This window comes from Chryseobacterium gambrini (assembly GCF_027920505.1).
Lineage (GTDB): Bacteria > Bacteroidota > Bacteroidia > Flavobacteriales > Weeksellaceae > Chryseobacterium > Chryseobacterium gambrini.
Genome location: NZ_CP115857.1, coordinates 3,342,887 through 3,458,229 on the forward strand (window position 1 = coordinate 3,342,887; position 115,343 = coordinate 3,458,229).

Annotated in this window: 108 protein-coding genes, 1 pseudogene and 1 riboswitch (1 of these 110 cut by a window edge); of the genes and pseudogenes, 72 read left to right on the forward strand and 37 right to left on the reverse strand. The window is 36.3% G+C overall.

Annotated features, from left to right (window positions below):
- Positions 1–315: the 5' end (the start) of an ABC-F family ATP-binding cassette domain-containing protein gene (locus PFY09_RS15370; RefSeq protein ID WP_076391924.1), read on the reverse strand. 1,308 nt of this gene lie to the left of the window's left edge; 315 of the gene's 1,623 nt are visible here — the first part of the coding sequence; the start codon lies at positions 313–315; its stop codon lies beyond the left edge, outside the window.
- A 205-nt stretch (positions 316–520) separates the two neighbouring features.
- On the opposite strand from PFY09_RS15370, the gene smpB reads away from it, so the two are divergent.
- The 5 genes from smpB (at position 521) to PFY09_RS15395 (ending at position 5,236) form a co-directional block, all read left to right on the forward strand.
- The gene (gene smpB, locus PFY09_RS15375) at positions 521–979 is read left to right on the forward strand and encodes an SsrA-binding protein SmpB (RefSeq protein WP_076391926.1); all 459 of its coding nucleotides are present in this window, start codon (positions 521–523) and stop codon (positions 977–979) included.
- A 77-nt stretch (positions 980–1,056) separates the two neighbouring features.
- The gene (locus PFY09_RS15380; protein WP_076391928.1) at positions 1,057–2,547 is read left to right on the forward strand and encodes an OmpA family protein; all 1,491 of its coding nucleotides are present in this window, start codon (positions 1,057–1,059) and stop codon (positions 2,545–2,547) included.
- A gap of 94 nt (positions 2,548–2,641) precedes the next feature.
- Positions 2,642–3,382 carry a YebC/PmpR family DNA-binding transcriptional regulator gene (locus tag PFY09_RS15385; RefSeq protein ID WP_271160265.1) on the forward strand — a complete coding sequence of 247 codons (741 nt, stop codon included), beginning with the start codon at positions 2,642–2,644 and terminating at the stop codon, positions 3,380–3,382.
- A gap of 58 nt (positions 3,383–3,440) precedes the next feature.
- Positions 3,441–4,268: a UDP-2,3-diacylglucosamine diphosphatase gene (locus PFY09_RS15390; protein WP_271160266.1), complete on the forward strand. Its 828-nt coding sequence runs from the start codon at positions 3,441–3,443 to the stop codon at positions 4,266–4,268.
- Entirely contained in the window at positions 4,265–5,236 is a 972-nt protein-coding gene (locus tag PFY09_RS15395; protein ID WP_271160267.1) for a glycosyltransferase family protein, read from the forward strand. Before PFY09_RS15390 ends, PFY09_RS15395 begins: the two co-directional genes overlap by 4 nt.
- Here PFY09_RS15395 and PFY09_RS15400 read toward each other — a convergent pair.
- Both PFY09_RS15400 and PFY09_RS15405 read right to left on the reverse strand, forming a co-directional pair.
- Positions 5,225–5,515 carry a GNAT family N-acetyltransferase gene (locus tag PFY09_RS15400; protein ID WP_076394996.1) on the reverse strand — a complete coding sequence of 97 codons (291 nt, stop codon included), beginning with the start codon at positions 5,513–5,515 and terminating at the stop codon, positions 5,225–5,227. The genes PFY09_RS15395 and PFY09_RS15400 overlap by 12 nt on opposite strands.
- 49 nt (positions 5,516–5,564) lie before the next feature.
- Positions 5,565–5,921, reverse strand: a complete 357-nt coding sequence (locus PFY09_RS15405; RefSeq protein WP_271160268.1) for a helix-turn-helix transcriptional regulator — start codon at positions 5,919–5,921, stop codon at positions 5,565–5,567.
- A 126-nt stretch (positions 5,922–6,047) separates the two neighbouring features.
- Between PFY09_RS15405 and PFY09_RS15410 the strand changes: the two genes are divergently transcribed.
- From PFY09_RS15410 to PFY09_RS15420, 3 genes are all read left to right on the forward strand, one after another.
- A complete protein-coding gene (locus PFY09_RS15410) occupies positions 6,048–6,359 on the forward strand; it encodes a hypothetical protein (RefSeq protein WP_271160269.1) in 312 nt (103 codons plus the stop codon).
- A 12-nt stretch (positions 6,360–6,371) separates the two neighbouring features.
- Positions 6,372–7,166 (forward strand): GLPGLI family protein, encoded by a 795-nt coding sequence (locus PFY09_RS15415; protein WP_271160270.1) that lies wholly within the window; start codon positions 6,372–6,374, stop codon positions 7,164–7,166.
- Between the two features lie 165 nt (positions 7,167–7,331).
- The gene (locus tag PFY09_RS15420) at positions 7,332–7,838 is read left to right on the forward strand and encodes a hypothetical protein (protein WP_108410657.1); all 507 of its coding nucleotides are present in this window, start codon (positions 7,332–7,334) and stop codon (positions 7,836–7,838) included.
- Positions 7,839–8,656: 818 nt separating this feature from the next.
- Here PFY09_RS15420 and PFY09_RS15425 read toward each other — a convergent pair.
- A complete protein-coding gene (locus PFY09_RS15425) occupies positions 8,657–9,397 on the reverse strand; it encodes an RDD family protein (protein ID WP_108410658.1) in 741 nt (246 codons plus the stop codon).
- A gap of 27 nt (positions 9,398–9,424) precedes the next feature.
- On the opposite strand from PFY09_RS15425, the gene PFY09_RS15430 reads away from it, so the two are divergent.
- The 9 genes from PFY09_RS15430 (at position 9,425) to PFY09_RS15470 (ending at position 18,133) form a co-directional block, all read left to right on the forward strand.
- Positions 9,425–10,408: a stage II sporulation protein M gene (locus PFY09_RS15430; protein ID WP_076395006.1), complete on the forward strand. Its 984-nt coding sequence runs from the start codon at positions 9,425–9,427 to the stop codon at positions 10,406–10,408.
- Positions 10,395–11,354, forward strand: a complete 960-nt coding sequence (locus PFY09_RS15435) for a DUF4013 domain-containing protein (protein ID WP_271160271.1) — start codon at positions 10,395–10,397, stop codon at positions 11,352–11,354. The genes PFY09_RS15430 and PFY09_RS15435 overlap by 14 nt, the downstream gene beginning before the upstream one ends.
- Positions 11,347–12,141 carry a DUF4129 domain-containing protein gene (locus PFY09_RS15440; RefSeq protein WP_271160272.1) on the forward strand — a complete coding sequence of 265 codons (795 nt, stop codon included), beginning with the start codon at positions 11,347–11,349 and terminating at the stop codon, positions 12,139–12,141. Before PFY09_RS15435 ends, PFY09_RS15440 begins: the two co-directional genes overlap by 8 nt.
- Positions 12,142–12,153: 12 nt before the next feature.
- A complete protein-coding gene (locus PFY09_RS15445; RefSeq protein WP_271160273.1) occupies positions 12,154–13,311 on the forward strand; it encodes a hypothetical protein in 1,158 nt (385 codons plus the stop codon).
- A 90-nt stretch (positions 13,312–13,401) separates the two neighbouring features.
- Entirely contained in the window at positions 13,402–14,433 is a 1,032-nt protein-coding gene (locus PFY09_RS15450) for an AAA family ATPase (protein ID WP_076395014.1), read from the forward strand.
- Between the two features lie 17 nt (positions 14,434–14,450).
- A complete protein-coding gene (locus PFY09_RS15455) occupies positions 14,451–15,575 on the forward strand; it encodes a transglutaminase domain-containing protein (protein WP_271160274.1) in 1,125 nt (374 codons plus the stop codon).
- A gap of 18 nt (positions 15,576–15,593) precedes the next feature.
- Positions 15,594–16,916: a DUF58 domain-containing protein gene (locus tag PFY09_RS15460; RefSeq protein WP_271160275.1), complete on the forward strand. Its 1,323-nt coding sequence runs from the start codon at positions 15,594–15,596 to the stop codon at positions 16,914–16,916.
- A 66-nt stretch (positions 16,917–16,982) separates the two neighbouring features.
- The gene (locus tag PFY09_RS15465) at positions 16,983–17,699 is read left to right on the forward strand and encodes a phosphodiester glycosidase family protein (protein WP_271160276.1); all 717 of its coding nucleotides are present in this window, start codon (positions 16,983–16,985) and stop codon (positions 17,697–17,699) included.
- A gap of 8 nt (positions 17,700–17,707) precedes the next feature.
- The gene (locus tag PFY09_RS15470) at positions 17,708–18,133 is read left to right on the forward strand and encodes an OsmC family protein (RefSeq protein WP_271160277.1); all 426 of its coding nucleotides are present in this window, start codon (positions 17,708–17,710) and stop codon (positions 18,131–18,133) included.
- Between the two features lie 76 nt (positions 18,134–18,209).
- On the opposite strand, the gene PFY09_RS15475 is transcribed toward PFY09_RS15470, so the two are convergent.
- Positions 18,210–19,886, reverse strand: coding sequence for a T9SS type A sorting domain-containing protein (locus tag PFY09_RS15475; RefSeq protein ID WP_271160278.1), 1,677 nt, complete (start codon positions 19,884–19,886; stop codon positions 18,210–18,212).
- A gap of 244 nt (positions 19,887–20,130) precedes the next feature.
- Positions 20,131–22,746, reverse strand: coding sequence for an MGH1-like glycoside hydrolase domain-containing protein (locus PFY09_RS15480; RefSeq protein ID WP_271160279.1), 2,616 nt, complete (start codon positions 22,744–22,746; stop codon positions 20,131–20,133).
- A 187-nt stretch (positions 22,747–22,933) separates the two neighbouring features.
- Positions 22,934–23,041, forward strand: a riboswitch (SAM riboswitch).
- Between the two features lie 57 nt (positions 23,042–23,098).
- Here PFY09_RS15480 and PFY09_RS15485 point away from each other — a divergent pair.
- From PFY09_RS15485 to metF, 8 genes are all read left to right on the forward strand, one after another.
- Positions 23,099–24,046 carry an alpha/beta fold hydrolase gene (locus PFY09_RS15485; protein ID WP_271160280.1) on the forward strand — a complete coding sequence of 316 codons (948 nt, stop codon included), beginning with the start codon at positions 23,099–23,101 and terminating at the stop codon, positions 24,044–24,046.
- Complete coding sequence (locus PFY09_RS15490) at positions 24,039–25,583, forward strand: ACT domain-containing protein (RefSeq protein WP_271160281.1); 1,545 nt, start codon at positions 24,039–24,041, stop codon at positions 25,581–25,583. The genes PFY09_RS15485 and PFY09_RS15490 overlap by 8 nt, the downstream gene beginning before the upstream one ends.
- 35 nt (positions 25,584–25,618) lie before the next feature.
- A complete protein-coding gene (locus PFY09_RS15495; protein WP_408640172.1) occupies positions 25,619–26,821 on the forward strand; it encodes an O-succinylhomoserine sulfhydrylase in 1,203 nt (400 codons plus the stop codon).
- Between the two features lie 190 nt (positions 26,822–27,011).
- Positions 27,012–28,022 (forward strand): homocysteine S-methyltransferase family protein, encoded by a 1,011-nt coding sequence (locus PFY09_RS15500; protein ID WP_271160283.1) that lies wholly within the window; start codon positions 27,012–27,014, stop codon positions 28,020–28,022.
- 17 nt (positions 28,023–28,039) lie between these two features.
- A complete protein-coding gene (locus tag PFY09_RS15505) occupies positions 28,040–28,417 on the forward strand; it encodes a four helix bundle protein (RefSeq protein WP_271160284.1) in 378 nt (125 codons plus the stop codon).
- A complete protein-coding gene (gene metH / locus PFY09_RS15510) occupies positions 28,407–31,115 on the forward strand; it encodes a methionine synthase (RefSeq protein ID WP_271160285.1) in 2,709 nt (902 codons plus the stop codon). The genes PFY09_RS15505 and metH overlap by 11 nt, the downstream gene beginning before the upstream one ends.
- A gap of 28 nt (positions 31,116–31,143) precedes the next feature.
- A complete protein-coding gene (locus PFY09_RS15515; RefSeq protein ID WP_271160286.1) occupies positions 31,144–32,517 on the forward strand; it encodes a Fic family protein in 1,374 nt (457 codons plus the stop codon).
- Positions 32,517–33,476: a methylenetetrahydrofolate reductase [NAD(P)H] gene (gene metF / locus PFY09_RS15520; RefSeq protein WP_059137971.1), complete on the forward strand. Its 960-nt coding sequence runs from the start codon at positions 32,517–32,519 to the stop codon at positions 33,474–33,476. Before PFY09_RS15515 ends, metF begins: the two co-directional genes overlap by 1 nt.
- 106 nt (positions 33,477–33,582) lie before the next feature.
- Here the strand turns inward: metF and PFY09_RS15525 are convergent, their stop codons facing one another.
- Positions 33,583–34,737, reverse strand: a complete 1,155-nt coding sequence (locus PFY09_RS15525) for a hypothetical protein (protein ID WP_271160287.1) — start codon at positions 34,735–34,737, stop codon at positions 33,583–33,585.
- Positions 34,738–34,834: 97 nt separating this feature from the next.
- Here PFY09_RS15525 and folE point away from each other — a divergent pair, with 97 nt between their 5' ends.
- The 9 genes from folE to PFY09_RS15570 all read left to right on the forward strand — a co-directional run bounded on the left by folE (position 34,835) and on the right by PFY09_RS15570 (position 44,284).
- Positions 34,835–35,500 carry a GTP cyclohydrolase I FolE gene (folE, locus tag PFY09_RS15530; protein ID WP_076395046.1) on the forward strand — a complete coding sequence of 222 codons (666 nt, stop codon included), beginning with the start codon at positions 34,835–34,837 and terminating at the stop codon, positions 35,498–35,500.
- A 13-nt stretch (positions 35,501–35,513) separates the two neighbouring features.
- Positions 35,514–35,945 (forward strand): DinB family protein, encoded by a 432-nt coding sequence (locus PFY09_RS15535; RefSeq protein ID WP_271160288.1) that lies wholly within the window; start codon positions 35,514–35,516, stop codon positions 35,943–35,945.
- A 127-nt stretch (positions 35,946–36,072) separates the two neighbouring features.
- Positions 36,073–37,539 carry a cysteine--tRNA ligase gene (gene cysS / locus PFY09_RS15540; RefSeq protein ID WP_185208684.1) on the forward strand — a complete coding sequence of 489 codons (1,467 nt, stop codon included), beginning with the start codon at positions 36,073–36,075 and terminating at the stop codon, positions 37,537–37,539.
- 393 nt (positions 37,540–37,932) lie between these two features.
- A complete protein-coding gene (locus PFY09_RS15545) occupies positions 37,933–39,102 on the forward strand; it encodes a T9SS type A sorting domain-containing protein (RefSeq protein ID WP_271160289.1) in 1,170 nt (389 codons plus the stop codon).
- A 126-nt stretch (positions 39,103–39,228) separates the two neighbouring features.
- Positions 39,229–39,804, forward strand: coding sequence for a carbohydrate-binding module family 20 domain-containing protein (locus PFY09_RS15550; protein WP_271160290.1), 576 nt, complete (start codon positions 39,229–39,231; stop codon positions 39,802–39,804).
- A gap of 105 nt (positions 39,805–39,909) precedes the next feature.
- Positions 39,910–41,877, forward strand: a complete 1,968-nt coding sequence (locus PFY09_RS15555; protein ID WP_271160291.1) for a 4-alpha-glucanotransferase — start codon at positions 39,910–39,912, stop codon at positions 41,875–41,877.
- 136 nt (positions 41,878–42,013) lie between these two features.
- The gene (locus PFY09_RS15560) at positions 42,014–43,024 is read left to right on the forward strand and encodes a hypothetical protein (protein WP_271160292.1); all 1,011 of its coding nucleotides are present in this window, start codon (positions 42,014–42,016) and stop codon (positions 43,022–43,024) included.
- A gap of 178 nt (positions 43,025–43,202) precedes the next feature.
- A complete protein-coding gene (locus PFY09_RS15565) occupies positions 43,203–43,646 on the forward strand; it encodes a hypothetical protein (protein WP_271160293.1) in 444 nt (147 codons plus the stop codon).
- 128 nt (positions 43,647–43,774) lie between these two features.
- The gene (locus tag PFY09_RS15570) at positions 43,775–44,284 is read left to right on the forward strand and encodes a ferritin (RefSeq protein WP_256038185.1); all 510 of its coding nucleotides are present in this window, start codon (positions 43,775–43,777) and stop codon (positions 44,282–44,284) included.
- 74 nt (positions 44,285–44,358) lie between these two features.
- On the opposite strand, the gene PFY09_RS15575 is transcribed toward PFY09_RS15570, so the two are convergent.
- Positions 44,359–47,352: a S8 family serine peptidase gene (locus PFY09_RS15575; protein WP_271160294.1), complete on the reverse strand. Its 2,994-nt coding sequence runs from the start codon at positions 47,350–47,352 to the stop codon at positions 44,359–44,361.
- Between the two features lie 333 nt (positions 47,353–47,685).
- A complete protein-coding gene (locus tag PFY09_RS15580) occupies positions 47,686–50,826 on the reverse strand; it encodes a UvrD-helicase domain-containing protein (protein WP_271160295.1) in 3,141 nt (1,046 codons plus the stop codon).
- 179 nt (positions 50,827–51,005) lie between these two features.
- Here PFY09_RS15580 and PFY09_RS15585 point away from each other — a divergent pair, with 179 nt between their 5' ends.
- The 3 genes from PFY09_RS15585 to PFY09_RS15595 all read left to right on the forward strand — a co-directional run bounded on the left by PFY09_RS15585 (position 51,006) and on the right by PFY09_RS15595 (position 53,533).
- Entirely contained in the window at positions 51,006–51,755 is a 750-nt protein-coding gene (locus tag PFY09_RS15585) for a carboxypeptidase-like regulatory domain-containing protein (RefSeq protein ID WP_271160296.1), read from the forward strand.
- 8 nt (positions 51,756–51,763) lie between these two features.
- Positions 51,764–52,540: a carboxypeptidase-like regulatory domain-containing protein gene (locus tag PFY09_RS15590; RefSeq protein ID WP_271160297.1), complete on the forward strand. Its 777-nt coding sequence runs from the start codon at positions 51,764–51,766 to the stop codon at positions 52,538–52,540.
- A 258-nt stretch (positions 52,541–52,798) separates the two neighbouring features.
- Positions 52,799–53,533: an SIMPL domain-containing protein gene (locus PFY09_RS15595; protein WP_271160298.1), complete on the forward strand. Its 735-nt coding sequence runs from the start codon at positions 52,799–52,801 to the stop codon at positions 53,531–53,533.
- A 48-nt stretch (positions 53,534–53,581) separates the two neighbouring features.
- On the opposite strand, the gene PFY09_RS15600 is transcribed toward PFY09_RS15595, so the two are convergent.
- From PFY09_RS15600 to PFY09_RS15625, 6 genes are all read right to left on the reverse strand, one after another.
- Positions 53,582–54,094 carry a GNAT family N-acetyltransferase gene (locus PFY09_RS15600; protein WP_108410510.1) on the reverse strand — a complete coding sequence of 171 codons (513 nt, stop codon included), beginning with the start codon at positions 54,092–54,094 and terminating at the stop codon, positions 53,582–53,584.
- 2 nt (positions 54,095–54,096) lie between these two features.
- Positions 54,097–54,318 carry a PspC family transcriptional regulator gene (locus PFY09_RS15605; RefSeq protein WP_029297636.1) on the reverse strand — a complete coding sequence of 74 codons (222 nt, stop codon included), beginning with the start codon at positions 54,316–54,318 and terminating at the stop codon, positions 54,097–54,099.
- Positions 54,311–55,585 (reverse strand): DUF2851 family protein, encoded by a 1,275-nt coding sequence (locus tag PFY09_RS15610; RefSeq protein WP_271160299.1) that lies wholly within the window; start codon positions 55,583–55,585, stop codon positions 54,311–54,313. The genes PFY09_RS15605 and PFY09_RS15610 overlap by 8 nt, the downstream gene beginning before the upstream one ends.
- 273 nt (positions 55,586–55,858) lie before the next feature.
- Entirely contained in the window at positions 55,859–57,007 is a 1,149-nt protein-coding gene (gene bshA, locus PFY09_RS15615; RefSeq protein WP_108409079.1) for an N-acetyl-alpha-D-glucosaminyl L-malate synthase BshA, read from the reverse strand.
- An 18-nt stretch (positions 57,008–57,025) separates the two neighbouring features.
- The gene (locus tag PFY09_RS15620) at positions 57,026–57,670 is read right to left on the reverse strand and encodes a hypothetical protein (RefSeq protein WP_271160300.1); all 645 of its coding nucleotides are present in this window, start codon (positions 57,668–57,670) and stop codon (positions 57,026–57,028) included.
- 19 nt (positions 57,671–57,689) lie between these two features.
- Positions 57,690–59,381 carry a glycoside hydrolase family 3 protein gene (locus PFY09_RS15625; protein ID WP_271160301.1) on the reverse strand — a complete coding sequence of 564 codons (1,692 nt, stop codon included), beginning with the start codon at positions 59,379–59,381 and terminating at the stop codon, positions 57,690–57,692.
- A 118-nt stretch (positions 59,382–59,499) separates the two neighbouring features.
- On the opposite strand from PFY09_RS15625, the gene PFY09_RS15630 reads away from it, so the two are divergent.
- Positions 59,500–60,012 carry a hypothetical protein gene (locus PFY09_RS15630; protein WP_256038177.1) on the forward strand — a complete coding sequence of 171 codons (513 nt, stop codon included), beginning with the start codon at positions 59,500–59,502 and terminating at the stop codon, positions 60,010–60,012.
- Between the two features lie 67 nt (positions 60,013–60,079).
- On the opposite strand, the gene ribA is transcribed toward PFY09_RS15630, so the two are convergent.
- The 8 genes from ribA to PFY09_RS15670 all read right to left on the reverse strand — a co-directional run bounded on the left by ribA (position 60,080) and on the right by PFY09_RS15670 (position 67,112).
- Entirely contained in the window at positions 60,080–60,676 is a 597-nt protein-coding gene (gene ribA, locus PFY09_RS15635; RefSeq protein ID WP_076395085.1) for a GTP cyclohydrolase II, read from the reverse strand.
- An 18-nt stretch (positions 60,677–60,694) separates the two neighbouring features.
- Entirely contained in the window at positions 60,695–61,153 is a 459-nt protein-coding gene (locus tag PFY09_RS15640) for a hypothetical protein (RefSeq protein WP_076395086.1), read from the reverse strand.
- A complete protein-coding gene (locus PFY09_RS15645; RefSeq protein ID WP_076395087.1) occupies positions 61,150–61,764 on the reverse strand; it encodes a DUF4254 domain-containing protein in 615 nt (204 codons plus the stop codon). Before PFY09_RS15645 ends, PFY09_RS15640 begins: the two co-directional genes overlap by 4 nt.
- 16 nt (positions 61,765–61,780) lie before the next feature.
- Positions 61,781–61,987, reverse strand: a complete 207-nt coding sequence (locus PFY09_RS15650; protein ID WP_076395089.1) for a twin-arginine translocase TatA/TatE family subunit — start codon at positions 61,985–61,987, stop codon at positions 61,781–61,783.
- A gap of 30 nt (positions 61,988–62,017) precedes the next feature.
- On the reverse strand, positions 62,018–63,583 hold the full coding sequence (locus PFY09_RS15655) for a peptidoglycan DD-metalloendopeptidase family protein (protein WP_076395091.1): 1,566 nt from the start codon (positions 63,581–63,583) through the stop codon (positions 62,018–62,020).
- The gene (locus PFY09_RS15660) at positions 63,580–64,419 is read right to left on the reverse strand and encodes a DUF4292 domain-containing protein (protein WP_271160302.1); all 840 of its coding nucleotides are present in this window, start codon (positions 64,417–64,419) and stop codon (positions 63,580–63,582) included. The genes PFY09_RS15655 and PFY09_RS15660 overlap by 4 nt, the downstream gene beginning before the upstream one ends.
- A 107-nt stretch (positions 64,420–64,526) precedes the next feature.
- Positions 64,527–65,543: a sugar phosphate nucleotidyltransferase gene (locus PFY09_RS15665; RefSeq protein ID WP_076395095.1), complete on the reverse strand. Its 1,017-nt coding sequence runs from the start codon at positions 65,541–65,543 to the stop codon at positions 64,527–64,529.
- 144 nt (positions 65,544–65,687) lie between these two features.
- Complete coding sequence (locus PFY09_RS15670) at positions 65,688–67,112, reverse strand: oligosaccharide flippase family protein (RefSeq protein WP_271160303.1); 1,425 nt, start codon at positions 67,110–67,112, stop codon at positions 65,688–65,690.
- Between the two features lie 161 nt (positions 67,113–67,273).
- Between PFY09_RS15670 and PFY09_RS15675 the strand changes: the two genes are divergently transcribed.
- On the forward strand, positions 67,274–68,608 hold the full coding sequence (locus PFY09_RS15675) for a dihydroorotase (protein WP_271160304.1): 1,335 nt from the start codon (positions 67,274–67,276) through the stop codon (positions 68,606–68,608).
- A 161-nt stretch (positions 68,609–68,769) separates the two neighbouring features.
- Here the strand turns inward: PFY09_RS15675 and PFY09_RS15680 are convergent, their stop codons facing one another.
- On the reverse strand, positions 68,770–69,372 hold the full coding sequence (locus tag PFY09_RS15680) for an FMN-dependent NADH-azoreductase (protein WP_271160305.1): 603 nt from the start codon (positions 69,370–69,372) through the stop codon (positions 68,770–68,772).
- A 107-nt stretch (positions 69,373–69,479) separates the two neighbouring features.
- Here PFY09_RS15680 and PFY09_RS15685 point away from each other — a divergent pair, with 107 nt between their 5' ends.
- On the forward strand, positions 69,480–69,854 hold the full coding sequence (locus PFY09_RS15685; protein WP_271160306.1) for a winged helix-turn-helix transcriptional regulator: 375 nt from the start codon (positions 69,480–69,482) through the stop codon (positions 69,852–69,854).
- Between the two features lie 219 nt (positions 69,855–70,073).
- Here the strand turns inward: PFY09_RS15685 and PFY09_RS15690 are convergent, their stop codons facing one another.
- Complete coding sequence (locus PFY09_RS15690) at positions 70,074–70,754, reverse strand: response regulator transcription factor (RefSeq protein ID WP_108410428.1); 681 nt, start codon at positions 70,752–70,754, stop codon at positions 70,074–70,076.
- A 15-nt stretch (positions 70,755–70,769) separates the two neighbouring features.
- On the reverse strand, positions 70,770–72,017 hold the full coding sequence (locus tag PFY09_RS15695) for a sensor histidine kinase (RefSeq protein ID WP_271160307.1): 1,248 nt from the start codon (positions 72,015–72,017) through the stop codon (positions 70,770–70,772).
- 162 nt (positions 72,018–72,179) lie between these two features.
- Between PFY09_RS15695 and PFY09_RS15700 the strand changes: the two genes are divergently transcribed.
- Positions 72,180–72,590, forward strand: coding sequence for a DUF1573 domain-containing protein (locus PFY09_RS15700; RefSeq protein ID WP_076395107.1), 411 nt, complete (start codon positions 72,180–72,182; stop codon positions 72,588–72,590).
- A 286-nt stretch (positions 72,591–72,876) separates the two neighbouring features.
- Here the strand turns inward: PFY09_RS15700 and PFY09_RS15705 are convergent, their stop codons facing one another.
- Both PFY09_RS15705 and PFY09_RS15710 read right to left on the reverse strand, forming a co-directional pair.
- Complete coding sequence (locus PFY09_RS15705) at positions 72,877–74,493, reverse strand: DUF1501 domain-containing protein (protein ID WP_271160308.1); 1,617 nt, start codon at positions 74,491–74,493, stop codon at positions 72,877–72,879.
- A 4-nt stretch (positions 74,494–74,497) separates the two neighbouring features.
- A complete protein-coding gene (locus tag PFY09_RS15710) occupies positions 74,498–76,132 on the reverse strand; it encodes a DUF1800 family protein (protein WP_271160309.1) in 1,635 nt (544 codons plus the stop codon).
- A 229-nt stretch (positions 76,133–76,361) separates the two neighbouring features.
- Between PFY09_RS15710 and PFY09_RS15715 the strand changes: the two genes are divergently transcribed.
- The 9 genes from PFY09_RS15715 (at position 76,362) to PFY09_RS15755 (ending at position 87,106) form a co-directional block, all read left to right on the forward strand.
- Entirely contained in the window at positions 76,362–77,243 is an 882-nt protein-coding gene (locus tag PFY09_RS15715) for an SDR family oxidoreductase (RefSeq protein ID WP_076395112.1), read from the forward strand.
- Positions 77,244–77,783: 540 nt separating this feature from the next.
- Positions 77,784–78,656 carry a DUF2589 domain-containing protein gene (locus tag PFY09_RS15720; protein WP_271160310.1) on the forward strand — a complete coding sequence of 291 codons (873 nt, stop codon included), beginning with the start codon at positions 77,784–77,786 and terminating at the stop codon, positions 78,654–78,656.
- Positions 78,657–78,672: 16 nt separating this feature from the next.
- Positions 78,673–79,371 (forward strand): hypothetical protein, encoded by a 699-nt coding sequence (locus PFY09_RS15725; protein WP_076395114.1) that lies wholly within the window; start codon positions 78,673–78,675, stop codon positions 79,369–79,371.
- A complete protein-coding gene (locus PFY09_RS15730; RefSeq protein ID WP_256040679.1) occupies positions 79,371–79,949 on the forward strand; it encodes a hypothetical protein in 579 nt (192 codons plus the stop codon). Before PFY09_RS15725 ends, PFY09_RS15730 begins: the two co-directional genes overlap by 1 nt.
- A 161-nt stretch (positions 79,950–80,110) precedes the next feature.
- Positions 80,111–81,367 carry a S8 family peptidase gene (locus PFY09_RS15735; protein WP_271160311.1) on the forward strand — a complete coding sequence of 419 codons (1,257 nt, stop codon included), beginning with the start codon at positions 80,111–80,113 and terminating at the stop codon, positions 81,365–81,367.
- 2 nt (positions 81,368–81,369) lie between these two features.
- Positions 81,370–81,564, forward strand: coding sequence for a hypothetical protein (locus PFY09_RS15740; RefSeq protein WP_271160312.1), 195 nt, complete (start codon positions 81,370–81,372; stop codon positions 81,562–81,564).
- A gap of 79 nt (positions 81,565–81,643) precedes the next feature.
- Positions 81,644–83,842: a M1 family metallopeptidase gene (locus PFY09_RS15745; protein ID WP_271160313.1), complete on the forward strand. Its 2,199-nt coding sequence runs from the start codon at positions 81,644–81,646 to the stop codon at positions 83,840–83,842.
- A 430-nt stretch (positions 83,843–84,272) separates the two neighbouring features.
- Positions 84,273–85,100: an endonuclease/exonuclease/phosphatase family protein gene (locus tag PFY09_RS15750; protein ID WP_271160314.1), complete on the forward strand. Its 828-nt coding sequence runs from the start codon at positions 84,273–84,275 to the stop codon at positions 85,098–85,100.
- A gap of 143 nt (positions 85,101–85,243) precedes the next feature.
- Positions 85,244–87,106 carry a M1 family metallopeptidase gene (locus PFY09_RS15755; RefSeq protein WP_271160315.1) on the forward strand — a complete coding sequence of 621 codons (1,863 nt, stop codon included), beginning with the start codon at positions 85,244–85,246 and terminating at the stop codon, positions 87,104–87,106.
- 62 nt (positions 87,107–87,168) lie between these two features.
- Here PFY09_RS15755 and PFY09_RS15760 read toward each other — a convergent pair whose 3' ends face one another.
- From PFY09_RS15760 to PFY09_RS15780, 5 genes are all read right to left on the reverse strand, one after another.
- On the reverse strand, positions 87,169–88,161 hold the full coding sequence (locus PFY09_RS15760; protein ID WP_271160316.1) for a zinc metalloprotease: 993 nt from the start codon (positions 88,159–88,161) through the stop codon (positions 87,169–87,171).
- A gap of 192 nt (positions 88,162–88,353) precedes the next feature.
- On the reverse strand, positions 88,354–88,992 hold the full coding sequence (locus PFY09_RS15765; RefSeq protein ID WP_076395130.1) for a response regulator transcription factor: 639 nt from the start codon (positions 88,990–88,992) through the stop codon (positions 88,354–88,356).
- Positions 88,989–89,774, reverse strand: coding sequence for a sensor histidine kinase (locus PFY09_RS15770; protein WP_271160317.1), 786 nt, complete (start codon positions 89,772–89,774; stop codon positions 88,989–88,991). The genes PFY09_RS15765 and PFY09_RS15770 overlap by 4 nt, the downstream gene beginning before the upstream one ends.
- Positions 89,753–90,364, reverse strand: a complete 612-nt coding sequence (locus tag PFY09_RS15775; RefSeq protein WP_271160318.1) for a hypothetical protein — start codon at positions 90,362–90,364, stop codon at positions 89,753–89,755. The genes PFY09_RS15770 and PFY09_RS15775 overlap by 22 nt, the downstream gene beginning before the upstream one ends.
- A 67-nt stretch (positions 90,365–90,431) precedes the next feature.
- A complete protein-coding gene (locus PFY09_RS15780; RefSeq protein WP_271160319.1) occupies positions 90,432–90,986 on the reverse strand; it encodes a hypothetical protein in 555 nt (184 codons plus the stop codon).
- Between the two features lie 192 nt (positions 90,987–91,178).
- Between PFY09_RS15780 and PFY09_RS15785 the strand changes: the two genes are divergently transcribed.
- Positions 91,179–91,880 carry an FKBP-type peptidyl-prolyl cis-trans isomerase gene (locus PFY09_RS15785; protein ID WP_271160320.1) on the forward strand — a complete coding sequence of 234 codons (702 nt, stop codon included), beginning with the start codon at positions 91,179–91,181 and terminating at the stop codon, positions 91,878–91,880.
- A 121-nt stretch (positions 91,881–92,001) separates the two neighbouring features.
- Here PFY09_RS15785 and clpB read toward each other — a convergent pair whose 3' ends face one another.
- The gene (clpB, locus tag PFY09_RS15790; RefSeq protein ID WP_271160321.1) at positions 92,002–94,596 is read right to left on the reverse strand and encodes an ATP-dependent chaperone ClpB; all 2,595 of its coding nucleotides are present in this window, start codon (positions 94,594–94,596) and stop codon (positions 92,002–92,004) included.
- Between the two features lie 790 nt (positions 94,597–95,386).
- Between clpB and PFY09_RS15795 the strand changes: the two genes are divergently transcribed.
- From PFY09_RS15795 to PFY09_RS15895, 21 genes and pseudogenes are all read left to right on the forward strand, one after another.
- A complete protein-coding gene (locus PFY09_RS15795) occupies positions 95,387–95,965 on the forward strand; it encodes a TetR/AcrR family transcriptional regulator (RefSeq protein WP_235132944.1) in 579 nt (192 codons plus the stop codon).
- A 374-nt stretch (positions 95,966–96,339) separates the two neighbouring features.
- On the forward strand, positions 96,340–97,656 hold the full coding sequence (locus PFY09_RS15800; RefSeq protein ID WP_271160322.1) for a phenylacetate--CoA ligase family protein: 1,317 nt from the start codon (positions 96,340–96,342) through the stop codon (positions 97,654–97,656).
- A complete protein-coding gene (locus PFY09_RS15805; RefSeq protein WP_271160323.1) occupies positions 97,657–98,742 on the forward strand; it encodes a 2Fe-2S iron-sulfur cluster-binding protein in 1,086 nt (361 codons plus the stop codon).
- A gap of 112 nt (positions 98,743–98,854) precedes the next feature.
- Positions 98,855–99,793: pseudogene (gene paaA / locus PFY09_RS15810) on the forward strand (1,2-phenylacetyl-CoA epoxidase subunit PaaA).
- Positions 99,794–99,981: 188 nt separating this feature from the next.
- Positions 99,982–100,263 carry a 1,2-phenylacetyl-CoA epoxidase subunit PaaB gene (gene paaB / locus PFY09_RS15815; RefSeq protein ID WP_002981782.1) on the forward strand — a complete coding sequence of 94 codons (282 nt, stop codon included), beginning with the start codon at positions 99,982–99,984 and terminating at the stop codon, positions 100,261–100,263.
- Positions 100,264–100,332: 69 nt separating this feature from the next.
- Positions 100,333–101,082 (forward strand): 1,2-phenylacetyl-CoA epoxidase subunit PaaC, encoded by a 750-nt coding sequence (gene paaC, locus PFY09_RS15820; RefSeq protein ID WP_050377076.1) that lies wholly within the window; start codon positions 100,333–100,335, stop codon positions 101,080–101,082.
- A 174-nt stretch (positions 101,083–101,256) separates the two neighbouring features.
- Entirely contained in the window at positions 101,257–101,502 is a 246-nt protein-coding gene (locus PFY09_RS15825) for a hypothetical protein (protein WP_271160324.1), read from the forward strand.
- Positions 101,503–101,693: 191 nt separating this feature from the next.
- Positions 101,694–102,131: a 1,2-phenylacetyl-CoA epoxidase subunit PaaD gene (paaD, locus tag PFY09_RS15830; RefSeq protein ID WP_408640190.1), complete on the forward strand. Its 438-nt coding sequence runs from the start codon at positions 101,694–101,696 to the stop codon at positions 102,129–102,131.
- A gap of 94 nt (positions 102,132–102,225) precedes the next feature.
- Positions 102,226–103,026 (forward strand): enoyl-CoA hydratase-related protein, encoded by an 801-nt coding sequence (locus tag PFY09_RS15835; RefSeq protein WP_076395152.1) that lies wholly within the window; start codon positions 102,226–102,228, stop codon positions 103,024–103,026.
- Between the two features lie 106 nt (positions 103,027–103,132).
- Positions 103,133–104,266 carry a 3-hydroxyacyl-CoA dehydrogenase NAD-binding domain-containing protein gene (locus PFY09_RS15840; protein WP_271160326.1) on the forward strand — a complete coding sequence of 378 codons (1,134 nt, stop codon included), beginning with the start codon at positions 103,133–103,135 and terminating at the stop codon, positions 104,264–104,266.
- A 1-nt stretch (position 104,267) separates the two neighbouring features.
- Positions 104,268–104,732: a hypothetical protein gene (locus PFY09_RS15845; protein ID WP_271160327.1), complete on the forward strand. Its 465-nt coding sequence runs from the start codon at positions 104,268–104,270 to the stop codon at positions 104,730–104,732.
- 16 nt (positions 104,733–104,748) lie between these two features.
- Entirely contained in the window at positions 104,749–104,976 is a 228-nt protein-coding gene (locus PFY09_RS15850) for a hypothetical protein (RefSeq protein ID WP_076395160.1), read from the forward strand.
- Positions 104,977–104,987: 11 nt separating this feature from the next.
- The gene (locus PFY09_RS15855) at positions 104,988–105,296 is read left to right on the forward strand and encodes a hypothetical protein (protein ID WP_271160328.1); all 309 of its coding nucleotides are present in this window, start codon (positions 104,988–104,990) and stop codon (positions 105,294–105,296) included.
- Positions 105,297–105,556: 260 nt separating this feature from the next.
- Positions 105,557–105,970, forward strand: coding sequence for a PaaI family thioesterase (locus PFY09_RS15860; protein WP_271160329.1), 414 nt, complete (start codon positions 105,557–105,559; stop codon positions 105,968–105,970).
- 5 nt (positions 105,971–105,975) lie between these two features.
- A complete protein-coding gene (locus PFY09_RS15865) occupies positions 105,976–106,296 on the forward strand; it encodes a hypothetical protein (protein WP_271160330.1) in 321 nt (106 codons plus the stop codon).
- 54 nt (positions 106,297–106,350) lie between these two features.
- The gene (gene pcaF / locus PFY09_RS15870) at positions 106,351–107,556 is read left to right on the forward strand and encodes a 3-oxoadipyl-CoA thiolase (protein ID WP_271160331.1); all 1,206 of its coding nucleotides are present in this window, start codon (positions 106,351–106,353) and stop codon (positions 107,554–107,556) included.
- 108 nt (positions 107,557–107,664) lie between these two features.
- Positions 107,665–108,258: an acyltransferase gene (locus PFY09_RS15875; RefSeq protein ID WP_271160332.1), complete on the forward strand. Its 594-nt coding sequence runs from the start codon at positions 107,665–107,667 to the stop codon at positions 108,256–108,258.
- A 68-nt stretch (positions 108,259–108,326) separates the two neighbouring features.
- Positions 108,327–110,822, forward strand: a complete 2,496-nt coding sequence (paaZ, locus tag PFY09_RS15880; protein WP_271160333.1) for a phenylacetic acid degradation bifunctional protein PaaZ — start codon at positions 108,327–108,329, stop codon at positions 110,820–110,822.
- Between the two features lie 159 nt (positions 110,823–110,981).
- Positions 110,982–111,143 carry a bacteriocin-like protein gene (locus PFY09_RS15885; RefSeq protein ID WP_165762953.1) on the forward strand — a complete coding sequence of 54 codons (162 nt, stop codon included), beginning with the start codon at positions 110,982–110,984 and terminating at the stop codon, positions 111,141–111,143.
- Between the two features lie 178 nt (positions 111,144–111,321).
- Positions 111,322–112,056, forward strand: coding sequence for a DUF4241 domain-containing protein (locus PFY09_RS15890; RefSeq protein ID WP_271160334.1), 735 nt, complete (start codon positions 111,322–111,324; stop codon positions 112,054–112,056).
- 37 nt (positions 112,057–112,093) lie between these two features.
- Positions 112,094–112,780, forward strand: a complete 687-nt coding sequence (locus PFY09_RS15895; protein WP_271160335.1) for an SMUG2 DNA glycosylase family protein — start codon at positions 112,094–112,096, stop codon at positions 112,778–112,780.
- Between the two features lie 190 nt (positions 112,781–112,970).
- Here PFY09_RS15895 and PFY09_RS15900 read toward each other — a convergent pair whose 3' ends face one another.
- From PFY09_RS15900 to PFY09_RS15910, 3 genes are read right to left on the reverse strand one after another with little or no spacing between them, the layout of a single operon-like run.
- Positions 112,971–113,798, reverse strand: coding sequence for a T9SS type A sorting domain-containing protein (locus tag PFY09_RS15900; RefSeq protein ID WP_271160336.1), 828 nt, complete (start codon positions 113,796–113,798; stop codon positions 112,971–112,973).
- A gap of 23 nt (positions 113,799–113,821) precedes the next feature.
- Positions 113,822–114,367 (reverse strand): phage tail protein, encoded by a 546-nt coding sequence (locus PFY09_RS15905; protein WP_271160337.1) that lies wholly within the window; start codon positions 114,365–114,367, stop codon positions 113,822–113,824.
- A gap of 33 nt (positions 114,368–114,400) precedes the next feature.
- Complete coding sequence (locus tag PFY09_RS15910) at positions 114,401–114,946, reverse strand: phage tail protein (protein ID WP_271160338.1); 546 nt, start codon at positions 114,944–114,946, stop codon at positions 114,401–114,403.
- Between the last annotated feature and the right edge of the window lie 397 nt (positions 114,947–115,343).

The following is a 115,343-nucleotide window of genomic DNA, read 5'->3' on the forward strand; positions in this document are numbered from 1 at the left end:
CTTCGCGTAAAGCGCATCCATCTCTTCTTTTATCTCGAATAATTTCTTGTTACCTCTCAAAACCGCTTCAAGCACAGTAAATTGATCATAAGCAAAGTGATCCTGCTCCAGAACAGACATTCTTTTTCCAGGTTCCAAAGATACGTGTCCTGTTGTCGGGTCCTGCTTTCCTGTTAATATTTTAAGGAATGTAGACTTTCCTGCACCATTTGCTCCGATAATTCCGTAGCAGTTTCCTTTTGTAAACATAATGTTTACCTCGTCAAAAAGAACTCTTTTCCCGAATTGTAAAGATAAGTTAGATACTGTTAACATATAGTTTTGTAAATTTGCCGCAAAAATACGAAAAGAATTTGGGTATTTCGCAATAATGTAATAGTCAGGTTTTTAAATGTAGCGTATTTTTTATATATTTCAATAGCTAAATTTAATAAAATGCAGAAAATTAATTCACGAAAAAATTAAATTCAACTGCAACCTTATTAAATTTTTACATCTTATAAATACATACGAATTTAACATGAAGATCGAAAAAACAGTCAATATATTCAACCGAAGAGCCAGATTTGAGTATGAAATTCTGGAAGAATACGAAGCGGGAATGGTTTTAACGGGTACAGAAATAAAATCTTTACGTTCTTCCAAAGCATCTATTGCAGAATCGTTCTGTCAGTTTATTGATGGGGAATTGTACATCATTAATATGATGATCGACGAGTACAAATTAGGAACTTTTTACAATCATAAAACAAAAAGGGAACGGAAATTGCTCTTGCACAAAAAAGAGTTACAAAAATTAGAAAAAAAGTTAAAAGATGCAGGGAACACTATTATACCTCTTAAATTATATATCAATGACAGGGGAAAAGCAAAGGTTCTCATAGCGCTGGGTAGAGGTAAAAAACTCTTCGATAAAAGGGAGAGCATAAAAGATAGAGAAAATAAACGAAACCTCGACAGAATATTAAAGAAAAGTTAAAAATCATCTGAAAAACTTTGTATATAAAGAAAAATTATATTTATTTTGCATTATCAATTATTTAATCATTTAATTCTATGAAAAATCTAAAATTAGGAATTTCAGCATTGGCACTTACTGTTGCTTCTACTGTGTTCGCTCAGACTACCAACAATCCGTGGTTAATCGGGGTTGGTGCTCACGCGGAAAACCATATGGCACAGAGAACAAACTTCAGTAACACGTTCTCTGCTAATAATTTGACGAAGACAATGTTCAATATGAACAACTTCTCTATTACTCCGCCATTATCAAAACTTACTGTAGCTAGGAACATCGGTAAAGGTTTGGTAATCGACTGGCAGACTACTGTTGGAAATGTTGAAAACAAAAGATTCAACATGGGTAAAGAGTTTATGTTGATGACAGGTTTAGGTTTCCAGGCGAAGGCTGCAGGTCTTCTTTGGAACGAAGAATCTTGGTTTGATCCATATTTAAGAGTTGGTGCTAACTATTTAAGACACGACTATACTTCTCTTACTTTCCCTAGAACGGATGCTAACGGAGAATATGTTACAAATGGTGACAACGGAAACGAAAGCGGTAAAGCTAACTTCTTTACAGTTGCTACTGGTGCAGGTGCTAACTTCTGGTTAACTAAAAACTTCGGTTTAGGTATCCAAGGAGATTACGTATCAACTCCGGGAGACAAATCTAACGTTGCTAACTTCTGGCAAGCTTCAGCATCTTTAAACTTTAGATTTGGTAACAGAGATAGAGATAAAGATGGTATCTTAGATAAAGACGATTTATGTCCGGATACACCAGGTTTACCAGAATTCCAGGGATGTCCTGATACTGATGGTGATGGAGTTCCAGATAAAGACGATCAATGTCCAGAAGTGGCTGGTCCGGTTGAAAACAACGGATGCCCTTGGCCAGATACTGATGGTGACGGTGTAATCGACAAAGATGATGCTTGTCCTACAGTTGCAGGTCCTGCTGAAAACAACGGTTGTCCTTGGCCAGATACAGACGGAGACGGAATCTTAGATAAAGATGATGCTTGTCCTACTGTTCCAGGTCTTCCAGAATACAACGGATGTCCTAAGCCTAAAGCTGTGACAGCTAAAACTGTTGAAGAAAAATTAGGAAGTGTATTCTTTGATTTCAATAAAGCTACTATCAAAGCTGAGTCTAAACCAGCATTAGATGAAGCTGCTGATCTAATCAAGAAAGATGGTGGTAACTATCTATTAGAAGGTAGAACTGATGCTAAAGGATCTGAAGCTTACAACTTGAAACTATCTAGAGAAAGAGCTGCTGCTGTAGTTGCTGCTTTAGATGCAAGAGGTGTAGATGCTAATGCTCTTAAATCAATTGGTGTAGGTAAAGCTAAAGCTACTGTACCTGCAACGGCTTCTGATATTGAAAGACAAGTAGACAGAAAAGTAGTTGTAACTGCTATCGAAGATGCGGCTCAGTGGAATGCTCTTAAGAAAAGAGACTACGAAGATCCAACTCCGGTAAAAGTAATCAAGAAAAAAGCTCCAGCTAAGAAAAAAGCTCCAGCTAAAAAGAAAAAATAATTAAATTTTTCTAAATATAAATACCTCCAGTTCTCTGGGGGTATTTTTTTTTCGTTCACTTTTAAGTAATTTTGTTGAAAATTAAAAATATAAAATGGGAAGAGCGTTTGAATATAGAAAAGCATCTAAAATGGCCAGATGGGACAAGATGGCTAAGACTTTTTCTAAAATAGGTAAAGATATTGCATTGGCAGTAAAAGCAGGAGGTCCTGATCCGGAATCTAATCCTGCACTAAGAAGATGCATCCAGAATGCGAAAGGTGCAAACATGCCGAAAGACAACGTAGAAAGAGCGATTAAAAAGGCAAGTGGTGCAGATGCAGAAAGCTACGAAGAAATTACTTACGAAGGTTACGGACAAGGCGGAGTTGCATTTTTCGTAGAATGTACTACCAATAACCCTACAAGAACGGTTGCCAATGTAAGAGCTATTTTCAATAAGTTTGATGGTAATCTTGGTAAAAATGGAGAATTAGCTTTCATCTTCGACAGAAAAGGAATTTTCACGATCGATTTAGCTCAAATTAAAATGGATTGGGACGATTTTGAAATGGAAATGATTGACGGCGGAGCAGAAGACGTAGAAAAAGACGAAGAAGAAGTAATGATTACAACGGCTTTCGAAGATTTCGGTTCTTTATCTCACAAGCTTGATGAATTAGGAATTGAGGCAAAAAGCGCAGAACTTCAGAGAATTCCGAACAATACAAAAGAAGTGAACGAAGAGCAGTTCAAGGCAAATATGAAAATGCTTGAGCGTTTCGAGGACGATGATGACGTGCAAAACGTTTATCACAACATGGAAATTACAGAAGAGTTGATGGAAACTCTCTAAAAAAATAATATAACATTCATATACAGTTAACTTTCAAGTAGTTTCTTTGCATAAAACTATGAAAAGAAACGTCGAATTAGTTGTTATATCGGATGTTCATCTGGGAACTTACGGATGTAAGGCTAAAGAATTACTGCGATATCTTAATTCTATTCAGCCTAAAACTTTAGTTTTGAATGGAGATATTATCGATATCTGGCAATTCAAAAAGTCTTACTTCCCTAAACCCCATTTAAAGGTCATCAAAAAGATATTGTCCTTTGCCACAAAAAACACAGATGTTTTCTACATTACCGGAAATCATGACGAGATGTTCCGGAAGTTTACCGACTTCCAATTGGGTAAACTTAAAGTCTGTAATAAAATCTGTTTAGACATAGACAATAAAAAAACATGGATCTTTCACGGAGATGTGTTTGATGCCTCTGTTCAGCATTCGAAATGGATTGCTAAACTGGGAGGAAAAGGCTACGATTTATTAATTGTGATTAATAATGTTGTCAATTGGTTTTTGGAGAAAATGGGAAAAGAAAAATATTCATTTTCAAAAAAAATTAAAAACAATGTGAAGAAAGCGGTAAAATACATTGGGGATTTTGAGCTGACTGCCTCCGAACTTGCCATCGACAATCATTACGATTACGTAGTTTGCGGACATATTCATCAGCCACAGATTCGGGAGGTGATTAATAAAAAAGGTTCCTGTACGTATCTTAATTCCGGAGACTGGATCGAAAATCTTTCCGCACTGGAGTACAATAATAACGAGTGGAAGATTTTTTATTATGACGAACATAAAGATTTTTTAAAAGATGATACCGCAGAGGAAATTCAGGAAATCGATAGTGATGAGCTTTTAAAAATAGTAACCAACTTCAGCCAATGAAAATTTTATACGCCTTTCAGGGAACAGGAAACGGACACGTCGCACGCGCGCAGGAAATCGTTCCGATCCTGAAAAAATATGCTTCTGTCGATACACTTATCAGCGGACATCAGTCGCAGTTAAAGGCTGATTTTGATATTAATTTTAAACACAAAGGCGTTTCCCTTCTTTATGATAAAACAGGCGGTTTATCCTATCGGAAAACGTTTACAGACAATAGTTTTTTAGAAGCCTTCAAAGCGATCCGCGAAATTGAGCTTTCTCAGTACGATTTAGTCATCAACGATTATGAACCTTTAACGGGATGGGCTTGTAAATTTAGAAAACATCCGATGATAGAACTCAGTCATCAGGCTTCCATGTTGTTTAAAGAAACGCCGAAACCGGAAAAAAAAGATTTTTTCGGGGAAATGGTGCTGAAATATTATGTTCCGAGTGAAAGAAGAATTGGTTTCCACTTCGAAAATTATCATCCTCAGATAAAAAAACCGGTCATCAGAAGGAAAATCCGAAACCTGAATCCCAACAAAAAAGGTTTTTATCTGGTTTATCTTCCGAGCTTTTCAGATGAAAATATCATTAAAGTTTTAAAGCAGATTCCGGTAGAATGGAAAGTTTTTTCCAAATATTCCAAATTGCAGTTTAAGGAAAATAATGTTGAAATTTTTCCGATTGATGAAATTCAATACTTAAAAGCATTTGAAAACTGCGATGGTATTCTCTGCAATGCAGGTTTCGAAAGTCCCGCAGAAGCACTTTTTATGGATAAAAAACTGTTCGTAATTCCTATTCATAATCAATATGAACAGGAATGCAATGCATGCGCTTTAGACAAGATGGGAATTCCGAATTCTAATGTATTGAAGCTTGAAGAAATACAGAATTGGGTAAATTCCGATCAGCATCTGAAAGTAGATTATCCGGATGATATTGAGGAAATCTTGGTGAACGAAGTGTTAACGCTGTAAAAAAATATCTTCCACGTCCTTCATTCTCATCATCACAGATCGCGCGTAAGAACAGTGCGGATAGACTTTCCAGTTGTTTTCGCGGGCAAACTTTATGGCTTCTTCTACCAGATATTTTCCCATTCCGCGACCTTCAAATTCGGGGTGAACCAGAACGAAGGAAATAATGAATTTGCTGTCTTCGGGGAAAATAGTGTACGTTAATCTTCCGATTTCTTTTACTTCATTATTTAGAGTAATGACTCCGCCGTTTCCCGATTTATTATTTTCAAATCTCATAACTTAAACTTTTATGAAGTGTAAAATACAAAAACTGCACCGCGAAAGGTTATTTGTATTTTGCGATTTCTGCTTTTAGTGTTTCAATCTCTGCTTCCAGTTTATCGATGTATTTCTTCTGAGATTCCCACAAAGAAAGCGGAATGTTGTAATTATTGGTATTAACAATTCCATTACCTGTAGAATTGTCGTTAAAAATAAAAACTAAACTCTCTTCATTTTCATAAACCTCTTCGAAAGGAACTTCCAATACTTCTGCAATTTTCTGGCATTCCGATAAAGAAATTTTTGCCGTTCCCTTCTCTCTTCGGTTGTAGTTGGAAACATCCATAGAAAGGATGTCTGCCATTCTTTCCTGGCTGATGTTTCTTCTTTTGCGGGCTTCGATGAGTTTTGTTTTTTCCATTTCTGTAAAGTTTAGTGTAAAGATAAATTTTTTGCGAAAAATCGCAATAAAATCGCAAAAAGAAAATTATATTTAATTGTACTAAATTTTTATTTTTGATCTGTTTAACAAATGAAAAAAAAGCAGATGAAAAAATTATTTTTAATTGCAACCGTCTCTTTTGTAGGATTTTTAAGTGCAAAAGACACGGAGGAAAAGAAACCATCCAAGCAAACAGAAGAGACCAAAACTGAAAAATGTGAAAAGGAATCTACTCCGCAGCAGTATTGCCAATCTTATCTGATGGTAGTTTGGTGTAATTCTAGCGCAAATGCCGTAGATACGGTTTGTTATGAACTGGGCGATGCAGATTCCAAAGCACATGCCTATGCCTGTATGAGAGAAAACGGAGCTTTGTACAATGAATATGTTTGTGGTTCGCCTGATTATGGTGGTTAAAATTTTTAAATGATGTCTAAAAAGTTATATCTATTTTTCATATTATTTTGCAATAATTTTTTGTTTTCCCAAAAAGCGGACAGCTCTTATATTGAATGTAAATATTTAGTTACCTTTTTAATTGATACAGCCAATATTAAAACTCAGAAAAAAGAATTTGCATCTTTATTAATCGGCAGGAAATCGTCTATTTTCAAAAGCAATCAAAAAGCATTTGCAGATTCTTTAGGAATTAAAATGATTGAAAAAAGTATGAATAATCCTGTTGATGGACAGGTTGTAATCAATGCTTCTGCTCTTCCTTCGGCTAAATTTAAACCGGAAGTTTTTTATAGTGATGGAAAAGTAACCATTTATGATAATATATCAAGAGATGGATATCGCTATGATCTCAATAATAAAATAGAGTGGAAGCTGGAATCTGGATCGAAGATAATACAGGGCTATCAATGTAAAAAAGCTGTATGTAAATACAGAAAAAAAATTATGATAGCATGGTATACAGACGAAATTCCAATTCAGGAAGGACCTTACTCCTTTAAAGGATTACCAGGTTTAATTTTAGAAATATATGATGATAAAAATTATTTTAATTTTTCTTTAGTTGGCTTGAAAAACACTAAAAAACCTATCGAATCTTTACCCAATGGTATTGATACAACTTACGAGAAGTTCTACAAAAAAAGAAAAGAAAGAATGGATGATCCTTTAAGTTCATTTTTTGGAACTTTCGGAAAACTTCCGCCAAAAGGAAGCGAAGAAGCCATCATCAGGAATATTAGAAATATCAATAATTTTTTAGACTAAATTTAATTAAACAAAAGAGGGCTTTCTAAAATTTAGATGCCCTCTTATCATTTCACAAAGATTCACATTGTAAGATTTCTACAGTTTACAAAGCAAAATCTAATGAATAGGGAACAGAATATCTTATTGAAATTCTGAATAATATTAACATTATAAAAAACTAAAATGCCGGAAAGATCAAATTTAAATTATTTCGCTTATCATTTCTTTTGGCTTCCTGTAACGGTGGGAGCATTGTATATTTCCATTCAGTATTTTGTGGTGTACCATCTTCTGAATTTTGGACATTATGATATTCTTTTTACCATAACATCCTGTTTGCTTCTGTCGTTTGTAAATTTAGGTTTTGCTCTGATTAGTAAAGAAAGAAACCAGTTTGTAAAAGATTTTTCAGAATACGTTATCATTTTATACCTCTCGTGTATGTTGTCTTTTTTCATTCATTTTTGCAGGTTCAATTTTGGAACGGTAAGGCGTTGCGCTTTAGATATTGATATTTCAGAAGTGAAAAATATGCATGATGTGGCGATACTTTTTACATCCGTTATCAACATCATTTTTCTTTCCGTCATCCGTAGATATGAACTCAAAATTAGAGTATTGCATTTTGTTCTGTTTATTTTGGCGATGATTGCTCAGTTCTTTTATACACGTAGTTTTAGAATGATATAAATAAGATTAATGCTAAATTTTATTTTTTTTTTGAATACTTTTTGTTGATTGTAAATATCGATTCACTCAGAAAAGGCTTTGATTCTTGAAAAAGGTTTTTAAGTTTTTAGTTTTTTCAGAATCATCCGCAAAATCTGAGTGATTTTTTAGACACTGCTCTGTCATTTCGACGAAGGAGAAATCTATTAAATATAATCTTAAAGATGCTTTCAACATGACAAACTTTGTTCAGGATTATCTAAACGCAAAGTTTTTTCTTTTGAGAATGAATATATTTAGGGAGCAAAGTGAAGGCAGATTTCATCTGCTAAAAAGCGCGCTTCATCATCCGTCTGCGACGGAGTTTTAATGAGGTGAAAACTTTTTTCTTTGCGTTTAGATTGCAGTTTCTAAATCAAATTAATAAAAATTATTTGACGAATTTTACAAAATCATCCGCAAAATCTGCGGGAGTTTTATAAACAGCTCTGTCATTTCGACGAAGGAGAAATCTATTAAATATAATACTAGAGATGCTTTTCAGCATAACAAACTTTGTTCAGGATTATCTAAACGCAAAGTTTTTATTTTGAGAATGAATATATTTAGGGAGCAAAGTGAATGCAGATTTCATCTGCTAAGAAGCGCGCTTCATCATCCGTCTGCGACGGAGTATCTTTGCTTCTCTTTAATGAGGTGAAAACTTTTTCCTTTGCGTTTAGATTGCAGTTTCTAAATCAAATTATTTGACGAATTTTTCAGAATCATCTGCTAAATCCGCCAGATCTGCGGGAGCTTTTATAAGCAGAGTGGTTTTAAAATATTTTAAAATCGTCTTTCTAACTGTCTTTCCCCGTATAATAATTGTAATCCTTAATAACAACCCCGATGAACTGTCTTTCCGTCATTTTGGTAGGATCTACTTCCAGTTTCAGAATTCCTTTAATTTTATCGGAAAGTTTGCTGATGATTTGTCGGTCGTCCACTCTTAAAGCTTTCAGATAATTATCTTTAATGATTCTCATATCATTATCGCTTAAAGCAATGACCTGCGGAAAAGTAGGAACATAATCTTCTTTAATGTTTTCCAGAATCGTATGCGAAATATTGATGTTGTTTTTTAAGGAAATAACGGCGGTTCCCGATGCAATATCTCCCAAACGCTGGTTGTTTTTGGAAACAATGGCAGAGATAAGACCAATAATAGAAATATCGATAATCCTGAAAACCCAGCGAATCATGTAATCTCCGAATCCCGCCTGATAACCGTCGATTTTCACCACACGGATTTTCATGACCTTCTTTCCCGGAGTCTGTCCTTCCATCAGGCTTTCCAGAACAAGCGGATAAATCGCAGTCGGGAAAAGAAGAATGCTGTAAATAGCAATAATCGACCACTGATCCAGCCCATCCATCACATATCCCAGATTCAGAATATTGAAAAAAAGATACAGAATAGCGATGGTGTACGCAATTTGAATAAGAAGATCGATAATATAAGCAAGAAGTCTTTCTCCAACACCCGCAATGTTGAAATTAATATTTACATTTTGTGAAGTATTTATCGCGATTTGAGACATTATTTTTATTATTTTAGCCTTACAATTATGAGAGAAGTTTATTTCATTAAACAAAATAAAGAAAAATGGTTGGGAATAGAACAGGTTATTCAGGGGAAAATTAAAAAAAATCCTGATGATCTCTCTTCGCTGTACATCAACCTCGTTAACGACCTTTCTTTTGCACAGACGTATTACCCGAAAAGTAATACCACGGTTTATCTTAACCATTTGTCTGCACAGATCTTCCAGAAAATTTATAAAACCAAAAGGGTAGAAGAAAACAGGTTTCTGCATTTTTTCAAAACCGAAGTTCCTTTGCTGGTGTACCAGTACAGAAGGTATTTGGGATATGCTTTTCTGTTCTTTACATTATTTACCTTAATCGGTCTGCTTTCCGGAATTTACGATAAAGATTTCGCCAAAGTTATTCTGGGTGAAGAATATGTGAACCAGACGATTGAAAACATTAAGGCAGGAAATGCGGTAGGAGTTTACCAGAGCGGTTCTACATGGGGAAGTACGATCGGGATTATTTTCAACAATATAAAAGTTGGTGCAAGACTGTACATCTACGGAATTGCAGGCGGAGTAGGAACTTTGTGGGCATTGCTGAACAACAGTGTGATGCTCGGCTCTTTCCAGTATTTCTTTTATGATTACGGCGCACTGAAGGACAGCGCAAGAGGAATCTGGCTTCACGGAGTTTTTGAAATCTTTGCGATGGTAGTGGAAGCCATGTGCGGTCTTATTCTGGGAGCCTCTATTTTATTTCCGAAAACACTGTCCAGATTTAATTCTTTCAAAAGCGGATTTAAAGATTCATTCAAAATATTCCTTAGTACTGTTCCTTTCACCATCTGTGCAGGAATTATTGAAGGATATGTAACAAGACACGCCCTGAAAATGCCTTTAATTTTAAATTTAATTATTATTTTCGGGTCTTTGGCAATCATCGGGTTTTATTACTGTATTTATCCGTCTGTTGTCAGCAAAAAAATTAATAACCAGATTCAGGATGCAGTTTTATAAAAAGAGAGATTTCGGAAGTTTCATCAGCGATACTTTTGCTTTTTTCAAATTATACGGTAAGAATTATTTTAAAAATTTTATTCTGCTGAACGGCTTGCTGCTTATTTTAACCGTTGTTGTGATGGTGGTAGGATTCAGAGAATTCTTCGGAGCCATTTTCGGGTCTAATATGAGCGGACAGAGCTATTATTTTGAACAGTATTTTCAGGATAATTTAGGACTGATTATCATCGCGGGAATTGTACTTTTTGTGCTTTCCACAGCTTTAATGACGGTTAATCTGCTTTTTCCTGTATTTTATGTAAAAAGAGCTGCGGAAGGACAGAAAGAAATAAAAACAGACGATATCATCAGTGATTTTAAAGTGAACTCTAAAAAAGTTTTCATTGCCTATTTCGGGCTTACCTTTTTGGTAATGCCGATTGCAACTGCTATTTTCGGATTCTCTTATCTGTTGGTGTTTTTTTTCATTGGAATTTTTCTGCTGCTTTTTATCCTGCCGAATTTATTCAGCATCATCACCTTTCTCTGCTACGATTATTTTAACGGAAATAAAGGTTTTTTCGAAAGCCTAAGTTATGCCGTAAGATCCCAGTTTTCTTATCCGAATGGCAGAGAAAAATCTCCCTACTGGAAATATTGGGGAGCAACCATTATTTTGGGACTGCTTTTTTATATTGTAAGCGGATTTTTATCCGGAGTTCCGATGATTTTATACATTCTTAAACTTTCAACAACCGCTCCGGATGGGAATTTTGAACAGAATCCTTTCTCCGGAAATTTCGGAATTGTTATATTCTTTATCTACGGACTTTCAACATTGGTCTCAACCATATTAATGAATGTTCTGTATGTAAATTCAGGATTGATGTATTACGACAGCCGCACCGATCTTCATCAGAAAATGGAACTGGCAGAAATAGAAACAATAGGAAATAATGAATAGGCTTCTTCTTTTACTGCTTTTTTTCAGCTTCGGAACTGTTTTTTCTCAGCAGCAGGACGATCTGCCTCCTGAAGAAGCAGTTTTTATAGACTCGATAGAAACGGGACATTACAGGAATATGTACCGTGCAGATTCTGTATTGTATAAAAATCCGGTAACGGAAAACACCGTTTATCCTAAAAAATTTAAAGACAACATCCCTTCAAGATACAAAGACAAAGACTTCGATTATACTACGGTAAAACCCAGAATGTCTTTCGGGCAGAAGCTGATGAAGAAGCTCGCAGAATTGTTAGACAGTATTTTCGGGGAAACCGTATTTACAAAATCCGGAAATTTCGCTGGGATTTTAGTGCGTCTTTTTGTGATTGTTCTTGTCGGTTTCCTGCTGTATTTCATCATTAAATATCTCATAGGGAACGGCGGAATTTCATTCTTCGGAAAGAAAAACCGGAAAGTGGATATCCGCGAAGAAGAGCTTCATGAAAATATTCACGAAATTAATTTCCCGGAAAGTATTCTGAAATTTGAAAAATCGGGCGATTTCCGTTCGGCAGTGCGTTATCAGTTTTTATTTGTGTTAAAAAAATTAAGCGATAAGAAACTCATCGTCTGGAATCCGGAAAAAACCAATAAAGATTATGCGGCAGAGCTGAAAGCACTGCACTTAAAAGAAAGTTTTTACGATCTTGCCTATATTTTCGATTATGTCTGGTACGGAGAATTCTCTATTGATGAAGAAAACTACCTGAAATTTAAAAACCAATATCAATCCTTTAAACCGTAATTAATTGTTATCATGAACAAAACTTTCAAAATATATGCTGTAATCTTCGTCGTGGTGATGATTATTCTGGCGTTGTTTGAAGTCAACAAAACAGAAAGTACGGATTGGAGGAAAAATTTCAAGACTTACCAGAAATCACCGTTCGGATTGTATGTTTTTAATAACGAGATCAAAGATCTTTTTAAGAATAAAGTTAAAAAAATAGATCAGACTCCTTATGATTATTATACCCAGAATAAAGAAAAAGGCAGTCATAATATCCTTGTCATCGAGCATGAAGTAGATACAGAATCGTGGAATAAAATTATGGAAGAAGTTTCCAAAGGTTCCAACGCAATGTTGATTATCAGCGAAATGCCGAAAGAAATTTCCGACAGCATCGGTTATTATGATTCTATGATTTCTTTTCAGGATGAAAATGTTTTAAAACTTACCGACACGAAATACCAGAACGATTTCATTAAACTGGATAAATTTCCATCCGGAAGAGGTTTTACTTTCATTAAACCGGGATCTGAAGTCTTAGGAAAGACAGTGGAAAAAAATAATGACGATCAGGCGAATTTTGTTAAAGTAAAATTCGGGAAAGGTTACTTTTACGTCCATTGCGAACCGCTTTTTATTACCAATTACTATCTTCTGAAACCCGGCAATGTAAAATATGCACAGGACGTTTTTTCTTATCTGGATGATAAAGAAACCTTGTGGTTTCTGGAAAGCAATTCGAAATCTTCCCAGTTTCTGCTGAGGTTTATCCTTTCAAACCCTGCTTTAAAATATGCTTGGTGGGTTCTTCTGGGCGGTCTGGCTTTGTTTATTTTCTTTAATGCCAAAAGAAAACAGCGCATTGTCCCGATTGTGGAACCGCTGAAAAATAACTCGGTAGATTTTGTGAAAAGTATCGGAAATCTTTATCTTCAGGAAGGCGATTTCCATGATATGATGTCGAAAAAAGCCCAGTACTTCCTGAACAAAGTAAGAATGGATCTCCTTATCGATACCCAGAAACTGGATGAAGAATTTGCAAAAAAACTCCATCTGAAAACCGGAAAACCAATGGAAATAATTGATGAAGCCATTGGGCTGATTAAAAAAGGGCAGGATCCTTATGCGCACGTAATGAAGGAAGATCTTGTGAGAATGAATAAAATTTTGGATGAAATTATTTAAAAAAATGTAACAATCTGAAAATATAACAGTGCTGTAATTCTCAAGGTACTTGGTAATTGGATGCACTGTTCTATTGATAAATTATAGGATATGGAAAACTTTGAAAACCCAAACATAGAAAACGAATTTTCTATTAGCTTAGATAAAAAAGAAGATCAGTTTCAGTCGAGAATTGATATGATTGAACTTCGTACAAGTCTTGAAAAAGTAAAAGCCGAAATTGCAAAAGTAATCGTCGGTCAGGAAAACATGGTGGAACATCTTTTGGCAGCACTTCTTTCGAACGGTCACGTTCTTATTGAAGGTGTTCCGGGAGTTGCCAAAACCATCACGGCAAAATTACTGGCAAAAACCATCGATGTAGGATTCAGCAGAATTCAGTTTACGCCCGATCTGATGCCTTCCGATATTTTGGGAACCTCTGTTTTCAGCGTAAAAAATTCTGAATTTGAATTTAAAAAAGGACCTATCTTTTCTAATTTCATCCTGATTGATGAGATCAACCGATCTCCGGCAAAAACTCAGGCGGCTTTGTTTGAAGTGATGGAAGAAAGGCAGATCACGATGGACGGAACCCGCTATCCGATGGAAGAACCTTTCCTTGTGGTAGCAACCCAAAACCCGATCGAGCATGAAGGAACATACAGACTTCCGGAAGCCCAGCTTGACCGTTTTCTGTTTAAAATAAATGTGGGTTATCCGAATCTGGAGCAGGAAATTGCCATCATCAGAAACCAGCACGAAAGCAAGCAGGAAGATAAAACGGAGGTTGTCAATAAAGTGATTACTGCCCAGCAACTGAAAAATTATCAGCATCTGGTAAAAGAAATCATCGTTGAATCTCAACTGATGGAGTACATCGCTAAAATTATTATCAACACCAGAGAAAACCAGTTCCTGTATTTGGGAGCTTCTCCGAGAGCGAGTCTGGCTTTGTTAACCGCATCAAAAGCATTTGCAGCTTTAAGAGGAAGAGATTTTGTAACGCCGGAAGACATTAAAGAAGCAAGTTATGCCGTTCTGAGACACAGAGTTATTGTATCGCCGGAAAGAGAAATGGAAGGCCTTACCGCGGATGAAATTATCAGACAGATTTTAGAAGGAATAGAGATTCCAAGGTAGATTTAATTACATGAACTATGAAAATAAACATTATACTTCTTTCAGCTTTTCTGATTTTTGGAGTGAAATTAGCAGGACAGAAAAAGCTACCTGTTATAAAAGCTGTTTCCGAGAATGTGGATATTAAAGTGGATGGAAAAAGAATAAAAAATGCATGGACAATTGTGCCTGAAGAAAAACTGGATGTTTATACGACTTCCGGAAAAAAAGTTACTTTTTACACAGATTCAGATTCCATTTCATATAATTTAAAACCGGGATCCGTATTTGATTTTATCATTTTAAAAGGTAAAGATTCCGCCAGAACGCAGATTAAATATGAGCCTTCAAGACTGGATATTCTTAAAAATGCCGGAAAATATAATTTCTCTGATGATCGCTTTATTCCAAAATTTGCTTATCAGTCTCAGGATAATGCAGATTTAAAAAGAATCAGAAAAGATCTTAAATTGGATTCAATCGCAGGAAATGGAAGTGAGCTTTCGAAGATTTTTAATCTGATGCATTGGGTACATAATCTTGTAAGACATGATGGAAGCAGTGATAATCCAACGCTGAAAAATGCTATTGATCTTATCCGGGTTTGTAAAACAGAAAATCGCGGTGTAAATTGTAGAATGCTGGCAACAATTCTTAATGAATGTTATTTGTCATTGGGAATTAAATCACGTTACATTACATGTATGCCAAAGGAAACACAGTTTGATGACTGCCATGTAATTAATATGGTATATAGCAGCGAACTTAATAAATGGATCTGGATTGATCCTACTTTTAATGCATACGTTATGGACGATAAAGGAAATCTTTTGGGAATTCAGGAAGTAAGAGAAAGATTGGTCAAAGGATTACCATTGGTTTTGAATGCAGATGCAAACTGGAACAGGAATGTATTGCAGACAAAGGAAGCATATTTGGAAAATTATATGGCTAAAAATCTTTATCGTCTGGAAACTCCCGTTATAAGCCAATATGATTCTGAAACATGGAAGAATGGAAAAAGCATAGAATATGTAGAACTTCTTCCTTTGGATGGACTTGTTCAGGAACCACAAAAAAAAATGGTGAAAAATAATCAGACAGGGGTTACTTTTACCAACTATAAAACCAATAATCCTGATCTTTTCTGGACAAAGCCTTAATAGCTGATCTGGTAAAAAATGAAAAACTTATACCTCAATACACGCTTTTTCTTCACGCTCATCGGAGTGGGGATTCTGTATGTTTTCGCTTTTTTCTTTCCGTTACTCATGTGGGTAGCGCACATCGTTTTACTTCTGATTTTTTTGGCAGCAATGGTGGATTATCTTTTTGTTTTCAACAGGAAAGAAGGGATTTCTGCACAAAGAATTTTACCCGAAAAATTATCCAATGGTGATGAAAATCCCGTAAAAGTTGATATTAAAAACAACTATGCTTTCAAAATTAATGTGAAAGTAATTGACGAAATTCCGTTTCAGTTTCAGAAGAGAGATTTTTTAATCGAAAAACAGATTGAACCGGGAAGAAATACATTTTTTCAATATATTCTGGAGCCAAAGGAAAGAGGAGAGTACAATTTCGGCAGTTTAAATGTGTATGTTTCTTCACCTTTAGGTTTTGTCGCAAAACGGTTTAATTTTCAGAAAGATGCCAATTTGCTTACTTATCCGTCATTTATTCATTTGAGAAAATATGAACTGATGGCTTTGCAGAGTGAATTTCTGTTGGGCGGAATCAAAAAAATCCGTAAACTGGGACATACGATGGAGTTTGAGCAGATTAAAGAATATGTTCCGGGAGATGACATCAGAACGATCAACTGGAAAGCGACTTCCAAAACAAACCGATTGATGGTCAATCAGTTTCAGGACGAAAAATCACAGCGTATTTTTATGCTGATTGATAAAGGACGAACAATGAAGATGCCTTTCAAAGGACTGAGTCTTTTGGATTATTCCATTAATGCAACGATGGCTTTATCCCATATCATTCTGAAAAAAGGCGACCGCGCCGGAATGATGACTTTTTCTAAAAAAACAGAAAATAAAATTGCGGCAGAAAATAAATCAGGACAACTGAGAAAAATTTCGGAAGCCCTTTACAACATCAAAACAGATTTCTTTGAAAGTGATTTTAACAGATTATATCAGGATGTAAAATATTCGCTGAACCAGAGAAGTTTAATTCTGTTATTTACGAATTTTGAAACATTGGATGGTTTAAACCGTCAGTTAAAATATCTTCGTGGAATTGCCAAAAACCATTTACTGGTTGTAGTTTTCTTCAAAAATTCAGAATTGCAGACGTTGATTCATAAAAATCCTGAAAGTATGCAGGAAGTATACGACGAAATCATTGCAGAAAAATTTGAGTTTGAAAAGAAACTGATCATTCAGGAACTCCGCAAATACGGAATTTACACAGTCTATACTTTACCGGAAAATCTGAATATTGATGTCATCAATAAATATCTGGAAATTAAAGCGAGAGGGATTTTGTAATTTTTAACAGGGATTTCATTTCAAAATGAACCGCAAAATTTACAAACGATTTAAGCAAAGTTATAAATGACGAAAATTGCATTGTTTATAGTATGTCTCTGTTGTTTTTTATCCTGCGATAAGAAAATAAAACATGAGGATGATTTTGTCATTTTTAAAGTGAATCCTAAAATAGAAAATGTTGCTTTTTACTGGAAAGATGATAACGGAACAATTCTTAAAAGCATTGCTCATTTAAAGAATAAAACAGAGCAGGAAAATAAAGAATTAATATTTGCCATGAACGGCGGAATGTTTGAATCCAATAACTTTCCCAAAGGATTGTATATTGAAAATTTTAAAATCCTGAATAAAACAGATACTTTATCCGGCAAAGGAAATTTTTATCTTAATCCTAACGGAATATTTTACCTCACGAAGAATAACGATGCTGAAATTGTTGAAACAAAAGCTTTCAGAAACAATCCTGAAATAAAATACGCAACACAATCCGGACCTGTATTGCTGATTGACGGAGAAATAAATCGGATATTTAAAAAAGATTCGAAAAATATCAACATCAGAAACGGAGTCGGAATCCTAAAAGATGGAAATATAGTTTTTATAATTTCTAAAACAGAGGTTAATTTTTATAATTTTGCTTCCGTATTTAAAGAATCAGGCTGCGTAAAAGCTTTGTACCTCGATGGCTTTGTTTCCAGAACCTATTGTCCTGAACAGAAATGGATTCAGAACGATGGAGATTTCGGAGTCATGATCGGGGTTACCGAATCTAAAAAATAAATTTAAAAATGAAAATATCACTTAACCGAATCAACGACGATTTTTTATTTGAATGTACCAATTCTCAGGGAAATTCAATCCTTTTGGATAATACGACACAACCCGGCGCAAAAGGAGTTTCTCCGATGGAAAGCGTTTTGATGGCAGTCGCAGGATGCAGCGGGATAGACGTTGTTTCTATTCTGAAAAAACAGCGACAGGAAATCACAGATTTTAAAGCAGAAGTAGAAGGCGAAAGAATTCCTATAGATGATGCAAAACCTTTCAAATCTATAAAAGTTAAGTTTCTTCTGGAAGGAAATATTGATCCTAAAAAAGCGCAGAAAGCAGCTCAGTTGTCTTTCGAGAAATACTGTTCGGTTTCCAAAACTCTGGAACCGAATGTAGAAATAGGATATGAAGTATTTGTAAACGGAGAGATCGCAGAAGCGTAATCTTTACTTACAATATTAAAAACAAATCGCGGGCAGAAATAAATTTCTGCCCGCGATTTTCGTTACCAATGGTTATTTATTTTTTCATGGTTTTCATACTTTTTACAGAACCATCTTTCATGGTTAAGGTCAGAATATACATTCCGGATTTTATTCCTCCAAGGAATAGAGATGAAGAAGGATTTTCAACAGTTTGTACCACCACTCCCGAAGCATCCGTAATTACTGCTTTTTTCACATTTTCAGGTTTTTCAAGATAAAGAACGTCAGCAAAAGGATTCGGATAGGCAATTCTTTCTTTCTCTTTCGCAGTCACCTCACCGGTTGCCAAAACAACAGGCTGAACAGTTACGGTTACCGTAAAAGTTCCGTTATCCACTTTGTTGTAATCTACGCTGCAACCGGAGCCTCCGTAAGTTCTCCATGCTCGCAGATCAAAATTTACCGTTCCTGTTAAGTTATTGGCAATGTTGAGTCCCGTTCTGTTATAAGAAAACGTTCCTCCGTTTGATCCCGATCCTGAACTTACAGATGATTCTGCTGTTCCGTTAGAAGAACATACCAATAAACTTTTCTGTTCAGACATCCATCCGTTGCTTGCCGTTGTCATCGTATAGCTTACATCTGTAGATACAACTTTGTACCCATTCGGAATATTGATAGATACACTTCCTGCACAGTTAGTTGTTGTTGTATTATCCGGTCCCCAGTTGAATTCCGTACTGATATCTCCGCCTGTATACGTTGCAGAAATTTGTCCCGGTGCAAACTGCTTCATTTTCCAGAATCCATATGATGAACCTCCGCAATAGGATCTTACCCAGAAATAATAGGTCTGTCCTGTTGACAAACTGTTCAGAGTAACTGAAGTTCCCGAAGGTACACTTCCTGTAGGCGTTGTACTGGCTGTTGGTGGAGTAGAAGAAGTACTGTAGTAATATTGATATCCCGAAGACGGCGCACTGGAAGGAGCTGTCCAGCTTAACGTCGCTCCGTTCATGGTAGTAACCGCGGTAATGTTGGTAGGCGCTTCGCAGGGATTATAAGAATCTGCTGCAAAAGCAAAAATATTCGGAATACCTCCCGATCCGGATTTGGTTACCGTAACGCTTTTAATGACTCTGGATAAATTTGTAGGATTTATTGATAAAGGAATCTGGTAAAGTCTGGGATCTGTTCCGGAACCGGATTCAAGATTGTTATTGCTGATGTTGATTCTTCCGATTCCCTGAATGGCAAAATTGCTCCCGTAATACCAGTCGGAAATATTGATGCCGGTAAACGTCTGAGAAGTATTGTCTGTAAAATTTACATCCACATCTACGGTACAGGATCCGCTTCCTCCTGTTGCCAACATATACAGGGTGTTTGCTGAAAGGGGGTTGGAAAATTGTAAAGTTCCGTTATCGCCACTGTTTTGCAGCCTTAAAACATTGTTGGAACTGTAAGATGCCAGTTGATAGGAAAGTCCCGGAGTTGAAGAAACTACAGAATTGATAATTCCATTCACAGGCAGTCCGTAAGTAAGTTGCGAACTTGAAGCCGTTAACTGAAAATCTCTTGAGACAAATGCGTAGCTTACGCCATCAACATCATTATTGGTGGAAGAAGCCGATGGACCCACACCGTTGGCGACTACATCTGCATTATATCCGCTTTGAATAAATAAAGGCTGATAATTCTGCGCTTTTAAATGGGTTGTGAATAACGATGAAACTAAAAAAGTTGCAATAGGTAGTAGTTTTACTTTCATGAAATAATTATTAGATTTTATTCTGCTAATATAGTTATTAGGTGTTAAATTAATAATTATTTTTACTTATAAATATTGATTTTTTATATAAAATGCATAAAAATTTATTTTGTACTAATGAGAAAATAGATTTTAGCTATAACCTTTAACATATCAATTGACGGCATTTATGTTATGTGGTGAATAATAAAAAAAGGATATCTCAAAATTGAAATATCCTGTTAAAATTTATGTTTACTTAATATTACATCAACAATCTTGGCTTCAAAAGCTTGGCAACCGTAGCTGTCCATCCTGTCTGATGAGATGCTCCTACACCGCGGCCGTTATCACCGTGAAAATATTCGAAAAAGGTAATGTAATCTTTAAAATTTTCATCGTAGTTAAATTTAGCATTTCCTCCGTTGAAAGCACGTTCTCCATTCTCGTCTTTTAGGAAAATAGAACAAAGTCTGTTGCTGATATCGTGAGCGACTTCATCCAGATTTTTCTTCTCTCCGCTTCCGGTCGGCAATTCCACTTTCATGCTGTTTCCGTAATAGAAATGAAATCTCTGCAAACTTTCTACAATCAGGAAGTTGATCGGGAACCAGATCGGACCACGCCAGTTGCTGTTTCCTCCGAACATTCGGCTGTCACTTTCTGCAGGCGTATAATAAACTACATTTTCAGTGCCGTGAACAGAAAATTTGAACGGTTTTTCTTCATATACCTTAGACATTGCCCGAATTCCGTATTGGCTTAAAAATTCTTTCTCATCAAGCATTCTGGTCAAAACTTTTGTCAGACGGTTTTTTCTCAGAATACTCATCAGATGCTTTCTTCCATGACCTTCCTCTTCCCAGTGCGAAACAAGTTTCGTGAGTTCAGGTTTGTTTTTCAGAATCCAATCCATTCTGGTGGTAAAGTTGGGCATTTTATCCAACAAATGATGATCGATGATTTCCACGGCAAACATAGGAATCAATCCTACAATACTTCTCAGCTTCAGGGAAACACTGTCACCATTCCCAAGCTGAAGCACATCATAGAAAAAGCCGTCTTCTTCGTTCCAGAGTCCTTTTGTGCCTTCACCCAGATTTTCCATGGCTTCGGCGATATAGAGATAATGCTCAAAGAATTTAATCGCCATATCTTCATACACCTGATAATACTGAGCCAGTTCCATGGCAATTCGCATCATATTCAGAGCGTACATTGCCATCCAGCTCGTTCCGTCGGCCTGCTCCAGATGCTGTCCATCTTTTAACACCATATTCCGGTCAAAAGCCCCGATATTATCTAGCCCGAGAAAACCTCCCCCGAAAATATTTTTTCCGTTTTTATCTTTTCGGTTTACCCACCAGGTGAAATTCAGCAGTAATTTCTGAAAAACCTTTTCTAAAAATAAAAGATCAGGTTTGCCGTTTTGCTTTTCATCAATTTTAAATACTCGGAAGCATGACCACGCATGAACGGGCGGGTTTACATCGCTCAGATTCCATTCGTAGGCAGGAAGCTGTCCGTTCGGATGCATATACCATTCTTTTGTTAATAAAAGAAGCTGCCCTTTTGCAAATTCCGCATCAATAATCGCAAACGGAACACAATGGAAGGCAAGATCCCAAGTTGCATACCAAGGATATTCCCATTTATCAGGCATCGAGATGATGTCTTTATTGTGCATATGATTCCACTCCGTGTTTCGGACATAATGGTTGAAATTTCTCGGAGCTTCAAAATTCGGATCGCCTTTCAGCCATTTTCCGACATTATAGTGATAAAACTGCTTGTTCCAGAGAAGTCCCGCAAAAGCCTGTCTTTGCACGTTTTTTTCATCATCATCAGAAACATCATTCTGAATTTCGGCATAAAATTCATCCGCTTCAGCAACTCTGCTGTTAAAGATCTCATCAAATTCATAAAACGGATTCTCCAGTTCATTAGGAGACAATCTGAAATCAAATGTTTTCGATTGTCCGGCTTCAATCACTTCATCAATTAAAAAAGAAGCTTTTGTTCCTCTCTTTTCAGGATTTACGGTGTTGCTTCCGTAGGTGATATAATCGTTGATGCCATCCTTGTAATAAGTATTTCCCGGATAGGGTGTTCCGTATAATTTCGGACTGTTGGTTTCATTATCACAGAAAACACTTTCCGCAGCAATATTTCTTGAATAAAACTTTTTTATTGGAACACTGTCGTGGTTGATGGTGATGCAGCCTTCATGAGAAGCATTGATTTGTCCTTTATATGTATTGTAACCCCATTTCCAGTTATTTCTGAACCACACCGTGGGAGCCAATACAATCGGAGCCACTATATTGCTTCTGTTGCAGACCGTTACTCTTACTAAAATATCGTTGTATTCTGCTTTAGCGTACTCTGTAAAAATATCAAAATATTCATCCTGATCAAAAATTCCGGTGTCGAAAATTTCATATTCCGCTTCCTTTTTACTTCTTTTCCCATTTTCAGAAAGCAGTTCATCATACGGAAACGCATTAATCGGATATTTGTACACCATTTTCATATAGCTGTGAGTAGGTGTATTATCCAGATAATAAAATAGTTCTTTAATGTCTTCTCCGTGATTTCCTTGTGGATTGCTCAATCCAAAGAAGCGCTCCTTCACCATCTTATCTTTTTTGTTCCAGAACGAAAGCGCAAAACAGAAAAGCTGCTTTGCATCAGAAATTCCCGCTATCCCTTCCTCTCCCCAACGGTAGGCATAGCTTTCTGCGTTATTGTGATTGGCGAAATTCCATGCATCGCCGTTTGGGCTGTAGTCTTCGCGTACATTTCCCCATTGCTTATTACTCACGTAAGGTCCCCAGTTTTTCCAGTTTGTGTCTTGTAATCTTTGTTTTTCAGCAATCATATCTCATCATTTTCATTACGAAGTTAGTTTTTTTGCGAAAAAATTCCAACTCACGAAATTTGAATTATTATTAATATTTCCCTGAAATCCTTCTGTTTATCGGGGTTTGTAAGATTAAATTAAATTTTTATAAATATTTAAAAGAAAAGTTTTATCTTTGCACCATTCGTTCATTCAAATATTGAAAATGTTATCAAGAAAGGTTGAGGGATTAGACCCTATGAAACCTTAGCAACCCTTTGCGCAAGCAATGAAGGTGCTACGTTCTACCAGAATTATTTTGGACAGATAACTCACTGAAGTTCTTTCAGCCATTTCCTGTGGCATTTTCAATTGTATTAAAATAATAGAATTGAAAACAGAACTTAAACATATTAATTTTTCGTATCGTACCGATTCCCAAAAGGAATACAATATCACGTTGAGCTATCAGCTTTTCGGGAAAGACCTGTTTTCTGCCCCGATCATTTTAGTGAATCATGCTTTAACCGGAAATTCCAATGTTTCAGGAGAAAAAGGATGGTGGAAACAACTGATTGGAGAACATCAGGTAATCGATACCGGCCAATATACAGTTCTGTGCTTCAATATTCCCGGAAACGGATTTGATGATTTTTTTATTGATGAATGTGAAGATTTCACGCCTTCAGATATAGCAAACATATTTTTGAAAGGCCTTGAAATTTTAAATATCAAAAGTTTACACGCCATTATTGGAGGTTCTTTAGGAGGCGGAATCGGCTGGGAAATGCTGGTGAAAAAGCCACATCTTGCCGAAATTTTCATCCCGGTAGCCTGCGATTTTAAAACCCACGACTGGCTTCATGCACAATGTCTGGTTCAGAAATTTTTATTAAATCAAAACGATGAACCTTTACAGAAAGCCAGAATTCATGCAATGTTGTGCTACAGGACTCCTGAATCGTTAAATAACAGATTTCAAAACAGATACAGTGAAGAAAAGCAGAGATTAGAGTCGGAAGACTGGCTTGTTTATCACGGAAAAGCTTTAAACGAAAGATTTAGTTTAAAATCATACAAGCTCATGAATCATTTGCTGATGAACATCAATGCCAATGAAGAACATTTGGAAAAAATTCAGGCGCGAATGCACATGATCTCTGTAGATACAGATTTATTTTTCCCCGCCTCAGAAATCCGAATGTGCTTTAAAAAACTGAAAGAGAAAAACAAAGATGTTTTCTATCACGAGATCACCTCAGTTCATGGGCACGATGCCTTCTTAATGGAATATAAACAATTAAATACGATCATTAAAAATATTTTGAAAAATGAGTAAGATTAATGCTAAAGAAATAAAGTTTTTAAAAAACAGATCCATCATCAAATTTGAAGGAGAAGATTTCTTAGGTGAAATCGGGATCGACGGACGAATTTTTAAAGCGCTTACTTTGGCGCGAATCAGTGTGGGAGTAATTTCCCAGCAGGCAATTGAAAACGGAATCTCCATTTTAGTTCATGAAAACGATTCCGAAAAAGCAGTCAATTGTCTGATTGACGAATTTGAACCAGAAAGAAAATCGGGGAAAGTTTCCCAGATTTACAGCATCAATAATGTGTCGGTGTTAGGATTTGTTGCAGAAGACTTTAACAAAGTTTTAGCGGAACTCGCAAGAAATAATGTTTTCCCGTTGCTTTTGAACCAGATTGCAGCCGAAAAACGTGTAAATATCGTTGTGACATCTTCACAGGACGAAAAAGCAAAAAATATCATCGAATCTGAAATTTCCAAAAAACCGAAAACCGTTCATCTGGCAATTATCGGTCACGGAAACGTAGGGAAAACTTTAATACAGCAGGTTTTGGAATCTTCAGAAGAAATTAAAAGACGAAAAAAAATAGACCTGAAAGTAGTTGCAGTCGCCAATTCCAGAAAAATAGCATTCAACAAAAAAGGATTCGACAGCAATTGGAATGATGAGGTTTTAACGGCAGAAAAACCTTCCGATGTTCAGGAACTGATTAATTTCTCCAAAGAAAATCAGCTTGAAAATTTAATCGTTGTGGATAACACCGCAAGCAAAGACTTCGTAAAAAATTACCACACATTGGCAGAAAACGGCTTCGATCTCGTTTCTTCCAACAAAATTTTCAACACCCTTCCCATTTCAGAATACCGTCAACTAAGATATACGTTGAATAAAAACAACAGACGCTATCTCTACGAAACCAATGTGGGAGCAGGTTTGCCATTGATCGACACCATTAAACTTCTACATCTTTCAGGAGAAAATATTACCAGAATTAAAGGCGTTTTCTCGGGAACATTAAGCTATGTTTTCAATAATTTTTCTTTAAGAGACGATAAGTTTTCCACCATCATCAATGAAGCATTGGAAAAAGGATATACAGAACCCGATCCAAGAGAAGACCTGTCAGGAAACGATGTGGCAAGAAAATTATTGATTCTGGCGAGAGAGTTAGACTTAATCAACGAATTTGAAGATATCAAAATTCAGAATCTTGTTCCTGAAAATCTGCTTTCTGTTTCTAAGTCAGAATTCCTTTCAAGACTGGACGAATTAGATGCTGAATATCAGAAAATCAAAGAAAATCAGAAAGAAGGACACGTTTTAAGATATGTGGGAGATCTTCACGGAGATTTGCAGAAAGAAAAAGGAGAACTGGATGTGAAATTAATTTCCGTTCCGGCAACTTCCGCGTTAGGACAACTAAAAGGCTCAGATTCAATCTTCGAAATCTACACCGAAAGTTATGGAGAAAACCCAATCGTCATCATGGGAGCCGGAGTAAGCGCAATAGTTACGGCAAGAGGTGTATTCGGAGACATTTTAAGAGTAAGTGAAACGAAATAATTCTGTGAAAAGTACAAATGTAAAATGTATTAATGATGAATAACAAAGAAAAACTATCAACTGACAACCATCAACCATCAACCAATTTTGAAACCTTTGCCATAAGAACCCAGACTGAAAGAACCCAGTTTGATGAGCATTCCACGCCTTTGTATCTTACGTCCAGCTTTATTTTTCAGGATGCGGAAGACATGAGGGCGAGCTTTGCGGAAGAAAAACCAAAAAATTTATACAGCCGTTTTTCCAATCCGAACGTAACAGAATTTACCGATAAAATTGCCAAAATGGAAGGCGCAGAAGCAGGGTATGCTTTTGCAACAGGAATGGCAGCGATTTACTCCACATTTGCCACTTTGTTAAATGCCGGAGATCATATTGTAAGCTGTCAGTCCGTTTTCGGATCTACGCATACTTTGTTCACAAAATATTTCCCGAAATGGAATATCGAAACAACCTATTTTAAAGCAGAAGACGCCGAAAATGTAGAAAAATATATTCAGCCCAACACGAAAATTTTATATCTGGAAACACCTACCAATCCTGCGATTGAGGTCTTGGATTTAGATTTTTTCGGACAGATTGCGAAGAAACACAACTTAATTTTCATTGTGGATAACTGCTTTGCGACTCCTTATTTACAACAGCCAATAAAATACGGAGCAGACATTGTGGTGCATTCCGCAACCAAATTAATTGACGGGCAAGGTCGTGTTTTAGGCGGAGTAGCGGTCGGAAGAGAAGATCTGATCCGTGAAATCTATCTTTTCGCCAGAAATACAGGACCCGCCATGTCGCCTTTCAACGCCTGGGTTTTGTCTAAAAGTCTGGAAACATTGGCAATTCGTGTAGAAAAACATTGTGAAAACGCTTTAAAAGTAGCTGAATTCTTAGAAAACCATCCCAATGTAGAATTAGTAAAATATCCGTTCTTAAAATCTCATCCAAGCTATGAAATTGCAAAAAAACAGATGAAGCTAGGCGGAAACATCGTTGCCTTCGAAATCAAAGGAGGCATTGAAGGCGGAAGAAATTTTTTAGACAACATTAAAATGTGTTCCCTTTCCGCAAACTTAGGCGATACGAGAACCATTGTAACGCATCCTGCTTCTACAACGCACTCCAAATTATCCGATGAAGAAAGAAACGAAGTCGGAATTACAGCCGGTCTGGTTCGTTGCTCGGTAGGTCTGGAAAATGTGGAAGATATCATTGCAGATTTGAAACAGGCGTTGGATTAATTTGCTTTGGGCAGCTTTATCCGCCTGTAGTTTATCCTGAGTCTATTGAAGGGCTCCCGCTTTTTTGCCTCCGCTTCGCTACAGCAAAAAGAGCTCCGCTCAAGTCGGGCTGCGAAAGATTCAGCATTATAAAACCCGAAGGGTTCAACAATAATAACCGTAGGTGGAACCTATGGAAAAAATATAATAAATGAAAAATTCAGAACAACTATACAAAGCATTATCCGAAAGAATTTTAATTCTCGACGGAGCGATGGGAACCATGCTTCAGCGGTATAAATTCGAAGAAGAAGATTACCGTGGCGAACGTTTCAAAAACTGGGAACATCCGGTAAAAGGAAACAATGATTTGTTGTCTTTAACGCAGCCTTATGCCATTGAAGAAGTTCACAAAAAATACCTTGAAGCGGGAGCAGACATCATCGAAACCAATACATTTTCAGGAACAACCATTGCCATGGCAGATTATCACATGGAAGATCTCGTTTACGAACTGAATTACGAATCTGCAAAAATTGCAAGAAAAGCCTGCGACGAGTACACCGCGAAAAATCCGGATAAACCAAGATTTGTGGCAGGTTCTATCGGTCCAACCAACAGAACGGCAAGTTTAAGCCCGGATGTAAACGATCCCGGATACAGAGCCATTACTTTTGATGAACTGAGAATTGCTTACAAACAACAGTGCGAAGCTTTATTGGACGGAGGATCAGATATTCTTTTGGTAGAAACTATTTTCGATACATTGAATGCAAAAGCTGCCCTTTTCGCCATCGACGAACTTCAGGACGAAAGAAATATCAAAATTCCGATCATGGTTTCAGGAACAATCACGGATGCTTCAGGAAGAACATTGAGCGGACAGACAGCAGAAGCATTTCTGATCTCAGTTTCCCATTTAAACCTTTTAAGTGTAGGTTTTAACTGCGCTTTGGGAGCAAACCAATTGACGCCTTATCTGGAGACTTTAGCCCACAATTCAGAATTTGCTGTTTCAGCTTATCCGAATGCAGGTTTACCCAACGCTTTCGGGAAGTATGATGAAACTCCGGAAGACATGGCAAGTCAGATCAAAGAATATGTAGAAAAAGGATTAATCAACATCATTGGAGGCTGCTGCGGAACAACGCCGGAACATATCAAGGCAATTGCCGATCTGGTTTCGCAATATTCTCCCAGAAAGGTGTCGGTTGTCGGTTGATGGTTGTCAGTTTAAATATGAAAAAAAATATGGAATATACAAGTTTGGAAGTATGGATTGAATCTCGAAAATTGACAAATTTAGTCTATGAAAAAACCAAAAAATATCCCAAAGAAGAGCTTTTTGGATTAACAAATCAAATTAGAAGATGTTCGGTTTCAATACCATCTAATATTGCTGAAGGTTGTGGGAGAAGAACAGCTAATGATACAATACAATTTTTGCATATTGCGAAAGGCTCTTTATTTGAATTAGAAACACAAATTTACATATCATTAGACCAACATTATATTACCGAGCTTGAATTTATTCAAATTTCAAATCAAATCTTAGTTTGTAAAAAATTAATTAACGGATTTATTAGCTATTATAAAAAACTGAAAGATGGAAAATAACAGTATAAATCTGACAACAGAAAACCGACAACCGACAACTAAATATTTAAGATTATCGGGGCTTGAGCCTTTGATTATTACACCGGAAAGTAACTTTATCAACGTTGGGGAAAGAACCAACGTTGCCGGTTCAAAGAAATTTTTAAGATTAATAAAAGAAGAAAAATTCGGGGAAGCGCTCGATATTGCACGTCATCAGGTTGAAGGCGGTGCACAGATTCTCGACGTTAATTTTGACGATGGACTGATCGACGGAAAGGCTTCCATGATTAAATTTTTAAACCTGATTGCCTCAGAACCGGACATCGCAAGAATTCCTCTCATGATCGACTCTTCAAAATGGGAAATTCTGGAAGCAGGATTGCAGGTTGCACAGGGAAAATGTGTGGTCAATTCCATCAGCTTAAAAGGAGGTGAAGAAGAATTCATCAAACAGGCAAAAGCTATCAAAAGATACGGAGCCGCTGTTATTGTCATGGCTTTTGATGAGGTGGGACAAGCCGATACCTACGAACGCAGAATCGAAATTTCAAAACGTTCCTATGATATTTTAGTGAACCGTTTAAATTTCCCTGCCGAAGATATTATTTTCGACTTAAATATTTTTCCTGTGGCAACGGGAATGGATGAACACCGCAGAAATGCTATCGATTTTATTGAAGCAACAAGATGGGTTCGCCAAAATCTTCCGTATGCATCCGTGAGCGGAGGAGTTTCCAATGTTTCGTTCTCGTTCCGTGGAAATGATACGGTGAGAGAAGCGATGCACTCGGTTTTCCTGTATCATGCCATTCAGGCAGGAATGAATATGGGAATCGTAAATCCTGCGATGCTGGAAGTATATGATGAAATTAATAAAGAACTTCTGGAGCTTGTTGAAGATGTCATTCTTGATAAAAGAGAGGATGCAACAGAACGCCTTCTTGACTATTCTGAAAAAAATAAATCTGTTAAAAAAGAGAAAGTTGAAGAACTTGAGTGGCGTACAAAACCTTTACAGGAAAGGATTACCCATTCTTTAGTAAAAGGAATCGACCGTTTTATTGAAGAAGATGTGGAAGAAGCAAGATTGCAGGCAGAAAAACCGCTTCACGTCATTGAAATTAATTTAATGACCGGAATGGGCGTTGTCGGAGATTTATTCGGAAGCGGAAAAATGTTCTTACCGCAGGTTGTAAAATCAGCAAGAGTGATGAAAAAAGCGGTAGCTTACTTACAGCCATTCATTGAAGCAGAAAAAGACGGAACAAAACCAGCCAACGGAAAAATTCTGATGGCAACGGTAAAAGGAGATGTTCATGATATCGGTAAAAATATTGTGAGCGTTGTTTTGGGTTGTAACAATTACGAAATTGTGGATCTTGGCGTAATGGTTCCTGCTGAAAAAATTATTCAGACCGCGATTGAAGAAAAAGTCGATGTGATCGGACTTAGTGGGTTAATTACACCAAGTCTGGATGAAATGGTATACATCGCACAGGAACTGGAAAGACAGAATTTAAATTTCCCTTTACTGATTGGTGGTGCAACAACTTCAAAAGCACATACAGCCGTAAAAATTGATTTAAAATATAAAAATGCTGTAGTTCACGTAAATGACGCTTCCAGAGCGGTAAACGTGGTAAGTTCATTATTGGGCGACCGAAATAAAGAATATGTTGATGATCTGAAAAGCGAATATTCCGAATTCCGTGAAAAGTTCCTGAACAGACAAGTAGAAAAAGACTACGTTTCTATTGAAGAAGCCAGACAGAATAAGTTTAAAATCGACTGGGAAAACGAAGAAATTTTTACACCCAATCAGTTAGGAATTACCGTTGTTGAAAATCAGGATCTGAGAGAATTATTGCCTTTCATCGACTGGTCGCCGTTTTTCAGAAGCTGGGATCTTCATGGCAAATATCCACAAATTTTAGAAGATGAGGTTGTAGGAGCTCAGGCAAAAGAATTGTTCAAAGATGCACAGGTGATCTTAAAAAGAGTTTTGGATGAAAAGTTATTAACGGCAAAAGCTATTTTCGGAATTTTCAAAGCCAATTCCAACGAAACGGATGATATTTTAATTTTTGATGAAAACAACGATCAGAAAACGAAGTTCATCACCCTGAGACAGCAGGCTCAACGTTCAAAAGGGAAAGATTATCTGGCGTTAAGCGATTTTATTGCCCCTGAAAGTTCAGGAAAAACCGATTATATGGGAGCTTTCTGTGTAACAACCGGTTTCGGAACGGATGAACTGGCGCATGAATACGAAAAAGCGAATGACGACTACAACGCGATCATGGTAAAAGCTCTTGCCGACCGTTTTGCAGAAGCCTACGCTGAATTTTTACATAAAAAAGTAAGAACAGAATATTGGGGGTACGCCAATCAGGAAAATTTAACCAACGAAGAATTGATTGCAGAAAAGTATAAAGGAATTCGTCCCGCTCCGGGTTATCCTGCATGTCCGGATCACTTAGAAAAACACGCAATCTGGGATCTACTGAAAGTGGAAGAAAATATCGGTGTTTATCTTACTGAAAGTTTAGCGATGTTCCCGACTGCTTCGGTTTCCGGATACTATTTCGGAAGTCCACACGCCAAATATTTCGGATTGGGAAAAATTGCGGAAGATCAGCTGAAAGATTATTCGGTAAGAAAAGGAATTGCTTTGCAGGAAGCGAGAAAATGGTTGTCGCCAAACTTAGCAGATTAAAATCTATTTTTGTAAATAAAATAGCATCATGAAAAATATCAAAATATTAGAAAATTTAGAAGAAATACAATCAATTGATGACCAAAAAAAGTCAATTGATGCTCATCGACCATTTTCTAAAGAATTGGAAAATAAAATCTTTCAGAAGTTAAAATTAGATTGGAATTACAATTCTAATGCTATTGAAGGAAACCAATTGAGCTATGGGGAAACTGTCGCTTTTCTAAACTTCGGATTGACAGCAAAAGGAAAACCCTTCAAAGATCATTTGGATATTAAAGGACATAATGAGGCGATTGGATTTATGCTTCAATTGATTAAAGAAAATCGTCCACTCTCTGAAAGCGATATTAAAGATTTGCATAAAATAATTTTGGTTGAGCCTTATTTTTCGAAAACGATTTCGCCGCAAGGAATTGAATTTGAAAAAGAAATAAAAATAGGGCAATATAAAAATTCTCCAAATCATGTAAAAACGGTTTCAGGTGATATTCATTATTACACCAATCCGGAGGAAGTACCTTTTGAAATGAATAATCTCTTGGAATGGTACAGAAATGCGGAAGAAGAAAATCTTCATCCGGTAGTAATGTCGGCGATTTTTCATCATAAGTTTACTTCAATTCATCCGTTTGATGACGGAAACGGAAGATTAGCACGAATCTTAAGTAATTTTATTTTATTGAAGCATAACTATCCGGTAATTGTGATAAAAAACAGAGATAAAGTTCAATATTATGCGGCGTTGAATATTGCTGATAATGGGATTTATGAAGATTTAATAAAATTATTTGCAGAAAATATTGGTTACAGTTTAGATATTATGCAGAAAGCTATTAATGGTGAAAATATTAATGAGCCGGATGATTTGGATAAAGAGTTAGAACTTTTTGTGAAAGAATCAAAGATAAACACAGGTCCAGTTTTAGATTTTGAGAAAAACAAAAAAGAACTAATTGAATATTATGTAATTAATTATCTTTTGTTTTTATTACCTAAGTTAAATAAAATAGGCGAACTTTTTCAAGAATCATATCTAATTTATCCACCTTCAAAATTCTTACTTTCTAATTACGAATCATTCGTAAAAAGGTATAGAAATGAAAGTTTTTTTGTTAATAACATATTAGAAATAAAGCTTCCAATTCAATTTATTGATCATATTCACAAAGAATTTGATTTTCTACTTAATCTTAAAATTATAATTAAGAGAAAAACTATAAAATATGTAGCTGAACAAGTCAGCGAAGTTTTTGGTTTTATCACATATGAAAAAGCAGATTTAATACACGATAAGACATATACCTACGATGATACTCCTGATATTATTTATAATGAACTAACAACAAGTATCATAAACTATATTATAGATTTTATAAAAAACAAAACTAATCAAGGTTAATGAAAATCACAGACCATATAAAAAACGCAAACGGAAAAACGTTATTCTCTCTTGAAGTCGTTCCGCCCCAAAAAGGAATCGGGATTGAAGATCTTTATAAAAATATTGATCCTTTAATGGAATTTAAACCGCCATTCATCGACGTTACTACTTCCAGAGAAGAATATATTTATATCGACAAAGGAAACGGATTAATGGAACGTAGAATTACCCGAATGCGTCCCGGAACGTTGGGAATCTGTGCTTCGATTCAGCATAAATACAATGTAGATACCGTTCCGCATTTGCTTTGTGGAGGTTTTACCAAAGAAGAAACAGAATATCTTCTGGTAGACTGTATGTATCTCGGAATCGATAACGTGATGGCTCTCAGAGGCGATGCGATGAAAGGACATCAGTATTTTGAGCCGACTCAGGGTGGTCACGGAAGTGCAATGGAACTGGTTCACCAGATTAACGATCTGGGAAGAGGAAAATATCTCCATAATCAGGATGAAATTTGTGATGAGCATAATAAATTCTGCATCGGTGTTGCAGGTTATCCCGAAAAGCACATGGAAGCGCCATCCATGAATTATGATCTGAAATGGCTGAAGCAAAAAGTGGATGCAGGAGCAGATTATATCGTAACCCAAATGTTTTTCGATAATAAAAAATTCATTGAATTCGTTCAGAAAGCCAGAGAAATGGGAATCACGGTTCCTATTATCCCGGGAATTAAACCAATTGCCACGAAAAAGCATTTAAAGATTTTACCTCAGATTTTTAAAATAGACCTTCCGGAAGATTTAATAAACGAAGTGGAGAATGCCAAAAATAATGAAGCCGTAAAACAAATCGGAATCGAATGGGCAATCGCACAATGCAGAGAATTGCTGGAATTCGGAGTTCCGGTTCTGCATTTCTATTCCATGGGGAAAAGTGATAATATTAAAAAAGTAGCGGGAGCACTATTCTAATAAACTATGCTAATAAACTGAAAAGTGAATTTTTGATTGGAGTTCTGCATTTTTGCAGAGCTCTTTTCAATAGATTTCGGCGGCGAAGCCGCCGAAATCTATTGAATCACAAAACAGGATGCCTCTCAAACTCCTTATTCCTGTCAAAAAGATAACGGTACGTCGCTAATTTTCGGGTGACCGTAGTATCAAGATTTTCCGCAATTTTAATCATCTTAGGGTTAAAATCCCCGATCCACTGCATTTCAGTGATTTTAAAATCTGTATGTTTCCTTAAATGTTGCGTTCCTTCCCAGATCATGTAGCCTTCAACACCTTTCCTTTGCCATTCAGGAACAACGCCGAAAACCAGACCCACCATTTTTTCGTTCTTTTTAAACTGTTTAATCCAGAGAAACTTCAGCTTTTCCCAGATCCCGAATTTCCCGTTCAGATATTTAAACCACTGATTCGTATCCGGAAGATTCATCCACATCGCGATCGGTTTTTCATTTTCGTAAACAAACCATGAAATATGTTCATTAATGATGGGTTTCATCGTTTTAAACATTTTCAGCACTTTAGATTCCTGCATACATTTTCCTTCGCCGTGTGCAGCCCACGCTTTATTATAAATTTCCGTAAAATCTCTGGCAAATTTTTCCAGATTATTTTTTGTCATGGGCATTGCAGAAAGATCGGGATTCTTACTGTGTTTGGCGTGCATAACCGTAAAAAGTCTCGAAACTTCGGCAAAAATAGGTCTTGAAAAACAAAGCTGCTCAAAATAAATTTTAAATCCGTAGTTCTCAAAAAGCTCTTTGTAATAAGGGAAATTGTAATTCATTCCATATAAAGGTTCGATAAAACCTTCAGTTACCAATCCCCAAAATTTGTCGCGCTCCCCGAAATTAATCGGTCCGTCCATTGCTTCCATTCCCCTTTCCTGAAGCCAGCTTTTGCAATAATCAAAAATAAAATTTGCAGTTTCCTGATCGTTTACACAGTCGAAAAATCCGATTCCGCCAGTTGGCTGTTTTTGCTGATAACTTTCGTTGATAAAAACGGCAACTTTGCCTACGGTTTTATTTTCTTTATTTTTAAACAAAAATCTTGCACATTCGCCGTTTTTAAAAAATCTGTTTTTTTGAGGGTTAAAAATATCTTCGATATCAATATTTCGGGGTCTTATATAGTTTTTGTCTTTTTGATAAAGCCTTGCCGGAAATTCTAAAAATTCCTTTCTCTGAGATTGGTTTTGTACTTCTTCAGCAGTAATCATGGTGTAAAATGATAGTGGGGGTAAAAGATAATGTTTTTCGCCCAAATTAAATATGACGAACAGATTTTATCCGTATTTTTGTGCAAATTAAATAAAAATGGTTGATTTTACGGATAACGACGATGATATTTTCACAGGAAAAGAACATACGCCTATTAGGGAAGATGCTTTTGATAAATCACCGGAAGAAAAGATAGAAAAAATTACCGAACTTTTTGGGGAGATCATGGAAACGCTAGGTTTGGACATGACCGACGATTCTTTAAAAGACTCTCCTAAACGTGTTGCTAAAATGTACGTAAATGAAATTTTCGGTGGACTCCTTCCAGAAAACAAACCGGGAATTTCCACATTCTCAAATAAATACAAATACCGCCAAATGTTGGTGGAAAAAGATATCACCGTTTATTCGTTCTGTGAACATCACTTCCTGCCGATTATCGGAAGAGCACACGTTGCTTACATTTCGAATGGTGAAGTAATCGGTCTTTCAAAAATCAACAGGATTGTAGATTATTACGCAAAAAGACCGCAGGTTCAGGAAAGACTGACAATGCAGATTGTGAACGCCCTGAAAGAAGCTTTAGGAACAAAAGATGTTGCCTGTATCATCGATGCAAAACACCTCTGCGTTAATTGCAGAGGAATAAAAGATACCGCAAGTTCTACCATTACCGCAGAATTAAGCGGAATTTTCAGAACCAATCCTATTACAAGACAGGAGTTTCTTCATTATGTAGGAAGCCATGCGAAATTGGATTAAAGTAATTAAATGAATGGACTATCAGATTCTTAAAAATATTGTTGAAGAAGAGCTTCTTAAATTCAAAGAAATTAATGAAGAAGATTGGGCATATAAAATTTCACCTGAAAAATGGTCGAAAAAAGAAATTTTAGGGCATCTTTGTGATAGTGCATTATCAAATATCAGAAGATTTGTAGTCACTCAATATAAAGAAAATGAGAATATTGTCTATGATCAGGATTTTTGGGTAAAAGCCCAGAATTATCAGAATATTCCAACATCGGATATCATTAGTCTTTGGAAATTTCTGAACCTTCAGATTGTAAATGTGGTTGAGAATATAAAGGACGAAGATTTACAGAGAACCTGTAACATGACGAAGACAGAACCTCAGATTTTTACCTTGGAATTCATCATTAATGATTATATTAGTCATTTACAACATCATTTAAAAGCTATTTAATAATGATAAAATTTAAAAAAGTTTCAGATAAAATTTTTATTACAACAATTATTTGTTGTGAAAGACTTATCCTGAATTAAATTAAAAAAATCATTAATTAATCATCAATTATCATTCATAAGAAAACATGCAACTAAAAATATACAACTCGCTTGCGGGAGAAAAAGAAATATTCAAGCCGATTTTAGAAGGAAATGTAGGAATGTACGTCTGCGGACCGACCGTTTACAGCAATGTACACTTGGGAAATGTAAGAACCTTCCTTTCATTCGACTTCATCTACAGAAGTTTAATGCATTTGGGCTATAAAGTTCGTTACGTAAGAAACATTACCGATGCAGGTCACCTTACCGACGACGGCGACGTGAACAACGACAGATTCGTGAAACAAACACGCCTTGAAAAGCTGGAACCTATGGAAATTGTACAGAAATACACAGTCGATTTTCATAAAGTGTTGGATATGTTCAATTTGCTTCCTCCGAATATTGAACCGACTGCAACAGGTCATATCGTGGAACAGATTGAGCTGACTCAAAAATTAATTGAAAGAGGGTTCGCGTATGAAAGCAACGGTTCTGTGTATTTCGATGTGTTGGAATACAACAGAAGAGGCTTAAACTATGGTGAACTTTCAAAAAGAAATATCGAAGAACTTTTTGCCAATACCCGTGATCTCGACGGACAGGGTGAAAAGAAAAATCCGCAGGATTTCGCATTGTGGAAAAAAGCTTCTCCGGCACACATCATGAGATGGAATTCGCCATGGGGAGAAGGTTTTCCGGGATGGCATCTGGAATGTACTGCAATGAGTACAAAATATTTAGGAGAAACTTTCGATATTCACGGAGGCGGAATGGATCTGAAATTTCCGCACCATGAATGTGAAATCGCACAGGGAAAAGCGTGCAATGATGCTTCTCCGGTAAATTACTGGATGCACGCCAATATGTTGACGATGAATTCTCAGCGTATGAGCAAATCCACCGGAAATTATATTTTGCCGATGCAGTTGGTGACAGGAGAAAACGATTTCTTCGAAAAACCTTTCCATCCTTCCATCGTTCGTTTCTGCTTTTTGCAGGCGCATTACAGAAGTGTTTTAGACATTTCAAATGATGCCATGATTGCGAGTGAAAAAGGATACACGAGATTGATGGAAGCCATTAAAGTACTGGACAGCATCACTCCGAATGATGAAAAACAATCCGGTTTCAGTCTTGAAGAGTGGAAAAATAAAGCCTATGATGCATTAACGGACGATTTCAATTCTCCGGTTTTAATTGCACATTTATTTGAAGCGGTAAAATATATCTTTGCTTTAAATGATGGGAAAGAAACAATCTCAACGAAAGATTTAGAGGAACTGAAATCTACTTTAAATGCTTTGGTTTTTGATGTTTTGGGACTTCAGACGATTGAAGAAAATAATAATGAAAAACTGGATCAGACCCTGAAAGTTTTAATCGAGTTGAGAAATCAGGCAAGAAAATCAAAAAATTTCGAACTTTCCGATCAGATCCGCGATAAGCTTCTTGCTGAAGGTATCGAACTGAAAGACGGAAGAGACGGAACTTCTTATGTTTTGAATTAGAATAAAGCTTTACGGCTTTTAATATATCTCCCGCAGATTTTACAGATTGCGCAGATTTTTAACAAATTTATCTGCTAAATCCGCAAAATTTGCGGGAGTTTTTTTATACATAATACTGTCATTTCGACGAAGGAGAAATCTATCAAATATAATCGCAGAGATGCTTTCAACATGATAAATTAGTGAATAACATCGCTGAGTGAAATCGAAGATTCGACGAAGTCAAACGCCTTCGCGAACGAAAAATATGCTCAGACATTTAAAAAAACTTGCGACTTCGCGTTAAAAACTAATTCTTAGAGCTAAATCTCAATCTTAATTTTTTTTATATCCAATCCAAAAATTACGTAACTTAGTCATAATAAAATGATTAAAAATTTAAATGGATAGACTATGAAAAAACATTTATTCCCTTTATTTCTGTTGTTGATGGGCGCAAACGCTTCGGCACAGCAGGATTTTTTTGCTTTGGTCGGAAAAGATACTCAGAGTATTGTTTTCAATGATTTCCGTGCCATCGACGGAACAAGCGGAACTTCCGGAGAACAGATTTTTAATGCAGATTCTTCTGCAAGAGTTTTCTCACAGAGCAGAAACGGTGCTGTAAACGAGGATAAAAATACCTACAATAACGCGCAGGCTGTAAATATGGCAACGCTGGCTTATGATTCTTACAATAATAATCTGATCTATATGCCAATGTTTTCTTCCAATATTTACGTTTTAAATGCAAAAACGAAAGAAATTACTCTGGTGGAAAACAGTGTGGCAAGAGTTACTTCATGTGACATCAATTCTCATGTAACGAGAATGACAACAGGTTACGACGGAAATATTTACGCGATCAACAATTCCGGGACGCAATTTTTGCAGATCAGCAGAAAAGGAAATCAATATGTGGTTAACGATTTGGGGATCATTAAAGATGACGCTTCCAACGGAAAAAATTCTTTTACCACCATTGAAACAGGTTTCGGAGGGGATATGATTGCCGATGCAGAAAATAATTTCTATGTTTTTTCGGCTTCGGGAAATGTTTTCAAAGTTTCACCTAAAGAAATGAAAGCAAAATTCATGGGTAAAATCGCGGGAATTCCTGAAAATTATTCGGTAAACGGATCTGCCGTAAATTCAAAAGGAAAAGTAGTGATTGCAAGTGCAAAAGGTGCTCCTCTTTATGAAGTGGATCTAACTACTTTACAGGCAAAACCGCTTGGAGGAGAACAGAATCTGCATATTTATGATTTGGCAAGTAAATATTTTGCGAATGATAAAGCCATTTCTAATAATAATGCTTATGCCAATCTGGATATTTATCCGACAAGAGTGGATGAAAAGCTGATCAACGTGAATGTTAATGACAAAGCCGTAAAAGGAAACATTACACTGAATGTTTTTGATCTGTCAGGAAAAAATGTAATGAAGCAGAATTTATCTGTAAAAGACGGTTCTTTAAATCAACAGGTTTATCTTAAAAATCTGATCAGCGGAGCTTATCTGGTAAACATTACCGACGAATCCGGAAAAGTATTATTAAACAAGAAAATTTTAGTTACAGAATAATCTTTAACTTTGTATAAAGCTTAGAAACCTTTTCAGACATTTTGAAAAGGTTTTTTTTAATGAATATTTGATATTCAATAAGTTTTATTTTTCAGGATTATAATGTATTTTTATAAAAAAATATAAATGAAGCTATACTTTAATGTAGGTTACAGTGCGAAAGTCGGAGAGAATCTGCAATTGATGATCAAAGATGAAGGCTCTGTACATCAGACTCATGCTATGTTTTACGGAGAAAACGGATTGTGGAAGTGTGAGGTGGATTACTTTTCCAAAACCATATCATATCACTATCAGCTTATCGATGAAAGAGGAAATATTCTTCGCGAGGAGTTTGTTCCGCATCATCTTACTTTTCCGCACAATTACAAGGAATTTGTGGTTTTTGATGAATGGAATAATAAAAATTTTCCTGAAAACTATCTCAATAATAAAATTCTCTATAACAAGCTGAATACATTCAAGCCGGAAAAAGTTTCTGTGCTGAAGAAGCATACGCATTTATTCAGAATAGAAGCTCCGATTTATAATCCGGACTGGAAGATTGTTGTATTCGGAAGTACGGCTTCATTAGGAAATTGGGACTACGAAAAGGCGATCCATCTGTCTCAGACCGATTTTGGAATTTGGGAAACTTCTCTGGAAATTCCTGAAAACGAATTTATTCAATATAAATACTGTCTTTACGATGCCGAAAGGTAAAGTAATCGATGTGGAAATAGCGAAAACAGATTTGCTCTGCCCAATCAGTCGAAGGACGTTTTACAGATTGTTTCGGATCATTATTTCAAATTCAAACTGTATCAGATGTATCACGATGCAGGAGTTGCGGTTCCTGTCTTCTCTCTGAGAACGGAAGACGGCTTCGGTGTCGGCGAATTTTCCGATATGAAAAAACTGGCAGATTGGGCAAAAGAAACCAATCTCGGAATTATCCAGATTCTGCCGATTAACGATACAACGGCAAATTATTCATGGACAGATTCTTATCCTTATGCGGCAGTTTCTGTATATGCGCTTCATCCGCAGTATATTTCCCTTGAAAATCTTGATTTTGCGTTACCGAAAGATTTAATGGAAGATTATCAGGCTGAAAAGTCAGAACTAAATTCATTAGAATTAATCGATTACGAAAAGATGATTTCCGGAAAATGGAAATATCTGAAAGCCGTTTTCAATGAAGATAAAGAAAAGATTTACAAGGACAGAAACTTCAGGAAATTCATCAAAGACAACGAGAGCTGGCTTCTTCCTTATGCAGCATTCTGTGTACTGAGGGACAAATACAAGACTCCGAATTTCAACGAATGGAAAACGCATAAAAAATACATTGCAGGAAAGGTTTCTGCATTTTTTTCAGCAAAAAGTAAAGATTATGATGCTTCTATGCTTCATGCATGGGTTCAGTATCAGCTTCATAAACAATTAAAGGATGCGATTGATTATACGCATAACCTCGGAATTTCCGTAAAAGGGGATCTTCCGATCGGAATCTACAGACATTCTGTGGAAGCATGGACAGAACCTGAACTTTTCGGAATGGATTTTCAGGCAGGAGCACCGCCGGATCAGTTCACCGAATTGGGGCAGAACTGGGAATTCCCTACCTACAATTGGGAAGCCATGAAAGCTGATGATTACAAGTGGTGGAAAAACAGGTTCAAAGCATTGGAACAGTATTTTGATGCGATGAGAATAGATCATATTTTAGGGTTTTTCAGAATCTGGAGAATGCCGGTTTCTGCAACTCAGGGAATTTTAGGATATTTTTATCCTGCCGTTCCTATTACGCTGGAAGAATTCAGTGCAAGACATATTCCTTTTAATTTTGACAGATACTGTAAGCCATTTATCAATGATCAGATTCTCTGGAAATATTTAGGCGAAAACAGCGGAAAAGCGCTTGAATTTATCAATAATAATCAGAACGGAACCTATTCATTTAAAGAAGAATTCAATACACAGCGTAAATTAGCCGACTTTTTTAAGAAAAATCCACAAGGTTCCATTGAAGATCAGTTGATTTCTCTTTGTGCCAATGTTTTATTTTTAATTGAGGAACGAAACGGACAGGTTGTTTATCATCCGAGATTTAATGTGTACAACACAGAATCTTACAAATATCTTTCGGATTGGGAGAAAAAATCGATCTACGATCTGTATCACGACTATTTCTTTAAAAGACAGGATCATCTTTGGTATGAAAAAGCGATGGAGAAACTTCCGATGATTCTTAATGCTACAGAAATGCTGATCTGTGGAGAAGATTTAGGTCTTGTTCCGGACTGTGTTCCTGTTGTGATGGATGAACTGGCAATTATTGCTTTAAAAGTTCAGAGAATGCCTTCAGATAATATTCCTTTTTACAATCCTAAAGATGCAGGCTATCTGAATGTTGTTACGGCTTCCTCACATGACAGCTCAACGTTGAGACAGTGGTGGAAAGAAGATCCGGTGCTTACACAAAAGTATTTCAATCAGCAGTTGGTACAGTATGGAAAAGCTCCGGAAGAACTGGATCCTCATTTAGCCGAAATTATAATGAAACAGCATCTTTATAATGACTCAATGTTGGCCATTTTCCCGATTCAGGAGTTTTTAGCAACGGATAAAAATCTTAGCAATCCTAAAATGGATAATGAAAGAATCAACAATCCCGCAGTTTTTCCACATTACTGGAGATACAGGATGCATCTTAATCTGGAAGACCTGAAAGAGCAGAAAGATTTTAACCAAAAAATAGCTTATTGGATTAAAGATAGTGGAAGAATATAAATTTAACATTTGATTCTCAATTAGTTAATAATAAATTAAAAGAAGTTGGATCGGAAGATTTAACTTCTTTTTTTTATTTATATCCAAAAGATAGAAGAGAAAATTCGACTATATTAACCAATTAACGACTATAGAAATGAAAAAAATATTAATCAGTTTTGCTTTGGGTATGGCGACTTTATCGTTTGCTCAGCAGTATCCGAATAATGGTTGGGAAGATGATGGCTATTATCAGAATGACGGAGGATATTACAGTGATGAAGACGATCAGAATTATTTCCCGGACGATTATTACTACAATTATCCGCAGGATTATTATCCACAGGATTATTACCAGACCAATTACAATGATTACAGGAACAGCATTATAAGCATCAACTGGAATGGCTTTTTTGCCCAAAACAGGCTGAATCGTTGGCAGATCGACCAGATCTTAAGACTGAATAATCTGTATGTAAGTTTCTCCACATGGAATAATTTCTACAGATACAATCCGGACAGATGGTATTATGACAGATTCTATGCTTTGGAAAGAATTATGGGACCGAGAGTTTTCGTGGTATTCCAGAATAATTATTACAGAGGATACAGTCCGGTAGTTTATTTTCAGAACTACCGAAGAACGCATTACGCAGGAATTTGCAGACCAATGCCGCGCTACAGAAATGTAAATATCAATATTTACAGAGTAGACAGAGCCAGATTCCGCAGATATGATAATCCGACCTTTAATATTGTAAGAGGAAGCGACAGACCGAACAACGGTTTCCGTGGCGGTGTAAGAGACGGTAATAACGGTGGTTTCCGCAATCAGACCGAAAACAGAAACAATAATCCGGTTTTTAGAAACGATAACGGAGTAAGAAATAACGGAGGTTTCCGTAGTGGTAATGAAGCGGGGGGAAGAAGAAACAGCGGAGGTTTCAGAAACGACAGAACGGAAAACAGCGGAACCAGAGGTGGCGGCTTCAGAGGAGGAGAAGTAAGAAGAGAAGAAGCTCCGAGAATAGAAAACAATGGAGGAGGTTTCAGAAACAACGGCGGATTCCGAAGAAATGAAAACACTGCTCCGAGAGAACAACAGAACAGAGGGGGAGGAGAAAGCAGAGGAAACGGCGGCTTTCGAACCGGATTTGCAAAAAATTAATTTTCATATATTATATTTAAGTGGTGTGAGGGCAGATATTTATGATCTGCTCTTTTTTTATATTTATCATTAAATATTTTATATTAAAATTTAACATTTTTTATGAGGTTTATCTTTTAACTTTCTTTTTAACTAATAATCAAAAAGATGTATAACAATTAATTAAAAATTTAAAAAAATGAAAAAGTTAGTTTTAGCAATAGCATTTATCGGAATGGGAAGTTTTGCAATGGCACAGCAGACAACTCCGACACCTCAGGACAGACAGGCTAAAAGAGCGGAAATGAAAGAAAAATTTCAGCAGAGAGAACAGGAACATATGGCGCAGATGCAGAAAGATTTAAATTTAAATCAGGCTCAGGTAGATAAAATTAAAGCACTTCACGAAAAAAGAAAAGCTGAAATGAAAGCTGATTTTGAGAAAAACAAAGATCAGAGACAGGCAAAAAGAGCACAGATGGATGCCGATATGAAACAGATTCTTACTCCTCAGCAATATGATAAATGGCAGGCGGACAGAAAAGCAAAAATGGAAGAGAGAAAAGTGGCAATGAAAGAAAGAGGAATGAAAGGTGGAAGAATGCACAAACCAATGAACACGGCGGCTCCGGATGCAAATTAAGTAGTTTATAATTTTGATTTTTTAATGTGTAAGAGGACGGGATTTATTCCGTCCTTTTTCATTAAATTCTATTAAAACTTTTGATTTCGGGGTTTTATTCCCTAATTTTGACTGAAAATTTACGAATTATGGTTAGCGAAAGAATTGCAAAATTAATTAACGAACAAATAGCCCACGAACAATACGCTGCACAATATTATCTTTCTATGTCTGCATGGTTTTCCGGTAAAGATCTGGACGGGATTGCCAATTATTTCCGTGTACAGAGCAAAGAAGAATTAATGCATGCTGATAAGATGTTCGACTATTTAAATGATGTAGGCGGAGAAATCATCATTGGTGAAATCGCAAAGCCACCCCACGAATTTGCAAATGCAATCGACATTTTTGAAAAAGCCTTGGAACACGAGAAAAAAGTAACCAAAAGTATTTTTAATATCGTGAAAAATGCAAATGACGAAGGTGATTTTGCAACAACTTCTTTCCTGCAGTGGTTCATCAACGAACAGGTAGAAGAAGAAGCAAGCGCATCTCAGTTGGTTACCAAAATTAAAATGGTAAGCGATAATCCATCTGCTTTATATCTCTTTGATCAGGAATTGGCGCAAAGAGTTTTTGCACCGGATACAACAGCTTAATATTTATTTTACAGCATAAAAAACGAAAAGAGCAGAAATTTCTGCTCTTTTTTGTTGATAATTATATTTAATTCTTAATGTTTTACTATCAGATGGATAGATTTTTTCTCAGAATTAGCGAGAATACTTACTACGTAAACTCCATTCGGAAGATCGTTAATAGAAAATACTTTTCTGCTGATTCCTTTTCTTAAAGATTCGGATTCGGAAATCGTTTTAAGTGTTTTTCCGTTATAATCTGCCAATACGATATTTACTTTTGCATCTTCAGCCAGATTAAATTCTAAAGTAGCATTGGAAGAAGCCGGATTTGGAGATAATTTCACGTCCTGTAAAATGGCAGACTGAGCTTTTGCCTGTCTGCATTTGTCGTCGCAGAACTGCTCTCCGTCTGAAGGTTCTTTCTGGTTGATGGTAATCAGGAAATGACAAACACTTCCGTACAACTCATCAGGACTTCCTGTAATGGTTTGAGTAGCGGCAAAATCATAGCTTTCCGGTGAGGTAATGCTTGTGTTTTCCTGTTGGAAACTAAGCGCAACAGGGAAATATTCTCCTGCTTTCAGCCTGATATTTTTAAGGGAAGCGTTCTGAAGATCTGTAATGATAAATTCATGTTCATTGTAATTAAGCACCTGCATTCCTTCCATTACTTTTCCTCCGTTTTCCCATCTTTCCCAGGCTATATCATTTAGTTTTACTACAATATTTCCTACGCTTTTGAAAGGTACGTTAGAATCTTTTACCAAATTGAATTTAACATCAAAATTCTTTTCAAAATCAAAATAATTTCCGAAGAAGAATCCTGATTTTTTAGGGAAAGTTCCGCTTAAGCTTACCAGTCTTGTATTTCGGGTTACAACGTTATTGTTATTGGTAACATTTGGCTGAATAGGAGCATTCGGACCCGGATTTTCGTTGTACATCGGATCTCCCGGAGATACAATTCTTCCTAAGAAACAAACCTGATTATCGGTAAGACCTCCATAAATTGCAGGATCTATCGGATTCCATTTGGCATCAATAATGTAAGTTTGTCCCGGAGCCAGAGCCGGAATTTTGAATCCCTGACCTGTTGCATACGTATTCGAAGCATTAAATCCTGTATACGGAGTAGTAAGTTCTCCACCTGCCGAAAAACCGTTAATTAACTGTATTCCGTTCCATGAGTTTGGCCATGTTTCGCCGGTAGATCCCATTGTCCAGTATAATCTTGCAAAACTTGGGGCTGAAGTTGTACAGCCTATATTTCGAACTCTGAATCTCATCACGTTAAATCCTGGTCCAAGATATCCCGGATCCTGATGAGTAAAGTTTAATAGAGAACTGTTGGTACGTCTGTTCCAGATATCAGGACTCTGATAAATATTTGCCCATGTTGTTGCAGAAGGGTTAGGTTCCAGACCGATATCCGCAGAACTGTCGAATGCAGCAAGACTGAATGTTGATTTAGCTCTTTGAACTGCCGCATAAGCATTTACCAATCCATATCCCATCTGGCTATTCCATGTTCCGTTTGGTCTTCCTGAAGTGGAGGCATAAGCGTAAAGATCTGTTCTTACCTTTTGAGCAGTCTGTTCTATAATATCTCTTACCTGTTGAGCGGTTAAACAAGGGTTTGCAGATAAGATTAAGGCAGCTACACCGGCAATAACAGGACATGCAGAAGATGTTCCGTTAAAATTAGGGGTATAGTCTGAAGCATTATAACCATTGCTTCCCTGTCTGTCTGTGGTAGGCATTTTCACACCGGGAGCCATAATGTCGAGCTGACTTCCATAGCAGCTTCCCCATCCTTCTCCGTCACATGAGCCCGGATTTTTTCTTTCACCACAAGGACTTAATGCTCCAACCACCAATATCTGTGGATTCCAGCTTCCAGGATATCTGATAGTGGTATTGTTTTCATTACCTGCAGCAAAAACCACAACCATCCCTTTTCCGCCTCTGCCGTTCACCAAAGCGTTGGTAATTCCGTTTTCGATTATGGTGGAAGGTGCATATCCTCCCCATGAATTGCTGATTACATCTACGCCATTTGCTGTAGCCCAGTTGAAACCATTAGCCAATTGTTGAGGAGTATCGGAAAAAGTAAGATTGATACTGATAGAAATTAATTTTGTATTGGGAGCCACGCCGCTGATTCCTAAATTGTTGTTTTGAACGGCTCCGGCAATTCCTGCACAGGCGGTACCATGACTTCCTCTTACCACAGAAGGTGAAGTATTGGTCTGCGCATCATATCCTGATCCGAAAACATTCGCGGCAAGATCCGGATGATTCATTTCGAAACCATGATCAAAGATTGCTGTTTTCACGTTGGCTCCGGTGGATAAAGTCCATGCCGATTCAGCTTTTATATCAATTCCCGCATAAGAAGCCCCAAACTGTCCTGTATTTTTCAGTGACCACTGATTGGGATAAGAAGGATCTGCCGTAGCTTCCAGATTGTGATACATAAATTCCGGTTCCGAAGCTTCAAAAGATCCTGTTTCGTAAAATAAAGCGGACATTTCTATTGCCGTAGGAAGAGTGGAATTTTTAGAACATGAAATCGTAAACCAAAGTGGCATATATTCGTTATAGCCTAATACTTCCACATTGTTTTTCTGTGCTAATTCATTCAGAAGTTTGAGGTCATTTTTTGATTTCAGTTTTACATAGAAATTATTAGACATTCCCATTTTTTGTTTTTCACCGCTTATAAAACAAGGGGATGCAACCAGTACATTGGGATTTTTGTTTTTTTCAGCGATATTGGCAATGTATTGTTCGTCTGAAATATTGGCGTCGGATTCAATTTCTACATAATAGCTTTTTTTGTCGCTTACCACTTTTTTTCCGTCATTCAAAAGAGAATTTTTGGTAAAATTTTCAACAATCGGGGTGGTTGTTTTAAAATTTCTTACAACATCTGTATTGGTAGTTGAAATGGCAATTGATGATTTGTCTAACTGAAGGAAATATTTTTTCCCTTTGTAGTAATAAAAATACTTAGAAGCTGTTTGTGCGCTTATGCTCAGGATCATGAAGAGCGATAAGATGAATGTAAATATTCTAATTTTCATAATACTTTGTTTAATGGTTAAAAATTTTTTTAATGATCAGGTTTTTAATCTAAGGTGGTTTGAATAGAATTTCTGGCATAATTCATGTATTTGATATTAATAAGAATTTAATTTTTAAAGCACTAATAGTCAATGCTTTAAAATAGATTTTATTAAAGGTAAATGAATTGGGTTTAAACTGCCAGTTATATTAATTAACTGTCATCAGATATTGATTAAGTGTGATGAAAAACAGAATAAGTGTTAATTTATACTTAAGAAAAATAGATCGTAAAATGTCTACGGCGGCACCGAAGGTGCCGCCGTAGACGTTTCTTAATACAATATTTGAGATTACAAATAAATAAGCTGCGTTTTCAAAACCTTTCTACCCAGCTTTTCCAGAATATTTTTATAGTGGGCAATCTGTCTGTCATTTTTTTCAGATTCTTCACCCGTTTTAAAATCTACAATAACGTAGCCTTCGGAACTCTTTAAAATTCTGTCCGGACGATACACGCTGCTTTCACCGTTTTCGGAAATCATGATATCTTTTTCATTGATAACCTGCCATTTTTCATCAAAAAATTCAGCGTTATTTTTTATAATTTCTTCTAAATTTCTCTCAATTTCTGCGCTTTCCTCAATGGTTATCTGACCATCCAGAACGTAGCATTCCAGAACTTTTCTGATGTCTTTTGCCGTATTGATTTGGGATAATAATTCATGGACAAAAAGCCCGATTCTTACTTTTTCAACCCGTACCTGATAATTTTTTGACGGAGTGGCAATCTTAATTGACGTATTTTTTTCGTTGATGTTTTTTAAATTCTGAATATCCTTCGTTTCAAAATGGGAGGTTTTGTCCCTTGAATGCTTTTTCAGCATCTCCGGATTCACTTCATACAGATCAAATTCATCCAGATTTTCCGGATTTTTAGACTGTAAAAACTCCAGCAATTCAAGATTGTTAGACGTTTTATTCGCTTTCTGAATATAAAAATACAATTGCTCTACAGGTCGCGTTGTCGCAACGTATTGCAGACACAGCCTGTCTACAAAGTTTTTGTAAGAATTCTGTAAGTTGAAATACTGAATTTCCTCATCGTACACCTCAAGATTTTTACTGAACTGATTAATATTAACCGACTTTAAAGCACTGTCATTGCTCGTTTCAAACCAATTGGTGAACTCGGCATCACGATTTTTATTAATCATTGGGATAAAAACAATCGGGAACTCCAACCCTTTTGCTTTGTGGATCGTCATAATCTGGATCGCATCAATATTTTCCGAAGCCTGAATCGTATATGCCGAAGCCTCCTCATCCCAATATTTCAGAAATTCTTTCGTACTCGCTCCTGCATTTTGTGTAAAATTGAAAAGCATCTCGAGAAAGTTCAGCAGGAAATCGGTCTCTTTATTTTCAACAGAAAATTCATTAATATAATACTCAACAAAGTTGTACAGATTGAATCTCGGGAAATTGTCCTGCTTAAGCTTCAGAGCGTATTTTTCCTGAATAAAGTGTAATATTTCTTCGTGCGTTTCAATTCCTAAAATTTCCTTCATTTCCAGGGTAAAATCTGCCATCTGAATTCTTCCCAGTTTGTTCAGGTAATACATCATCATGATCAGATTCGGCTTATTCTTAGGATTGCTTTCCCATCGCAGGAATTCAACAACGGCTTTAAGCGTGTTGGATAATTCTAAGGTAAGACCTTTATCGGAAATCGTTTTAATATTCGTTTCCTCTCCTTTGTAATTTATCTTCAGATTTCCCAGTTTTTGAGAATAGCTGAAAATATCAAAATTTCCACGGCATAGAATCGTAATGTCTGAAAATTTAAAGCCGTTATCCAGAATCTCCTGAATATCTTTCCTCATGCTTTCAGACGTATCGTTGTAAAAATCCTCATTCGTAAGATTTTCTATCAGATTTACCTTTACACGTCCTTCGATCGACGATTTCGGATTTTGTTCGGCATCAGTTCCGAAAATATTTTTATGCTCTTCCGATAAAGATTCAGAATGAAATTTGTACAGTTCATTATTAAAGTGAACAATATTCTTCGCGCTTCGCCAATTATCTTTTAAAACCAGCAAATCTGCCTGTTTTGGAGAAAATTCTTTTTTGTTGATGATATCGAGCATCAGTTTACTTTCCCCTCCACGAAATCGGTAAATGCTCTGTTTCGGGTCTCCAACCAACGTAAAAGAAGTATTTTCTGATGAAATGGCATGATCTCTCAAAGGAATAAAATTTTGCCACTGCAATTCTGAAGTATCCTGAAATTCATCAAAAAAATAGTGCTGAAACTGAGAGCCTACTTTTTCATAAATAAAAGCCGAAGGCTCATTCCGAAGGTTTTCGTTAATTAAAATATTAAATTTAGAAAGCAAAACAAGGTCGTTTTCTTCCTCAATTTTTTTTAGCTCATCCTGAATGTCTTTATTTACCTTTAAAGGCAGAAGCGCGGATAAAATTTTCTCTTTTTTCTGGGTTTCTATGTACAGCCGAATAAGCTGCATTCTGTAATCAAGAAGCTGATCGAGAATTTCAAGAATTTCAGCTTCCTTGTTTTTTGATTTTGCCGAAGCTCCTTTCCGGTAGTTATTCACAACAGATTCTTCCGCAGTCGTAGGAAAAGGAAATCCCGGTCTTTTCTGATGATAAAAGTCTAATACTTTCGTAAAAAAGCCTCCGATTCCGTTTTTTCCCTGTGCAAAATCTTCGATTTCAATATTCCTTGATCTGAATAATTCGATGGATCGTGTAGCCAGTTCAATTGCCTGTTTTTTATTCTGGGCAATTTCTTTTCGGAGTGTGTCTTTGATGTTCTCGTAATTCGTGCTGTCGAAATCCTTATTGTTTTTAAGGTGCTCGTAATGAATATCTTTCACGAACTCTTTTGCCGAACCGTAAAGACTTTTGTTCAGGTTTATTCTTTCATTATTTTCCAGACTGTAATCCACATAATCCATGAAAGAGTTGGAGATCACTTCGTTTTCGCCAATCTGATCAAGCATTTTATCAACCGCTTCAATCAGAAAAGGTTCCGCTTCAATTTCCAGATTGAAATTTTTGGCGAGTCCCAGTTCATAAGAAAAACTTCTTACCAGACGGGAATTAAAACGGTCAATCGTTCCGATATTCAGAGTAGAATAATTATGAAGCACATAATCCAGCATTTTTTTGGCGCGGTGATGCAGTTCATCAATCGTTATTTTCAGACCTTCTTCCTCAAATGCCTTCTGAATATTTTTTAAATCCGGATTTTCTGCAAAATTATCGTTGGAAAAATTTCCGAGCCACGTCAGAATTCTTTCCTTCATCTCATTGGCCGCCTTGTTGGTAAATGTCAATGCCAGAATATTCCTGATCGACTGCTGCTGATTAGGATACCGAAGACAGATCATTAAAAGCCTCTGCACCAAAGCATAGGTTTTCCCCGAACCTGCCGAAGCATTAATTACCGTATAAGAATTTTGCATTTCAGTGGAATTCAAAGTGCAAGTTAGCTATTTTTTAAGTGAAATTTTAACAATTTCAGACTGCTATTTAACAGTTTTAAAAATAAAATTCTAAAAGAAATCCTAAAACACGTTAACTGTGGTTAAACTTGTTGTTTAGTTTAAAAATAACTTTAGTTTTGCTTTATAAAAAATAACCTGTGAAAATAAAACTATTCTTTGTCTTAGCTTCTCTATTTTTCATTAACTGTAATGCTCAGAATTATATTTTCGGAAAAGTAACTTCTGAGGATAAAAATGAGATGCCAGAAGTTACGGTGATCAATATCCGGACTGATGAACGGGTTCTGACCAATCGTGATGGTCATTTTATGATTTCGGGAAGGGCAGGAGACGAGCTTCGTTTTGTAAAATCGGGCTATGAACGTACAAACCGTAAAATTACTCAGGAAAACATCACGGCTCCGGTTAATGTAATAATGATAAGAGCGGCAGAACTGATTGCAGAAGTGGAAATTAAGAAAAATGTAACCGGAGATATTAAAATAGATTCTAAAAATCTGAATCCGCCAAGAAAAGTTGAAAAACTGAAGAACGATCTGGCGAAATATATGTCCCAAAAGTCGGCTCCGGGAGTTTTAGTAGCCAGACCGGGAGAATTTGTACAGCCGGTAACCAAAGGAATTTACAGTTTCGGGAAAGTTAAAAACAAATGGGACGATGTGGATCTGATGAATTATCTGCAAAATTCTTTAGGAGATACCTTCTTTGAAGAACTTCAGATTCCTAAACCACAGATCCAGCATTTCATCCTTTATATTTTAAGAACAGGTTTTGAAAGAAAAAATATCCTGAAATACGGCTATTGTACTGAAGCAGATATGAATCGGTTTAAAAATGCTGTGTTGGGAAGAATTTCAGCTTATAAATCGCCGCAGCCTCAAAAATAAATGATCTTATGAACCTCAGATTAGTTATTATTCTGTTTTTTATGTTTGTGAATGTCTTTTCACAACAGAAAATTTCGGGAAGAATTACGGATGAAGATGGCATCAATTTACCCTCCGTTACGGTAATGAATGTTTCTGCTGACAAAAAAACGTATACAGCCAATGACGGAACGTTTTCTATTGAGATCGCTTCTCCGGATGACGAAATCCGTTTTGTAAGAAACGGTTTTGAAAGATCTTCCATAAAAGCGATGTATGGTTTAAACAAAGACCTTAATATTAAACTGACAAGAATTGCAGAAGACATTGAAGAAGTGGAAGTGGCTAAAATTACCGGAGATCTAGACAAAGATTCTCGCGCGGTAGCGAAAACCGATAAAGGGCAAATTGTGGAAGATGCGGTAGGATTGCCGCAACCCGTAGGAAAAATGCGCGAAAAACCGGCAGAAGTGAAGCAGGTTTTAATTCCGATTCTTTTGGGAAGCCTTAATGTTCAGGGATTGTATGATCTCATCAGTGGAGATGCAAGAAGAATGAAGCGCCAATATCGGTATGATGATCTTCAGGAAGATATTTTGTGGGTAAGAAACAGGGTGGAAGACGAATATTTTACGAAAGAAGGCATTCCTGCGGAGCGGATTTCAGAATTTATAGAATTTGCATTTGTGAATAAACCACAAACGCGAACTTTTGTAAGAGCCAAAAATTTAACCGGAGCTTTATCCAGAATGGACGACGCAATTCCTGTTTTTGTTAAAAGAATTAAAGAAAGCAAAATACCATAATAAATGTTAAAAAAATCTTAAAATTTGGAATGAGAATTGATGCAATAGTTTAGTAAACAGACATTAAAATTATTATGGCTGTCCGTAATTTTTCATCATTAAAAAAAACTTTGGGTTCTTTGTTGAGTGAAACGCCTTTGTGAACTTAAAAAGCGGTTAATATTTAAAAACCCTTGAGAACTTTGTGTTAAAATTAGGCATTATGATTAATTAAGGATAAGCGGAAAATTATTGTAACAAACAAATTCACAAATTTTTATGAATAAAAACATTCTTTCGATTGCCATTGCAGCATTAGGTTTCGTTATCGGGCTCGGACTTTTAGGAAATGCGATTAAAAACAGAAACAAATCTGAAAATACCATTTCTGTTACAGGTTTGGGAACCAAACAATTTACTTCTGATCTTATTACGTGGTCGGGAAGTTTTTCTAAGAATAATTTTGACCTGAAATTGGCTTATGATGAACTGGCTTCAGATCGAAAAACCATCAACGATTATTTATTATCAAAAGGAGTAAAGCAAAATGAGATTGTTTTTTCTTCTGTGGACATCCAGAAACAGTTCAAAAATTATACAGATAATAATGGGAATAACGTTCAGAATGAGTTTACCGGATACAACCTTACCCAGACTGTATCGATTGAAAGTAAAGAAGTCGCAAAAATTGAAAATCTTTCAAGAAATATTACGGAAATCATCAACAGAGGAATAGAATTTACATCGTCTTCGCCAAATTATTTTTATACCAAATTAGCTACGGTAAAACAGGAAATGATTGCTTCTGCCACAAAAGATGCCAAAGAACGCGCGGAAAAAATTGCTGAAAATTCCGGAAGCAGTCTGGGAAATCTGAAAAAAGCAACGATGGGCGTTATCCAGATCACGGCTCCGAATTCCAATGAAGATTATTCTTATGGCGGAACCTTCAATACCGCTTCAAAAGATAAGGAAGCAAGTATTACCATAAAGCTGGAATATCAGGTAAATTAGTTTTTTACTAAAAAAATCCGAAGCATTTAAAACTTCGGATTTTATATTTTAATGATAAACAATATCGTAGATTTCGTCTTTTACTTCCTTTAGATTTTCAGGTTGATAATTAGCAAGAAGCCATAAATTCAAAGGATTTTTTCCTTCGCCGTAACTTGGCTGAACATACATTTCATCAATCAGGCTGAATCCGTTTTTCTGATAAAAAGAATAGCGTCTTTTCGTATCTTCTGTTAAATGTCCGTGTTCTATCTCCAGAACAATTCTTGGATAATTTTCAAAAAGATAACGGGTAATGTGAGATCCCAGTTTCTGGCTTCTGAATTCCTCAAACACTTCAAAATGTTCCACAAAAGCAAAATTGCTGAGTTCCCAGATGATTAGGTAGCCTATATTTTTAGCTTCGTGAAGTACAGAAATTATTTTCACTTTAGGGTGTGAGAACAGCGGAGACAATTTGTCCCAGTCTCTTCTTTCGTCTTCGGGAAACGTTTTGCAGTATGCCTCAAAAATTTCCTTAACCCTGTAATCTTCCGTAGAAGTGATCTGTAAAAATTCCATATCTATAAATCAAAAACATTGGGTCTTCTGGTGATAAAAATATCCTTTACCCAAAGTGTGAATGCCAGTCCCAGATAAATTAAAAAGAAAAATCCTGCCGTTGCAAAAGTAGAGTAGATGAAAAAAACTCTCAGTTTAGAAACAGGAATTCCGAGTTTTGCGCCCGTTCTTGTAAGAACGCCAAACCATTCTCTTTCCATTTTATGGCGGATATTGTCAAGCATTTGAAGATTCTTTTAAAATTTTAAATCCAATACCGCAATTTAAGCAATTTTTTTCTTCACAGGAATTTTTAAAATGATAAATCAGACTTTGTGATTCCAGTGCTGTCTTACATTTCATGCCCAGCTTTTTCCAGGCAGCAATAACTGAATTTTTTTCGGACGGAAGGTTTTTGTAAAAAAGCAGGATTTCGTCTGCAATTTCTTCGTTATGATATTGATGATAGGTGTATTTTAGAGGTAAAATTGTGTTCAAAATAATCAATTCGATAAAATCGCGCGATACAACTTTGGGCTGATTTACCGATGATATTTTCCCGAAATTATAATGATCATCCCAGTATTCAGAAGCTTTGATATCACTAAAAATTTCGAAAAGCTCTTCTGTATTTTTAACATGGATGATTTTTGAAAATAAGTTCTGATGCCGGAAATAAAGATTCGCCAACTGCGACAAACGGAGCGTTGGAAAATTGGGTGGTCGTAATCTCAGAAATTTAGGATGAAATTTCAGATCGGAAATGTTGAATTTTGCCTTGATAAAATCAAATTCCCGCTTCCAGATTTTCATCGTTTCATCCTCCGGATTTTCCAGCCAGCCGGAAATACCCAAAAATAAAGCTTCCAGTTGCATTTCATTTTGCCGGATCTTATTAATGATGGTAAAATCTATGCTTTCCGCAATTTGCCTGAAAATAAATGCATTCACCTTTAATCCGAAAGAATAGGCTAAAGAATGAAACAAAACGGCTTCAAAATTATTTTTAAACTGAGCCAAGTTCTTCTCAAATTCTAAAGATTTCTCCGCCAGTTTTTTAAGAACATTTTCTTCATGAAAGTGAACCGGAATTTTGCCGGGATCAAAAATATTTTCGCAGGGAATAAACTGCGTTCCGCCGATCAGTTTTTCATATTTCCACAGAATATTTTCGTCGATATGATCTTTTAATTCCAAGGTGGGAATATTTTTATTTTTCAGTTCCTCAATTTCACAATCGTTATGAAAAACGACATGAAGAATTATATTCTGATAGTTTGGATCGTGTGAATGGTTGTGAAAGATCCAGTCGGAAGATTTTACATGAAGTTCAATATTTCCTGCAAAAGTAATTTCATTGATCTTCACCTTCGCCGCCAGAAAATCCGGACCGGAATCTGTATTCCATTTTCCGAAGTCTAAAATTTCAACGGGATTGCCTTCAAGATCTTTGAAGTCGAAATGCTTGAACACTTTATGGTTCCAGAGATATTGTAAGAGTTTTTCGGTCATGGGTGTTTAATGCAAATATAAAATAAAAATGATTTGAAAATATTAAATATTTGAAAATCAATTAAATAAGAAAATTATTTTATAAATAATTCAAAAGTCATAAATCCTTTCAGAGAAAATAATTATTTGCATGAAAAATATTAATCTTCCAAAACTCGATGTATAAAAAAGCTGCATCCTTTTGAATGCAGCCGTTGTGTTTTTATGGTATAAATCTAACAGGTTTTTAAAATCTGTTAGGTTTTGGTAAGTCAAAACTTTCTTTATATAATGCTATGCTTTGGTAAGTTCACTTTTGAAATTTTCGATGGTGGTTCTGTACATTTCTTCGTAGATCGGAAGAATATTTTTAAGGTCGAATTTTATTGCCTGTTCTTTGGCATTGACTTTCATCTGCGCCAGAAGTTCGTCGTTGCTTAGTAACTTAATGGTGTAGTTGCTCATCGCCTCCACATTTCCGATCTCGGCAAGAAAGCCTGTTTCTCCCTGAATATTTACTTCCGGAATTCCTCCCGCATTCGAGCTGATGACCGGAGTATTGGCTGCCATTGCTTCCAGTGCGGCAAGACCGAAGCTTTCCTGTTCAGAAGGCAGTAAGAATACATCCGAAAGCTGAAGAATTCTATAAAGATCATTTACTTTACCCAGAAGACGGATTTTTGAAATCAGATCCGGATTTTCTTCTAAGAACTGGTTGATTTTTTCCATATCCGGACCTTCTCCGATGATGATAAGTTTGGATTTTACCTTTTTCTGAACATTCTTGAAAATCTGCAATACTTCTTCCACGCGCTTTACAGGACGCAGGTTCGATACGTGGATCAGGATTTTTTCGTCCGGATTGGCAAACTGTGTTCTCTGGCATTCGTTACACTCGTCAAACTCAGAATTATCGATAAAATTCGTAATCACCTGAATTTCTTTTTTAATCTTAAAGAACTGGAGCGTATCTCTTTTTAGACTTTCCGACACCGAAGTGATCGCATCCGACTGGTTGATGGAGAATTCTACAGCGTGTTTGTAGCTTGGATGCTGCCCGACCAATGTAATATCTGTCCCGTGAAGCGTTGTAACCAAGGGAATATCGTTGTCGTCTTCCTTCAGCATCTGTTTGGCTGTAAAAGCTGCGTAAGCGTAAGGAATCGCGTAGTGTGCATGAAGCAGATCCAGCTTATAGAGATTCACCACTCGGTAAATCATCGAACTCAGCGCAATATCATACGGCTGATATTGGAAAAGCGGATAAGTCTGAACATTTACCCTGTGAAAGAAAATATTCGGATTGGTAATATCTAATCTCGCAGGTAGCGCACTGCTGATGAAGTGGACTTCATAGCCTTTGTTGGCAAGCGACATTCCGAGTTCTGTTGCTACAATTCCGCTTCCTCCGTAGGTGGGATAGCAAAGTATGCCTATTTTCATTTATTTTGGTGGTATTTTTTAATTGTTTGTACTGCAATTTTTTTCATAATACTGGCGTAATACTTCCGGATTATTATTTTTAATTACTATTTTTTCTGCTTCAAAATCACTTACTAGTTTCGGGCATATATTTATGAAAAAATTTTTAACCTGTCTTTTTAACATTTGCTTTTTATTAAGAGTGGGAATACTATTGTTAATATAGATAACCTGCGGTTTTTCATTTTTATACTGAAAGAAGAAATATTCATGAGAAGAAGGCGTTACGGAGTAATGATATCCGTTATTAATCCCACCATCGTAGGCGTAAGCAACATACGTTGAAATTTCTCCTGAATTTATTTTTTTCATCCAGCAAAAAGTGGTTTTAGGTTTATCCGATAAAAAGAAATAAATATATTCCTTTAATTCCGCAGTTACTGTCTCATTGTTTTTCGGATTGATGTATTCTACTTTATCCAGTAAATTCATCTTTATCTTCTCCTTTTTTTTAGAGCCGTTTTCTATAAAAGCCAGTTTAGTTTCTTCGTTAGATACCATATCTGCTTTTCCGGTCCTTTTGCTTCCATCCAAAAAGTACAAAGTAGCATCAAACTGCTGCGCTTTTGTGTTGAATGTAACTGAAATAACGATAAAAGCTAAAAGTTGAATAATTTTTGACATCATGTGTTCTTTATTGCATTTATTTTTGTGAATTATTTAAATCCATTCCCATTCCTGCCTTCAAATTATCATTTACCAAAACAGGAAGTCTGCCCTGGATTTTTGTTTTTCCGTTTAATGCATCGGCTGTTGCGTTCATTGAGTCTTCATTGTTTTCATACGAAACCAGAACGGTTGAAACCTTTGAAATGTCAATATCTTTCAACGCGTAAGCGCTTCCGAAAACATTAAGAATGACATTCTGATTTTTCGTAAGCTCGGATAACACTTTCTTTGAAGCGTCTGAAATTTTATAAGGTTTATAAGCCGTGGAATTATCTTTATGGAAACCGACAATCACTGTGGAATTTGCTGGGATCGCAGCAATTTCATCAGCTTTTTTAATGATGATATTTGAACCTAATCGATTGGTAAATGTCTGATAAGGGGCTTCTTCCAATGGAACATAATATATTTGTTTTCCGTTCAGAGGAAGCAGTTTTTTTTCATCCTTCAGCAAAGTGAGTGCATTTGAATAGAGATTCTGAACTAAAGTTTTATGAGAATCATTATTTAAATCTGAATTAATGTTTTCAGGATTTTTAGGGGTGTATTTATCAAGTCCTAAAAAATATTTGGTTAAAAGGATCTTTTTCACACTTTCCTCCACTCGTGATTGTGAAATTTCGCCGCTTTCAATAGCTTTCTGAATTAGTTTTTTTCCTTCTGCAACTCCCTGTGAAAACAGCATGATATCGTTTCCTGCTTTAAAAGCCATTGCATCCAGTTCTCCGGGTTTATATTTGTTGGCAACAGCGCCCATATTTAAAGCATCGGTAATAATTAAGCCTTTGTAGCCGAATTTATTTTTTAAAATACCGGTGATGATGTTTTTAGAAACTGAAGCCGGAATTCCTTTATTGGGTTCTAAAGCCGGAACGTATAAATGCGCTACCATTACACCTCCGATTCCTTTATTCATAAGGGTTTTAAAAGGGGCAAGTTCTACATTGTTCAGTCTTTCAAGATTGTGTGCTACCACAGGAAGATCGGTGTGCGAATCTGTGCTTGTATCTCCGTGTCCGGGAAAATGTTTAATTGCCGCTAAAATAGAATTGTTCTGAAGTCCGTTTGCATAAGCCGATGCAGAATTTACCACATTGCTGACTTCCGAGCCGAAGCTTCTGTTTCCGATAATCGGGTTGTTGGGATTGGTGTTTACATCCACAACAGGCGCAAAATCCCAGTTGATGCCCATCCGGTGACAGTCTTCCGCAATTTTAGCCGACATTTTTTCAATTAAACTTTTATCCTGAATAGCTCCTAAAGTCATTGCCCACGGAAATTTGTGCGCCGCAGCGATTCTCTGGTACAGTCCCCATTCTGCATCCATTCCTATCATTAAAGGAACTTTTGATTTTTGCTGAAATTCATTTACCAAAGTGATTTCTCTTGCCGCATCGTCCTGCATCAGAATTAATCCTCCGATCTTATCATTGGTGACAATACTCCTTACTTTTTCAATTTCATTTTCACCTCGGTTGGTGTAAAGTGCCACGATAAAAAGCTGTCCCAGTTTTTCGTCCTGAGATAAGCTTTTATAGGTTTTATCTACCCATTGGTTTGCCTTTTTCAGATCGTCTTTGGAAATGTTTTTAGGCTGATATTGAGCAGATAGTTTTGAGCTTGAGAATATGAAAATGAAAAGTGAACTGTAAATAAGTTTCTTCATAATTTTTTGAATAAGAACAAAAATACAACTAAAAAAATGATGAAAACAAAGTTTTTGAAATTTTTGGTATATGATTTGAATACGCTTTATAAATAATAAACAACTAAACTTTTATAAAATGAAAAAATTTCTTCCAATTTTAATAATGGCTTTTGTAAGCTTATTTATATTTAGCTGCAAGGACGATACGGATAGTGATACCTATTCTCAATCAAAAGATGTAGTTGGATCATTTAATTCAGGTAATAATTATGCTTTTACTCAAGGAATAAATATTCAAGGAACTGATGTTGTTTTAGTCTACAGAAATTTAGGTGCAGCTTGGCAATTAATCCCTAAAATGGAATATATTCCTAATTCTACAGGAATGCCAACGGATAGAGAATTTCAATATAATTTTGTTTTTGATAGCCAAAATGTTCAAATTAGAATTGATGATCAGAACTTTAATTTGGCAACAGGATTAAATAGCACAGAAGCGAATGAATATTTAAATAATCAAAGATTCAGAATTGTTTTGGTTCCGGCAAGTGCAGGTAAAAATGCTAGTGTTAATTATGATGATTACAACAGTGTAATTAAATATTATAATATCGACGAGTCTAAAATAAAGACTTTTTACGCTAAATAGAATATATCTTTTCAGTTTTTTATAATTACAAAAAAGCTCCGGAATTTCTTTCGGAGCTTTTGCTTTTTTATTTATCGCTGTCATCGAGTAGATGACCAAAATAATCTTTTTTTGTCTGTAAATATCCTTTACTGATTTCGTTTGCCGGAATCTGCAACGGGACTCTTGAGTTGAGGTGGATATTGCTTTCGGTTACATATTTTACTTTTTCAGGATTGTTGGTAAGAAGATTAATATCTTTTACCCCCAATAAATTCAGGATTTCAATAGCAACTCCAAAGTTTCTGTCATCCGCAGGAAGTCCAAGTTTTAAATTGGCTTCTACGGTATCAAAACCTTTTTCCTGTAAAGAATATGCTTTTAATTTATTGATGATCCCGATATTTCTTCCTTCCTGACGAAGGTAGATAATAATGCCTCCATTTTCATGGATGTATTTCATGGCAGCATCTAATTGCTGTCCGCATTCACATTTTTTGGAATGGAAAACTTCCCCGGTAATACATTCTGAATGAAAACGCACGTTTACAGGTTTGGAAAAATCTGTATTTTCTGCAACGATCGCCATGTGAGGCATCCAGTCGTTTTCGTTTTCAGAGAGCGCGATCATTCGGAACGTTCCGTATTCCGTAGGGACGTTGGATTCCGCCTGAATTTTAATCATTAATTCCTAATTGGTTTTTTAGTTTCTTTTTACAGAATCTTCTATAGCAGAAATATTGGTTTTTAATCTAACCAAATATCTGTTGAGAACCTCATTGTCGTCCTCTTTAAGATTCTGTCTTAGCTTTTGAATTTTTTTATAGGATTTTTCAAAGTCTTTTATTGCTCTGTTTTTACCCTGAAGATTACCGGCATCTATAGCATAAAGATAGTTTTGCAGGCTGTACTTTAAAGTAGTGATTTCAGTGTTTAAAGCTGTATTTTTAAACTGCGGAAAAGTAGCAATAAGATTGGATATTTCTGAAGCGTTTACATTGTCACGAACATTAATTTCGATGTTGTTTTTGGCTCCTTTATCAGAATCTGAACCTTTTGTTTCGCTATAAAAACTATTCGACAACGGAGAAAAATTGGGTTTTTCCGTTGCGCAGGAAGATGTTATAATTAGTAGTACTCCAAAAAAAATTATTCGTTTCATTTTTGCTGCCCCTTTTGATAAAGGATTGGGTTAAGACTTTCATCATTGTACATTTTCATTTGTTTGTACACTTTCATCTTAACATCTCCGTTCTCGATATCAGTAAGCAACTGATTAATAGAAGTGGAAAGATCTTCATGCTGGGTAAGAAGAACATCCAGTTTGGCTTTACAAGCTGCTCTGTGCTCTTCTGAAGCAGATTCTCTGTAGGCTTCCTGCGACATATGATAAACCTTTAATGCAAGAATTGATAACCTGTCTACCGCCCAGGCGATTGTTTCGGTATTTATTTTTGCGTCAGGCTTAGGAGTAATATTTTCAAACTTTTTCAGAAACCAACTGTCGATAAATTCTACCAGATCTGTTCTTTTCTGGTTGGATGTATCAATTGTTCTCTTCAAATGAAGAGCTTCAGTTGGGTCAATATTTTCATCTCTAATTATATCTTCCAAATGCCATTGAACGGTGTCAATCCAGTTTTTAGCATACAAAATCCGTTCCAAAGTATCCTTTTCGAACGGGTTATTAATTAGAGTGTTAACGTCATCAGACACGTGATAGTCTTCAATAGCCTGATTGAAGACTTTCCATGCAGTCTCAGTAAAATTCATTGAGTGTAAAGAATTTTTAGTTGCTCGAAGAGTTGTTGTTTGTTGTCTTGTTTTCAGAACCCGGTTTGTCCTCTTCTTTTACAGCATCTTTAAATTCTTTGATACCAGAACCTACACCTCTCATCAGTTCAGGGATTTTTTTACCTCCGAAAAGTAGAAGCAGAATGACCGCTACGATCAAAATGTGTTGCCAAGATAATGACAGTATTGTTAATGTATTCATTTCTAAAATTTTTACAAAGTTAGTCTTTTTTTAATAAGAAACCCAACCTAATGGATCTACCGGAGTACTTCCGTTCCATACCTGAAAATCAAGGGTATAGGTTCCGTCAAAATCCTGTCCTACCACTCCAACCGGTGTTCCTGCGGAAACCTGCTGTCCTTTGGAAACACTTACGCCGGAAAGGTTGGAATAGATGGTAAAATAATTTCCGTGTCTCAGCATAACGGTTTTTGTTCCGTCGCTGTTTGCCAGTACTGAAGATACTGTTCCCGGAAATACAGATTTTGCTCTTGTTCCGGAGGGTACGGAGATTTTTATCCCGTTGTTCTCCTCATCAATATTTTTAAATACAGGATGCGGATGTCTTCCGAAACGGTGCGTAATCTGTCCTATTCTGTCTGCAGGATATCCCAATCTGCCTTTATTATCTGCAAAATTGCTTCCCGCTACAGTAGTAACGCCATAATTGGTCATTGCTTTGCTTTCTGCAGCTTTCTTATCGTCTTCTTTTTTCTTTACCAATGCCGCTTCTGCTGCTCTTGCTGCCGTTAATTTGTCAGACGCTTCTTTCGCTTTTGCATTAGCTTCATCAGAAGCTTTTTTGGCTGCTATTTTTCTCGCTTCATCTCTTGCTGTTGCTTCAGAACGGGCTGCTTCTTCATTACGTTTTCTTTCTTCTTCAGCTCTTTTTTCAGCAAGCTCTCTTGTTTTTCTAGCTTCAACTTCCGCGGCCAATCTTTCTTTTTCCAAAGCTTCTGCTCTGGCTTTAGCTTCAGCTTCAATTCTCGCTTTTTCTCTCTCAGCCGCTATTTTTGCCAAACGGATTTTTTCAGCTTCCGCTTTTTTTCTTGCTTCCTCTTCTGCTTTGGCGATTCGGATTTCTTCGGCAATGATGCTTCTGATCTGTCCTTCCAAAGCTTTAGACTGAGTCTGCTTTTGTCTTAGTTCAGCAGTAAGCTTAGATTCATTTTTCTTAAATTCTGCAACCAGCTGCTCTTTTTGCGCTCTTTCTGCATTAATCGTTGTTAAATCTTTCTGCTGACTTACCAATAAGTTTGCTTTTTCTTTTACAGAGTTTTGTCTTCTGGCAATGGTCTGCTTTATTTTTTCTGCCGCATTGGTAATTTCCGCTGCTTTTTTATCCTGATAATCAGAATATTGCTTTAAATACTGAACTCTTCTTATCGCTTCCCCCAGATTTTTAGCCGAAAGGATGAACGTTACCTTGTTTTGTACCCCTTTATTTTTGTAGGCATTTACCAAAACCTTGGCATAATTGTCTCTTAAAACTTTAAGATCTTTATTCTGACGGTTAATTTCCAGCTGACGCAGGTAAATATCGTCTTCAATAAACCTCTTTTCCTTCTGGGTATTGGTATAGACTTTTTCTCTTAAAGCCAGTTTTTTATTAACGTTATCAAGATAAGCAACCGAAAGTTTAGATTCGGTTCTTGTCTTTGCTAAGTCTGTATTTATTTGTGCAATTTGTTTTTTAAGTTCAGCATTTTGCTTTTGCAGCTGTTCTTTTTTCTGATTCTGCCCATAGTGGAATCCGAACAGTAAAATACCTATTAAAAAGCTAAATTTTTTAATCATTGAATCTCAATTTTCTTATAACTAGATGGAACAGAATAGGGTGTTTCCATCCTCGAAAAATCAAATTTCGTATTTTCTATTAAAATCTGGCTGTTTTTACTTCCTTTTATAATTATTTTAACATTTTTTGGCAACTTTACATTATTCGGTTGAAGCTCCCAATCACTATATACGATTTGCATGGCATCATTGGATTTAGCATCCCTCAAATTTACTGTTGTAAGATCAAAATCATCCGAATATTGCATCATGATTTTATATTCCCTTTCTATATTTTCCGTAGAAATTTTGAGGTTGGAAATGGATTCTACAAGATAGCCGTCATTATTCTTTACAATTTTTGCATTTCTGTCGCTTAAAGTGAAAAATGTTCTTCCTTCTAAAAGTTTTTCGAGATTTTTATAGTCGATAAAGTTAACGTTCAGAAGATTGTTTAAATAATCAAAATCGGAATCGATGTAGTTTTTGTTGTATTTATCCATCGCTTTAATTCCTTCAGGAGTAATTAAGGCTCTTGCTGCATTAAAGAACAGAAAGTCTATTCTTGACCATATTTTTTTATCGGTTTCAATATAAATGACTGCATCCAGCGGACTCACTTTTATGTTGTCTGCCGTTATTTTGCTGGTAATTTTAAGATATTCAAACTGCGGATGAAGATAAATTTTCTGATAAAAATCCATTCTGTCTCCAACGTGATTTTCTTTTTTGTCAGGATCCTTCATATCATTCACAACGAGACTGTCAACATTCTGAGTTTGTTGCATGGCTGTTTTTCTGGATTTACAGTTAAAAAGAAATACAGTTAAAATAAGTAATGGAATCCACTTTTTCATGCCGGAAAATTTGATAAATTGTTGCAATATTAACGCCAAACCACACAAAATGTTTTGTGTGGCTTGAAGATAATTTATTTATGTTAATATTTTATATTTTCGAAGAATTATTTAGACAAAAAGTCCAGAACGGAATAATCTCCCAGAGAAATTTCCCTTGCAACACCGAAATACTGAGCAGAATTACCAATCATTGAATTGGAAAGGTTTCCATGGTTGATTCTTGTATTTTCCTGAATCAGAGAGTTTTCTATATTTGAATTAACGATGATTGTGTTATTCCCCAAAGAAACTCCGGGACCCACTTTTGAGTTTGAAATTTTCACATTTTCCCCGATAAAACACGGCTGAATAATCAAAGAATTTTCGATCTGCGCAGAAGCGGGAAAATGAGACATTGCATCTCTTTCGTATTCAAGAATTTTGCTGTTGGTTTCTACGGTTGCGTTTTTGTTTCCGCAATCCATCCAGTCATTTACTTTTCCAAGCGTGAATTTTGCTCCTTTTGTTCTCAGGTTTTCCAGGGCTGTAGTCAATTGATATTCACCGCCGTTTTTGATATCATTGTCCATGATATAATTAATTTCATCCATCAGTTTCTCGGCACTGTTGAAATAATAAATACCGATAATGGCAAGATCCGAAACAAAAGTCTGAGGTTTTTCCACAAAATCTGTAATGAAACCGTAGTTATCTAATTTAACTACTCCGAAAGCAGAAGGATCTTCTACACTTTTTACCCAGATTACTCCATCTGAGTTTTTATCTAAAACAAAATCTGCTCGGAATAATGTATCTGCAAAAGCAATTACTACATCTCCCGTCATCGACTGTTCTGCACATTTAATGGCATGAGCTGTCCCAAGAGGATCATTCTGATAATAAATGCTTCCTTTTGCTCCCAGTTTTTCTGCAATCTGAATAAGAGATTTTTCAATCTCCGGACCAAAATCCCCGATGATAAAAGCTACTTCTTCAATGGTTTCTCCCGCAACTTTAGCAATATCTTCCACCAGTCTCTGTACGATCGGCTTCCCTGCGATAGGGATAAGAGGTTTTGGTACTGTCAGTGTATGTGGACGTAATCTGGAACCGCGTCCAGCCATAGGAACAATAATTTTCATAAATGATATAAATATGTTTTTTTGTTAGTTCTAATTTTTTATAAAGATAGCAATAAAACCTTTGAGTGGAATAGTATTGCCAAGAGTTTTCAAGTTTTGTCTGATGCAACGCAGAATCCGGTATAAGCAAATTCAGAGCCAGATTTATCGTTTGATTTTTGATAAAAGCATCCCTTTTTCGGAATAGATGAGGATACCTGCAAAAGTTATAAATAAGGCATTACTCATTAAAATATCATAATTAAAATATTTAACAATGATAAAGCTGAAAACTCCCAATAATATCAGAAAGAATGACATTTTTTTCATTCTGTAAGGGATAGGATAATATTTTTGACCAAGTAAATAAGAGACGATCATCATAATAGCATAAGCTCCGAAAGTTGCCCACGCAGAACCGAGCATACTGTGATAATACTTAAGTGCCAAAAGATTAAGGGTAATATTTATTCCGGCTCCAAGCCATGAAATAATGGTTCCTACACTGGTTTTGTCCGTCACTTTATACCATGTTGAAAAATTGTAATAAATTCCGAAACAGAGATTGGCAACCACAATGATAGGAATAATATCTATCGCGATCCAGTAAGATTTATTAGGGATAAATACACTTTTCAGCCAGGAAATATTAGCGATAATTCCTAAAGCAACCACACAGGCAAAAAATGCAAAATACTCAGCTACTTTAGCATATGTTTTTTTAGCATCTCCTTTATCCATTTGTTTAAAAAAGAAAGGTTCAATTCCCATTCGGTAAGCGGTGACAAATAATGTCATTAGTACAGCTAACTTATAGCATCCTCCATAAGCACCGGCTTCTTCATCAGAAATAAGACCTCTTTGAACAGATTTATCGAAATTTTCATTCACCATGAAAGCAAGACCAGCCAACATCAAAGGAAACGAATATTTAATCATTCTGCTAAATAAAGAAGTCACAAACTGAAATCTTACCTTTAATATAATAGGAAGCAGTAATAAAAATCCTAAGGCACTTCCGGCTAAATTACTAAAGAAGGGGAAGTCTACGTTTTGGTCCAATCCAAAGCTTTTAGATACATTTTCGGGGATCCAGAAGAATAATGCTGCTGTAAAAAATGCCTGAAATACAGATTGTACAATTCTTACTGCAGAGTATTTTATCGGTTTATTATGGAAACGCAGCCAGGCAAAAGGGATTACTAAAAGATTATCAAAAAAAGCAATCATTGCAAACCAACGTATGTATTCCGGATTGTTGTGATAACCTGCATAATCTGCAATCGGCTGATTGAATAAATAACATAAAACTAGAAAAAGACTAGAGGTTGAAAATAAAAACCAAAATGAGGTATTAAATGTTTTCTTCTCATTATCCTCTTCAGCAGAAAATCGAAAATAAGCAGTTTCAAAGCCAAAAGAAAGGATAATGTTCACAAAAGAAATCCATGCATAAAGCTGTGTGAAAATTGCAAAACCTTCGTTGGGAATTTTATAAATCAAAAGTGGATTTAGGATGAATAAAATAATTCTTGGCGCTATAGCTCCAATTCCATAGATAATTGTCTGTCCTAATAATTTCTTATACAACGTGTGAAATTTTATGCAAATGTAAATATTTAGAAATTGATTTTTTATCGGCGGCATTAAAATTCATTCATAAACCTTAATTTTGAAGAACTTTGTCAAAGTTTTAAACTTTGACAAAGTTGGAAGCATGACTCCATCTCTAATTTGTAAAAAAAGTAAAAATGAAAACCTTAATCAAAAATGTAAAAATCGTTAACGAAGGAAAGATCGTTGAAGGCGATATTTTATTGGATAACGATTTAATTTCCAAAATAGATTCCCAGATTTCCGAAGAAGCAGACCGGATTATTGATGGCGAAGGGAAATATCTTTTACCGGGTGTTATCGACGATCAGGTGCATTTTCGTGAACCGGGATTAACGCACAAAGGAGATATTGAAACAGAATCGAGATCGGCAATTGCAGGAGGAACAACCAGTTTTATCGAACAACCCAATACCGTTCCGAATGCGGTAACACAGGAATTATTGGCAGATAAGTACGAAATTGCCTCTCAAAAAGCTTACGCCAACTACGGCTTCATGATGGGCGGAACCAACGATAATCTGGAAGAAGTATTAAAAACAAATCCTAGAAATGTTCCCGGAATTAAATTATTCCTTGGTTCTTCCACCGGAAATATGTTGGTCGACAATCCTGAAACGCTGGAAAAGATCTTCAGCAACACAAAAATGCTGATTGCCGTTCACTGTGAGGATGAAGCAACCATCAAAGCAAATACTCAAAAATATCTGGATGAGTACGGAGAAGATATTCCTGTGAAGTTCCATCATCTGATCAGAAGTGAAGAGGCTTGTTATAAATCCTCTTCGAAAGCCATCGAGTTAGCAAAAAAAACAGGGGCAAGACTGCATGTTTTCCACTTGTCGACAGCCAAAGAAACAGAACTTTTCAGAAATGATATTTCTTTAAAAGATAAAAAAATTACAGCGGAAGTTTGTGTTCATCACCTGACTTTCACCAATGAAGATTACGAAACAAAAGGCGGATTAATCAAATGGAATCCTGCCGTAAAAACCCAAAAAGACAAAGACGGACTTTGGGAAGCGTTACTGGATGACAGAATTGATGTGATTGCAACGGATCATGCGCCTCACACATGGGAAGAAAAACAGAATGTGTATACAAAATGCCCTTCCGGAGCACCTTTGGTTCAGCATTCTCTGGTGGTAATGCTGGAAAATTATAAAAATGGAAAAATTTCTTTAGAGAAAATTGTTGAGAAAATGGCTCATAATCCTGCCATTTTATTCAGAATTGAAAAAAGAGGTTTCATAAGAGAAGGCTATAAAGCAGATCTTGTTTTGGTAGATTTAAACGAAAACTGGACCGTTGAAAAAGAAAACATCCTCTACAAATGCGGTTGGAGTCCGCTTGAAGGAACAACTTTTCATTCTAAAGTCACCCATACTTTTGTCAACGGAAATCTTGTCTACGAAAACGGAAAAATCAATGAAGAGAAATTCGGGGAGCGTTTGCTTTTTGAAATCGAATGATAAATATTAAAATAAAAACGATATCAATAGGAGCGGGCTTTAGCCCGCTTTTTCCATTTAAAACGGAAAAATTGGCTTTAACCGAAACTTGACAACACAAAAAAATCCTTGTTAAAGTTCAAAACCTCAGCAAGGATCAAGTTACTAACAGTCGTTAAAAATTAGTCAATACTAATACCCTCAATTGCTTTTTCCAAAGAAGTTTCCATTATTCCGGGGATTGATAAACCTTCAGCACGGAAAACACTTACGTCCGACACTCCGTAAAATCCAAAAACATTTTTTACATAAGGAACATTAGAATCATAAACCTGATAAGGACCTTCAGAATAAATATTGCCGGAAGTAAAGGCAATGTATAATTTTTTATCGTTTAATAAACCTTTGGGACCGTTTTCATCATATTTAAAAGTATATCCTGCTCTCGAAGTAAAATCAAAATACGCTCTGAGTGTTGCCGGAACCGAGAAATTGTACATCGGAGAATCAATCACAATAATATCTGCCTCCTGCAATTCTGAAATCAGTCCTTTTGAATAGTCGCTGATTTCCGTTTGTTCTGCAGAATGGCTTTCCTCCGTAGAGAAGAACGTATTGATGTGCTTTTCTTCCAGAAACGGAACGTGGTCTTTCGTCAGATCACGCTCTTTAATTACGGCATCAGAATATTTTTCCTTAATTTTTTCCACTACGGCATTTCCTAATTTTCTGCTTGCCGACAGTTCAGCTCTCGGACTTGAAATGATATGAAGGATGTTTTTCATTTTTAAAAATTTAAATTTCTTCAGCAAAATTATATACATTTGCTTATCAAAAGTTAGCAGTATACAAAAGGTTAGCGGTAACTTTTGGGTTAGTTACCATCTGTTTTATGGAAAATACACTCGAATTTGAAGGTCCTGCTACAGCGCAGGCCTGTTCAGAAAATCTTTCCGCCATTGAAGATGCAATCTATGTAATCGGCGGAAAATGGAAACTGAAAATCATTATTGTCTTGCAGGATAAAGGGAATATAAGATTCAACGATCTGCAGAGAAATATCCCCGGAATTTCGGCAAGGGTTCTTTCAAACGAATTAAAAGATCTCGAACTGAATGGTTTCGTAAAAAGAGTAGTGCATGCAGAGCAGATTCCGGTCATCGTAGAATATATCTCAACAGATTACAGCAAAACCCTGAAACCTGTTATTATGGCGCTTTCGCAGTGGGGAAAGACGCATAAACGAAAAATTAAAGAAGATTTTTAAATTTTAAATAAAGAGTTGGTTTAAACTTTTTATAAATAAAAAATATTCTTATTGTAAGACGCAGGATTTTTATTCGTCTCAAATCTTTAAGCGCAGGAAAATCAAAGATTATCCACAAGGATTGATGTTTAATTTATAGTAGATGAAATACTTGCACCTTAAGATCAGACCTTATTTAATGAATATTTGTGCCTTTACGATTAACCAAAAACAAAAAAATCATTTCTCAGAAAAACGAAAGCCAATCCCATGAAGATTTTCAATGGAAATATTTTCTTCGCCGGAAAAAACTTTTCGCAGCCTTGAAATAAAAACATCGAGACTCCGTCCCATAAAATAATCATCATCGCCCCAAACCGCCTTCAGAATATCCTGTCTTTTGAGAACGGTATTTTTATTTCGGATAAAAAATAAAAGCAGCTCCGATTCTCTTTGAGTAAGCGTTACTGTGCTTTCCGAATTGTGTAAGGTGTAATTGTTCGGATCGAAATCATAGTTTCCGACCTTGTATTTTGTTGGTGCAGATTCTTTTTTCTTAGATCTCCTCAGGAAGACTTCAATTTTAAGAATAAGCTCTTCAATGCTGAAAGGTTTTACCAGATAATCATCGGCTCCTATTTTCAATCCTTTAATCCGGTCTTCCTTCAGTGCTTTGGCTGAAATGAAAATGATGGGAATTTCAGAATCTTTTTCTCTGATATGCTGTGCAACCTCAAAACCGTTCATTTCCGGCATCATGATATCCAGAAGACAGATGTCGAAACTTCCTCTATTAAACGCTTCCAGAGCAGATTTTCCGTCAGAATAGCAGGAAATATCGTAATGATTTTCCAGACTGTCCTGAATGAGGAACGCGATGGTTTTGTCGTCTTCGGCGTAGAGAATTTTAGATTTTTCCATGATTACACATATTCTTTACAAAGGCAGAAACAGAGTGGTGGTAATTCCTTTATCATTATTGTTTTCAACAGAAATCTTCCAGTTATGCTGTTGTACAACCTTTTTTACATAAAAAAGTCCCAGTCCGAAACCATTTACCTCATCGCTTTTTGAAGTGTTTACCCTGTAAAATTTATCAAAAATATGAGGCAGGTTTTTCGCAGGAATCCCGATTCCGTTGTCTTTGAACTTTAAATATAAACCTTTTGTGTCATTTAAAGAAGAAATAATAATGTGCGGTTGGGTTTCACAGTATTTTATGGAATTGTCCAGAATATTGTAAATGATATTGCTGAAATGGAATTCGTCGGCTATAACGGAAATATTCTCGTCAATGGATAAATCAATCGAAATGTTTTCATTTTTCTGCTTCACGGTTTCTGCAATTTCCTGAATGAAAGGCTTTAAAATAATTCTTTGCGGTTTCAGAGACAATCCTGAAGCATCATTTTTGGCAATATTCAGAATTTTTTCAATATGACTATTCAGTTTATGGCTCTGATCCGTGATAATGGAAGTGTAGGTTTGTAATTTAGGGTTTTCCTTGATCTGTTCCTGCTTGGTTAAAGCTTCTGAAGCCAGCAATATCGACGAAAGAGGCGTTTTGAATTCATGCGTCATATTATTGATGAAATCCCTTTGCAGCTCCGAGAATTTTTTCTGCTGAATAATCGTATAAATAGAATAAACATACACTAAAAGAATAATAATCAGGGCAAAAGTGAGAAGATACCAGAAACGTAAAGAACTGATGAGATACGTGGTTTTATCCGGAAAACGGATGGAAAAATAATACACCAGATTTTTATGCTTCGGAAATTTAATCACTTTCTCATTCGGGCTTTCCTGATGTTTGGATACGAATTTTCCGTAGATCATCTGATCGCTGTGGCAATTGTACAATGCGTAGACATAATCGGTATTGATCTGAAAACGTGTGAATTCGGTTTTCAGGTAGTGTTCCAGAACTTCAGGGTGAAATTCATTGTTAATATTTACCACATAATAATCATTGGAAATGTTCTGAACCGGACTTTCCGTAAAGGACGTTTTTCCGCCGGAAAGTTTTTCAACCACTTCCAGTAAAGCAATGTTTACGGTCTGATTGAATTTCTTGTCTTCAAGATTATAAGCCTGTCTTGTCCATAAAAGCTGTGCTATCAGAATTCCGATAATAGCAACAAAACCAAGCGTTATAATAATATTGAGTTTCTTTATTTCCATTTTACAGGAACAATAATATCCAAAAATATTTATTAATTTCTGATCATTAACAACTTATTAACAAATGTTTGAGACCGGTTAACAGGATTAATATAAATATTCATCTTACATTTGTGAAAACAAAAATAAATCGGTTCTTTTTAATTATTAAAATTTATACTCATGAAAAATTTAAAAATTTCAGCATTATTAGCAGTTTTGGCATTTTCTCCGTTTTTTGCAAATACACTTCCGACTGACAATAATCCGGTTGTAAGAATTCTTGCAGATGTTACATGGAAATCAGAATCTATTGATGTTGGAAATATTCCTCAGGGAAAACCAAAAACCATCAGATTCGAATTTACAAATACTTCAAAGAAGCCTATCATTATCGAAAATGTAGCGCCTTCTTGCGGATGTACAACTGCGGATTATACAAAAACGCCTATTCTTCCGGGTAAAAAAGGATTTGTAGAAGCTAGCTACAACGCTGCTGCAGCGGGTCCTTTCATGAAAACGGTAAATGTTACTACAAGCGACAGCAAAACTCCAAAGACTCTTTCTTTTAAAGGTACAGTTGTTGCTTCTTAATCTGAATAAATTTAATCTTGTTCAATATAAAACAGCCCGACAATTTCTGTCTGGCTGTTTTTGATTTAAAATCTGTTTAAACTAATTTCAGAATTAACCACAAAAGTCGCAAAAGACAATGTTAAAGCTAATTTCAATAATATTCAAAGCGCTCAAAAGAATAAAAATCAAAGATTTTTAAAAACTATTGTGAACTTTTTCATTTATAATGATCAGCTTTAAATAAAAGTTTAGTCATCTTTTGTACCTTTTGCGGTTAAATAAAAAGTTTGAACAGGCTCAACTTCTAACGGTGCGAAACAATAATTTTTCTGCTCATTTCTTCAGAATCTGTATTAATTTTCAACAAATAATTTCCTTCAGGAATTCCCGAAACATTAATTTCAATACGGTTGGATATTGGTTTTTCCGAAGAGCTGTGAATTACCCTTCCGCTCATATCCATTAACTGATACTTTATACTTCCGGATATTCTGCTTTCAAATTCAACATACACAAACTGGCTTGCCGGAATCGGATAAATCTTAATTCCTTTATCGGAAACTACATTCGATGTTCCCAAAGTTGAGCATACTGCATTCGCTTTTTGAGAATTTTTAATCACATCCACTTTTTGATTTCCCGTAACGTAATAATCCAGTTCCGAAGTAATCATCAGACTCGTACTTGCGCCAAGCCAATCCTGAAGAAGCGAAGCAAAAATCTGCCGGTAATCATATCTTCTTTGATTTTGGTTGTAGTAATAACTTGTCTGGTTGGTAAACACAGGATGATCTCCCAAAATTCCTGCGGCTGCGGCGTTTCCAACCACGAAAAACGGAGCAAGATCTCCATGATCGGTTCCCACACTTCCGTTTTCGCGAACTTGTCTGCCGAATTCACTGAAAGTAACCGTCATTATTTTATCTGCAATGCCCAACTGCTGAATATCTGCCTGAAAAGCGGCAACAGAATTGGAAATATCTGCTAATAGATTCGCGTGGGTTCCCAAATGCGTACTTCCGGTTTGTACCTGACTCACATGGGTATCGAATCCGCTTAAATGCACTTGGAAAATCTTGGTCTTGCTGCCTCCTTTAATCATTCTTGCCACTGTTTTCAGTTGTTTTCCCAAAGACGAATTAGGATAAGTAGTCGTGGAATTGTTTCCGGCGTTGAAAACCTGCATCACGCGGTCATAATACGCATCCATACTCGTGGCGACTCCTTTTATATAGTTGAGAAGATCGTTATACTCAGAATTCATTAAGTTTAAATTGCTGAAAACACTCGACTGAAAGCCGGTCATGTTGTATTCGATATTTTTCTCAGTCGTATGTTCATAAAACAGACACGGATTGAGATTTCCCATCTGTATAGCAAGCGGATCAGGATTCAGTGTCGTCGGATTTCCGGCAAGTCCCGGATATAACGCGCCAAGATATCTTCCGAAAATACCGTCGAGAAGATCCGAGTTTGTAGTTCCGTCTTTCCCTGCAAACATTAAATTTTCTGATCGGAAATGCGAATAATTCGGGTTCGGATAGCCAACTCCGTTCATTAAAAGCAGTTTTCCGGAATCGTATAAGCTTTTAAAACCCGTCATAGAAGGATTAAGACCTACAAGTTTACTGGAAGATACCGTGCTGTCTAACGGAATATAACTTCCTGTTCCTGAACTTTCAATTTTTATATTGGGACGCAATGCGGCATAGGTACTGTACTGGCTGATCGGGATTACCGTATTCAGTCCGTCATTGGCTCCTGCAAGTCTCAGAATAACCAAAGAGCGATCGTTAACCGTATCACAGTTCAGTTGAAAATCCAAAAACTGATTCATAAACCTCGAAGGCATTCCGTTAAGATAAAACGGAGCTCCGACTCCTGCAAGAGATATTAATTTTAAAAAATCTTTTCTGTTCATGATCTTAAATTATTTGGAATTCAGGAGATTTAATGATGGCTTTTACAAGTCTGTCGATCGGAATCTTTACATTATTGGCATTTCCTGTACTGAGGTAGTTATTCCACTCGTTCTGCCAGTTGATGGTGCTTAAATTATTCAGAAAAACACCTTTAAAATAATCATAACGGGTGCCGTCCGGAACTTCCACAAACATCATCTGGAGAAATTCTGTTACCAGTGTATCTGCATTGGCAGGATTTGAAAAATATCCGCTGTCTTTTACAAAAGATGCATTGTTCAGTTTAAAGGTAAAGCCATTATAGGTAAGACCGTTGATGAGATAATCTATTGTATTGTTGTACCGTATTCTCAGAGATGAAGTGGTAATCCAGTTTTTATCATAATTCGGACTGCTGGAATATCCTGCATATCCGTTTACCGACTGAGGACTGAAAATGGGCATTCCCATATTTGTAGAGAAATTGCCGACAACATTCATCAGACTGTGTATTGCCGAAGGATTTACGCCATACAGCGGAACCTGAAGATTCAGCAGGGAAAACATATGAAGATAAAGCTCAACAGGATTTCTTACAATATTTCCGATGGTCTGGTCTCCCGTAATGCTGTCTTCCTCATCGTAAAAATGTTTGCTTTTCAGCAGGGTGGTCAGTGCAGGTATAATATTGTAATTATCTGCCTTAAGAGAAGCTGCCAAAGGAACAATGATGTCATTTTCGATCTCGGTGGTAATTAATCTTCCCACAAAATAACGGTACATTCTTCTGCAATATGCTTTTGCCGTTTCATCCTGATTAAAAACCATGTTAATGAAATTCTGAAGCTCGGCTTTAATCGTTGCTTCTGTATTTCCTCCCGAAATTGCCTGATTTCCGAAAGCTGACGAAAATGTTTTGGTTCCCGTATCATGCGTATTTACTTTTACCTGACCGGTGGGAATATTCGTTACCGGATCCAGAGAAGTAAGTCTTGCCGTTTTATCCAGATGAACCGATGAGGTGAGAGAAAATCCGGTTAAAACTCTTGCCGCCTGTTGTACATCTGTTTCCGTGTAATTGGTATAGTTTCCCGTAGCAATCTGCGGTCCTTTTAAAATCGTAAAAAGCTCCAGAAACTCCCTTGCATAATTTTGGTTGGGGCTTGTACTCAGATTCACATTATTGTTCAGGAAAATAAGCATCCTCGGATTCTGCGTTATTCTGAAAGCCAGTTCTTTAAGGCTTCCGTTGGCATGGAATCTAAGAAGTTCCTTGTAATCATAGTTGGTCCAGAAAGAAGTATCATCATCCGTTACAAAAAGAACGTGCAGAAAATAAGCAATTTTATATTGGGCAGAAGGATCTTTCAAAGCGCTGTAAAGCCACCAGTAAAGATCGTTCCTCACGCTGTTTGCTGTGCTTTGCGTATCGGTAATGGTGGGATTTGCAGCCGTCGGGACAATCGTTTCACCTACATTATTAAGCGGAGACGGCGGAACAGGATTGCTGAATGTAAACAATTCCGTAAGCGCCTGTTGTGGAGTTTTGGTTGCAAAATCCAGAATCTTTGCTTTCGTAATGTTATAAGTGGTACGTCTGAGAAGATGATAAGCATTCGAAAATCCCAGCACATTGGTTTTAGGAGTAAGACTTGGCATAATTATGCTTAATTTTTAACAAATGTACAATTTTAATGAATTAAATATAATGTTTTAATAAAATTGCAGAGATTAAATTTAGTATATATTGGAAATGTTTGGGGATTGATTTTATGAAGCTTGGTATAGCGGGTTTTTTACAATTCTATATCGTGCATAGCTTTTTACTCTGCCAAAACAAATATTTATAGTAAATTTACTACTTAACGTAATCTATTAAAACTAAATTATGAATCTTTATACACAGCCGATGCTTCGTGAAGGAGCTTTAAAAGATAAAGTAGCCATTGTAACCGGAGGAGGGAGCGGTCTTGGAAAAGCAATGACCAAATATTTTCTCGAATTGGGCGCAAAAGTAGTCATCACTTCCAGAAACCTCGAAAAACTACAGGGAACTGCAAAAGAACTGGAAGAAGAAACAGGCGGAAAAGTTCTTTGCGTTGCGTGTGATGTAAGAAACTGGGATGAGGTAGAAGCCATGAAAGAAGCTGCGTTAAAAGAATTCGGAAAAATTGATATCCTGCTCAACAATGCTGCCGGAAACTTTATTTCCCCCACAGAAAGGCTCACTCACTCTGCTTTTGATGCTGTTCTGGATATTGTGTTGAAAGGAACAAAGAACTGTACCCTTTCCGTTGGTAAACACTGGATCGATTCCAAAACACCGGGAACGGTTTTAAATATTGTAACTACTTATGCATGGACAGGTTCTGCGTATGTGGTTCCGTCCGCTTGTGCAAAAGCAGGCGTTTTGGCAATGACAAGATCTTTGGCGGTGGAATGGGCGAAATACGGAATCCGTTTCAATGCCATTGCTCCGGGACCTTTCCCTACAAAAGGAGCATGGGACAGATTGCTTCCGGGAAACCTGCAGGAAAAATTTGACATGAGAAAGAAAGTTCCTTTAAGAAGAGTAGGAGAACATCAGGAACTGGCAAATCTTGCCGCTTACTTAGTTTCAGATTATTCCGCTTATATGAATGGCGAAGTGGTAACCATCGACGGCGGAGAATGGTTGCAGGGAGCGGGTGAATTTAACATGCTTGAAGATATTCCGCAGGAAATGTGGGATGCTTTGGAAGCCATGATTAAAGCAAAAAAATCAAATTAATTTTAAATTTTAACCATTAAGAATAATTTTAAGGAGTTAAGATTAGTTAATCCGTTTGTCATTCTGAACATAGGCAGAAAGTCGACGAACGCAGTTCAGAAGTTGAGTGAAGAATCTATTATCGTTTGTAGAGATTCCTCCTTCGTCGGAATGACAATGTGTATAAAAATTTATTTGGATATACTTTATTTATCATGCTTGGATTTTAACCACGAAGAGCACTAAAGATTTGATAAGGAACACAATAGTTGTGAGCTTTGTGGATAACCTTAGTGTACGTTGTGGCAAAAAAATAATAATGATTACAGTAAACAACATTTAATTATAGCATATTGCGGATAATCAGGAAAATTTAAATTGTTTTCTAATTTAAAAAGAAAAAAATCCTTTAAATAAAGCAAAAAGTAGATTCTCAATGGGGAATCTACTTTTTTTATTTGGGTGATTTTACGGTTGAAATTTAGGTGAATTACTGAGACAACTCATCACAGGCGATGATACATTTGCAGTATCAATTTTTAATAACCTAAACAACCAAACATGGAAACATTAAAGTCGGTGTTGGAAGCGAACCACACCAAGAAAACAAAAAGTGAATTAATTGATTTATTAACAGGACTGGAAAAATCTTTAAGTCCCGCAGTCTACGAAAAAGTATCGGGTATTGAAACTTCCGAGCTTTCTTCCCTTTCCAACAAAGAATTGGTAAGCATTATTGAAGACTTCAAGAAAAATTACGATGAGAAGTGGGAAAAATCTTTCGCAGCCGTTTCTTCAGAAATCATGAAAATGATGGCAGGAAGAATGGCGGCAGACGATCAGGTTTTCAAAACTTCAGGAGCCGAAAGCGCAGATTTTGCAGCAGAATTGGGAAGCATCGATTTTGCAACCATCATCGGAGGTCCGTTGGATGCGTGTGTAAAAGCACAGTCGAATGCATCAATCAGCACAGTAAATTTCATCAAAGAAGTAGGATTCGAACAGGATGGAAGCGATAGCAAACTTCGTATGGCGGAATTCAAATACAAAAAAATGGGACCAAACCCAGATTTTGATCCGGCAGAACCCGAAAGTTCCACCAATCCTAAAGAAACAATGAACGATGTTGAAATTTCAGTTCCTTTCATTGCATTATTAAATGTTCCGAGCTTCAGAATTGAAACCTGCGAAGTGGATTTCAATGTGAAATTAAATTCCACCTATACAAAAGATGTAAGCGATGAATTCGGGATCAGCGCAGGAGCTTCAGGAGGTTTCGGACCGGTGAAGTTTAAAGTGGATGTTTCTTACAAAAGAACTTCTGCCACAGGAATTAAAGTGGAAAAAGAATATTCTCTGGGCGTAAAAGTAAGAGCAACCAACGACGAAATGCCTGCAGGATTGGAAAAAGTTTTAGGATTACTCGCACAATAAAAACCCTTTACGAGAAATGATTAAATTATCAGATTACCTGGATTATCTCAACAACGAGATAATTCAGGCTCGTAAAAAAGCAGACGAAAATGCGGTAATGATCGCAAAAGAATATGCTAAACACGAGTATTTAAAGTTTTTTAAAGTTCCAAGATATTCGCTTCCGAGTGTAAAGATGGATATTCCCATCAAAATCACGGATATTGATGCAGATTCGAAGTACAATTTCAAGTACAGCGAAGATCAGCTTGTGGAAGATGTTAACAAAAAAATCCGCCTTGTCAATAAAGAGAAAAACCTCAATATGACGGAGATCAGCAAAAAACAGCTTCAGACCAAAGAATTTACCAGTCTTTTTAAAGCACTTGAAACCGGAGACCAGAAATTTGGTAAAAAACCTTCTGTGGAATTGCTTAAAGTTGATCTCAGACAGAATGTTAAAAGTTTAAATTCCGGAATTTTCCGCGTACAGGAAGGAAACGGCGAAGAGGAAGTGAACGAGCTGAAAGAAATTTTTAGTAATGCTTTGCTGAACAGATTCAGCCTCGTGAATTCTAAAATCAATAACATCTACATCGATCCTAATACCAACTCTGCGGAAGACAAAGACAAACTTTTCGTCAATCTTCATGTGGAAATGGAAGACGAAGGAATCAGAATCGTCTCTTTTAAAGACAAAGACGGCAAAGAAGTCGAACAGATAATTTTTGAGTAATGCAGGAACTCGTTCATCATACGATACAGAAAATTCAGGAACTGCTGGAACATTTTAATAAAGTTCAGGAGCTTTATCTGTCGAAGTCTTTCGATTTTGATGCACAGTTTGAAGAATTTCTCTACGAATTTTTAGATTACCTGAAAACAAAAGGAAATACTACGTACGAATCTGAAGTTTTAAAGGTTATGAACATGATTTCCACTGTAAAAAGAGGATTTAATCCTGTTCAGATGGAAAAAATAGCTTCGGGAAAACGTGAGCTGACTTGGGGATTTTCATTCAGTGCAATGGAAAGTGTACACAAGTTTTTAATGGAAATGTATACCAAAGAGCATAAAAAACTGGATGAAGCAGAAGAAATTTTATCAGGATTAATTGTTTCTCTCTATCAAAACGGAATACTGAACGACGAAATCGTGAAAAGTCTCGCCAATGTACCAAAAATTGAAGACTTCTGGAATTCTTTAATCAAACAAAACACTCAGATTGCCGGAATTAATAAAAAACTCAGATTACAGATGATTTCGGAAGACATTTACCTGCTTCTTGAAAAAGTTCTTTTAAAATTAAACTAATCTGTAATAATTTAAAATCTCTGTGTTTCTTAATTTAAGGGAAATCGAAGATTCGACGTAGCCAAACACCTTTGTGAGCCTTAAAAGCAATTAGTTGTAAAAAAACTTAGTGCCCTTTGTATTAAAATTAAAAGGCTAATAATAGATTTAAAACAAAAACCATGGAAAATGAAAGATACATTGTTGTTCTCGAAGATCAGCATAAAAATTCCCTCAAAAAAATTGAAAATGAATTTGATGTAAACATTACCTCATCAGAATTTCTTTCCGCAGAAAACCGAGCCTATGATGTTATTGATGAAGATAACGGAGTTCTCTACAAAAATCTGGGTGTTCTTGTGGTTGAAAATATGGATGAAGCACAGTTGAAAAGCGCTGTGAAAAACGATTCTAACCCGATCGTTTATTTTGAAAAAGAAAGAGATTTTTTTTCGGCGGATGAACTGTCCATCATCAGTGAACTGAAAAAACAGTCCGCAGAGATTGCAGACAAAATCACCGAGCTGGAAAAATACATTATAAACAAACCGTTACCTCAAAAACCTTTAGTAGAAATGGAATGGGGACTCAAAGCTTTGGGTCTCGGAAATTCATTATACACGGGAAAAGGTATTGATATCTGTATTCTGGATACAGGACTAGAACTTTCTCATCCCGATTTTTTCGGAAGAAATATTGAAGGCAAATCCTTTATTGCCGGAGAAGACTGGAGCCGCGATCCCAACGGTCACGGAACCCACTGTGCAGGAGTTGCAACAGGAAATATAAGACTGGATAACGGAAAACGGTACGGAATCGCAAAAGATGCCAATTTAAAAATTGCAAAAGTACTTTCCGATGCCGGAAAAGGAACCACAAGCAGCGTTATTGATGCCATAGACTGGGCAATTACAAAGAAATTCAGAATTCTGTCCCTTTCACTCGCTTCTCCGGTTCTGCTGAATGAAGCGCCTTCCCCGCTTTTTGAAACCGTGGGTGCAAGAGCTTTGGAAAACAACTGCATCATTATTGCGGCAGCAGGAAACGACAGCAACAGACCCGCTGTTCCGAAACCTGTTTCCATGCCTGCAAACTCCATTTCGGTAATGGCAGTCGGAGCGATTGACGGACAAATGAAAGTGGCTAAATTTTCCAACGCAGGCTTAAATCCTTCAACCGGAGGAAACGTCAATATCTGCGCTCCCGGAGTCGATATCATCAGTTCTTATCCCAAAAATTCTAAGAATAAAAATAGCAATTATTACGCAATGAGCGGAACAAGCATGGCAACACCACATGTTTCAGGGCTTATTGCTTTATATATGGAACAGTTTCCCGAAAAATCGGCAAAAGAAATCTGGGAACTCGTAGAAATGAAGGCAAAACCCATCGAAGGTTTGAAATACAGAGACATCGGAAACGGACTTATACAGATATAATGATGAAAACATACTTAGCAGTTCTCAAAAAAAATACAGATATCAGACAGCTTGAAAAAGAACTGAAAAAAAACAATGTAAAATTGTCTGCCCACTATAAAACCATCGGAGTCGTAAAACTCGAAAGCGAAAAGACTATTTCCGGTAAAGATTTTGAGCAGTATTTTCTTTCTGTGGAAGAAGATAAAGAAATTTAACAAGATAAATGAAGACATCAGACTTTTCTGTCCGGAGAAGTCTTATTTTTGTTTACTTTGTTAAATTAAAAGAATTAATATGAACTTCAAAATTCCAACTCTTGTTTCTGCGCTTGCCGTGATGTTCTTTTCACAGTCTGCATTGGCTCAGGAAGCCCCGAAATACAGCTACGTAGAAGCTTTCAAACCATTTTTCTATACACAGACAGGTACGCCTACAAGATCCGCAAGCGGACAGCCGGGACACGCGTACTGGCAAAATTCAGCAAGTTACAATCTCGATGTAAGCCTTAACGAAGCCAAAAACGAACTTACAGGAACCGCGGAAATCACTTATACAAACAACAGTCCGGATAAATTAGGGTTTTTATGGCTGCAGCTCGACCAGAATTTATTTGCAAAAGATTCAAGAGGAAATGCAGTCGTACCGACTTCGGGAAGCCGAAACGGAGCGCACGGTGAGGAATTTGACGGCGGTTACAAAATAAAATCGGTAAAACTGGACGGTAAAGACGTAAAATATACCATTACTGATACCAGAATGCAGATCGATCTTCCTGCCGAACTGAAAGCTCTGGGAGGAGTCGCAAAAATTAAGATTGAATATTCTTTCCTTTCTCCAAAATACGGTTCCGACAGAATGGGAATTCAGGATACGAAAAACGGAAAAATCTTTACGATAGCACAATGGTATCCGAGAATGTGTGTGTATGATGATGTCATGGGATGGAATACGCTGCCTTATCTCGGTGCTTCGGAATTTTATCTGGAATACGGAGATATTACGGCAAACATTACCGTTCCTGCCAATCATTATGTGGTGGCTTCAGGAGAATTACTGAATTCAAAAGAAGTGTATTCCAAAGAAGAAATCAGCCGATGGGATCAGGCAAAGAACAGTGATAAAACAGTGATGATCCGTTCCGAATCTGAATTAGGAAAAAATAATTCAACAGGAACAAAAACATGGAAATTTAAAATCAATCAGGCAAGAGATTTTGCATGGGCTTCGTCTCCGGCATTTATTCTGGATGCGGCCAAAATTAACCTTCCGAGCGGAAAAAAATCTTTGGCAATCTCCGCTTATCCTGTAGAAAGTGTAGGGAAAGAGGCATGGAGCAGATCTACAGAATACACAAAAGCGGCGATTGAGCATTACTCTGCAAAATGGTACGAATATACCTATCCGGCTGCAACCAATGTAGCAGGAAATGAAGGCGGAATGGAATATCCAGGAATTGTTTTCTGCCATATGGATTCCAAAGGCGGCGATCTTTGGGGTGTTACAGATCATGAATTCGGGCACAACTGGTTCCCGATGATTGTGGGTTCCAACGAAAGATTGTTTGCATGGATGGATGAAGGATTTAATACATTCATCAACGAACTTTCTACGGAAGCTTTCAACAAAGGTGAGTATTACGAAAAGAAAAATATTGCGCAGATGAGCGGATATATTATGAGCGACGGTTTTGAACCCATCATGGTAGGTCCGGATAATATGAAAGAGAACAGCATCGGAGCTTTGGCGTATTTCAAACCGGGAATGGGACTGCAAATCTTAAGAGAATCTATTTTAGGACCTGAAAAATTCGACAAGGCATTCAGAACCTATGTTGAAAGATGGGCTTTCAAACATCCTACACCTTGGGATTTTTTCCACACGATGGAAAATGTGTCGGGTGAAGAGCTGAACTGGTTCTGGAGAGGCTGGTTCATCAATAAATGGAAAATCGATCAGGGCATTAAAAATGTAAAATACGTTAACGGAGACTTTAAAAACGGAGCCCAGATCACGGTTGAAAATATCGGACAGTTACCAATGCCGACCAATGTTCAGGTTAAATTTAAAGACGGAACGCAGCAGATGGTAAAATTGCCGATCGAGGTCTGGAAAAGAAATACGGAATGGACATTCAGAATCAATTCTACAAAAGAAATCGATCAGGTGAAACTGGATCCGAATTCAGAAATTCCGGATGTAGATTCTAAAAATAACGCATGGAGTTCCGCTGATGCAAAACCGACGGAAAAAGTAAATCTTAAAGAATTTACAGGAACTTTCGGAAGCAAGGATCTTCCGATGAAAATTGTATTTACAGAGAAAAACAACCAGCTTTTTGCTCAGGCAACAGGACAGCAGGAATTTCCTTTGGAATATACCGGAAACAATACGTTCAGTCTGGAAATGGCGCAGATTTCTTTAACTTTCAGTCAGGATAAAAAGTCATTTACCTTTAAGCAGAGCGGAAGAGAATTTAAATTTAATAAAGAATAACTTTAATCTTTTGAGCCATTAAGTTTTAAATTGAGAGGGTAAACTGTATTAAGGAAAATCATTTTTTTAAATCTTAAAAATTAGAAACTTAGATATTCTTAACTCCTTAACTCCATCTTAATGGTTCAATTTAAATAATATATGATTGTTCGTAATTTGCCATAATTGGAAAATCTTTGGGTTCTTCGCTGAGTGAAACGCCTTTGCGAACTTAAAAACAGTTAGTATATAAAGAATCTTTGCGAGTCTTTGCGTTAAAAAAAACAGTTTGATTAATAACGGATAATCAATAAATAATAAATCAAAACTTCGGAAAATACTCCGGAGTTTTTTGTTTTTAAATTGAATTTAATATTAAAATTCCCAATTCTAAAGGCTGTTTTAAGGAGAAACCTTACTTTTGTTACTTTGTTAATTAAAATAGATGATTATGAATTACAGATTTTCAATCGTATTCCTGATGGTTTTTGCATTAGGATTTTCGCAGAATCTTAAGGTGATGAGTTTTAATATCAGACTGAATGTAGATTCGGATAAAGAAAATTCGTGGACAAACAGGAAACAGGATGTTGCAGATCTCCTTACCTATTATCATCCGGATTATTTCGGCGTTCAGGAAGCATTGCCGGAGCAGATGAAGGATATAAAAAACGGATTGAAAAACTATGATTATGTAGGAGTGGGAAGAGACGACGGAAAAGAAAAAGGTGAATTTTCGGCTATTTTTTATGATACAGACAGATTGCAGGTTTTAAAATCGGATACCTTCTGGCTTTCGGAAACTCCTGAAAAACCATCAAAAGGGTGGGATGCCGCTTTGAACAGAATTTGTACCTACGCTGTTTTCAGAGATAAAAAATCTAAAAAAGAATTTATGGCACTGAATCTTCATTTCGATCACATCGGAAATGTAGCAAGAGTGAAGTCTTCAGAATTAATTTTAAAGAAAATCAAAGAAATCAATCCTAAAAATCTGCCGGTAACTGTGAGCGGGGATTTTAATTTAACGGAAGATTCAGAACCGATAAAAATTATGTCGCAGAATATGAAAGACAGTTTCTATCATTCGGAAACAAAACATTACGGTCCGAAAGGCACTTTTACAGGTTTTAATGTAAATGAAATTCCGAAGGACAGGATTGATTATATTTTCGTGAAAGGATTTAAGATCAAATCTCACAGACACATCAACGACAGAAGAGAAAATTTGCTGTATCCATCGGATCACTTTCCGGTTTTGGTGGATTTAATGTTTTAAAATGGCTTTAGTCAAATATTTAAGATAATAGATGATTTCTGCTTAATTGTAAGCTGTCAAAAAATAATACAAACGGTAATAATTATATTGCCGTTTTTTGTTACTTTTATGTTAAATAAAATACTTATTATAAAAAGATTTTAATGAAAAAGCTTGTTTTGGGTGTATTGTTTTTAGTTTCATGGCAATTTTCCGCGCAGGAATTGTATATGCCGAGAAATATTAAAAAAGCATACGAAAACGGAACCCGTGATCTGTCGGGCGCTCCGGGTAAAAATTACTGGCAGAATAAAGGGATTTATAATGTTGAGGTAAAGGTAGATGCCAATTCTAAGGTGGTTTCGGGAAAGGAAACCATCGTCTATACCAATAACAGCCCAAATGATCTGAATGATCTTGCCATAAGATTTGTCAATAATCTCCATAAACCGCAGGCTCCGAGATCGGGTGTTGTTTCCAAAGATTTTCTTTCTTCGGGGTTGCATATTAAATCATTTATCGTAAACGGTGAAAAATATAACGTAAACAGCGACGATTGGGGAACGGTTGAAAAAATAAAGCTGAATTCAGCCTTAAAATCCAAAGCAAAAGCTGAAATCCGCATCGAATGGGAATATCCTTTATCTATACAAAGCGGAAGAGAAGGACAGATAGATCCTGAAACATTTTATGTAGCCTATTCTTTCCCGAGAGTCTCTGTTTATGATGATTACAATGGATGGGATATGTTTCCGCATTCCGACAGGCAGGAGTTTTATAATGATTTCAACGATTACAGTTTTGCCATTACTGCTCCTAAAAATTACGTAGTATGGGCAACCGGAGATTTCCTGAATCCCGATGCCGTTCTTCAGTCTGAGTATTTAAAAAGATATAAGTCTTCATTAAAAAGCGACAAAGTCATTCATATTGCGACTGAGCAAGAAATGAAGTCCGGAAAAGTAACGAAGCAGAATAAATGGAATACGTGGAAATTTAAAGCCAGTCATATCACCGATTTCTGTTTTGCTTTAAGCAATCATTATGTTTGGGATGCAGCAAGTGTTCAGCTTAAAACGAAAAGAGCAAGTGTTCAGGCAGGTTACAAAGCAGATGCAAAAGATTTTGAGCATTATGTGGAATGGATGCAGTATAATCTCGACTGGTTTTCTAAAAACTGGCCCGGAGTGGAATATCCTTACAATGCGATGACGGCAATTCAGGGATACGCAGATATGGAATATCCGATGATGATTAATGATACCAGTATTCCGGATGATTTTCAGGATGCGAGATTAACCGCAGATCATGAAATTGCACATACTTATTTCCCTTTTTACATGGGCATCAACGAAACGCGTTACGCTTTTATGGATGAAGGTTGGGCAACGACTTTGGAATATTTAATCGGGATTGATGAAAACGGAGAAGCAAAAGCCAAAGAATTTTACAAAAATTTCAGGGTAAAAAGATGGATCAATGATCCTTCTGCGGAACAGGATCAGCCTATTATTACGATGAGTACTCAGGTAAGCGGAGCAGGGTACGGAAACAATTCTTATGTAAAAGCATCCCTGTCTTATCTGGCTTTAAAAGATTATCTGGGGGATGATCTGTTTAAAAAAGCACTGCATCATTATATGAACAACTGGAACGGAAAGCATCCGATTCCGTGGGATTATTTTAATTCTATGAATACAGGTTCGGGAAAAAATCTGAACTGGTTCTTTAATAACTGGTTTTACACCAATAATTATATTGATCTGAAGGTGTCTTCAGCATCTCAGATGAATGATCTTCTGACGGTAAATGTAGATAATGTGGGCGGTTTTGCGATTCCTTTTGATGCGGAAATCGGCTATGAAGACGGAAGTGTGGAGAAGCTTCATTTTTCGCCATCGGTCTGGGAAAAAGATCAGAAAAAAACAATGCTTACGGTTCCGATTACCAAAAAAGTAAAATCGGTAAATCTTGATGGTGGTATCTTTATGGATTATACACCGAAAGACAATACTAAAACATTATAAATAGATTCCGGCTGTTTCAGAGAAACAGCCGGAATCATTTGTATTAAAATTAACAATAAAGATTAGTATAGTCTTAGTCCTGATCTTGCTCCGTTAGAAGCTACAACAGACTGCATTCTGGTTTTTTGTCCTGCGGAGAACATAAACATGGCAGCATCATCCACATAATCCATGTAATTCATGAACATTACAGATCTCTGTACGCCGCTGCAGGTATTGTAAAGAGGGTAGCTTGGTTTTCCTGTGTTAGCTGTTGTTTGTGTAGGTGTATCGCTTACAAGGTCGTTTCCACAGTTCGCATCTCCCCAGATGTGTCTTAAGTTCAGGTAGTGTCCCACTTCGTGGGTGGCTGTTCTTCCCAGATTAAATGGAGAAGAGGCGCCGGTTTTACCAAAATAAGGAGCGGCAATTACTACACCATCATTCCATAATCCGGAAGATTCAGGGAAAGTCGCATAGCCAAGAACCTGTCCCATATTTCCTACCGTCCAGATGTTTAGATAGTTAGAAGGACTTGTTGCGTCAATTCCTCCGGTAGATGCTTTCTTCATGGCATCATTGGTACCCCAGCTTGTTTTGGTAGTAGATTTTCTCACCACATTTGCCAGTCTGAATCTTACTTTCACATCACCTGCTTTTACCCCCTGAAATTCGGAAGGAATTTTTGAAACATCGGTGTTGGTTCCTGCATAATCCGCATTAAGAACTGCAATTTGTTCTGCAATACGCGCATCAGAAACATTTTCAGCAGTTGTTCTGTATAAGACATTTACCACTACCGGAATTTCAACGGTACCATCGGATAATACTTTTCCCAGCTTCATGTCATTTTCAAATCGTTCAGTTTTGGCTTCGATTTCAGAATATTTCTGTCTCAGCTCCGAACTGTTTTTCAATGCCACTTTTCTGATTTCTTCAGAAGCACAGCCTCTTTGCAGTGCGGTTCCGGAAATGGCAGGCGTGTTTTCAGATTCTTCAGTCTGGTTAGAAACGTTGTCGCTGTTACAAGCAGAAAGGAAACTCAGCATAAGAGCTCCGAACAATAGTTTTTTCATAAAAATACAATATTTTGTTTCGGAGATGAAATTATATTATTTGAAGTAGATATGCAAGTATTTCACTATGTAGTTGAATTATTTTATTATTCAATAAATAGTATTTTTAAATATATGTTGCTGTATTTTTATTTAAACAGTATTTTTGTTGATTATTTAAAATCATTATTGAGTAATGCTTGAATGTTGATTTTATCCTGCAAAACCATTTTTAATAGCAAAAACGGCAAGACCGACCCGCGTTTTAAGATCTAGTTTATCACAAAGCTGATCTCTGTAGCTTTCCACTGTTCTCGGGCTGCAGCACATTTTATCCGCAATTTCTTTATAGCTGAGTTCTGTAACGGTATATTTTAAAAACTCTTTCTCGCGGTCGGAAATTTTTACATTATTGGCAGCATCTTCATTGTTCATGTTGGAAAAAATGATTTTCGAAGCCCATTCCGGATAAAAAAAACCGTCATTGTTAAGTTTCGTCAATGCATTCTCCAGTTCCTTCGGATGTGTATTTTTCAGTAAGTACCCTTTGGCGCCGTTCCGGATCATTTTAATAACGCTTTTATCGTCGCCCTGCATGCTTAAAGCCATTACTTTAATGTTCGGATGATTTTCTTTAAGCCAAAGCACGGTTTCGAAACCGTCCATAATCGGCATACTGATGTCCAGAAGAATGATATCCGGAATTTTGCTGTTGTTTTCGAATTTCTGGATCAGATCTTTTCCGTTTTCGGCAACGTAGATCACTTCAAACTCCGGAAAATTATCAATAATTCCTTCTAAAGCTTTTGCGATAAGTACATGATCGTCTACAATTACTATCGTTTTTTTCATGGCTGTCTTTTTAAAATAATGTTGAGCGTAGTTCCCAAATTTTTCTGACTTTCAAGACAGAAATCTGCCCCGATAATTTCGGCTCTGTTTTTCATATTGGTAAGCCCGATTCCGTTGGATTTGATGTTGGACTGATCGAAACCCACCCCGTCATCTTTAATATTCAGTTCCCAAAGCGACTCCTGAGAAGTATTCAGATTAATCAGAATATTTTTACAGCTCGAATGTTTGATGCTGTTCTGAATAAATTCCTGAGTAATTCTTAGCAATACGTTTTTATGCACAAAGCTGAGATCCAGCTGATTAAAATTATGCTGAAAATCGACATGGCATTTTTTAAACGCATTGGTATTGTCTACTTCTTCCTGAATTAAAGTTACGATTTCCTTTTGATTAATATTATCGTCCGTTAATGTTTTTGAAAGGCTCCTGAGATCGTGAAGCGACTGATTGATGATCTGTGAAACCTGCTCAATTCTTTCGCTTACCTCCGGAACTTTATTCTCATACAAAAGCTGCTGCGTGTAAAGGCTCACTAACGTTAATTTCTGCCCGATATTATCGTGAAGTTCGCGCCCGATCTGCTGCATTGTTGCCTGCTGGATTTCGAGCTGCGTCGCTAACAATTCTTTCTGGTGAATTTCGTTTTTTATTTCAATCTCATTCAGATATTCTTTTTTGCGCTGTTTGTATTTGCGGATATAAACCATCACCGCAGCCACAAACAATACAAAAAAGATATTGAATAGAATTAAAGTTACTAAGAGTTCTGTCTTCCCCATATGAATGAAATTGAAAATAAAAGATACATGACGATTCCTGATAGTAAAAAGTAGGAGAAATAAATATGGTATATCTCTCTATAAACTATGATATAAGCAAAAAACGTCCAAAAAGGTAAAGTTCCAATATAAAATAATGTAACCCCCAGATTAATATAGAACATTGGATTTCTATTGAAATTGAGAATATTCGAAGAATTAATCTGTTTGTAATATTCCATTATCACTAAGCCCATAAGAATCAGGCAGCCAAATGTGTAGCTGAATGACATAATTATTTTCTTTGTAGAAAAAATATCTCCAAAGATCAGAGAAACTAAGTATAAAGCAGATATTGCGTAAAATAATTTTGGCTTTCCAAAAGATTTTGCTGCATAGATCCAGTAAAAAAATATAAATTCTACTGGAATTACAAAATAATTGAAAAAATTTTGTTTATTGTAATCAATAAAATTTTCGCCCCATTTTCCGATGACTTCACATAGAAACATTAAAATTAAATAATACGAAAAGTATTTCCAGTATTGGTTTTTAATTCGGGAATAATATAATATTGAAACCAAAGCAGCAATACCTTCTACCCATATCATTGAATCTTGTAAGATTGTTTCCAGTTCGGTCATCGTGTTCAAATTATTTTCAATAATTTTTTATTTACTAAAATGTTTCAACTTTAAGAGCATTTGGAGGGTTCAGAGAACCATGATTCTGGCAAATAATATCTCCCTCCAAACCGGAATTTCTTGCCGAAGCCATCGCCAAAAACTCACCGCTTCCGCTTGCGCTTAAAGGATTGAAATCATAGCAGAGTTTTTCTCCGTTTTCATCTTCCTGTTTCATGGTAGGAACCAAAACTAAAGTGTGCCTTTGTGCATATTCTGTTCCGATCGGAGTTCCCGACATGATGTTCCAGTCCTGCTCTTTAGGATAAGCCGCATAATAAAATCGTATTCCCAAATCCTGATCTGTAACGCGGGAATCGTTTTTCAATGCTTCATTTTCAATGTCTGAAATAAATTTTTTCAGCGTAGCCAGATCAAAATGAATGGAATGGGCATCATCAAATCCTAAATTTTGGTTTATACACGCCAACTGATTTTTTCTGTAGTTCTCTACAAGAGTTCTGATCAAATCGCAATGAAGGGTGTTGGGATTAGAAATTGATTCGGCAGATTCAAATTCTAAGTTGTCTAAATTTGGTTTTGTTTCCATAAAGCTAGTTTTAAAAGGTGTAAGGTTAGTTGGTATTGCAAATCTCGTAAAATTTCAGGGGAATACGACACGGTTTTTTCCTGATTATTTATGGGGTTTTTACGGATTGTAAATTTTAATTAAAATGATAAAGATTTTGGATAGATTTGCAGCGATTTTAAATTCGTTAATCATAAACAATAAAATTATCAAATGAATAGACAGACTATCGCATTATTTTGCATAGCAATATTTAGTGTTTCATGCGCTAAGAAAGATGAGAACGCAGTGGATGGCAAATACACGGATGATCAGAAAGCTTCTTATTATATAGGTCTGAGTATTGCCCAAAACATGAAACAGGAAGGCTTCAAAGTTGATGCAGATCTTTTGGCTCAGGCTATTAAAGAAGAAATGAATGGAGGGAAAAAGCTGATGCTTACTGAAGAAATGGAAGCTTTTATGCAGGAGTTTATGCAGAAGCAACATGAAAAAAAGCAGGCTGCAGCAGGCGTACAGGCAGATGAAAATAAGAAAAAAGGTCTGGATTTTCTTGCCAAAAATAAAAGCAATCCTAAAGTGAAGACCACGGCTTCAGGTTTACAGTATGAAGTCTTGCAGGATGGTGATGGTAAAACAAAACCAAAAGCCTCAGATGTTGTACAGGTAAAATATACCGGAAAGCTTCTGGATGGAACTGTTTTCGACTCTACAGACAAAAACGGAGGCGCACCAATGGACATTAATCTGGGCGCAGTAATCAAAGGATGGACAGAAGGTATCCAGTTGATGAGCAAAGGATCTAAATACAGATTTTACATTCCTTCAGAGCTGGCTTACGGAGATAATGGTGCCGGACCAATTCCTGCGGGAGCGACTATTATTTTTGATGTAGAATTGGTGGATATAAAATAGATTGTCACTTCGGCAACAATGAGATTTGTCTATTTCACATCTGATATATTACAAATAAAATTTCCGCAGATTTTTTGGTCTGCGGAAATTCTTCAAAAATAATATATATGAAAAAAACTACTTATAAATCTGTCGGTCTGAAAACCAGACCTGTCTCTTCGAAATAATCCAAAGTGATTCTGTCTCCATCATTTACCGTTCCTGCCAGAATCTCTCTTGATAATTTGTTGAGAACTTCCTGCTGAATGACTCTTTTCAGAGGTCTTGCTCCGAACGCAGGATCATACCCTTTATTCATCAGATAATCTACAGCATCCTGAGTTGCCGTCATAATGATATTTCGTTTCGAAAGCATTTCATTAAATCCTCTCAGTTGGTAGGTAACGATTTTTCCGATTTCCTTTTTTCTTAAAGGCTGGAATAATACAACCTCATCAATTCTGTTTAAGAATTCCGGACGTAACGTCTGTTTCAATAAATCAAAGACCTCATCTTTTGTTTTGTCAACAATCTCATCCTGATTTTCATCAGTAATATGTTCAAAATTTTCCTGAATAAGGTGCGAACCTAAATTCGAAGTCATAATAATGATCGAATTTTTGAAATTCACCACTCTTCCTTTGTTATCTGTTAGTCTTCCGTCGTCTAAAACCTGTAACAATGTGTTGAAAACATCAGGATGCGCTTTTTCAATTTCATCCAAAAGAACCACAGAATACGGTCTTCTTCTCACGGCTTCCGTCAATTGTCCGCCTTCATCATAACCCACATATCCCGGAGGAGCACCCACTAATCTCGAAACACTGTGACGCTCCTGATATTCACTCATATCAATTCTCGTCATATTATTTTCGTCATCAAATAAAAACTCCGCCAAGGCTTTTGCCAGCTCAGTTTTTCCGACTCCGGTGGTTCCCAGGAATAAGAATGACCCGATTGGTTTTTTATCATCACTCAATCCCGCTCTGTTTCTTCGGATCGCATCCGCAACGGCGGTAATCGCCTCGTCCTGTCCAACTACTCTGTGATGAAGTTCGGTTTCCAGATTCAATAACTTTTCTCTTTCAGACTGAAGCAGCTTCGTAACGGGAATTCCGGTCCATTTGGCAATCACTTCAGAGATGTTTTCAGAAGTTACTTCTTCTTTAATTAACTCATTCTGATGATTTTGCATTTCGATTTCAAGCTTTTTCAGCTCTTCTTCTTTTTCACGAAGTTTTCCGTATTGGATTTCCGCTACTTTTGCGTAATCTCCTGCTCTTGAAGCTCTTTCTGCCTCTAATTTCAGAGATTCTATATCTTTTTTAATCTGCGTTAAATCTTCAGATTTTTGCTTTTCTTTCAGCCATTTGGCGTTAATTTCATTTCTCTGTTCAGAAATCTTCGCAATATCTTCTTTTAAATGATCGATTTTCGTCTGGTTACCTTCTCTTGAAATGGCAGCCAGTTCAATTTCCATCTGCATTAATTTTCTGTCTAAAACGTCCAGCTCTTCCGGTTTGGAGTTGATTTCCATTCTCAATTTAGCCGAAGCTTCATCAATTAAATCAATCGCTTTATCCGGTAAAAATCGGTCTGAAATATATCTCTGAGACATTTCTACCGCCGCAATAATCGCTTCATCTTTAATTCTTACTTTGTGGTGCGCTTCATACTTGTCTTTAATTCCACGAAGAATAGAAATTGCGGATTCTGTATCCGGTTCTTCCACCATTACTTTCTGGAAACGTCTTTCTAAGGCTTTATCTTTTTCAAAATACTTCTGATATTCATTTAAAGTCGTTGCTCCAATCGCTCTTAATTCTCCTCTTGCTAAAGCTGGTTTAAGGATATTCGCGGCGTCCATTGCACCTTCACCGCCTCCTGCGCCTACCAAAGTGTGGATTTCATCAATGAAAAGAATAATCTGTCCTTCCGATTTAATAACTTCATTCACTACGGATTTCAGACGCTCTTCAAACTCACCTTTGTATTTTGCATAAGCAATCAAAGCGCCCATATCCAGAGAATATAAGGTTTTGTCCATCAGGTTTTCAGGAACGTCACCGCTGATAATTCTGTGGGCAATTCCTTCCGCGATCGCCGTTTTACCAACGCCGGGTTCACCAATCAGGATCGGGTTGTTTTTTGTTCTTCTGGAAAGAATCTGCAACACTCTTCGGATTTCCTCGTCACGACCAATCACAGGATCTAATTTCCCTTCCGCTGCTAATTCGTTGAAGTTTTTAGCGTATTTATTTAAAGACTGATACGTTTCTTCCGAACTTGCAGAAGTGGCTTTCGAGCCTTTTCTTAATTCTTTAATTCCCCCTTCCAGAAGACTCTTGGTAACACCCATATCTTTCAGCATTTTCGAAACTTCAGAATTGGTTTCCAATAAGGAAAGCCATAAGTGTTCAATCGTTACATATTCGTCGCCCATTTTTTTAGCAATGTTAGGCGCATCAAGCAAAACTTTATTTGCTGATTGTGAAAGGTAAATATTGCCCCCCTGTACTTTAGGGAGTTTCTCTAAATTTTCGCGGTTTCGCTCTCTTACCAACGCTGCATCTGCTTCAGATTTTTTTAATAAGAAAGGCGATATATTTTCATCTACCTGAAAAATTCCTTCCAGTAAATGTTGAGGTTCGATCTGTTGGTTGCCAAATTCCATTGCCACCTGTTGTGCAGCCTGAATCGCTTCCTGAGATTTTACGGTATATTGATTTAAATTCATATTTTGTATATTTTTGATTCTTTAATTTTTAGTTTCCAATTTTAGATTTTAGACATCAGATTTCAGACCATAAGAGTCAAATAAATGTTAATTTTTTAATCAGATTTTCTAATTTCTGATGCCCTTAATCTTTATTTAATCATTTAATTCAGGTACATTATCGCAAAAAGTATTCTATTGTTGAATTTTTAAAAATATTGGACAAAATTTCCGAAATCTTTATTTTAAATCTATTTTGGAAAGACAAAATTTCCGATTCGAAGAATTTAGGTGAAAATTATCGGAAGAACCGTCAGATTGGGTTGAATCTTAAAATACGCCTAACCTTGTTTTTTTGATTGGATCATTAAGATTTTAATTAAGAAGTTTAGAATATTTAAGATGAGCTTCGCTTTCCATAATAATGCTTATTAAGAATCTATTTGATTTTTCTCAATTAAACTTAACATCTTAAAATTTTCTTAATGGTTTAAATAATAAGTTTTTTTAAACTCATTTTAAATTTAACCACAAAAGAAACAAAAGATTTTATTGGATTTATTTAAAGTTTTTCAAAAGTCTGCGAAGAGAAAAATCTTTGATTTTTTAACTTATTGTGCTCTTTTTTCATTAAAGTATTAAACTTAAGAAACTAAAGTGTTTAAATCTTTTGTGGTAAAAAAGTTTAATTTTTTCATTTCATCATTTTGAAAAAGCATTATGCAGTGTTTAGCTTTTAATTTTTAGTTTAAAAATCATCTTTTCAAAATCAAATATTAAAATCAAAATAATTACTTTTGCGTTTTTACAAATGGAGCTTAAAGAAAAACAGAAGAAAATTTTAGATGTTGCCGTGGAACTTTTCAAGGAGAAAGGCTACATGGGAAGCTCTGTTCGTGATTTGGCAACCAGACTGAATATCAAAGCGGCTTCTTTATATGCGCACATCCGCTCAAAGGAAGAAATTCTGGAATGGATCTGTTTCGGCATTGCGCAGGAGTTTTTTGATGAACTTCAGCAAGTAAAAAATACCAATATTCCACCAAAGGAAAAGCTCAATCTTTTCATTGAAAAACATTTGTCGGTTGTTCTGAAAAACCGTGATGTTACGCACATTTATTCCAATGAGTGGAAGCATCTTGAAGAGAGATTACCAGAATTTATCGAATTAAGAAAAAATTATCAGCAGGAAGTTGAACAGTTGATTTCTGAAATTTATACCGCTGAAAACTGGGAATTGAGATCACCCGCTTTTACCACGAGATTTATTCTCCATACTTTAAACAACTCCTACTTCTGGTTCAAAAGAAATATAGAATCCGGTTCGGATATCACCGATGAAATAAGGGATAAAATTCTTTTTGGATTACTGGGAAATCAAAAGAAATAAACCGTTTAACTGTCATTCTGACGAAGGAAGAATCTCAACAATTATTTTAAGATTATTTGAAATTGTTATTATCATTCCGTAGAAATTTCGACAGCTATAATGAAAACTTCGCTTATATTCCACACTTTACTTTGTTCCGTTCTGAATAACAAAATTTCATGCAGTAAGCTTTCATTTCGACGGAGGAGAAATCTACTAAATTTTGTTATTCTTACTTCGTCAGAATAACAAAATCCTCATTAAAATCATGCTTAAACTAAACCTCAATCTTTGCCATAATTATTTAGAATCATTAAAAATCTGACGAAAATCATAAAAATTTTGTCACGTTCCAAAATCTTTTTAAATTTACACCTAACAAATGTTAGTTAGTTATGGATTTTGGTGTTGAATATCTTAAGCTCGATCAGTTGAGACAGCTTCAGTCTGAGCGGTTGGCAGATTTGGTAGGCTATCTTGGGGAGAAGTCGGAATTTTATAAGAGAAAACTTAAAGAATCAGGAATATCTCCACAGGAAATAAGGTCGATTGAAGATATTACCAAACTTCCGATAACATACAAACAGGATTTGAGAGACAATTATCCGTTCGGGTTATTTACCGTTCCGAAAAATGAACTGCAGAGAATTCACTGTTCAAGCGGAACAACGGGAAAACCAACGGTGGTGGGATATACAAAAGAAGATGTTGATTTATTCAGCGAAGTCGTGGCGAGATCTTTGAATGCAGCAGGCGCAAAACCGGGAATGCAGTTGCATAATGCATATGGTTACGGAATTTTCACGGGCGGATTGGGATTGCATTACGGAGCGGAAAAACTGGGAATGAGCGTTCTTCCGATTTCGGGAGGAATGACGGCGAGACAGGTTGATCTGATTATGGATTTTCAGCCGGAAGTAATCTGCTGTTCGCCATCTTACGCTTTAACCATTGCTGATGAATTTGCAAAAAGAGGAATCACGGCAGAAGAAATCAGTTTAAAATATGCCGTTTTAGGTTCAGAGCCTTGGACGGAATTAATCAGACATCATATTGAAGAAAGATTAGGCGTTCATGCAACCAATATTTACGGATTAAGTGAAATTATAGGACCGGGTGTTTCGATGGAAGATTTTGAAGAAAAAGGAGGTTCTTACATTTGGGAAGACCATTTTTATCCCGAAATTCTCGATCCGGTTACAAAGGAGCCAGTTCCTTTCGGAGAAGAAGGCGTTTTGGTGATTACGACTTTAACGAAGAAAGCAATGCCGCTTCTGCGTTACTGGACAAATGATATCACAAGTCTTTACTATGACGAAAATGGTAAAAGAACGATGGTGAAAATGCGCCCGATTTTGGGAAGAGCCGATGATATGCTGATTGTAAGAGGGGTAAATGTTTATCCAAGTCAGATTGAAGAAGCATTTTCTCATGTGGAAGGCGTAGTTCCGAACTATTATTTAACTCCTGTTGAGAAGGAACAAATGTGTGTTGCACTGGATATTGATGTTGAAATTGGTGACGAATTGCTGGCTTCGAAAAATTTAAATCAAAATACCGACGATTATGCTATTTTTGTCGGAAACTTTGGAAAAAGTATAGAAAACGAAATAAAAAAGAGGGTAGGAATTACCACAAAAGTGAAAATTCATGCTCAGGACAGTCTTCCGAAATGCGAAGGTGGAAAAATTAACAGAATACTTAAAAAATAAATGAATTCATTTTATAAACTTAAAACGGTAAAAGTTCAGAAAGATACCAACGATGCAGTAAATGTAGCGGTTGAAATTCCTGAAGAGCTGAAAGATAAATTCAGATTCAAACAGGGGCAGTATCTTAATTTCCGAATGATGATCAACGGAAATGAAGAAAGACGTTCTTACTCCATTTGCAATGCGCCGAGTGAAAAAAGCAACACGCTGGAAGTTTTAGTGAAATTATTGGAAGGCGGAAAAGTTTCCGGTTATTTCAACGAGCATCTTCACATGGATGAAATTCTTGAGGTAATGCCTCCGATGGGCGGTTTCAACACGTCTTATCATCCGACAAACGTAAAAACATACATTGGTTTGGCGGCAGGAAGCGGAATTTCTCCGGTTTTATCAAATATTAAAGAAAGTCTTTATCAGGAGCCGAATTCCAACGCATACCTGTTCTACAGCAACAGAAGCATGAATCACGTGATGAAAAAGGCTGAAATCGATAAATTGACAGAGCATTTCAACGGAAGATTGAAAGTAGTTTATCTCGTAAGCCGTGAAAAGCATGAAGACCCAATTTTCGAAGGAAGAATTTCCCCTGAAAAACTGGAACATTTATTTGAAAGATATACCGATATCGATGTAAAAGAAGCCACTTATTTCATTTGCGGACCTTCTGAAATGATCAAAGGAATTGCAGATTATTTAAAGAAAGATAAAAAAGTACCGGCAATTCAGGTTCTATTTGAATATTTCACTGCTCCTGACGAAGAAAATACGGAGGAAATGAGCGACGAATTCAAGGCCATTGCCAACATCGAAAGTATGGTAACAGTAATCATTGACGATGATGAATATTCGTTCCATTTGAATTCAAAAAAAGAAAGTATCTTAGATAAAGCATTGAAAGACAATCTTCCTGTGCCTTTTGCGTGTAAAGGAGGAGTGTGTTGTACGTGTAAAGCCGAAGTTTTAGAAGGTGAAGTCTTCATGGAAAAAAACTACGCGCTTACCGAAGAAGAAGTAGCCCGAGGTTACGTTCTTACCTGCCAGTGTCACCCGACAACCAACGTGGTGATGCTTAATTATGATGTTTAAGACAATTTGAAAATGAGTCAATGTGCTAATTTGAAAATGCCATGATTGTGTTTTAATTTCAAATTGCCTAATTCTCAAATTTTCAAATTAATTAATTTTCAAATTTAAAAAGATGGATTTAGAAAAATTTGTACAGTACGTACACGACGAAAATAAAGTAGAACCGAAAGATGTAATGCCGGATGATTACAGAAAACTATTGGTTCGTCAGATTTCACAGCACGCACATTCTGAAATTGTCGGAATGCTGCCGGAAGCCAACTGGATTTCCAGAGCACCTTCTTTGAGAAGAAAAATGGCTCTTCTGGCGAAAGTTCAGGACGAAGCAGGTCACGGTTTATACCTTTATTCTGCGACAGAAACTTTAGGTGATGGAACCATCAGAGCCGACAGAGACGCAACGTATGAAGATATGCTTTCAGGAAAAGCAAAATATTCAAGTATCTTCAACTATCCGACTTTAAGCTGGGCAGATATCGGTGCCATCGGTTGGTTGGTTGATGGTGCAGCAATCATGAATCAGGTGATGTTGATGGGGAATTCTTACGGTCCTTACTCAAGAGCGATGGTGAAAATCTGTAAAGAAGAATCTTTTCATCAAAGACAGGGTTATGAAATTTTAATGGCTCTTTGCCGCGGTACAAAACAGCAGAAAGAAATGGCTCAGGCTTCGTTAAACCGTTTCTGGTGGTAAGCTTTAATGATGTTTGGTCCAAATGATGACAGTTCGCCAAACTCCAAAATTTCGATGAATTACAGAGTGAAAAGAGAAAGCAACGACAGTCTTCGTCAGAGATTCATCGACGTGACGGTTGCTCAGGCTGAATTTTTAGGATTAACTATTCCGGATAAAGATCTGAAATGGAATGAAGAAAGACAGCATTACGATTTCGGAGAGCTTCCATGGGATGAATTTATGGAAATCTTAAAAGGAAATGGTCCTGCCAACAAAAAGCGTATCGAAACGAAGAGAAAAGCCCAAAGAGAAAATTCCTGGGTAAAAGAAGCGGCAGCAGCTTTTGCTGAGAAGCAGAACGAAAAGGTAAACTAATTTCTTAATTTAAACCATTAAGATTTTATTTAGAAGTTTAGTTTAATTAAGATAAATCATTCTGGTTTTAAATCTAAAAGCGGAGCTAAACTTAATATTCTTAACAACTTAATTGTCCTTAATGGTTCAAAAATTAAAATTTAAAATAATTCAAAATCTAAAATTTAGATAAAAATTAAAATTTGACTATGGCAAATTTAGATATGTGGGAAGTGTTTATTCAGACTAAACCGGGATTGTCCCACAAACATGTTGGAATTGTACAGGCGCCAACAGCAGAAATGGCTTTACAAAACGCAAGAGACGTTTATACAAGAAGAAAAGAAGGAACTTCTGTTTGGGTAGTCCCAAGTAAATACATCGTAACTTCAGAAGGAGTGGATAAAGAAGCATTTTTCGATCCGGCAGATGACAAATTATACCGTCACCCAACCTTCTACGAGATCCCGAACGATGTAAAAAATATGTAAAACAGCAATTGGCTGTTAGCTGCTTGCAATTTGCCAAAAGCTAGACGCCAAAAGCCAAAAGCTAAAACAATGAACCCATTATATAATTATTTATTAAAATTGGCAGACGACAGTTTCATTATGGGACAACGTTTGTCTGCGTGGTGCGGTGAAGGTCCTTATCTGGAGGAAGATATTGCATTAACGAATATTGCGCTGGATGAACTTGGTCAGGCGAACAACTTTTACGTTTACGCTTCAAGACTTTTAGACGACGGAAAATCTGAAGATGATATCGCCTTTTTAAGATATGAACACGAATATGTGAATGCACATTGGACAGAACTTCCGAATGAAGATTATGCCCAGACCATTTTAAAAGTGTATGTTTTTGCAGTATATCAGAAACTGATGTACGAAGCATTGTCCAATTCAGCAAATGAAGAATTGGCGGCAATTGCTCAAAAATCTTTGAAAGAAGTAAAATACCATTACACACATGCAGCTTCCTGGATGAAAATTTTTGCTCAGGGAACAGAAGAAAGTAAGAGCCGTCTGGTAAAAGCCATTGAAAACATCTGGGAATACACTAAAGGTTTATTTGCAAAAACAGAAGGAGAAGATGATTTGGTCGCTTTAAATATTGCTCCGAATACCGATGCTCTTTATGAAGAATTTGTAACGATCACCCAAAAAGATTTTGCAGATTTCCAGTTAGAATATCCTACAAATCCTTTCATGCAGCCAAAATCCAGAACAGGATATCACACAGAATATTTTGGATATATCCTTTGTGAATTGCAATATATGCAGAGAGCTTATCCGGGTTGTACGTGGTAGAAACACAAACCTCACAGGTTTTTAAAACCTGTGAGGTTTAAGATAATAAACCCGCATAACAATTTTGCAGTTTACTTATTATTTATAGCATTTGCAGAGAGAAAAACCTTTCCAAGCTTAAAAACCATAATTGGTTAAAAAATCATAATGTAGTTGCGCTAAAAATTTTCAAAATTGAAAGGTAAATATTTTAATAAATTAATTTTAGGATTAATTATTTTAATTCCAATATTTTGTTTAGGAATTTTTAATTCAAATGTCAGTCTGCAATATGAAACAAATAATCCAGGTGATTGCATTTCACAAATTTCAGGGAAAAATTTATGTCAAGATATAGAACAGGGAAAAATATTAATTATAATTGATGTTATCATCCTTATCCTTTTAATGGTGTTTAGAAAAAAAATAATTAAAGCTTGAAAATCTTTAGGCATATTGGATTTAATCAAAGTCATATTTAAACTGCTGTTGAAATTATCCTTTTTTGGTTTGCTGAGAAGAGTGCCTTTGCAAACTTAAAAGCATTTAGTATATTAAAAAAATCCTAGCGCGCTTTGCGCTAAAAAATTTAGATAAAAAGAAGATTGAAAAATCCTTTAGAAATATTAGAAATGGTTCCCGATCCGGAAATTCCGGTAATTAATATCGTGGAATTGGGTATTGTAAGAGAGGCGAAAATTACTGGCGAGAATTCCTGCGAAGTAATGATTACGCCTACTTATTCTGCCTGTCCCGCCATGTTTACCATTGAGGAAGACATCATCAAAATTATGAAGGAAAACGGATGGGAAGCGAAAGTGGTGACCAAAATGTTTCCGATCTGGACGACAGACTGGTTAACGGATGAAGCGAGAGAAAAACTTCGGGTGTACGGAATTACCCCTCCCGAAAAAGGAGCCGACGAGCATCATATCGGGAAACCGAAAAAATGTCCGCGTTGTGGTTCCATGAACTCAAAACAGATCAGCAGATTCGGGTCTACCTTATGTAAGGCTTCGTATCAGTGTTTAGACTGTTTAGAACCTTTTGACTATTTTAAATGTCACTAAACAATTTGAAAATGTGCTAATTTGAAAATGAGTAAATTAGTGGTGAACTAAAATTTTCAAATTGTCTAATTTTCAAATTAAAAAATTATAAACTATGTATACACAACTCGATATTGAGTCGCATTTCGACGGAAAACTTAAAATTGCTTATCTCAATCAGCCGGATACCATGAACGCGCTTACAAAGCCGTCTTTATCAGATCTGAAAGATTTTGTAAAAGAATGCAGTGAAGATCCTGCAGTAAGATGCGTGGCAATTTCCGGAAGAGGAAGAGCTTTTTGTTCCGGTCAGAATCTGGATGATGCTTTTGTTCAGGGCAATGAACATCATGACAACGATATCATCAGAAAAATTGTAACAGATTATTACAATCCTTTGGTAATGGAAATTACCCACTGCAAAAAACCGGTTGTAGCGTTGGTAAATGGTCCTGCAGTTGGAGCCGGAGCGATGTTGGCGTTGATCTGCGATTTTGTTCTGGCAAATGAAAAAGCTTATTTTGCTCAGGCTTTCTCCAATATCGGATTGATTCCAGATACGGGTGGAACCTACTTTTTACCAAAATTACTGGGAAGACAATTAGCTAATTATTTAGCATTTACCGGAAAAAAATTATCTGCGGAAGAATCTAAATCATATGGTTTGGTTGCTGAAGTTTTCAATGAGGAAGAATTCAGCTCAAAATCACTGGAAATTTTAGAAAGAGTATCCAATATGCCTACAGTTGGTTTAAAATTAACCAAAAAGGCATTTGCACATTCTTATGACAATACGCTGAAGCAGCAGTTGGAATTAGAAGGCGATCTTCAACAGAAAGCCGCAGAAACAGAAGATTTTAAAGAAGGAGTAAGTGCCTTTTTACAGAAAAGAAAACCTGAATATAAAGGGAAATAAGAATTAATATAGCAATGTACCAATGTAGCAGCTTATCAATTAGATGCTTCGACAAGCTCAGCATGACAATGATTGTTATATTGGTATATTGATACACTGTTACATAATGAAAAATGTAGGAATTATCGGTGCCGGAACCATGGGAATCGGCATTGCACAAGTAGCCGCAACGAACGGATGCAAAGTCTGGATTTATGACGCTAATGCAAAACAAGTAGAAACGGCAACCGTAGGTCTGGAAAAAACATTGACTAAACTGGTTGATAAACAGAAAATTTCATCAGAGAAAATGACTGAAATTTTAGCCAATATTTCCATTGCTACAGAATTAAAAGACTTCAAAGATTGTGAATTGATCATTGAAGCCATCATCGAAAACAAAGAAATTAAGACCAAAGTTTTCACAGAATTAGAGAAACACGTTTCAGAAAGCTGTGTTATTGGTTCCAATACTTCTTCCATTTCCATCACCTCTCTTGGTGCGGAATTACAGAAACCGGAGCGTTTCATCGGAATTCACTTCTTCAATCCGGCTCCGCTGATGCCTTTAGTTGAGGTTATTCCATCCTTATTAACCGAAAAATCTTTAGCGGAAAAAATCTACAGTCTGATGAAAGATTGGGGAAAAACTCCAGTTATTGCCAAAGATATTCCCGGATTTATCGTGAACAGAATTGCCCGTCCTTTCTATGGAGAAGGGTTGAGAATTGTTGAGGAAAACATCGCAACGGTAGAACAGGTTGATGATGCCATGAAAACTTTAGGTAACTTTAAAATGGGACCTTTTGAATTAATGGATTTAATCGGAGTTGACGTAAATTTCTCGGTAACCAAAACCGTTTATAACGAATATTTCTACGATCCGAAATACAAACCGTCTCTTCTACAGCAAAGAATGTCGGAAGCCAAACTTCACGGCAGAAAAACGGGAAAAGGGTTTTACGATTATTCGGAAGGAGCCGTTAAACCGGAACCTGTGAAAGACGATGCACTTTATCAGCAAATATTCATGAGAATTATTTCCATGCTGATCAACGAAGCCGTAGAAGCAAAAAGATTAGGCGTGGCGAATGACGAAGATATCGAACTTGCAATGCAGAAAGGCGTAAATTATCCTAAAGGATTATTGGCTTGGGGAAAAGAAATAGGATATGCTAAAATCTCCGAAACTTTGCAGGATCTTTACGAAGAATATCAGGAAGAAAGATACAGACAAAGCCCGTTGTTGAGAAAATTATAAGATGAAGTTTTTTCCTGAAAAATCTGAAGAATTAAAATCTTCAAAAATACTTGAAGAAGTATTATTAAATATCAAAAATAATACTGAGATCAGTTCTTTAACACTGAGAAGATCTGATAAATATTTCAAGGGAAATATAGAAAAGAATTTTTTCAAAATCATCAGTTCAGAAAAGCCTTTAGGAATCTTTTGTGTTTTTGAAGGAAGGCTGGTTCAGAAAGAAAGTGAGACAATAATAAGGTTGGATGCAAAATTTCATAATACATTTAAAATATTAATTTATATATGGAGTTTGCTTCCTTTTTTCACGATTATTATAAATTTTTTAGAATTTGGAGTAAAAGCTTTTGCCATATTTATACCACTTTTAATGACATTTGGATTTTTATATTTTGTAATTAATTTTCTTTTTAAGAAATCTTATGAAAATGGGATTAAAGATTTGAAAAGGATAATCAATCAATAAAATTTAATTTATTTTTATGAGTAGGTCAAAAAGAAAAACTCCGATTACCGGAATAACAACTGCTGAAACAGAAAAGAAAAATAAATTAGAAGCCAATAGAAAGCTTAGAAGACTGAATAGAATGAAAATTCATAAGGGAGATTTTGAATTTTTTCAGCTAAGAGAGATATCAGATGTCTGGTGTTTTGATAAAGATGGTAAACAATATTTAAAACATCCCGACAGAAAAGATTTGATGAAATAATATTATTTAGGATGGATATAGAATCATTCAGAGCCGAACTGGAAACAAGACTTATCATTGAAAAAGAATACATCATTCAGGAACTTTCTTCGATTGAAGATTATCAGGAAAAACTTGAATTATTAGGCAAATTCAATGAAAAATATAAAGAGCTGATTAAAAGATTAGCGAATGAATTTGGAATTGATTTACATGAAAATTTTCAAACAGAAGATCCATCAAATTCCGAAAATCTTTCATACCATCAGATTATTCTTGGCAAAACCATGGCGGTTTACGACAAGTTGGCTGATGAATTATATGAAGAAATAACACATTAATCTGAAATTTAAGCCATGTTTAAAAGAATTTTCGCAAAAAAGAACTTTTTACGCTCATTCATGAATGCGATTATTTTTGTGGTCGGCTTTTCTCTCATCAAATTTCTTTTTTATTATTTGGGATGGGACAATGAAAAAAGCATCAATATATATGGTTTTATAGTTTATTTCGTCTTTATGTTTTTAGCTTTTTTCATTTTGGACGGCAGAGAATACACATGGAAAGATGTGATTAGATTTAAAAATTTAAATAAGAGTAAATGAATCCGAGGCAGGTTGCAGAATATATGTTTGATCAGGATTATTTTTCCCAATGGATGAATATTAAACTGATTGAAGTCAGAGAAAATTATTGTTTAATAGAAATGCCCATTAAAAAAGAAATGATTAACGGGCTGAAAACGGTTCACGGAGGCGTTACGTTCGCTTTTGCAGATTCTGCACTGGCTTTTTCGTCCAACAATTCCGGTGATGCAGCCGTTGCTTTAAACTGCATCATCAATTTTACCAAAGCCGGAAAAGAAGGCGATATTTTCAGAGCAGAAAGTATTTTGGTCAATGAAACCAGAAAAACCGCTGTTTACGATATTAAAATTACCAATCAAAACGAAGAATTGATTGCAAAATTTGTCGGAACAGTGTACAAAATTAATAAGAAAGTTATTGAACTTTAAAGATATTGGATAAGAATAAAATTTTAAAGAAGTTTTCAAGCACTCTTTTCATTGATAAAGAAAAGATGAGAAATTATTTTAAAGATAATAATCTGGAGAACTTTGATGAAGCTTTAAAAGAATTTGAAAATATGCGAACAGACACCTTCAATATTATTTGGAATAAATCTGAGCATTCACAATTTACAACCAAAGAAATTCAAAACTTATCCGAAAAATATTTAAAAGAAAATCATGCTTGGATTAATGAAGATGGAATTAAAGCGGTTAACAGTTATTTACATTGGATGTGTTGGCATGAAGGAATTTTAAAAATTAATAAATAGTATAAACGAAAAAATAGACAATTTAGCATTGCTGGATTGTTAAATTGAATTATTATGAACAACGTATACATCATAGATTACATAAGAACTCCCATTTCAAAATTGAGCGGAGGTCTTTCAGAAGTAAGAGCCGACGATTTGGCTGCTATTGTTATTAAAGAAATTGTAGCAAGAAACCCTGAAGTTCCTGTTGAGGAAATTGAAGATGTTATTTTCGGATGTGCCAATCAGGCAGGAGAAGATAATAGAAATGTTGCCAGAATGGGGCTTTTATTGGCCGGACTTCCGTATAAAATCGGAGGGGAAACGGTGAATAGATTGTGTGCTTCAGGAATGTCTGCGGTGGCAAATGCTTTCCGTTCAATTGCTGCAGGAGAAGGTGAAATTTATATCGCAGGTGGAGTAGAGCATATGACGCGTTCTCCTTATGTAATGTCAAAACCAAGTACAGCTTTCGGTAGAGACAGCCAGATGTTTGACACCACTTTCGGATGGAGATTTGTAAATCCTAAAATGAAAGAAATGTACGGGATTGATGCAATGGGTGAAACGGCTGAAAATTTAGCGGATATGCATAACATCAGCCGTGAAGATCAGGACAAATTTGCCCTTTGGTCGCAGCAGAAAGCTACCAAAGCTCAGGAAAGCGGAAGACTGGCGGAAGAAATCGTAAAAGTTGAAATTCCACAGAAAAAAGGTGAACCGAAAATCTTTGATACCGACGAATTTATTAAGCCGACTTCTTCAATAGAAGGATTAGGAAAACTTCGTCCGGCTTTCAGAAAAGAAGGAACGGTAACCGCAGGAAATGCATCCGGAATGAATGACGGAGCAGTAGCTTTAATTTTAGCAAGTGAAGAAGCTGTAAAAAAATACGGGTTGAAACCAAAAGCGAAAATCTTAGGATCTTCCGTTGCTTATGTTGAGCCAAGAATCATGGGAATCGGACCTGTAGAAGCCACTCAAAAACTATTAAAAAGACTGAATCTTTCATTAGATGATATGGATATCATCGAATTGAATGAAGCATTCGCCGCTCAGGCTTTAGCCGTAACAAGAACCTTAGGTTTAAAAGATGACGATTCAAGAGTAAATCCAAACGGAGGTGCTATTGCAATCGGTCATCCACTTGGAGTTTCGGGAGCCAGAATCGTTGGTTCAGCAGCAATGGAACTTCAAAAACAGGATAAGAAATATGCATTGTGTACTCTTTGTATCGGTGTCGGACAAGGGTATGCGATGGTGATTGAACGGGTTTAATTTGAAAATGTACTAATTTGAGAATTTGAAAATACTATTCACAGCGTTTTAATTTTCAAATTGGCACATTCTCAAATTTCCAAATTGATTTATTTTCAAATTAAAATTATGAATATCTACTCATATCACGGAATTCGACCGATAATAAAACCTTCCGCGTACGTTCACCCGCAAGCGGTGATCATCGGAAATGTGGAAATCGGCGAAGAAGTTTATGTCGGTCCCAATGCAGTGATTCGTGGCGACTGGGGTAAAATTATTGTGAAAGACGGTGCCAATGTTCAGGAAAACTGTACCCTTCACGTTTTTCCGGGTATTGAAACCATACTTGAAGAGTCTGCACACATTGGTCATGGAGCAATTATTCACTCCGGACATATCGGAAAAAATTGTCTGGTCGGAATGAATTCAGTCGTGATGGACAAAGCGGTCATCGGAGATGAATGTATCATCGGTGCTTTAGTTTTTGTTCCGGCAAACTTCAGATGTGATGCAAGAAAATTAATTGTCGGAAGTCCCGCAAAAATCATCCGCGATGTTTCCGATGAAATGATTAAATGGAAAACAGAAGGAACAAAACTGTATCAGGAATTGGCAAGAGAAGGAAAAGATGCTATTTTGCCTTGTGAACCTTTCACAGAATATGTTCAGCAGATTCCTACGAAAGTTGTAGATTACAGCATCTGGGATGATATTAAGTAAAATTAAATAATTTGAAAATGTGCTAATTTTCAAATTGACTCATTCTCAAATTTTCAAATTAGATAAATATGGAAAAGTTAAAAAACTATATCTACGGCGAGTGGATCGAAGGAAACGGAAACGGAATTCCTTTATATAACGCTGTTAATGGAGAGCAGGTTGCTGTTTCCGACACAGAAGGTCTGAATTTTGAGCAGGCTTTGGATTACGGAAGAACAGTAGGCTACAAAAACCTTTCATCCATGACGTTCTACGATCGTGGTGAAATGTTGAAAAAAGTAGCGCTTTACCTTTTAGAAAGAAAGAAAAAATATTACGAATTATCATATAAGACAGGAGCTACTCATGTAGATTCATGGGTAGATATTGAAGGAGGTTTCGGTACATTCTTCACGTATTCAGGTTTGGCAAAAAGAATGCTTCCGAATACACCGTTTTGGGTAGATGGAGATACGCAGAAAATTTCAGCAAACGGAACTTTCTTAGGAACTCATATTTTAACACCAAGTGAAGGGGTTTCCGTTCAGATTAATGCCTATAACTTTCCGGTTTGGGGAATGTTGGAAAAACTATCCACCTCTTTATTGGCGGGGGTTCCATCCATTGTGAAACCTTCTCCGTTTGGTTCTTATTTAACGAATGCCGTCTTTCAGGATATGATTGAAAGCGGAATCCTTCCTGAAGGAGCGGTTCAGCTGGTTTGCGGCGATCCGGGAAATATTCTGGATTATGTTCAGGATGGAGATTCTGTGCTGTTTACAGGTTCTGCAAATACAGGAAGAAAATTAAAATCTTTACCGTCAATTGCAGGAAATGCTGTTCGTTTCAATATGGAAGCAGATTCTTTGAACTGTTCAATTCTTGGATTGGATGCAAAACCTGGAACTCCCGAGTTTGATTTATTCATTAAGGAAGTACGTAACGAAATGACGACGAAAGCCGGACAAAAATGTACAGCAATCCGTAGAATCATCGTTCCTGAAAACTTAATCGGAGACGTTCAGAATGCTTTGTCCAAAGCTTTAGACCAGACAAAAATCGGAAACCCGTTGAGTAGGGAAACAAGAATGGGTTCTTTGGTGGGAAAACAGCAGTATGATGAAGTTGTAAGAAAAATAAATTTATTAAAAGCCGAAACAGAACTGGTTTACGACGGAAAGCACGAATTGATAGATGCCGATTACGAAAACGGAGCATTTATGAGTCCGAAACTGTTCCTGAATGATAAACCTTTTGAAAAAAATATCTCTCACGATGTCGAAGCATTTGGTCCGGTTTCTACATTAATGCCTTACAAAGATGCGGAAGAAGCGGCGGCGTTGGCAAAAAGAGGAAAAGGAAGTCTGGTAGGTTCCATCGTTTCCCATGATAATAATTTCGTTGCCGAAACGTCCTGGAAAATGGCTTCACAGCACGGAAGAATTTTTGTGTTAAACAGAGACAGCGCGAAAGAAAGTACGGGTCACGGTTCTCCGCTTCCGACTTTAATGCACGGCGGTCCCGGAAGAGCAGGAGGAGGAGAGGAAATGGGTGGCTTGAACGGTCTTCATTTCTTCCTTCAGAAAACAGCTATTCAGGGTTCTCCGGATATTTTAACAGCCATTACAAAGATTTATCAGCAGGGAGCTGAGAAAAAATATTCAGATAAACATCCATTCCAGAAATATTTTGAAGAAGTTGAGGTGGGAGATTCTCTGGAAACTGCAGGAAGAACGGTTACCGATGCAGATATCGTGAATTTCTCAAATGTTTCGTGGGATCATTTCTACGCACACACCGATGCAACGAGCTTAACAGGAACTATATTTGATAAAACCGTTGCTCATGGCTATTTCATTCTTTCAGCAGCGGCAGGATTGTTTGTTTCAGGGAAAAAAGGACCGGTTATCGCAAATTACGGACTGGAAAACTGTTCGTTCTTCAAGCCGGTTTATGCAGGAGATACTATTACGGTGTATTTAACGGCGAAAGAAAAAATCAATCGTGGCGTAAAAGGAAGAAACATTCCTTCCGGAGTGGTAAAATGGCTGGTTGAGGTCGTGAATCAAAGAGATGAAATCGTTTGTGTTGCGACCATTTTAACTTTGGTGGCAAAACAATCTCCTTTTATTGATTTAAACTTAAAAAATATTCAGAAAATGCTGAATGGATTAACAGAATCTACTCAGCCAAGCTGGGGTAAAATGTCTCCTCAGCAAATGATTGAACATTTGGAGCATGGGGTTTTGGTAAGTCTTGGCGAACCGGAAGCAGACAAATGTTTCACTCCTGAAGAGCAATTGGAAAAATGGCAGGATTCTTTGTATAATCACCGAAAAATGCCAAAAGATTTCCCTGCGCCGTTTTTAGAGGATGACGAAAAACTATTGGAGTTAAGACATAAAAATCTTGAAGCTGCTAAACAGTCTTTCATTGATAACTTAAAAAGATTTGTGATTTATTATAAAGAAAATCCACAGGCAGAACACATGAATTTTGTCTTTGGAAAATTAAATAAAGAAATGTGGGAACTGATGCACAAGAAGCATTTTACACATCATTTTGAGCAGTTTGGATTGATTTAAATTCAGAAGATGATATAAGGCAGCATTCTCTAACGAATTGCTGCTTTTTAATTGTATAACTATTTGATTAAATTGTTTTTAAATGATTTTATTGCTAACTTTAGGATGCGAAATCCGAAAAGCATAAAGAGTAGGAACAATCATTAAAACTAAATCATTATGAAAAACTTAAAAAAACTGTCAAGACCAGAGTTGAGAGCCATTGAAGGATCTGGTCCAAACTGGTCTTGTACACCAACTTCGTGTCCTAAAGGAAGCTGCTGTATTCCCGGAAGCTGGCCGAGTACTCCAAGAGCGTGCGTTATTTGTGCAGATTCTTAGTCGTACAAATAAATTTCATGTATCATTTTACTTAACCTGTTTCGGTTAAAATAATTCTAAACACCCTTTCAGCTTGTGTTGAAAGGGTGTTTTATAATTTTATGTTAAAAAACTTATGGATAGTTATGTCTTTATTTTTATTCCTTATTTTAAGGCTTAAAATTAAATCATAAAAGAAATGAACGAAAACTGGCTACAGAAATATGAAGAAGTAAAAAATGTTCTCATATGTCCGACGGATTTGGAAACTTATTTTACGTCTGATGAAATTGCAGGGCAGCCATTGGAAACGATGGAAATCGGAAATGTTTCCCTTCCTTCCGGAAAAATAGTGGTGAGAGATCCGCTTGTGAATCTGAATGCCAATCAATCACCTTATTTTATTCAGGCTCCGCAAGGAAATTTTCCGGTAACGGTTGCCGTGGTAAAATCTGAAGATTGGGGAGATAGATATGCTGTTGTAAAAGTTGAATTTGCAAAAGAAAAGCCTATTATTTACAGGGAAGCTTTAGTAGGAATTGAGGAATTGGAGGATGTAAGTGAAGATGATTTCTTTGGTTTTGAGGTAGATGCGGGACTAGGCTGTATTGCTGATGCGGAGGTGCTTCCTTTTGTGGATAAATTTTTTGATGAAGCAGATATTGATAATGTTTACGACGATTATTTTGCCGATTTATTTGAGAAAAGCTATCAGGAAAATCCTAAAAACCAGAGAGATGAAGGAGATTGGATCAACTGGAAGGTTCCGAATACAGAATACAGGATTCCTATGTTTGCAAGTGGTTTTGGCGATGGTATTTATCCTGTTTATTTTGCCTATGATGCAAATGGAAATATTTGTGGATTGTACATTCAGTTCATTGATGTTGAATTGGCCTTAAGCGAAGATGGAGATGAGGATGATGTAGATTAAAAAGATCAGCCAGATAATTTTTTCTTAAAAACCAAATATGACGAAAACTTTTGCTGAAGAAGTAGTAGAATTTAATCGAAACTTACATTACTCCGGAAATCTTCCCGATGATTTTCAGGTTTTAAACCCATATCTCGATAATCCTGAAACCATGATTGTCATGGAAAAGTTTTATCTGAAATATTACAATGACAGCCATCAGAGGAAATTTTTAATCGGAATTAACCCAAGTCGTCACGGAGCCGGAGTTACGGGCGTTCCGTTTACCGATACCAAACGTCTGAATGCTGTTTGCGGAATTAAAATGGAATCTGCTCATACCCACGAAGTTTCTTCGGTCTTTATGTATAATATGATTGGGCAGTATGGTGGAGCAGAAGAATTTTATAAAGAGGTTTATATCAATTCTCCGTTTCCTTTGGCGATTGTAAGAAAATCGAAAGGCAGCTGGATCAATGCGAATTATTATGATGATAAAGAGCTTTTTAAAGATGTAAAAGACTTCATGATCGATTCTTTAAAAAAGCATATTACCCTAAATCTCGACACTTCGGAAGTTTTTATTTTGGGTAAAAAGAATGCAGATTTTATTTCAAAATTAAATAAAGAAACCAATTTATTTGAAAAAATGACGGTTTTGGAACATCCGAGATACATTCAGCAGTATAAATCCAAAGAGAAACAATTGTATATCGATAAATATATTCTCACACTGAAAAATTAAAACTCTCTGAATTTCTCAGAGAGTTTTTAGAACGGTGATATTAAATATCGCCAGAACGAGGGAAAATATGATAATCCCCCGATCTCTCAGGGGATATCATCACAATATTATGCTTTAAAATCTTTCACGGTACAATCGCTTATCCTAATGAATTTCATAGTTATTAGTTCTTACTTTAATAATAAGCGTATTACTTTTTAATAATTTTATAAGATTCTCTGGAAGACTTTACCGTATAAACACCTTTCGGAAGCTCTGAAATGTCTGTTTCATTGATTCCTTTTTGGGTTTCAATTGTTTTTACCAATTGTCCGGCCTGGCTGTATACCTCAAACTTAGTATTTTCGTCAGTTTTTATGGTTAGTGGACCGTTAGTCGGGTTAGGATAAATTCCTGAATCTTTTTTTGATGGTTTTACTTCATTGGCGGCTAATACAAGTCCGGTATCTTTCACCCATGTGAAGGCATCAAGAGCTAGATATTGAAAATTTCCGCCGGCAGTAATTTGTAGCTGATCGATAACGATGTTGCTATAATTCTGTCCGTTAAGGTTAGTCATATCGATTAAAGTATATCCGTTTGTAGTAGCAATAGAACTAACAAAACCTGTAGTTTTTGTCTGAGTAAATTTTGTAATTCCGGATAGCTTTCCTGTAATAGTAAGTGTACCTGTAACACCCTGTGTAAGATTGGATGCAGCTACATAGATCCAAAATCTGTTTACTTTAAACAAGTTGGATGTAGTCTTGATGCTGAAAGACGTTCCGGCTGACTGGTTACCACTTCCTGAATTGTCGATATACCTGTTATCGATTGAAGTTCCGTTCCATCCCGTTCCAGGATAGGCAGCCTGAATATCATAGGTATTTACATGTGACAGGATGTTGAAAATCACTCCGTTATCTGTAAAGCTTGCACTAGCATTAGATTCTGTTTCAAACTGTTCTGTACTGGTTTGTCCAAAAGAAAAGATTGAAGTAAAAAAAACACATAGGGTAAAAAGTATAGTACTTTTCATGATTTTAAATTTTAAGGTTATGATTATTGTCTGGAAGGAAAAATCCCTACCGTACAGATAATATAGTTAAGTCCTAAATAAGGAGGCATATTATTGATAGGCAAATTCTGACCTGTAAAAGTTACTGAAGCCGAATTGATTACCGTATCTGGAGCATTGTCTACAAAACTCGGAACGGCGATAAAATCTCTTCCTGCCTGTGTTCCGGAAACAGCAATTGAAGAAGATGAAGATGGGGTAGAACTCGTTGCATTCGATTTAGAAACTCTTAGCTGGCTCATCATTGATGGCAGGTTTGAGCTTAGAAGAGTGGTCTGAGGATTTCCTGCAGCTTCTCCCAAAACAACGCTTTTTCCTGTATTTGATGTTCCTGCACCAATTGGTGTGCGCCCATTAAGGTTTGGTAAGGCGAATGTTGTTCTTCCGTCACCTCCATAAGTAGTACCCAGAATAGCAAAAAGTGCCTGATTTTGATTGATGTTTAATAATGCGCCATTGCATAACATATATCCTCTTGGTGCAAAATTTCCTGCAAATAATTTGATGGTTCCTATTAATTCTTCGTCCATGATTATTGTATTTGGTTGTTAGTATTTTTAAAATTATGGTCTTGATGGATAAATTCCCTCTACACAGATAATGTAGTTGATTCCTACATAAGGGGGCATGTTGTTAATAGGTAAATTCTGCCCTATATAAACAACAGACTGTGGATATATTACCGTATCAGGAGCCGCATCTACAAAACTTGGGACAGCTATAAAATCTCTTCCCGCCTGTGTACCGCTTACGGCAAGCGATGTCGTAGACGTTGGTACAGCCGTTGTCGCATTAGCCGAAGATACTTTCAGTTGGCTTGCAAAACTTGGCATATTGGAAGAAAGGATTGTATTTGTTGGAGTTCCATCCTCCTCACCAAGATCATAATATTGTCCTGTAGTAGACTGTCCTGTACCAATTGGAACACGTCCGTTAAGATTAGGTAAAGCAAATGTATTAATACCATCACCTCCATAGGTTGTTCCTAAAATTGAGAAAAGTGCAGTGTTTTGAGCAATACTTAGTAAAGCACCATTGCAGAACATGTAGCCTCTAGGTGCAAAATTGCCTGCGAATACTTTGATTACGCCCATTAATTCGTCGTCCATGATAATATAATTTTCAGTTTTTTTAAATTCCTACTCTGTTCATGGCTTTTCGGATACCGCCAAAAAATCTTTAAAAACTTATGTCTTATTGACATGTCAAAGTAACGACAATAGAATAATTCACAGTAGAGTAGAAAATACCAAATTGCAGATTACGTATTTTTACGGATTTGATGTAAATATAATAATTATTTGTTTTATTTAACAAATATATAGTTGTGTAAATTGATTATGTTTGAATTATTATTCTTAATATATGTTTATTGGTTTATATATTGTATTTTTTATATTTTTCATGTTTTTTTTGTGTGAAAGAAAATAGTGTGAGGATTTAGGTGTTTTATTTATTAAAGTTTATTCTCTCGGAACGCGTTCTATTTAGTATTTTTGTGTGAAT

Bases quoted from the DNA above. Each gene is read 5' to 3' on its own strand.
- smpB (WP_076391926.1), top strand. From the start codon at position 521: ATGAAGATCGAAAAAACAGTCAATATATTCAACCGAAGAGCCAGATTT.
- PFY09_RS15380 (WP_076391928.1), top strand. From the start codon at position 1,057: ATGAAAAATCTAAAATTAGGAATTTCAGCATTGGCACTTACTGTTGCT.
- PFY09_RS15385 (WP_271160265.1), top strand. From the start codon at position 2,642: ATGGGAAGAGCGTTTGAATATAGAAAAGCATCTAAAATGGCCAGATGG.
- PFY09_RS15390 (WP_271160266.1), top strand. From the start codon at position 3,441: ATGAAAAGAAACGTCGAATTAGTTGTTATATCGGATGTTCATCTGGGA.
- PFY09_RS15395 (WP_271160267.1), top strand. From the start codon at position 4,265: ATGAAAATTTTATACGCCTTTCAGGGAACAGGAAACGGACACGTCGCA.
- PFY09_RS15400 (WP_076394996.1), bottom strand. From the start codon at position 5,515: ATGAGATTTGAAAATAATAAATCGGGAAACGGCGGAGTCATTACTCTA.
- PFY09_RS15405 (WP_271160268.1), bottom strand. From the start codon at position 5,921: ATGGAAAAAACAAAACTCATCGAAGCCCGCAAAAGAAGAAACATCAGC.
- PFY09_RS15410 (WP_271160269.1), top strand. From the start codon at position 6,048: ATGAAAAAATTATTTTTAATTGCAACCGTCTCTTTTGTAGGATTTTTA.
- PFY09_RS15415 (WP_271160270.1), top strand. From the start codon at position 6,372: ATGTCTAAAAAGTTATATCTATTTTTCATATTATTTTGCAATAATTTT.
- PFY09_RS15420 (WP_108410657.1), top strand. From the start codon at position 7,332: ATGCCGGAAAGATCAAATTTAAATTATTTCGCTTATCATTTCTTTTGG.
- PFY09_RS15425 (WP_108410658.1), bottom strand. From the start codon at position 9,397: ATGTCTCAAATCGCGATAAATACTTCACAAAATGTAAATATTAATTTC.
- PFY09_RS15430 (WP_076395006.1), top strand. From the start codon at position 9,425: ATGAGAGAAGTTTATTTCATTAAACAAAATAAAGAAAAATGGTTGGGA.
- PFY09_RS15435 (WP_271160271.1), top strand. From the start codon at position 10,395: ATGCAGTTTTATAAAAAGAGAGATTTCGGAAGTTTCATCAGCGATACT.
- PFY09_RS15440 (WP_271160272.1), top strand. From the start codon at position 11,347: ATGAATAGGCTTCTTCTTTTACTGCTTTTTTTCAGCTTCGGAACTGTT.
- PFY09_RS15445 (WP_271160273.1), top strand. From the start codon at position 12,154: ATGAACAAAACTTTCAAAATATATGCTGTAATCTTCGTCGTGGTGATG.
- PFY09_RS15450 (WP_076395014.1), top strand. From the start codon at position 13,402: ATGGAAAACTTTGAAAACCCAAACATAGAAAACGAATTTTCTATTAGC.
- PFY09_RS15455 (WP_271160274.1), top strand. From the start codon at position 14,451: ATGAAAATAAACATTATACTTCTTTCAGCTTTTCTGATTTTTGGAGTG.
- PFY09_RS15460 (WP_271160275.1), top strand. From the start codon at position 15,594: ATGAAAAACTTATACCTCAATACACGCTTTTTCTTCACGCTCATCGGA.
- PFY09_RS15465 (WP_271160276.1), top strand. From the start codon at position 16,983: ATGACGAAAATTGCATTGTTTATAGTATGTCTCTGTTGTTTTTTATCC.
- PFY09_RS15470 (WP_271160277.1), top strand. From the start codon at position 17,708: ATGAAAATATCACTTAACCGAATCAACGACGATTTTTTATTTGAATGT.
- PFY09_RS15475 (WP_271160278.1), bottom strand. From the start codon at position 19,886: ATGAAAGTAAAACTACTACCTATTGCAACTTTTTTAGTTTCATCGTTA.
- PFY09_RS15480 (WP_271160279.1), bottom strand. From the start codon at position 22,746: ATGATTGCTGAAAAACAAAGATTACAAGACACAAACTGGAAAAACTGG.
- PFY09_RS15490 (WP_271160281.1), top strand. From the start codon at position 24,039: ATGAGTAAGATTAATGCTAAAGAAATAAAGTTTTTAAAAAACAGATCC.
- PFY09_RS15495 (WP_408640172.1), top strand. From the start codon at position 25,619: ATGAATAACAAAGAAAAACTATCAACTGACAACCATCAACCATCAACC.
- PFY09_RS15500 (WP_271160283.1), top strand. From the start codon at position 27,012: ATGAAAAATTCAGAACAACTATACAAAGCATTATCCGAAAGAATTTTA.
- PFY09_RS15505 (WP_271160284.1), top strand. From the start codon at position 28,040: ATGAAAAAAAATATGGAATATACAAGTTTGGAAGTATGGATTGAATCT.
- metH (WP_271160285.1), top strand. From the start codon at position 28,407: ATGGAAAATAACAGTATAAATCTGACAACAGAAAACCGACAACCGACA.
- PFY09_RS15515 (WP_271160286.1), top strand. From the start codon at position 31,144: ATGAAAAATATCAAAATATTAGAAAATTTAGAAGAAATACAATCAATT.
- metF (WP_059137971.1), top strand. From the start codon at position 32,517: ATGAAAATCACAGACCATATAAAAAACGCAAACGGAAAAACGTTATTC.
- PFY09_RS15525 (WP_271160287.1), bottom strand. From the start codon at position 34,737: ATGATTACTGCTGAAGAAGTACAAAACCAATCTCAGAGAAAGGAATTT.
- folE (WP_076395046.1), top strand. From the start codon at position 34,835: ATGGTTGATTTTACGGATAACGACGATGATATTTTCACAGGAAAAGAA.
- PFY09_RS15535 (WP_271160288.1), top strand. From the start codon at position 35,514: ATGGACTATCAGATTCTTAAAAATATTGTTGAAGAAGAGCTTCTTAAA.
- cysS (WP_185208684.1), top strand. From the start codon at position 36,073: ATGCAACTAAAAATATACAACTCGCTTGCGGGAGAAAAAGAAATATTC.
- PFY09_RS15545 (WP_271160289.1), top strand. From the start codon at position 37,933: ATGAAAAAACATTTATTCCCTTTATTTCTGTTGTTGATGGGCGCAAAC.
- PFY09_RS15550 (WP_271160290.1), top strand. From the start codon at position 39,229: ATGAAGCTATACTTTAATGTAGGTTACAGTGCGAAAGTCGGAGAGAAT.
- PFY09_RS15555 (WP_271160291.1), top strand. From the start codon at position 39,910: ATGTATCACGATGCAGGAGTTGCGGTTCCTGTCTTCTCTCTGAGAACG.
- PFY09_RS15560 (WP_271160292.1), top strand. From the start codon at position 42,014: ATGAAAAAAATATTAATCAGTTTTGCTTTGGGTATGGCGACTTTATCG.
- PFY09_RS15565 (WP_271160293.1), top strand. From the start codon at position 43,203: ATGAAAAAGTTAGTTTTAGCAATAGCATTTATCGGAATGGGAAGTTTT.
- PFY09_RS15570 (WP_256038185.1), top strand. From the start codon at position 43,775: ATGGTTAGCGAAAGAATTGCAAAATTAATTAACGAACAAATAGCCCAC.
- PFY09_RS15575 (WP_271160294.1), bottom strand. From the start codon at position 47,352: ATGAAAATTAGAATATTTACATTCATCTTATCGCTCTTCATGATCCTG.
- PFY09_RS15580 (WP_271160295.1), bottom strand. From the start codon at position 50,826: ATGCAAAATTCTTATACGGTAATTAATGCTTCGGCAGGTTCGGGGAAA.
- PFY09_RS15590 (WP_271160297.1), top strand. From the start codon at position 51,764: ATGAACCTCAGATTAGTTATTATTCTGTTTTTTATGTTTGTGAATGTC.
- PFY09_RS15595 (WP_271160298.1), top strand. From the start codon at position 52,799: ATGAATAAAAACATTCTTTCGATTGCCATTGCAGCATTAGGTTTCGTT.
- PFY09_RS15600 (WP_108410510.1), bottom strand. From the start codon at position 54,094: ATGGAATTTTTACAGATCACTTCTACGGAAGATTACAGGGTTAAGGAA.
- PFY09_RS15605 (WP_029297636.1), bottom strand. From the start codon at position 54,318: ATGCTTGACAATATCCGCCATAAAATGGAAAGAGAATGGTTTGGCGTT.
- PFY09_RS15610 (WP_271160299.1), bottom strand. From the start codon at position 55,585: ATGACCGAAAAACTCTTACAATATCTCTGGAACCATAAAGTGTTCAAG.
- bshA (WP_108409079.1), bottom strand. From the start codon at position 57,007: ATGAAAATAGGCATACTTTGCTATCCCACCTACGGAGGAAGCGGAATT.
- PFY09_RS15620 (WP_271160300.1), bottom strand. From the start codon at position 57,670: ATGTCAAAAATTATTCAACTTTTAGCTTTTATCGTTATTTCAGTTACA.
- PFY09_RS15625 (WP_271160301.1), bottom strand. From the start codon at position 59,381: ATGAAGAAACTTATTTACAGTTCACTTTTCATTTTCATATTCTCAAGC.
- PFY09_RS15630 (WP_256038177.1), top strand. From the start codon at position 59,500: ATGAAAAAATTTCTTCCAATTTTAATAATGGCTTTTGTAAGCTTATTT.
- ribA (WP_076395085.1), bottom strand. From the start codon at position 60,676: ATGATTAAAATTCAGGCGGAATCCAACGTCCCTACGGAATACGGAACG.
- PFY09_RS15640 (WP_076395086.1), bottom strand. From the start codon at position 61,153: ATGAAACGAATAATTTTTTTTGGAGTACTACTAATTATAACATCTTCC.
- PFY09_RS15645 (WP_076395087.1), bottom strand. From the start codon at position 61,764: ATGAATTTTACTGAGACTGCATGGAAAGTCTTCAATCAGGCTATTGAA.
- PFY09_RS15650 (WP_076395089.1), bottom strand. From the start codon at position 61,987: ATGAATACATTAACAATACTGTCATTATCTTGGCAACACATTTTGATC.
- PFY09_RS15655 (WP_076395091.1), bottom strand. From the start codon at position 63,583: ATGATTAAAAAATTTAGCTTTTTAATAGGTATTTTACTGTTCGGATTC.
- PFY09_RS15660 (WP_271160302.1), bottom strand. From the start codon at position 64,419: ATGAAAAAGTGGATTCCATTACTTATTTTAACTGTATTTCTTTTTAAC.
- PFY09_RS15665 (WP_076395095.1), bottom strand. From the start codon at position 65,543: ATGAAAATTATTGTTCCTATGGCTGGACGCGGTTCCAGATTACGTCCA.
- PFY09_RS15675 (WP_271160304.1), top strand. From the start codon at position 67,274: ATGAAAACCTTAATCAAAAATGTAAAAATCGTTAACGAAGGAAAGATC.
- PFY09_RS15680 (WP_271160305.1), bottom strand. From the start codon at position 69,372: ATGAAAAACATCCTTCATATCATTTCAAGTCCGAGAGCTGAACTGTCG.
- PFY09_RS15685 (WP_271160306.1), top strand. From the start codon at position 69,480: ATGGAAAATACACTCGAATTTGAAGGTCCTGCTACAGCGCAGGCCTGT.
- PFY09_RS15690 (WP_108410428.1), bottom strand. From the start codon at position 70,754: ATGGAAAAATCTAAAATTCTCTACGCCGAAGACGACAAAACCATCGCG.
- PFY09_RS15695 (WP_271160307.1), bottom strand. From the start codon at position 72,017: ATGGAAATAAAGAAACTCAATATTATTATAACGCTTGGTTTTGTTGCT.
- PFY09_RS15700 (WP_076395107.1), top strand. From the start codon at position 72,180: ATGAAAAATTTAAAAATTTCAGCATTATTAGCAGTTTTGGCATTTTCT.
- PFY09_RS15705 (WP_271160308.1), bottom strand. From the start codon at position 74,493: ATGAACAGAAAAGATTTTTTAAAATTAATATCTCTTGCAGGAGTCGGA.
- PFY09_RS15710 (WP_271160309.1), bottom strand. From the start codon at position 76,132: ATGCCAAGTCTTACTCCTAAAACCAATGTGCTGGGATTTTCGAATGCT.
- PFY09_RS15715 (WP_076395112.1), top strand. From the start codon at position 76,362: ATGAATCTTTATACACAGCCGATGCTTCGTGAAGGAGCTTTAAAAGAT.
- PFY09_RS15720 (WP_271160310.1), top strand. From the start codon at position 77,784: ATGGAAACATTAAAGTCGGTGTTGGAAGCGAACCACACCAAGAAAACA.
- PFY09_RS15725 (WP_076395114.1), top strand. From the start codon at position 78,673: ATGATTAAATTATCAGATTACCTGGATTATCTCAACAACGAGATAATT.
- PFY09_RS15730 (WP_256040679.1), top strand. From the start codon at position 79,371: ATGCAGGAACTCGTTCATCATACGATACAGAAAATTCAGGAACTGCTG.
- PFY09_RS15735 (WP_271160311.1), top strand. From the start codon at position 80,111: ATGGAAAATGAAAGATACATTGTTGTTCTCGAAGATCAGCATAAAAAT.
- PFY09_RS15740 (WP_271160312.1), top strand. From the start codon at position 81,370: ATGAAAACATACTTAGCAGTTCTCAAAAAAAATACAGATATCAGACAG.
- PFY09_RS15745 (WP_271160313.1), top strand. From the start codon at position 81,644: ATGAACTTCAAAATTCCAACTCTTGTTTCTGCGCTTGCCGTGATGTTC.
- PFY09_RS15750 (WP_271160314.1), top strand. From the start codon at position 84,273: ATGAATTACAGATTTTCAATCGTATTCCTGATGGTTTTTGCATTAGGA.
- PFY09_RS15755 (WP_271160315.1), top strand. From the start codon at position 85,244: ATGAAAAAGCTTGTTTTGGGTGTATTGTTTTTAGTTTCATGGCAATTT.
- PFY09_RS15760 (WP_271160316.1), bottom strand. From the start codon at position 88,161: ATGAAAAAACTATTGTTCGGAGCTCTTATGCTGAGTTTCCTTTCTGCT.
- PFY09_RS15765 (WP_076395130.1), bottom strand. From the start codon at position 88,992: ATGAAAAAAACGATAGTAATTGTAGACGATCATGTACTTATCGCAAAA.
- PFY09_RS15770 (WP_271160317.1), bottom strand. From the start codon at position 89,774: ATGGGGAAGACAGAACTCTTAGTAACTTTAATTCTATTCAATATCTTT.
- PFY09_RS15775 (WP_271160318.1), bottom strand. From the start codon at position 90,364: ATGATATGGGTAGAAGGTATTGCTGCTTTGGTTTCAATATTATATTAT.
- PFY09_RS15780 (WP_271160319.1), bottom strand. From the start codon at position 90,986: ATGGAAACAAAACCAAATTTAGACAACTTAGAATTTGAATCTGCCGAA.
- PFY09_RS15785 (WP_271160320.1), top strand. From the start codon at position 91,179: ATGAATAGACAGACTATCGCATTATTTTGCATAGCAATATTTAGTGTT.
- clpB (WP_271160321.1), bottom strand. From the start codon at position 94,596: ATGAATTTAAATCAATATACCGTAAAATCTCAGGAAGCGATTCAGGCT.
- PFY09_RS15795 (WP_235132944.1), top strand. From the start codon at position 95,387: ATGGAGCTTAAAGAAAAACAGAAGAAAATTTTAGATGTTGCCGTGGAA.
- PFY09_RS15800 (WP_271160322.1), top strand. From the start codon at position 96,340: ATGGATTTTGGTGTTGAATATCTTAAGCTCGATCAGTTGAGACAGCTT.
- PFY09_RS15805 (WP_271160323.1), top strand. From the start codon at position 97,657: ATGAATTCATTTTATAAACTTAAAACGGTAAAAGTTCAGAAAGATACC.
- paaB (WP_002981782.1), top strand. From the start codon at position 99,982: ATGGCAAATTTAGATATGTGGGAAGTGTTTATTCAGACTAAACCGGGA.
- paaC (WP_050377076.1), top strand. From the start codon at position 100,333: ATGAACCCATTATATAATTATTTATTAAAATTGGCAGACGACAGTTTC.
- paaD (WP_408640190.1), top strand. From the start codon at position 101,694: ATGGTTCCCGATCCGGAAATTCCGGTAATTAATATCGTGGAATTGGGT.
- PFY09_RS15835 (WP_076395152.1), top strand. From the start codon at position 102,226: ATGTATACACAACTCGATATTGAGTCGCATTTCGACGGAAAACTTAAA.
- PFY09_RS15840 (WP_271160326.1), top strand. From the start codon at position 103,133: ATGAAAAATGTAGGAATTATCGGTGCCGGAACCATGGGAATCGGCATT.
- PFY09_RS15845 (WP_271160327.1), top strand. From the start codon at position 104,268: ATGAAGTTTTTTCCTGAAAAATCTGAAGAATTAAAATCTTCAAAAATA.
- PFY09_RS15850 (WP_076395160.1), top strand. From the start codon at position 104,749: ATGAGTAGGTCAAAAAGAAAAACTCCGATTACCGGAATAACAACTGCT.
- PFY09_RS15855 (WP_271160328.1), top strand. From the start codon at position 104,988: ATGGATATAGAATCATTCAGAGCCGAACTGGAAACAAGACTTATCATT.
- PFY09_RS15860 (WP_271160329.1), top strand. From the start codon at position 105,557: ATGAATCCGAGGCAGGTTGCAGAATATATGTTTGATCAGGATTATTTT.
- pcaF (WP_271160331.1), top strand. From the start codon at position 106,351: ATGAACAACGTATACATCATAGATTACATAAGAACTCCCATTTCAAAA.
- PFY09_RS15875 (WP_271160332.1), top strand. From the start codon at position 107,665: ATGAATATCTACTCATATCACGGAATTCGACCGATAATAAAACCTTCC.
- paaZ (WP_271160333.1), top strand. From the start codon at position 108,327: ATGGAAAAGTTAAAAAACTATATCTACGGCGAGTGGATCGAAGGAAAC.
- PFY09_RS15885 (WP_165762953.1), top strand. From the start codon at position 110,982: ATGAAAAACTTAAAAAAACTGTCAAGACCAGAGTTGAGAGCCATTGAA.
- PFY09_RS15890 (WP_271160334.1), top strand. From the start codon at position 111,322: ATGAACGAAAACTGGCTACAGAAATATGAAGAAGTAAAAAATGTTCTC.
- PFY09_RS15895 (WP_271160335.1), top strand. From the start codon at position 112,094: ATGACGAAAACTTTTGCTGAAGAAGTAGTAGAATTTAATCGAAACTTA.
- PFY09_RS15900 (WP_271160336.1), bottom strand. From the start codon at position 113,798: ATGAAAAGTACTATACTTTTTACCCTATGTGTTTTTTTTACTTCAATC.
- PFY09_RS15905 (WP_271160337.1), bottom strand. From the start codon at position 114,367: ATGGACGAAGAATTAATAGGAACCATCAAATTATTTGCAGGAAATTTT.
- PFY09_RS15910 (WP_271160338.1), bottom strand. From the start codon at position 114,946: ATGGACGACGAATTAATGGGCGTAATCAAAGTATTCGCAGGCAATTTT.